The sequence below is a fragment of the Bifidobacterium aesculapii genome (genome assembly GCF_001417815.1).
In the GTDB taxonomy this organism is placed as follows: Bacteria; Actinomycetota; Actinomycetes; order Actinomycetales; family Bifidobacteriaceae; genus Bifidobacterium; species Bifidobacterium aesculapii.
The window spans coordinates 1-82401 of record NZ_BCFK01000021.1 but is presented as its reverse complement, the minus strand read 5'-3'; the positions used below and the strand labels follow the sequence as shown (position 1 = coordinate 82401).

The following is an 82401-nucleotide window of genomic DNA, read 5'->3' as shown; positions in this document are numbered from 1 at the left end:
CCGTAATATCCGCCGCTGAGCGCGACTGGGAGGCGGAAAATACGGAAACGAACCCACTGCTCCGTACAATCCGCCGCCAAGAACGGCATCACGAAAAATGGCGGCCGACCATGGCCAACGCCCTTACCCATGGCCAACGCCTTACAGGGTGAGGGATGGCACGATGCGCATACAAATGCCCCGCCACCGTTCAAAGACGGGGCGGGGCAGAGATGACAATCCGGTCCGGATACCGGACGGCTCAGCGCTGGAACACGTCGGGGTGGTTCGGGTCGCCGGGAATGTCGTCGAGCAGGCCTTCGAGGCCGAGGAACTCGCGCCAGAAGTCGAGCGGCTGTCCGTACGGGTTCGCGTCGCGGCCATGCGCCTGGATATTGGCCTTGGCCTCGAACACATCCTCCTCGGTGAGCCCGTCGAAGTAGCTTTCGATGCGGATGCGGTTGGCGGGCACGTAGTACAGCGAGGCGATGATCTCGGTGAGACGTTCGGCGCGTTCGATCGGCAGCGAATCCCAGTGGCGGAACTCGATGAAGTTCTTCAGACGCACGTCGTTGAAGTGCGTGGAGATGATGTGGTTGATCTCGTACGCGTTGAGCTCGCGATCCGGGTACACCTCGCCGGCGTTCTCGCGGAACGCCGCATGATGCAGCTCCTTGCGGCTCAACCCGGCCTCGAGTGCTTCGGGCGTATGCGTCAGATCGGCGAACATGAGCGGCGTGGACAGCACGTCCACCGCGTAGTCCTCCCACGAGTAGCGGCGGTCGAACAGGCCGGGGGTCACGTTGGTGCGCTGGAAGTCGAGGTAGTCCCACATGCGCTGGCGCAGCAGCGGATACGGGTTCACGCGCCCCTCGAAGTACGGGGTGTTGCGGAAGAACCAGGCGAGAATCGGGCCGATGGCGGTGCCCACGCGCATCTTGTCGAGCGAATCCTTCTCGTCGACGTAGTCGATGCTCACCTGCGTGGAGGCGGAGCAACGCATCATGCACGGTCCGAACTGGCCGACACGCCCCAGATAATCGGTCATCGCATCGTAACGGTCCTTCGGGTTGACCGGCACGTCCGCGAAGCTTGACTTCGGCTGGTAGCCGTAGTTGACGAGACGGAAGCCCAGCTCCTCGAGAATCGGATCGGCCTCGCGGCGGAACCGGCCGTACAGCTGGTTGAGGTCGGAGGGCTCGTGCAGGATGCCGATGGACGTCTCTACCTGGCCGCCCGGTTCGAGCGAGACGGCGACGCCTTCGCGCCCCAGACCGACCAGATGCCCGTTCTCCCAGTACTCCTTGCTCTCGTCGTAGTACGGGGCGAGACGTTTGAGCAGTGCCTCGATGCCGTTCGGCTCGTAGTAGCTCACGGCGGTGTCGTCGGAATTATGCACGGGCAGATGCTCGATCTCGACGCCGAAGCCGCCGGTGCCACGCTTGGACCGGCCGGCCTCGAAGAACTTCAGGAGACTCTCCACGTGCTTCGGGTTCGGCTTGGCGAGCAGATGCGCATAGCTGATTGCGGGTGTGACCATAAGCGGTATGGTATCCGCACCGCCGCCCCGCCCCGCCGCACGACCGGTTTTCGGCTATACGAAAAACCGATAGCGGGCGGCGCGGCAGGGCTACGACGCAATCCGCCGCCCCGTCCGCCCGCGATCGCGTCAGTCGGCCGTGACGAAGCCCTGCGGCTCGTTCCCGTCGACGAACTTGGCCTTGTGCGCCTTCTTCGCTGCGGCGATCATGAGCTTGATGCGGTTGAGCTGGTTCGCCTCGCTCGCGCCCGGATCGTAGTCGATGGAGACGATGTTGGCCTCCGGGTGCAGGCGGCGGATCTTGCCGAACATGCCGCGGCCGGTCACATGGTTCGGCAGGCAGGCGAACGGCTGCGCGCAGATCACGTTCGGGCATCCCTGTTCGATGAGTTCGAGGATCTCCGCGGTGAGCAGCCAGCCTTCGCCGGCCTGCACGCCGATCGACGTGACCTCGGCCGCCTTCTTCACGAGTTCCGGCATCGGCTCGTCGCGGCGGAACTTGCCGTGCGACAGGTCGAGCGCCGCGTTGATCGGCGCGAAGTACCGGTCGAGGCCCCAGCGCATCACCGCGTAGGCGAACTGGTTGCCGCCCATGCCGAGATTGTGCTCGTTCCAGTCGGTGATGTACGGCTTGGTGGTCATGAACTCCATGATGCCGGGAACCACGGCCTCGCAGTCCTGCGATTCGATGACGTCGACCACATGGTTGTTCGCGTCCGGCTGGTATTTGACGAGGATCTCGCCGACCACGCCGACGCGCACCTTGCGCGGCACGTCCTTCAACGGCAGGGCGTCGAACGACTTGACGATCTCGCGTGCGAGCGTCGGGTACGGCAGCCAGCCCTTCTTCAGCCACGGGGTCTTCGCACCCGTCTGCGAGTAGCCGTGGTGTTCGATGGTCTCGCGCACGATCGTGTCCCACTGCTCGTACAGGCGGTTCGCCGAGCCCTTCTCCACCTCGTACGGGCGCACGCGGTACAGGCACTTCATAAGCATGTCGCCGAGGATCAGCGCCTTGACCGCACGGTGCAGCATCGGCACGGTGGCCTTGAAGCCCGGATTGTCCTCCAGACCCTGCGTGGAGATCGCGATGATCGGGATCTGCGGGTAGCCGGCATCGATCAGGGCCTTGCGGATCAGGCCGAAGTAGTTGGTCGCACGGCACATGCCGCCGGTCTGCGTGATGGCGAGCGCCACATGATCCGGATCGTACTTGCCTTCGAGGATCGCGTCGATGAGCTGCCCGATGACCATGATGGCCGGGTAGCAGGCGTCGTTGTTCACGTATTTGAGGCCGGTCTCCACATCCGTGCGGGAGGCGTGCTTCAATACATCGAACTTGTAGCCGCCGGAGCGGATCACCGATTCGACGAGCGAGAGGTGGATCGGGCTCATCTGCGGGGCCACGATCGTGTAGTCCCTCTTCATGTTCTTGAGGAACTTCTCGCGGTGCGCGTAGCGCGACATGGTGGCGTTGTTGTGCCCGGACCCGCCCTTGCCGGACTTGGACGCGGCGCTCGAGGTCGTGCCGTCGCCGAGCGCGGCGAGACGCGCGTTCTCGATGTCGCGCTTGGCGGCGCGCTTGGATGCGTCGCGCATGGCCTTGGTCAGGCGCGGGTTGGCGGCCATCGTCGCGTCGAGCAGCACCTGGCGACCCGGCGTGGGCGCCTTGGAGCCGGTCTTGCGGAATCCGGTGGATTTCGGCGCGCCGGCGGGCGCCTCCGGAGCACCCGCCCCGGCGCCGGCGGCCGCCTCGGCCTTGACCTTCGCCTCGGCCGCGTCGACGGCGGCCTGCGCTTCGGCGAGCGCGGCCTTGGCGGCGGCCAGGTCGGATTCGGCCTGCTCGCGCGCCTTGCGGCGTTCCTCGAGCTGTGCGCCGAGTTCGTCGGATTTCGCGGCGATGGCGACATCGTCCGACAGCGGCCGGTCGTGCTTGTCGACGCCGGCGGCGCCCGCGGCAGCGGCGGCGGCCTTCTCCTCGCGGCGCTTGCTGGCCTCACGCTCCTCGACCGCGGCCTTGAGCGAGCGCAGGCGGATCTTCGCGGCGCCGAGGTTGGAGACCTCGTCGATCTTGAGCAGCGTGTACACGTCGGCCTTGTCGGCGAGGATCTCGGCGACCTGGTCGGTGGTGATGGCGTCGAGGCCGCATCCGAACGAGTTGAGCTGCACGAGTTCGAGCCCCGGGTAGGAGGCGACGAAGTGCGCGGCCGCGTACAGACGCGAATGGTAGGCCCACTGGTTGGTCACGCGCAACGGCATGCGCGTGACGGTTCGGTCGCCGACGTGGCGGAATCCGGCGGCGTTCTTCGCGCGCGGGTTCTCCTCGCCCTGGGAGAGGTATTCGGTGAGGTTGAGCTTCTCCCCCGGCTGCAGTTCGCAGATCGAATCCTCGGAGAGCACGACCATGCCGAGCGCGCAGATGGTCTCGGGGATGCCGTGGTTGATCTCCGGGTCGATGTGGTAGGGGCGCCCGGCGAGCACGATGCCTCGGCAGTGGTGCTCCTTCATGTAGGCGAGCGCCTTGAGTCCCTCCTGCTGCACGTCGTGCTTGAAGACCTTGTCTTCGGCGTAGGCGGCCTTGACGGCGGTCTCGGCCTCCTCGCGCGTGACGTCCGCCCACGCGAACTCCTCGACGATGCGGTCGACCATGAGCTCGTGGTTGGCGAGGTTGAAGTAGGGGTGCATGTAGCGCACGCCCTCGTCGCGCAGTTCGGGCATGTTCGCGCCGACGACGAGCGGATAGTTGGCCACGACCGGGCAGTTGTAGTGGTTGTCCGTGTTGGGCACGAGGTTCTCCTCGTAGCTCACGCACGGGTAGAAGATCGTCTTGACGCCCTTGTTCAGCAGCCATTTGATGTGCCCGTGCACGAGCTTGGCCGGGTAGCAGATGTTCTCGGAGGCGATCGATTCGATGCCGGTCTCGAACAGTTCGTGGCTGGACCGCCCGGAGATCATCACCTTGAAGCCGAGGGAGGTGAGCAGCGTGAACCAGAACGGGTAGTTCTCGTACATGTTGAGGGCGCGCGGGATGCCGATCTCGCCGCGCGTGGCCTTCTTGTCGGTCAGGCGGCGGTAGGCGAAGCAGCGCTTGTACTTGTAGTCGTACAGGTTCGGGCGGTCGGAGCGCTTGCGTTTCGCGTCACCGCCGCGCTCGCAGCGGTTGCCGGTCACGTAGCGCGAACCGTCGTCGAACGTGGTGATGGTGAGCTTGCAGTGGTTCTGGCACAGCTTGCACACGTCGCGCTCGGTGGTCATCGACAGGTGGTCGAGCGCGTCGCCGGTGAGGATCGACGAGACGGTGTGGTGCACGCCGTCGACGACGATCTCGCCGGCGTGCGCTGCCGCGTTCGGCTCGTCGCCGGCGGCGGACGCTTCGGCCGCCGCGCCGGCGTCGTCCGAAGCGGCGTCCGCGGCGACGGCGCGTCCGTCCGTGCCGACGTGCTCGTGGTCGTCGTCGGCGACGTCCTCGTAGTGCATGCGCGCGGTAAGGGCCGCGCCGTACGCGCCCATGAGTCCGGCGATGTTCGGTCGCGTGACCTCGCGTCCAGTGAGCAGTTCGAAGGCGCGCAGCACGGCGTCGTTGAGGAACGTGCCGCCCTGCACGACGACGGTGTCGCCGAGCTCGCCGGCGTCGCGCAGTTTGATGACCTTGTACAGCGCGTTGCGCACGACCGAATAGCACAGGCCGGCGGCGATGTCCTCGATGGACGCGCCTACCTTCTGCGCCTGCTTGACGGACGAGTTCATGAACACGGTGCAGCGCGAGCCCAGGTCCACCGGGTGCGTGGAGGCGAGCGCCTTCTGTGTGAACTCCTGGATGGTCAGTCCCATGGACATGGCGAAGGTCTGCAGGAACGAGCCGCAGCCGGACGAGCATGCCTCGTTGACGGCGATGGAATCGATGACGCCGTCGGTGATGGCCAGGTACTTCATGTCCTGGCCGCCGATGTCAATGACGGCGGTGACGCCGGGGCTGACCATTTCGGCACCGCGGTAGTGGGCCATCGTCTCGACGACGCCCTCGTCCAGATGCAGGCCGGTGGTGATGAGGCCCTCGCCGTAGCCGGTGGCGCACGAGCGCGCGATCCACGCGCCTTCGGGCAGTTCGTTCTGGATTTTCCTGACGATGTTGATGGCGGCGGTCAGCGGGCTGCCTTCGTTGTTCGCGTAGCTCGACCAGACGATCTCACGGTCGTCGTTGACGAGCGTGGCCTTGATGGTGGTCGAGCCCGCGTCGATGCCGAGGAAGTGCGGGCCGTGCGCGCCTTCGAGCGTGCCGATGTGGATGTGCTCGCGGTGGTGGCGTTCGTTGAACGCCTCACGGTCCGCTTCGGTGGGGAACAGCGGCGGCATCGTGGGCGTGTTGGACGGCAGGTTCTTGAGCTCGTCGAGACGCTTGAGGATGTCCGCGCAGGTGCGCGCCTCGAAACGGTGGCCTTCGTCGTCGGCGTCCATGTCGGCCTGGAGCGCCGAACCGTAGGCGACGTACAGGTGGGCGTTGGTCGGCACGATGAACTCGTCGACCTTGCCGTCGAGCGCGCGCTGGAACGCGGCGCGCAGCTCGCTCATGAAGAACAGCGGGCCTCCGAGGAAGATGACGGTGCCGTGGATGGGGCGGCCGGAGGCGAGGCCGGCGATGGTCTGCGTGGCCACGGCGGTGAAGATGGAGGCGGCGAGGTCCGGCTTGGCGGCGCCGTCGTTGATGAGCGGCTGGAGGTCGGTCTTGGCGAACACGCCGCATCGCGAGGCGATCGGGTACAGGTTCTCGTAGCTTTTCGCCATCTCGTTGAGGCCGGCCGCGTCGGTGTCGAGCAGGGTGGCCATCTGGTCGATGAACGCGCCGGTGCCGCCCGCGCACGAACCGTTCATGCGCTGTTCGGGCGTGGGCTTCAGGTAGGTGATCTTCGCATCCTCGCCGCCGAGCTCGATGATGACGTCGGCCTGCGGATACTCCTTGTCGATCGCCTCGGTTTCGGCGATGACCTCCTGGACGAACGGCACGTGCAGGTTGTCGGCGAGCGCGAGACCGCCGGAGCCGGTGATGGCGAGGCGGATCGGCTCGTCGCCGCGGCCGAGCTTGTCGAGCTCCTTGCGGATGTCGACGAGGAGGCCGGCGACCGTGGCGCGCACGTTGGCGTGGTGGCGGCGGTAGTCGGAGAACAGCGTGTCCGTCAGGGAGTCGGATTGGTCGAGCACCACCGCCTTGACGGTGGTCGAGCCGATGTCCAATCCCACGCGCAACGGTTTCGCGGGCTTCTGCGCGGCGGTCGCGTGAACGTCCGTCACGTGTTCGTTCGCGTTCGATGCGGTATCAACCATGCGTTCCTCTTCGTTTCCGATTTCCGGTTCATCCGCCGCCCCGAGGCGCCGCGAACCGTCATCGGACGGTCGGCAGGTGCTCTGCGGACGGCGTCGCCCGGCTTGTTCTGTGCTTCAGAATAGTCCGCACCCCCGCCCGACTGGTCGGCTAAGGCGGTGATTTCGCTCACGGATTGCAAGCAAACACGACACTTCGCGCCGAAGTGGGGCGATGCCCCATGTGCGGCGGTGATGCCGCGGCGTAGTTCCGCGGGTGCGGCGTCACCGTGATTCCGCGCGAGTTCCGCGCGAGTTCCGCACGAATTCCGCGCGTGCGGTCGAGCCGCAGGCATGCGGCATGGCCCGGGTGAAGCTGACGTTAGGAATCCGTGAGGGAAACGCCGTCGCGGCACGCCGGGGCGCATGTCTTCCGTAAGGACGCCCCCGCGGCCGGGACGACGCCTCTATATTGTCGTATGGATGTAAGTCCGATTCACGGGCTCCGACCGGAACGCCGGGGAACCGGCGCGGCATGGAGGCGATCTGCCCGTGAGGGACATACCGCGTCACAGCGCCGTGACGCCCCTGCCCGGGGCCTCGTGCAGATACGGGCGTTCGGAGAAGGGGAAGGCGATGGCCACGATGGCGAATGCGATACTCGTCACGGAGATTCTGTTCGCGATACTGATCTCCTCGTTCCTCAGCCGGTTCCTGCCGAAGATCTCCACGCCGCTCATCCAGATCGCGTTCGGCGTCGCCTGGTATTTCACGCCCGGTCTGCGCAACGTGCAGTTCGAACCGGACATGTTCATGCTGCTGTTCATCGTGCCGCTGTTCTACCTCGAGGCGCGCAACATCGACCGCAAGGCGTTGGGCAAGGACCTCAACCTGTCGATGTCGCTTGCGGTGGGTCTGGTGATGGTGACGATGGCGTTGAGCGGCGTGGCCCTGCACGCCATCTGGCCGGCGATCCCGATGATGGCGGCCGTGGCGATGGGCGCGGTGATCAGCCCGACGGACGCCGTGTCGGTCGCGCAGCTGGGCGGCGTGGTGAAGCTCACGCCGCGCCAGCAGTCGGTGCTGCAGAGCGAGAGCCTGCTCAACGATCCCGTCAGCCTCGTGGGCTTCCAGACGATGCTGGTGGCTCTGGCCACGGGGCATTTCTCCCCCGTGGGCTTCGGCGGCCAGGTGCTCGCCAGCTTCGTGCTGGGCACGCTGATCGGCGCCGTGGTCGGCTGGCTGTTCGACCGGCTGGTGCTCACCCTGCGCCGGCATAATCTCGAGGACGTCACTACGCGCATGCTCATGGAGCTGTTCCTGCCGTTCGGCGTCTACCTGCTGTCCGAGCATGTCGGCATCTCCGGGCTGCTCGCGGTGGTCGCCTGCGGCGTGGTCATCACGTTCCCACGCACGGGCGTCGGCGGCGACGTGGCGCGCGTCAACCTGATCTCGAATTCGGTGTGGCATTTCGCGGACTTCACGATCAACGGCATGGTGTTCGTGCTGCTCGGCATCGAATTGCCGATCGCGATGCGCGCGATCTGGGACGATCCGCGCGTCGACCTGTGGGCGATGATCGGCCTGGTCCTGCTGATGACGGTGCTCACGCTGGTGCTCCGCTTCGCATGGTGCGTGGGCACGTTGCGTCTCGCGAAGGACACGACGACCGGCCAGCGGCGCAGGATGACGCGCGAACGCTGGCATTCGGCCGTGGTCATGACGTTCGGAGGCCCGAAGGGCGCGATCTCGCTGGCGATGGCGTTCTCCCTGCCGTATTCGATCGACAACGGCGCGTCGGTGCCGGTGCGCAACATCCTGCTGTTCATCGTCTCCGGCTACATCGTGCTGTCCATCGTGATCTCGAACGTGATGCTGCCGATGCTGTCGCCGAAACCGCAGGACACGTCCAGGGAGGAGTGGGCGCGTCGCGACATCACGATGCTGCGGCGCACGATCGCCAAGATCGTCGACAACGATACGCCCGAGACGCATGCGGCGGTCACGCGCGTGCTGAAAAGCTACAACGACCGCATCGAACGCGTGGAATCGAACCTGCCGAACTCCTCGCCGCAGGAGGCGAACGACCTGCGCGTGCGCACGCTCGAATGGGAGCGCGACTGGCTGCGCGACGCGATCTCCTCACGCGAGAACGTCGCGGATCCGGACGTGGAGACGGCCACGCAGCTGACGGGCGCGCGGGCGCTGCTCGAACACATCGAATCGGTGCTGGCGCGTCTGGAGCCGGTCGACGAGCGGGGGCGGCGGCACGGCCTGTCGTTCCGCATCGCCAAGCTGCGCCGCCGCTTCATGCCGGTCATCCGACGGTTCTGGGAGGGCATCGCGCGCCACACGCCGGGGCTCGAGGCGGAGCGCACACGCGCGATCCGCGCGGTGCAGGTGCCGTTGTACAACGACATCATGGATCGTCTGCAGGATCTCATGCTCGACCATGTCTACGACGCCGAACTCGTCGCCGAACTGCTCATCGAATACCGCAGGGCGTTGAACCAGATCCTCAACCCGTCCCTGACCGCCATGCCGATCGCCGATGACGCGAAGATCGAGCAGGTGCGTGCGGATGCGATGCGCATGGAGCTGGACACGATCCGCGAGATGCTGGAAAGCAAGGAGATCACGCGCGAGGACGCCCGCATCATGCGTGCGAACGTGCACCTCATGCAGGCCGAGTCGATCGTCTGAACGCCATAGGCGGCGCCCGCCTATGGGGGCGGTTCATGGCGGTTCATGGGCGGCCCACAGGGGCTGGCGCGACGGTTCAGGACGCCTGGGGTTCAGGACGCCTGCTTGTCTTCGCCGGCGAGACGGTCCTTGAGATAGATTTCCGGGATGTCGCGCTCCTGGTCGTGGAGTTTGGCCCAGATGACGGGGCGCCCTTGGGCGAGGGACAGGGGGACGTCGAGGATGCGCTGGTTCTTGGAGCCGCGGAACTGCAGGAGGCTGTCCTTCTGGTCCTTGAGGTAGCGCCCGTCGACGAGAATGTCGATGAGATGCAGGAGTTCGAGCTTGTCTTCGGTTTCGCCGGGGCGCATGAGCTCCTCCCACGTGTAGCCGGTCCAGCACCAGATGTCCTTGTCATGGCCGAATTCGCGGCGGATGCGCCGGGCGAGGGGCAGAAGGACTGGCGTGTTGAGGAGGGGCTCGCCGCCAAGGAACGTGATGCCTTGGACCCATGGGGCTTTGAGGTCGTCGATGATCCTGTCTTCGAGGGCCTGCGTGTATTCGTGGCCGGCTTGGAAGTCCCAGATGGAGGAGTTGAAGCAGTCGACGCAGTGGAAGGGGCACCCGGAGACGTACAGGGAGTTGCGCACGCCTTCGCCGTCAGTGACGACGAAGGTCTTGTAGTCGGCGATCATGCGCTTGGACATGCGACGTCCGTCCCATTGGCCTGCGCGCGGGTCGTTGGCGAGGCCGTTGGATGGGACGGACGGACCGCGCCCGGTCTCGCCGGGCGCGAAGTCGTGACGGTTCACTTGGCTTCTTCGAACCACTCGCGGGTGGAGCCGTCGTCGAGGGTGACGTGACCGGTCTCGCCGCTCATGTGCTTGACGCGGTGGGAGATCTCCTCGTGGCGACCGTGCACCATGGGGCGCTGCACCGGGTTGCCGAGGTAGCCGCAGGTGCGCTTGGTCACGTTGCACTTGTCCGGGTCGGAGTTGCCGCATTCGGGGCACTTGAAGCCTTCGTCGGTGGGCTCGAAGTCGCCTTGGAAGCCGCACACGAAGCAGTGGTCGATGGGCGTGTTGGTGCCGAGGTAGCCGATGCCGACGTTGTAGGCGTAGTCCCACACGGCTTCGAGGGCCTTGGGGTTGTCCTGCAGGCACGGGTACTCGCAGTAGTTGATGAAGCCGCCGGAAGCGTAGTACGGGAAGTCCTTCTCGTAGTTGAGCTTCTCCATCGGGGTGGGCTGCAGCCACACCGGGTAGTGGAAGGAGTTGGTGTAGAAGTCGTGGTCGGTCACGCCTTCGACGCGGCCGAACTTCTCGCGGTCCATGCGGTTGAAGCGGTCGGTGAGCGATTCCGCCGGCGTGGAGTACACGGAGTAGTGGTAGCCCTCCGCCTTGCTCCACTGCTTGCACAGTTCGTTCATGCGCTTGACGATGGACAGCGCGAACTCCTTGCCTTCCGGATCCCAGCCGTGGTCGCGGATCCAGTTCTTGCCGTAGAACACGGCGGTGGTCTCCGCGAGGCCGATGTAGCCGAGGGACACGGTGGCGCGCTCGTTCTTGAAGAGCGTGTCGACGTTGTCGTTGGCGCCGAGGCGGCCGAACGCGCCGTAGCGGAACAGGGTGGGGGCGTTCACCGGGGTGGCCTGCTTGCAGCGCATGATGCGGAACTGCAGGGCCTGGTGGGCGATCTCCATGCGCTCCTCGAACAGCTTCCAGAAGCGTTCCTTGTCACCGTGGGATTCCAGGGCGATGCGCGGCACGTTGACGGAGACGACGCCGAGGTTCATGCGGCCGTCCTCCTCGTCCTTGCCGGTTTCGGGGTTGATCCACCCCTGCAGGAAGGAGCGGCATCCCATCGGCGCCTTGAAGGAGCCGGTGATCTTGACGATGTTGTCGTAGAAGACCACGTCCGGGTACATGCGCTTGGTGGCGGACTCGAGGGCCAGCTGCTTCAAGTCGTAGTTCGGGTCGCCCGGGTCGGCGTTCACGCCGTGGCGCACGGTGAACACGAGCTTCGGGAAGATGGCGGTGTGGTGTTCGCGGCCGAGGCCACGGATGCGGTTGAGGAGGATGGCGCGCTGGATCTCGCGGGAGAACCAGTCGGTGCCGAGGCCGAAGCCGACGGTGACGAACGGGGTCTGGCCGTTGGAGACTCGGTTGGAGTTGATCTGGTACTCCATGGTCTGCATGGCGTCGTAGATGGCCTTGCGGGTGCGGATCTTGGCGAGGATCTCGCGCTCCTGTTCGAGCGCGTCGACGTCCTCGTGGAACGGGGTGTCCATGGGCAGCGGCTCGCGGCCCTTCTCGAAGTGGAGCTTGGCCGGCTCGTTGGCCTTGGCGTTGGCGACCTGACGGCGCGCGAATTCGATCGGCATGTCGTCGGGGATCATCTCGCGGGCCTCGTCGAGGAACTTCTCGTAGTCGAGGCGGGCGTAGCGGGCGAGGTGTTCGTCGGCGCGGTTGGCGGTCTGGCCGCCGTACTGGCTGGAGGCCACGTCCTTCATGATCTGGGTGATCTGCGTGGCTGCGATGGCGATGGACTTCGGGGAGGCCATGGGCGCGTTGCCGAGCGTGAAGCCGTTGGCGAGCATGTCCCAGAAGTTCGGCAGGGAGCAGTTGGACTGCGCGGTGAACGGCGAGTAGTCGGCGTCGTGGAAGTGGATGTCGCCCTTCATGTGGGCGTTGGAGACGGCCGGCGGCAGCATGTTGAACGCGGCGGCCTTGGAGACGGCGCCGGCCAGCAGGTCGCGCTGGGTGGCGTAGACGTTGGCGTCCTTGTTGGCGTTCTCGTGGATGAGGGTGGGGTCCTGGTTGATGAAGCGGGACACGGCCTCGTTCACGTCGGTGGCCTTGGCGCGCTCGATGTCCTTGTCGAGGCGGTAGGTGGTGTAGGCGCGGGCCACGTCGTACAGGTGGGCGTCGATGAGCGCATGCTCGACGAGGTTCTGGATGTCCTCGATCTTGGCGGGGCCGGCGTAGCGTTCCTTGATCTCGCCCTCGACCTGGTCGGCGAAGCCGCGGATGAGCTTCTCCTCCTCGGGGCCGACGCGCTTGTCGAGGTCGCCGAAGGCGGCCTTGACGGCGGAGATGATGTTGATGGGGTCGAAATCGACGATACGGCCGTCACGCTTCTCCACCTGCACCTGACGTCCGGTGGTCTTGGCGGTCGCGGTCGTCGGACTGATCGCTGCTGTCTCCATCTCGCATCTCCATCCCCGCCCCCGAAGGGGCCTAGTCGTACATCCTGTTCCCGTTGGTTTCGCGGCGAATCACCATCGCGTTCCGAGGTCTGATCGCGCCGCGCTTTCACGGGCCTCAGATACTGTACGGCATCCCCACCCCTATATCTAGTCACGCCACGCCGCACAAACACTATGGGTAGTGGTTTTTTGGCGGAATACCGCCAAATCACATCCATGTGATTCATATGACATTCGCCGGCTCAGCGTGTCGCGCAGGCGCGCTCCCCCGGATGGGCCGAAAGCATGATTCCAGCCCGCCCGGACAATACGGCAAGCGGCTATGACAGGCCTGGGCTCAGTCCAGATCGGACTGGGCCCAGCCGTCAGACAGGCAGCCCGGCGGGCTGGCTGCAGGCGAAGCGAGCGGCTGCTGTGCCGCGAAGGGAACTCAATCCAAGTTGGATTGCGTGCCGGCGGTGTCCGCGGTGGCGGCCTGCGCGTCCTGCGCGGCGTCGAGACGGGCGCGCACGTCATTGAGCAGGCTCTGCGCACGGCGGGCGAGCGCTTCGCCGATCTCCCATTGGCGCATGGACTGGTCGAGGCTGAGCCCGCCGGCCTCCAATGCCTGCACGGCTTGGATGAGCTTGTCGCGCGCCTCCTCGTACGGCATCTGCGCGATGGCCGCACGCTCCTTGTCGGTGAGCGTGGATGCGGGGGCCGCGTGGGTGTCCGCCGCTGCCTGCGCGGCTTCGTCCTGCTCGGTTACGTTCATGTCGGTCATGGTCGTTCCTTTCACTATCGGTGTCGTCCTGTGTATCGCTGTGTATCGCTGTATGTCTCTGTATTGCGCTGTGTATCGCGGCGCATCCGCCAGTGCCGTCGCCCGGCATGGGCATCCGCCACGGCGGTCAGTCCGCCTTGGCGGTGACGACGCCCTTCCTGAGAGTGAGGGTGAGCTCGTCGCCGGGTCGGACCTGCGAGGCGTCGTCGAGCACGCCGCCGTCGGCCCGCTGCACCACCGCATACCCGCGGTTCAACGTGGATTGGGGGCTGAGCGCGGTCAGCGAGGCGTGCCGTTTCTCGATGGTCAGCGAAGCGTCGTCGACGATGCGGCGCAGACCGATGTCCAGCCGGGCGAGCGCGTCGTCGATGAACCGCTGGTGCGGTTCGAGCATGGTGAGCGGTCTGGTCAGGCTCGGGCGGTTCGCATACCCTTCGACCAGCCGGATCTCGCCGTCCACGCGGGCGGAGACGCGCATGCGCATCTGCCGCACCGCGTTGTCGACGAGCTGCCACTGCTCACGCACGTCGGGTACGACCTTCTTCGCCGCATCGGTGGGCGTGGAGGCGCGCAGGTCGGCCGCCAGATCGATGAGCGTCCAATCGTCCTCATGCCCGATGGCGGAGACCAGCGGCGTCACGCATGCCGCCGCGGCACGCACCACGCCCTCGTCGGAGAAGCCGATGAGATCCTCGAACGCGCCGCCGCCGCGGGCCACGATGATCACATCCACCTCCGGGTCCGCGTCGAGCCTGCGGATCGCCTCGATGATGTCGGGCGGGCATTGCGCCCCCTGCACGTGCGCATGCACGATCTTGAAGCGCACGACCGGCCACCTCAGGTTCACGTTGGTGACCACGTCGCCTTCGGCGCGCGCCTGCGGCGCGCAGATCAGACCGATGCATCGGGGGAACTCCGGCAGCGGCACCTTGCGTTCCGCATCGAACAACCCCTCGCCTTTGAGCTTCCTGCGCAGCTCATCGATCTGCTCCTTGAGCCCGCCGGCGCCGATCTTGCGGATGTCGTCGCCGATGAAGCTCAGACGCGTCTGCTTGACCCAGATATCGGCGCGCCCGTGGATGACCACGCGGTCGCCCTGACGGAACCGCGAGGCCGCCGCCGCGAAGGCGCGCCACCCGGAGACGGAGATGGCGATGTCCTCGAAGTCGTCACGCACCGTGAGGTAGGCCGACCCGGCACGACGCGTGTTGATCTCGGTGATCTGCCCGCAGATCCACGCGGCCGGCCATTTGGCGACCGCCGTATGGAACTTCTGGCTCAGCACGCTCACCGGCCACGGGTTCTCGGCCGTGGTGTCGGCGGCGAGCCGCGGCAGCTGGTCGAGCGGGCGAGGGCGGCTCAGATCAGGCGCGGGCTGCGACCCCGGCGCGGCACCGGCCGCATAGCCACCGCCGCGCATCGTGGCGTTCATGTCGTAACTCATGCCCCTCACTATAGTGTCGGCGTCGTGGGCCGGTACATCGGTACCGTTTTCGTCCCGCCGCCCGCGTGTCGCCGCCGGGCATGCCGCGCATCACCGCACGGCCAGCGTGGCGAGCAGCGCGGCATGGTCGGTGCCGGGCACCACCACCGTCTTCATCCGCCCGGCGGTCACCCCCTGGTCAACCACCACATGGTCGATGCCCGCGAACCGCGGCGGCAGCACGCCCCTGTCCGCAGGCCATGTGAACGTCCACCCGCGCCCGGCGAGCCTGGCCCCGTCACGGAAGCGGTCGCCCAGAAAGTCCCGGAACGGCGCATGGTCATACGTCGCGTTGAAATCCCCCATGAACACGTAGCGCGTGTCCGTGTGCGCCTTCATCGCGCCGAGCTCGTCGAGCGCGCGCCTCCACTGCCCCCAATAGCCGGGCACGGGCGCGGTCGTATGCACGGACACGAACCGGATTTTCACGCCGTCCGCGAACGCGACCGTGCCGCCGGGCATGAACGAGGCGCTGGAGTTCACGTCGTCGTTCGCCGGGCCGATGAGCGGCGAGGCCGACCACAGCCCGTTGCCGTACATGCCGTCGGAGCTGGCGACCTTCGCATACGGCAGATAATCGCCGATCCCCGCCTCCTCCAACTGCGCGACGAACGCGTCCGTCGTCTCCTGCAGGGCGAGCACCTCCACCCGCTCGTCGCGCACCGTCTCGACGATCGCGCGCGCGTCCGCACGCCCCTTGTATACGTTGCACGTCATCACGCGCGCGTAGGCGTCGCCGGTCACGGCGTGCGCCTGCCCCACGGCGGCGTCCGCGGCTCGCGTCAACGGTTCCGTCGTGCTGAAGAACGGATACTGCCACCACACGTTCGCCGCGAATGTGACGACGGCGAGCAGACCGGCGAGGAACCGCCGCGACGCGATCGCGAGCATCAGCGCGATGACCGACAGTCCCATGAACCATGGCGTCGCCGCGACGAGCACCGGCACGTACGGCAATGACTGGAGTCCCGCCGGCAGCGCGCGTGCGGCGACGGCCGGCACGCACGCCGCGGCGCAGACGAACGCCATCGCGGCGAGAATGCGGCGTCCCGGCGGCGTCGTGCGCACGGCCGCCGCACCGCGCGTCCTCCCGGCGCCCGCGTTCCCCCGTCCGCCCTTTCCGCCGCGCTTCACGCCGCCGGCGGCGCCGTTGCGCATGCCGGCACGTTTTGCCGCACGGCCGTTCGCGGCTCCGGAGCCGCTTGCGCGCTTGCCCGTCGCGCCGGCGCCCCGGCCGGACTTCCGGCGCGACGATGCCGCGGATTTCGACGACGATTTCGACGACGATGATTTCGACGAAGCCGTTGCGGATGACGTGCGGGACGACGCCTTCGATGCCTTCGACGCCTTCCCACCGGCCGACGGCCGTGCGCCGGAAGCCCGCGCGAGCAGTTCCCGGCGGGCGTCGGCACGGGCCTCGTCAGGTGTGAGATAGTCGTCTCGGCTTCGTTTCGCCACGGACACCCCTTTCGCTTGTGCACCACCTTACCGCGCGCTTCACGGGCGGGCCCGACGCGCTTCGCAGACGGACCCGACGCGCTTCGCCCGAGGTTGGCGAGGCACCGTGTACAATGAATTGCCGTCGCCCTGGTAGCTCAGTGGATAGAGCACCGCTCTCCTAAAGCGGGTGTCGTCGGTTCGAATCCGATCTGGGGCACGTTCACCCCTTGGAATCATTGCGATTCCAAGGGGTTTTCCTTTATCTCCCTTTATCCCCGGAACGCCGTGCGGAGGCAATGGGGACGCAGCCTGCGGGCACGCACGCTCACTGATGGGGCACGCCACGCTCGGCCAGCCAACGCCGCGTGTCCGCGGCGGAGCTGAAACGGACGGCCTGAAGGCCTGCCGCGAGGGCGCCGTCCACGTTGTACGGCGAGTCGTCCACGAACGCGGTGCGCGCCCGGTCGAGCCCGAACCGTGCGACCGCCAGATCGAAGGCCGCGGCGTCCGGCTTGGCCACACCTTCCACTCCCGAGACGACGACGCCGTCCATCATGCCGAACAGTTCCGGGAACCGGTCGCGCAGCACCGGCCAGACGTCGCGCCCCCAATTGGTCAGGCACCACACCCCCACACCGCAGGCCTTGAGGTCGGCGAGCAGCGCCGTCATGCCCGGCACCGTCCCCGCCAGCGTACGGTCGACATGCCCGGCGTAGGCGCGCATCATCGCGCCGAGCCGCGACCCGTACTCCTCCTCGTAGGCGTCGCACAACCGGTCGTAGTCCATGCCACGGTCGTGCAGGTCATCGAAGTACATGAACCCGCATCGGTCGTCGGCGGCGAAGAACCCGTCGAGCTCGCCCGCGGGGTACAGCCCCTCCAACGCGAGCCGGGGATGCCAGTCCACCAGCACGCCGCAACAGTCGAACACCACATCGTCTATCGCCGCCGGACGTGCCGGCGCCATCGCATCATCCATACCGTTCATCGCGTCCATACCACCCATCCTCCTCCATCCGCGCACACGCGGACACCGAACCGCATCACGCCGCGACGCACGCATCACGCGCGCACGTCGCGGATCGTCGCCGCGCGAGCCGTCACTGCATGTCGAGCGGCTCCTTCGACGTCGGCGAGGGGAACGCGTCGTCCAACGCCGCGAGCTCGCCCGCGGTCAATTCGATGTCGCAGGCGCGCAGGTTCGCAAGCACATGGTCGGCGCTGCCGGAGCAGGGGATCGCGATGACGTCGTCGCGCCGCAGCACGAACGCGAGCAGGATCTGCATCGGCTCCACGCCGTGCGCCCGCGCGACCTCCCGCACGGCGGGCGAGGACAGCAGCCCGCTGCGCAACGATCCCGCCTGCGCCAGCGGGCAGTAGGCCATGAGCGGCACGCCATGCGCGTCCATCCAGTCGAGCAGCGAGAATTCGACGCCGCGCGATCCGAGATGGTAGAGGTCCTGGTTCACCGCGCAGGCGTCGCCGCCCGGCACGGCGAACAGTTCGCGCATGTCGTCGACGTCGAAGTTCGAGACGCCCCAGTTGCGGATCAGACCGTCCGCCTTGGCCTCCTCCATGCAGGCCACGGTCTCGGCCAGCGGTATGGAACCGCGCCAATGCAGCAGGTACATGTCGAGGTAATCGGTGCCGAGACGCTCCAGCGACGCCTCCAGACTGCGACGCAGGTGCCGACGGCCGGCATTGTGCGGGTAGACCTTGGAGACGAGGAACAGGCGGGAACGGTCGTATCCGGCGATCGCGCGGCCGGTGAGCGACTCCGCACGCCCGTCCGCGTACATCTCCGCGGTGTCGATCAGCGTGATTCCGGCGTCGAGTCCGGCCCGCAGCGCGGCGATCTCCTGCGCCGCGGGCCGCCTGCCCTCGGCCAGATGCCACGTGCCCATGCCGAGCCGCGGCATCGCAGTGCCGTCATGCAACGTCACCGTATGCGTGAATGCCATGTGTCCTCCCCATAGTCCGACGGGCGCGCCGACGACGGATGCCGGCCGCGCACATGCCAAGGCCCCGTGCCGACAGTCCGTGCCGCCAGTCCGTGCCGCCGACGTGCACGGCCACTCGTCCGTCACGCGAATCCGCCCGATGCCGATTGTAGGGCGATGCCGGCTCGCCCCGCATGCCGCGTACGGCTCGTGGATATCCGAAGGCCGGAACCGGGCGACATCGCACCTGCGGGCACCACGGCTTCGGGTATCGATGCGCGATGCGCATGCCGCGCGGTGCGGGACGATTGGTGTACCCTCATAGCCATCATCCTCATGCGCCGCATGCCGGCGCCGACGGAAGGGAGGCCGATGATGGCCATGGATGCCGCACGCTGCGGTTCGGTGACCGCACTGGAACTGGGGTTGCCGCAACGGTCGGCCATTCCGGCCGAGAAGGGCACGCTGCCCAAAGGACTGTTCGCGGGCAAGGGGCCGATATCAAACACGCTCCGGCAGCATTTCCTGCACGCCGTCGCCTCCATCCACATGCTCGCCCTGCTGCGCCCCGTGAACACCGGCGCCGCGGAGGGCACGCGTATCAAGGAGATCCTGGTGCTGGGACTGCGGTTGAACGGCACGGACGCCGCCGTACCGGCCGACGTCATCGAACACATCGCGGCGCAGCGCAAGGCGAGCGGCGTCCTGTTCGTGTGCGTGCGCGACGGCCATGACGCGCAGGCGACCGGAACGGACGCCGCGGCGGACGCGGCCGGCGGCGCGATACGCGAACAGTGCGCACTGGTCGTGCGACGCCGCGACCCCGCCTCGCGCGCCGGTCACGTCGAACGGTTCCTCGTGCACGCCTCCGATTGGGAGGACCCGCGCGACGTGCTGTTGGAGACCGTCGGCACCGACATGGACGAGGTGTGGGAGTCGCTCTGTTCGCAGGCGATCCTCGGCACCGCGGACCACGCCGACCTGGACGCGCAGCTGATACGGCGTGACCGCATCGTCGCGCTGCGGGCGCAGGAGGCGAAGCTCGTGCGCGACCATGCGCGGGCGAAGAACCCGACGCAACGCAACGAGGCGTTCGCCAAACTCGCCAAGACGCGCGCGGAGCTCAGCCGTCTGGAGTCGTGACGGCTGAAGGAGCGACGGCGCGTCCGGTCAGAAGCCGAGACGCGTGCGGCCGAACTGGTCGAGCCAGCGCAGAATCGCGCCCTCGCGCAACGCCCACGGGCAGATTTCGATCTCCTGGATGTTGAGCGCCTTCATGACCTCGTCCGCCACGATCGCACCGCCGACGATCTGCATCGTGCGCTCCGGCGTGATGCCGGGCAGGGCGACGCGCTGCTCCGGTTCGATGGCGGCGAGACGCGGAATCCAATCCTCCAGCTGTTCGCGGGTCATGATCATCGTGTCCTCGCGGCCGGGCTGGCGCAGCACGGCGCCGGCGAGACGCGCGAGCGAACGGAACGTCTTCGACGTGCCTACCGCATGATTCGGATGCTTCGACTTCGGGAACGCCTCGACCATCGGCTCGAGAATCCGCCGCACCTGCTTGCGCACCTCCTCCAGCTCCTCCGGCGTCGCCGTGCCCTCGGGCAGGAACCGCGTGGTGACGCGCCCGGCGCCCGCCGGCACCGACAGCGCCACGGTCGGCTCCTCGTCGGAGCCCATAGCGACCTCGAGCGAGCCGCCGCCGATGTCGAGCATGAGCAGACGGCCCGCATCCCAGCCGTACCAGCGGCGGGCGGCGAGGAACGTGAGCCTCGCCTCGTCCGTGCCGGACAGCACCGTCACCCCCTGGCCGATGCGCTCCTCGATCTTGCGCAGCACCTTGTTGCCGTTCGGGGCTTCGCGCAACGCGCTGGTGGCCATGGCAAGCAGCTGCGTGATCTGGTACTCCTCGGCGAGACGCATGCTCTCGTCCACCGCTTCGAGAATCGCCTCGATGCCGGCCTTCCTGATGGAACCGTCCTCTTTGAGATACGTCATCAGACGCACGGTGGTCTTCGTGCTGGCCTCGGGCTCGGGCCTCGCGCCGGGCGCGGCGTCGACGATGAGCATGTGGATGGTGTTCGAACCGATGTCGAGCACACCGAGACGCGTGGTGTGCGAACGCAGGTTGACCATGGGTGGTGTTCCGTTCCTTCTGTGGTTCTCGTTCTCTGGTGATTCCGCCGGTGATGCCGTGGTGATGGACGCGCGAATCAGCGGCGCAGCGTCGGCAGCCACCGGCCGAGGCGGTCGAGGCCTTCGGCGAGCGCCTCGCGCGACGCCGCGTAGCTGAGCCTGACGTGCGTGTCGGCGGTGGCGGCGCCGAAGTCGCGTCCGGGCGTCAACGCGACGTGCGCCTCCGCCAGCGCGCGTTCGCAGAACGTCCAGGCGTCGAGTCCGGTGGAGGTGATGTCGAAGTAGGCGTAGAACGCGCCGTTCGGTTCGACTTCGACGGGCAGACCGATATGCGCGAGCCCATCGATGACGATGCGCCAGCGGGCGAGCAGCTCCTGGCGGCGGCGTTCGCATTCGGCGAGGCTGTCTTCGGTGAAGCAGGCGAGCGCCGCATGCTGTGTGGGCGTGTGCGCGCACAGGTAGTAGTTCGTGGCGAGGTCGTCGACGGCGTTGAGGACCGCGTCGTCGTCGGGGATGACGGCCCAGCCGAGTCGCCATCCGGTCATGCCGAAGAACTTGGAGAAGCTGTTGCACACGATCGCGCCGTCGTCGCAGGCGAGCACGGATTTGATGTCGGTGCCGTCGGGTTCGCGGTCGGCGAGGTCGATGTAGGTTTCGTCGACGATGCGCCATGCGCCGTGCTCGCGCGCGTAGCCGCATACCTCGGCGAGCACGTCGAAGTCGATGGTGGTGCCGGTCGGATTGGACGGCGAGGTGATCATCACGGCTTTCGTGCGGTCCGTCCAGTGCGCGGCGACGAGGTCGCGGTTGAGGTGGAAGCGTGTGGCGGCGGAGGTGGGCACGTCCACGACGTTGCCTTCGAAGCTGTTGATCAGTTCGCGGTTGCACGGGTATGAGGGGTCGGCGACGATCACGTCGTCGCCGGGGTCGACGGTGAGCGCGGTGGCGAGCAGGAGCGCCGCCGATCCGCCCGAGGTGATGATGATGCGCTTGGGGTCGATGTCGAGGTCGTGCCGCTCCTTGTAGAAGCCGGCGATGGCGCGGCGCAGTTCGGGCAATCCCATGGCGGCGGTGTACGGCAGCGCGCGCCCGTCGTATTGTTCACGCATCGCGTCGCGTACGGCGGGCGGCGCGCCGAAGTCGGGTTCGCCGAGCGACAGTTTGATGACGCTCACGCCTTCGGCGATCATGCGGTCGGCCTGTTCGCCGAACACCATGGCGCGGAACGGCTGCGCCTCACGCGCCCTGCGGGACATCACGGGCGTCGCCGTGGCCCCGGCGGCGCCGGCCGCGGCGCCGTCGCCTGTCGGCCGGGCCGCGCCGGCCGCTTCGGCGGGGTTGGACGGCATGTCATGCTGCTGTGCTTCACCAGTCATACCGCCCGTTGTATCGGCAAGACGCGACACGGCGCAACACCGGTCCCGTCTGTCGGGACGACGCCCGCTAGCGTCTGCGCGCCAGGACCCAGCCGAGCAGCGCGAGCGGCACCGCGCATGCGGTGAACAGCGCGGGCAGGAACATCGCCACGTGCGGGGTGGCGGCGTCGAGCACGATGCCGGCCGCGGACGATCCGATCGACGTGCCGACGGTGCCGGCGGTGCTCACCCAGCTCAGGCCTTCGGTGAGGCTTTCCTCGGGCACGATGTCCTTGACGATGAGGTTGCCAGTGGTGAACAACGGCGAGACGACGAGTCCGGCGAGGATCTCGACGAGTCCGAGCACGAGGAGATGGTCCATGGACAGACGGAATCCCACGTAGCCGATGGTCAGCAGGCATAGGAACAGCACCATGTGGCCCCAGTGGGAGCCGCGCATGCGGCGCGACCCGAACACGACGGCGCCGACGCACGAGCCGAGCGCGAACATGGCGAGCTGGAGGCCGAGCAGGCTTTCCAGGCCCATCGCCTTCATCGTCGCGGTGATGGACACGTCGAACGACGTGAAGCTCATGTTGAACACGAGGAACACGACGAGCAGGGGCAGCACGCCGCCGTACAGGAGGGCGCTCTTCGGCTTGGCGCCCTGATGGCGCAGCTGTCTGAGCGACAGGCCGTCGGTGGCAGGGGCCGCGGAGGAGACGGCCGACGGGTCGCCATCATGCCCGGGCGCATCCGCAGCGGTTTCGGATGCCCGCGTGGCCGCGGGGACGTGCACGGTTTCGATGATGGCGGGCGGCTGCGTGGACTTGAGCGAGAAGAACACAGCACCGCCCACGCCGCAGGCGATGGTCGGCACGAACAGCTGGCTGACGGGGTGCACGCTGGTGGCGAGCCATGCCGCGAGGATCGGGCCGAGGATGAATACGACCTCGTCGATGGCGGCCTCCATCGCGTATGCGGTGTTGAGCAGCGCTTCGCCGTCGCGGTCCTCCCGCAGCGCGTACGCCCAACGGGTGCGCACCAGCGCGCCGAACGAGAACTGGGTCAGTCCCATGACGATCGCCAATGCGAACAGCAGCGGAATGGGCACACGCAGCAGGGCGCCGAACGCGAAGGACAGCATGGCGACGACCTGCACGGCGAGCGCCACGCGGCCGACCCGTCGTTGGCCGAAACGGTCGAACAGGCGCGCATAGAACGGGGTGACGCAGGACAGTGCGAACACGTAGGCGGCGCTCATCGTGCCGGCGACCGTCCAATTGTCGTACAGATGGTTCAATGCGAGCACGATGCCGAGGCTCATCATGGAGATGGGCAGTCGCGCCACGGCGCCGGAGACGCAGAACGCCTTCGCACCGGGGATATGGAACAGGCGCGCATAGGGCGAGCGCACCCTCACCGTCGCCGCGCCGCTCATGCGTTCACCTCGCCCTCGTAGATACCGGTGCACACCGCTTCATCCACTCCGCTCGGCTTCACCTCGCCCTCGTAGATACCGGTGCACACCGCTTCATCCACTCCGCTCGGCCTCACCTCGCCCTCGTAGATGAAGATGTCCTCCCCATCCCCGACGTGTTCGCCGGGATGGTCCTTCGCATAGCGTTCGGCCACGCGGGCGAGGCCCTGATGCTCGTAGAAGCCGACGTCGCAGCTGGAATCGGTGTGCAGGTAGTAGCGTTCGACGCCGGCATGGGCGAACGCGGCGAGCAGATGCCGCCAGAGCGTACCGCCGACGCCGTGGCCGCGCGCGGCGGGCGCCACGACGAACAGTTCGAGTTCGGCGGGGGCGCGGTCGTTGATGGCGATGTCGTCTTCCATGCGTTCCTCGAGCGCATGCCATGCCTTGGTGCGGGCGAGGGCGTCGGCGCCTTCCGGGGTGGCGCCGAGTTCATCGTCGACGTGGGCGAGGGCGTCGGGGACGCGGTCGAACAGCACCGGGGCGCCCGCGACGCGTGCGAGCGTGACGCCCATGAACCGGCCGTCCGGGTCTTCGGCGATTTCGGCGCGAGTCGCCGGTTCGAGATAGTGCAGGACGAAATGACGTGATGTCATGCGTGCGATGGCCGGGTCGCCGGGCTCGTTCACGCCCCAGGTCTGGTAGAACGCGTCGACGATGGCTTCGACGTCGTTCCAGGTGACGGCACGATAGACGATGCCGTTCGTTGCGGTGTTGGCGGTTGCGTTGCTGTTCGCAGCCATGGGTGTTCCACTCCTTGGTTCGTTGGTGTCGTGTAGCACGTGTGCCCGCCCACACATGCCTGCACGAGGGTAGCGGCCTCCCCGCCGGCGAGACGTTCACGGCGCGTTCCAGCCGCGGGACCCGCTGTCGCATCCGCCATGCGCCGTATGAGGCGACGCATGGCGGCCGGGCATCCGTGCCCGTGGCGATGGGTCTAATCGTCGTCGGCGTGCTCGGGGATTCCGGAGCTCAACTCGGCAATGATTTCCTGTTCTGTTTTCTTTCCGGCGCGCAGCTCGCGGAGCTTGGCGTCGGGTTCACTCACATAGTAGAGAGCGGCGTCGATACTGTCCAACGGCACGCCTTCCGTCGCTGAGAGCATAAGCCGGTACAGGTCGAGCTGCACGAGTTTGGCGGCGATCTGACGTGCGTCGCGCGGCCTGCGTCCGGTCTTCCAGTCGATGATGGTGTACCGTTCGCCGGACTCGCCCGGATCGCCCGGGCCTTCCGTGCCGCCGGCCTCGTTCGCGTCGAGCCCGCCGCGGAACACGGCGTCGAGCTTGCCGTTGACGATGATGCCGTCGAGCATCGGTAGGGATACGACGAGCTGCCGTTCGGCCCACACCGGCGTGCGTGCCGCCCACTCGGATTCCACGAGTCTGCGCTGCCATGCGGCGAGCTCCGCTTCGGGACCGTCCAGCGTTTCGGCGCGTTCCAGGCCGGCGATCATCGACTGTCTGTCGTAGCCTGCGTCCGCTTCGATGGCGGCGTCCATGAAGCGTTCCGCCCACGCGTGGAATCTGGTGCCCAGCGATGCCGCCGGCGAGGCGACCGATGGGATGGGCCTGACGATGCCACGCCAGTAGCGGCGCTCCTCATGCTCCCCCATCTGCGAGGCTCCCGTCTGCAGACGGGTGACGCTTTGCCGTGAGCGCGCCAGAATGCCCTGCGCCTGCGATTTGACGCGCTCGTCGAGCGACGCGTCGTCGACGGTTTCCGGCATGAGGTCGATGTCGGCGAGCAGCAGACGAGCCTTGTCGAGCAGGTCGCCGTGCTCGGGGAGCGGGCCTTCCGGCGCATCGTCCGCGCCGGCGAGCGCGTCCATGGCCTCGCCGACCGCCTCGGCGGACCGCCTGAGTATGGATCCGGTGGTCTCGCCGAGCGTGGACGGCCACGGCAGCGGGTCCGGCTCGTCGTCGGCCAATGGGGCATGCCACGCCTCATCGACGACCGACCGCAGATAGGATGCCGCATGTTCGCCGATGAAGAACCCGTCAGGACGCGGCACGCCGACGGATTCCGGCGTCTTCGCACCGGTTGTTCCGCAGGCATCGGCCACGTTGGAGGAGTCGGCGGGGGCCGCATTCCGGGCCGGTTCCGCCCCATCGCCCATAGCCGGCGTGGAATCCGCCCATGCGACCGATGCCTCGGCGTCGTGGGTGCGTATGGCGTCGTGGATCTCCAGCCAGAAGTTGGAGGGTTTCGCCATACGCGGTTTGGCGCCTAGCGCAGCAGGGTCACGGCTCTCATCCCCTGTGCGGCTGTAGGTCAGCAGCACGTCGCGCCTGGCCCTCGTCAACGCCACGTACATGAGTCGCCGTTCATCGGCGTGAAGCCGCCGCCCGTACTCCTCCTCCTGGGTGAGATGCCACGAGTCGGGGTCGACGTCGTCCACGCCGTCGCCGACGGCGCGCAGCGACCCGTAGATCTCATCGTCGATGAGTTCCACATCGTCCAGTTCCGCCAACGTGTCCAGCGGATCGCCATCGAGGGGCGCGTCGTGCGGGAATCGGGGCAGGATTCCCGCGTCGGCCCGCACCGGCACCGGCACTGCGGTCGGATCGTCCAACCATGTCGAGGCACGCTCATGGTATTCGGGCGCCGTCCAACGCCCCTGCTCGACGCCTCCCGAGTGGTCGGCGTCGGGGATGACGGCGAGATGGTCGCCCTGATTGCTGGGGAATGCGCCTTCAGCCAGCCCGACCACGGCGACCGCATCCCATTCGAGCCCTTTCGACTGGTGGACCGTCATCAGTTCCACATCCGCCGTACGGCCCGCCTCCAACCCGGCGGTCTCGTCCTCGATGGTGCGCAGGGCATCCACCCAGGCCATGAACCCCCGGAGTGTGGGAGCGACGTCGACGGCTATCTCGGCGGTGTAGTCGTCGACCAGACCGATGATCGTCTCGACCGGCATATGCGCCGTCGTCGGATTGACCGGACGATCTCCGCCACGGATGGCTTGGGCCACCACGGTGTCGATGTCCAGATCGAGCGCCTGAGCCGCGGCGCGCACCACTTCGGGCAGCGGGCGCCCCACCATGCCGCGCACCGTGCGCAGCATGCCGCCGGCGAGCAGGATGCCGTGCATGGCTTGGCCGCCGAACCGTCCGTCGCGTTCCAGTCTGGCGGCGAGGTCCTCCGATTGCAGCAGGTCGGGCAGGAACACCGCGTTGGGCACCATGTCGCGATGTTCCTTGACCAGGCCGGCGCGCTCCCTGCGCGGCGCGTCGGCGGGGACGACGCCGGCCGCGGCGAGCGCCTGATACCGCGCTTCGGTGTTGTCCGCGTCGGCGAGCGCCGCAAGCGCGGACAGCGCGCCCGCGTCCAGGCCGAAGCGGGGCGTGGCGAGCAGGCGCATGAGGGAGGCGCTGTCGGTGTGGTCGGAGGCGACGTGCAGCAACGCGAGCACGTCCCGGATCTCGGGGCGTTCGAGCATCGCCGAATATCCGACCACCAGCGTGCTCAATCCGGCGTCCTCCAATGCCTGCCGGTATGCGGCCATGCGTTTCTTCGACCGGAACAGGACCGCGGTGCTGGCGCCCGAGGCCGCGGCCTGCCGGCAGAACCGCATGACGCCGTCGATCTCCTGGCCGAGCGTGTCGTACCCGAGCACGCCCACCGTGCCTTCGGGGGCGTCGGGCAGGTTCCCCAACGCGGGCACGTCGACCTCCCGCATCAGCGAACTGCCCGCACGCCGCGGGGTCTCGCGCAGCGGCAACGTCAGATCGTTGGCCGCCTCCAGCACGAGCCGCGAGTTGCGCCGTGTGACGGTCAACGCGTACGGGCGGCTGCCGGCCGGCATGCCGAAATCCCGTTGGAACATGCGGAACGCTCCCGGGCTGGCGCCTCGCCACGCGTAGATCGACTGGAACGGGTCGCCCACCGCGTTGACCGCGGTGGCGTCGTCATGGAACAATGTGGCGAGCAATGCCGCCTGCGTGGTGGAGGTGTCCTGGTATTCGTCGAGCAACACGTGGCCGAACCGTTGCCGGTATCGCTCGCCGATGGAGGGGAACCGGGTGACGAGCTGGTAGGCGGCGATGGTGAAGTCGCCGAATTCGGCCAGGTTGAGCCTGCGTTTCTCCGCGGTGTACGCTTCGACGAGGTCGAGCAGCACGTCGCGCTGCTCGACGACGTCGATGAGGTTGGCGCAATGGTAGACGCAGGCCGCGTGGAGACGGTCATGGTATTCCTCGAGTTTTCCGGACCATGTCGCGTCGGAGTCCTTCTTCAGCCGCCGCGGCCTGGTGAGCTTCGGTTCGTCTTCGGGGACGCGCTCCGCGCCGATGGCCCGCCTCACCTGCGCGGCGAAGGCCGTGTCCCATGCGCGCACCTTGCCGATGGCCGTGGCCATGTCCGCCACGTCCGCGCCGATCATCGCGCTGCCGATGGTTCCCGACAGGGCCAGCACCTTCGCCGCGAGCGTGTTGAACGCCCCGAGGTCCCGGCCGCGCAGATCGTCCATATGCCTGTCGATGACGGTGGCGGCGAGCTGCAGCGCGCCCGCCTCGCTCAGCGGCTGCGTGTTCTGGTCGAATCCGACGAGCAGCCCGTATTGGCGCACGATGGATTGGAAGAACGCGTCGTAGGTGTATACGGCGGGTTTGAGGAACATGCGGTCGTCTCCGCCCCCGTCCGCGTCGCCGAGCACGGCGGCGGAGACCCTGGACAGCAGTTCGCCCGCGGCCTTGCGTGTGAAGGTGAGACCGAGGATGCGTTCGGGCGCCACGCCGCGGCGGATGAGTTCTATGATGCGGCGGGTCATCGTATACGTCTTGCCCGATCCCGCTCCGGCGACGACGAGTACGTCGTCATCGACCGGCGCGTCGATGACCGCCGCCTGTTCCGGACTGTCGGTGAAGGTCGGTGTGGCGCTCATATCTGCCTCGTTTCGAATACGGTGTCGACGCCGCCTGCGCAGGCGGGGCATACGGTGCGCATCCGGCAGTATGCCAGATGCTGTTCGGTGGGGTGCGCGATGAGGTGTTCGGACCTGCTCGCCGCAGCCGCGTAGAACACGCGCGCGATCATGGTCAACGCCCAAAGCGTCTGGGTGCCGTTCAACGCGGTGAACCGTTCCCAGACCTGCGGGTCCACACCTGCGGGCGGCTCTCCCTCCAATGTGGGCACGTCCATCAGCTTGCCCGGGACCGGGTAGTGGGATCGCGGGGTGAACGGTTCCGCGTTGAGAGAGCCGTCCGTGAACAACGGCGGCTGGAACAGGCCTTCGGGCGCGAAGCTTTGCGCGGGGGCTCCATGCGCCTCCACGTGGAACAGTCCGCTTTGCGCGATGCGCGGCGCATGCCGGAGCGCCTCGCTCCCGCGGAGTCCGCCTCCCGCGTCCGAGGGGGATTCGGGGAAGACGAGGCCGAGCTGGTAGCACACGAGCTGCAGGTCGTTGAACCGTTGTCGTGTGGAAGGCACCTGGCCCGTCTTGTAGTCGATGAGCCTGATCAGTGTGCGGCCCTGCGCGTCGGTACGGGTCTCCTTGCGGTCGATGCGCCCGGAAAGCCGGACTGTCAGATCGTCGCGCATACCTTCGGGCCATCCGCCCACGAGCTCGCCCATCAGGACGGCGAGATCGTGTCTGCCGATGGGAGCGGCGCCGGGGACGGCCCGATACGCGGCGAGAATGTCATCGAGGTCGAACCGTGCGGCGAACTCCTCTTCGCAATCGGCCCGTTCGAGGACGCCCACATCGAATTTCCCGGCGTTGGCGGCAAGGTAGCCGGCGTCGTTGCTTCCGGCGAAGTACGCGGCGATGTTCCCCAACACCGTGCCGGACTGGTCGTCCTTGTGCATCGCCGCATACCGTGTGGCCGGGTCGTCGATCTGCGCGGGATCGGACCTCAGTTCGGCGTAGATGTCGGCGAGGCGCGACGTGATGGCCTCGACGCGTTCCGTGAAGCCGTGCCCGGCCATGAAGTCGGGCCGGTCGAGCCCCTCGCCGCTGCCCCGCTGGGCAACGGCATGGATCAGCGTGCCGAATCCGGTGGCCACGCTGCTGGGGCGCGGGCCGGAGAGCCGGTTCTCCAGCAGCCAGCACACCGGGCATTCCCACAGCCGGTCCACGGCCGACGGGGACAGGCCCACGACCGGTGCGGAGTCATCGTGCGCGGCCGCAGCGACGTGGGCTTGCGGTGCGGTCGACGCGCCCGAGGTGTGGGGCGACGTGCCGGGCGTAATCGGCGTTTCGGACGTGACACAGTCATCGGCCCGGCCGTTTCCCGCGGCATGCAGGTAGGCCCAATTGGCGGGGTCGGCGGCGGCGACGCCGTGGAAGGCGAGCAGCGCGAGCGTCGCCGCGGCGTCCCTTGCCTGCGCCGATTGCGCCGGGTGACGCGCCAATACGGCTCGTGCGGCGGCGACGAGTCCGCGCGGGTCGCCGTCCAATCCCGCGAAGGAGCCTGCGAACAGACCGTCGTCGGGCGCATCCGACGTTTCCCCGTCACCGGATCGCGGACCGTCCGGGGCCGCATCGTCCTCCCGTCCGACCACGGTAAACACGGCGCTCGAACGGTCGAACCGTTCCGGCATGTACCCGTAGAGGAAATCGGATGGTGTCAGGTCGTCGTCATGCACGGCGCTGACCATGACCCCGCCCGCATGCCCGTCGGCGTCGAGCGCCCGGGTGAGCGCGTACAGGAAGCTCTTCTTCTCTCCGGAAAGCACTTCGGACAATCCGGCATCACGCCCCGGTGCCCCGGTGCCCCGCATGGTCTCCTGACCGTCGCCGAACAATATGATCCGCGCCATGTCCTCGCCGCCGAACATGGTGTTGCGTTCGGCGAGGTTCGGCCACACGTCCTGCTGCACGGCGGGCATCCATACGAAACGCCAGTGCCTTCCCGCGGCACCCGCCGGAGTGGTGAGGGTGACCGCCTGTTCGACGGGTCTGACGCGCGCGAGGGAATCGGCTTCGATCTGCATGGACCGCACCTGTTCGATGAACGAGACGATGCCGCTCCCACCCGCGCCGCCTTCGGCGTATTGGAACAGGCGCATCGCCGCGTCGAGACGATCGTTGGCGGCCCGACCTTCGGCCGTATTGGCGAGCGCCTGCCGCTGCCAGGCGCCGGCGACGCCGGCGACGTCCCAGGCGGCGGCGAGCACGAACTGCGGGGCGTCGTCCTCAAGACGGCGCAGTGCTTCCGCGGTTCTGCCGACAAGCCTCCACAACCGCAGGAAGGCGCGCGTCTGCGGGTCATCCCCCAGCACCTGATTGAGGATGGCGAGCGTCCGCTCGGCGGGGGCGTGCGGATCGTCCAATGCGAGCATCACGTATTGGGCGTCCGTGTCGAAGGAGATGTCTTCGGGGCCGTCCAGCAGCGAATCGTCGACGACGACCGTGGCGTCATCGCCCTGACGGGCGTCTTCCCATGACCGCACGAGGTCGTGCCACGCGGCCGTCAGGGAGCACAGCGGCCCGTCGGCGACGCCTGCGGCCTGCTCCCCGCCCGACTCGGTGGCGGATGGCTCCGTTTCGGCTGCGCCCTGCCGGTCGGCGTCGATCATCTGCCCCAATGAGGCCAGCGAGCGCATCGCGGCTTCAATCGGTTCCATGCGGCCGGGAGCGCCTTCCCCCGGGCGTGCCCCGGCGGTCACGAGCGGACTGTTCATCAGCGAGACGACGCGGCCACGCGCGTATGCGGCGAGACGGCGCAGGGGCATGTTCATGCCGCCTGCCCCGCGCAGTCGCAGGCGGGCGAGTTCGATCAGGCAGAACAGCCCCTGCACGAACGGCGCCTCTCTGAGCGGCCGGGTGACGGACGAATACCGTACGGGCACGCCGTCCCGTCGCAGCCGTTCGCCGAATGTGCGCACCGTGCCGTTGTCATGGGCGATGACGGCCATGTCGTTCCATGCCGCACCGGTGTCGAGGTGCGTGCGCTTGATGCGCCACACCACGTCGTCGAGCTCCTCGCGTGGGCTGTGGTACAGGGCGCCCCGCATCGTGCCGTCCTGAGGCAGGGCCGATTCCGCGGGAAGGCGCCGGACCGGCCATGACCCCTCATACCTCGGCAGTTTGCCGGGGCGTTCGGCGAGCGGCGCCGACTCCTCGACCGGCGAGGGAATCGACAGCGACACCCGTGAGGCGACAAGGTCACGATAGGTGGCGGGCCCGGCGACCGTCGCTCCGGCGGCATCCGGCACCGCGCCACCAGCTGCGTCCAGAACGGCGGCCCGCGCGTGCAAAGGGCCCTGCACGGCCTGGGCGAACAGGTATTCCGGGTAGGAGCCGCGGAACGTCTGCACCGCCTCGTCGGGGTTTCCCACGAGCAGCAGCGAGGAGCCCCGGCCGGCGAGCGCCTCCAGGAACCGCAGCCCCGCGACCGTGGTGTCCTGGAAGTCGTCCGCCACCAGCAGCTTCGGCACATGCGCGTTCCCGGCCCCGACCTCACGGGCGGCCTCGACCAGCAGCCGTGAGGCGTCGAGCCGGTATTCGCCCGGGTAGGCGCGTTCCACGGCCTCCAGGTATTCGCCGCGCAGGGTGAACGCCAGACGCCATTGGATGCGCAGACGGTCGATGCGCCCGTCACGCACGCCCGTCTCACGCGACCTCGACCGTTCCAACGACCGGAGCAGCTCATCCTCGCGCTCCTGTGACGCCCCCAGCTCGTCCATGCGGGCGAGCATGTCCCTCAATTGGCCCGTGAACGACGCGGACACGCTGCGTTCGAGCAGTTCGGCGGTGGCGGCCACCGCGGTTCCGACGGCGTCGCCCTCATCGGCGGCAACGCTCCCACCGGCGTTTCCGCCCGCACCCGAGGAGGCGCCTCCACGACGATTCCGCGGCTCCTCGGCCAGGCCGACCCGCGTGCCGACCGCGGCGGACCAGTCCTCCGTGGCGAAATACTCCCTGAGCAGCATGCATGTGCCGCACGGTTCGCCGGCCTGCGCATGCCCGAGATGGACGGCGAGCACACGGCGCAGCAACGAGTCCTGCTCCGCGCCGTTGAGCAGTCTCGGGGCCGACTCCCCCGCGGCGTACCGGCATTCGGCGATGACCTGGAACGCCAATGCGGACAACGTGGTGACCGGGCGCACCTGAGGGGTGGCTCCGATGCCGCGGATCGCGCGATCGCCCAGATCGTCCGCGATGACGCGGTTCGCGACGGTCATCACGGCATGGCCGTTCCCGAACATGTGCAGCGCACGCATCAGCGCGTCATAGGCGAACCCCGTCTTGCCGCTTCGGGGGGCTCCGGCGACCAGCAGCGTGCCATGCGCCGCATCGCCGCGCAGCAGGTCGTCCAGCGCCTTGTGGGCATCCTCGTATCCGTTCATGCCTCAAGCGTAGACCGAGCCGGGCAAACCGGTACATATGTACCGGAAGCAATGCTTCGCCCCGCGTGTCGCGCCGGAGGGGAGCCGTCGGTTCCGGCATCGTCACCGGCGCAACCCCCGGCCGTCGCGGTCACGCCCCCAGCATGCCGCCGCCGCGGCACCTCGCACACATCCGAAACCGCCCGGCGAACGCGTTCATCCCGCGCCGCACGTACGATTGCGACAGGGAACGTAGATTCAGGGGAAGACCGCCCTCAAAGAAAGAGGCACCATGTCGGCATCAATCATGACACCGCCGAAGATACCCGGCTATACGTTCGTCCAGACGCTCGGCTCCGGTTCCACGGCAAGCGTGTACCTGTACCAGCAGCACACACCGAACCGCGTCGTGGCGGTGAAGGTGTCTCACGAGGCGCTGGACCCCCGCGCGGCCGCGCGGTTCACACAGGAGGCCAATACGATGGCCCAGCTGTCGAGTCACCCGTACATCATGCAGATCTATGGCGCGGGCGTCACGTCGAACGGACTGGGATACATCGTGCTCGAATACGCGCCGAACGGCACGTACAAGGAGATCACGCAACGCACGTCACTCACCTGCGACCAGATGCTCGACCTCGGCATCAAACTGTCGGGCGCGCTGTTCACCGCGCATCGCGCCGGCATCATCCACCACGACATCAAGACCAGCAACGTGCTCGTCAACGCGCAGGGGCTGCCGGTCCTCGCCGATTTCGGCATCTCCACGAACATCTACGACAGGACGTTCACCGGATTCTCGCTGCCGTGGGCGCCGCCCGAAGTGCTGGGCGGGCACCCGGGCACCGAGGCCGCGGACATCTACTCGCTCGCGGCCACCCTGTACGCGACATTGACGGGCCGCTCCCCGTTCGAGCATGGGTACCGGCCGCGCACGCCGGGGCAGCTGAAGGACCTCATCCTCACCAAGCCGGTTCCCCCCATCAACCGCCCGGACGTCCCCGCGGACGTGGAGCGCGTGCTGCGCAAGGCGATGTCGAAGGACCCCGACGACCGGTATTATTCCGCGCTGCAGTTCGCACGCGAGATGCAACGCGTCCAGCAGGAGCATTACGGGCATATGACGGCCGTGGTCGCCGAGGGGCAACCGCCCTACCCGACCCAACGGCGGATGGCCACGAACGCGGACGCTCCGGCGGGCACGACGGAACGCCGCCGATGGCTGCGGCCCGCGGCCATCACGACGGGCGTCATGGCGGCGGCAGCAGCCATCGCGCTGACGTTCGTGTTCGTCGTCGCCCCGCGGCTCGATTCCGGCTCCGCCTCGGATCGCACCTCGATCGGCGACGCGACGACCGACGAAGGTTCCGCGACGACCACGACCCCCGACGAGACCGACACGTCGGCAGTGCCCTCCCCCACGAACCTGTACGGCGACTACAACGACGACGGCACGGTCACGTTCACATGGGAGAACCCCGATCCACACGAAGGCGACACCTACGCGTGGCAACCCGCCGAGACCTCCGGGCAGACCCCGACGGCATCGATCGCGAAGGACACGAAGGTGACGCTCAAGGCGGTCCAGGGCGCGGGACAGACCTGCATCGAGGTGTCGATCGTGCGGGCGGACCGGCAGATGTCGGCGCAGCCGGCGACGGCCTGCGCCGTCGAACACTGACATCCGCGACGACACGCCGTGACTCCGGCAACCGGCACACCCCGACCGCGCGCCCCGCAGCGGCGTTACATTGGGTGAAGAACCGCCCGGCGGGGCGGAGGAAGCGACGGGAGACACGGCATGGCGAAACAATCTTCCCAGGCATACGAGCGCTCACGCAGGGCCGGCGCCCTGCTGCACCGTCTGGCGCCGTCGGGTAACCGCAGGTGGATCACGCCGGTGGTCGTCCTGCTGCTGCTCCTCGCGGTCGTCGCCGGCGCGATCATCATCAGCTCGGTCACGCAACGCCATGTGCAGCTCGACGACGGGTCGGTGTGGATCACCTCGTTGAAGGACCGCAAGGCCGCGCGCTTCAACGTGCGCCTGAGGCAGGCGGACGCGGGGGTGGCCTCCGCGGCGCAGCGATTCGACGTCGCCCAGCACGGCGCGGACACCGTGCTCGACGAATCTGGCAAGGCCTCGTCGATCAAAGCCTCCACGGTGGGCGTGGAGGGAAACACCGAGACGAAGGGCGACGTCACGTCCATGATCGGCGGCGGCACCGTGGCGTTCCTCGACACGAAGACCGGTGACGTGTGGGCGGGACCCGCTGACGACATCGAATCGGCGTCCCCGGCGAACGCCGACCCGCAGCTGCGTCTCGGCACGGGGGGCAAGGCGGTGGTGGACTTCCACGGCGTGGTATGGGGGTACCGGCCGTCGGACGGCATGGTGCTGCGGTTGAACTCCCCGCACGACCGTTCCGGTTCCGAGACCGGATCCATCACCGACGGGGCGCGGATGAACGTCTCCTCGTTCACCGTGATCGGCGACGTTCCCATCATCACCTCGGGCAACAGGGTGGTATTCAAGGGCGGGAGCGCGATGCTCGACATGACCGGGCGTCTCGTCGCCCAGCTGCCGCCGGTGGACGGCAAGCAGGCCGGATGGGTCGCCGTCGCCGGGCAGAGCGGATTGGATCTCGTCGATCTCGGTTCGTCGAAGCCCAAACCCATACCGCTCAGGTCGGGCGGCAAGGGGGAGCCCGCACGTCCCGTCTCCTCGGGGGGATGTGTGTACGCCGCATGGAGCCAGAAGGCCGACAACTACGTCTCCGCATGCTCGCCGAAGGCTTCAGAATCACGGTTCTCCTCCCTGCAGTCGGTGAACGCCACCTCGGAACTCGTGTTCCGCACCAACCACCGCCAGGTCGTGCTCAACGACGTCGTGAACGGCAACGTATGGAACCCACGTGAATCCACCGATGTCATCAAGATCCAGTGGAACACGATCCAGACCGACCAATCCGAGCAACAGCGGCAGAACGACGAGACCGCAAACAACCAACGCAAGTTCGACAAGACCTGCTCCCGGCAATCCGGCGAAATCAAAGCCGAAGACGACGAGTTCGGCGCGAGGGCCGGCGGCGAGCAGATCCTCGACGTGCTGCGCAACGACCAGCAGACCGATTGCTCCGTACTCGAGATCACGCACGTGGACGCGCCCGCAGGCGCCACCGTCACGGTCTCTCCGATATACGACGGCCGCTATCTGCAGCTCGACGCCACGAAGGCGCGCGCCGGGGCCGTGAGCTTCTCCTACGAAATCTCGGACGGGCACGGCCAGACCTCCTCCGCCACCGTCTCGCTGACGCTCGTCTCCGACGAGAACGCCGCCCCCTCGCAGACGGACGTGCCGCCGGAATTGTCGGTCGAACAAGGCGCCACATACACGTTCAACGCATTGGGAAGCTTCACCGACCCGGACGGCGACCCCCTGACGCTCGTCTCCGCCATCCCGCAGAACTCCGACCAGGTGACCGTCTCCACACGCGCCGACGGGCAGCTCACGTTCAACACGGGATCGATGACCTCCGGCCGCGTCGGCGTGCAGACGACCGTCTCCGACGGCGACCAGACCGGAACGGGCATGATCTACTTCTCCGTGAAGCCGGCGAACACGCTGCCCGCCGACATCGACCCGGTGGTCAGAAGCACGCTGCCGGCCACCGACACCTCCATCGACCTGAAGCCCTACATCCATGCGACCAGCGCCCAGCCGGCGCAGCTCTCCGCGGCAGACACCCCGAACGAAGCGTCGGTGACGGTGAACGCGGCGGACCTCACCCTGCAGTTCAAGGCGACCGACCCGGGCACGTACTACGTGCCGTACACGGTCACGCAGGGCTCGATTCCCGCCACGGGCCTCGCCCGCGTGGAGGTCGCGCCCGCCACCGGCGAACAGGCCAAGCCCATCGCCGCGAACGACGTGGCGCTGCTCGGCGCACAGAACACCGCGATCGTGGAACCGCTGACCAACGACATCGACCCGATGGGCGGCGTGTTGTCCGTGACCTCGGTGACGGCGGACCCCTCATCCGGCATCAAAACCGGACTGGTCAGCCACAAACGCGTCTATCTGACGGCGCGCCGGGTGCCGACGAAACCCGTCGAGGTCACCTATACGGTCGCGAACACCGCCGGAACGTCGACGGGGACCATCGTGCTGCAGCCGCCGGCGCTGTCGACCGGCGGTTCGGTCCCCAAAGCCTCGAACGTGAACGCGCAGGTACGCACCGGCGGCATCGTGTCCATCGACGTACTCGACCATGTCAGCTACCCGGACGGCACGACCGTCACCGTGCAGAACGATCTGCAGACCGACAAGGCGACGTTCAGGGGAATCGCGTTCGTCTCCGGCGACACCGTGCGCTATCAGGCGTCCGACGAGCCGGGCGTGTTCCCCATCACCTATACCGTCAAGGACGATATGGGCAATTCCGCCTCCGGCACGATCACAATCACCGTACATCAGAGCAACGCCGACAACAAGGCGGCACCGACCCCGCACGACACGCAGGCGCAGGTCGCCGCCGGGCAGAAGGTGCGCATCCCCATCACGCTCACCGGCATCGACGTAGACGGCGACGACGACCAGCTCCTCGGATTGGGCAACAAGGCGCCCCAACTGGGGCGCATCACCGAGGTGGGTGCAAATTATCTCGTGTACGAGGCATACGCGGACTCGTCGGGCACCGACACCTTCTCCTATGCGGTGGAGGACTGGACGGGCCAGCGCGCGCAGGCGCAGATCAGGGTCGGCGTGTTCCGGGGGGCCTCCGATTCCGGCGTGTTCGCCCGTGACGACGAGGTCACGCTGCGGCCGGGCACCGAGGCCACCGTGCCCGTCACCCAGAACGACATCTCCGGCGACAACACCGAGCTGTCCCTGGTGAAGGAGCTCGACTCCAACGGCGTGCCGGGCGCGAAGGCGAATGGCACCACCATCGACTTCACCGCGCCCTCTCAGACGGGAACGGGCTACATCGTCTACACGGTGAAGGACAAGGCTGGTCTGACGGACACCGGCACATTGACCGTGAACGTCGACCCGAACGCGCCCATCGAGCCCCCGGGCGCCTACGACTACCGCGTCCCCTCCTCGGCGACCATCGACAAGAAAAGCGTCGACGTGGACGTCAGCCAGTGGATCGCGAACCCGTCGGGCAGCATCACCGACCTCAAGGTCGACGTGCATCCTTCGGCGCGTGCGCACGCCCGCATGAAAGGCGGGGACAAGTCGACCGTCATCACCGTGGACCTCACGAAGGAGGCGCGCGCAGTGCCGTACACGGTGACCAACACGAAATACGACGTGACCGCCACGGCGTTCATCCAGGTGCCGGCATACGGCGTGTTCCCGCCGTCCCTGCGACCCAAGGCCCCCGAACTCAAGGTGAACGCGCGGGAGACCATCCAAATCAACATCGCCGACTACGTGCGCGTCGGCGCCGGCAAGGAGCCCTACATCGACGGCGCCGACTCGGTGAGCGCCACCAAGGCCGCGGACGGGAACCTGTACGTCAACGACAAGACGCTGAAGTTCACGGCACCGAAGGACTACTCCGGCCCCGCCTCGATCACCTTCACCGCCGTGGACGGCAGGAAAGGCGCCGACAAGACGAAGATCATCAACTCCGCGGTGCTCACGCTGCCGATCACGGTGATCGGACGCGAGGTGCCCCCGCCCACGTTCTCCTCGTCTACGATCGACGTGGTGGCCGGAGAGGAGACGAAGACCATCGACCTCACGGCGCTCACCCACGCACCGAGCGGCGCCTACGAGGACGAGCGGCGGTACACGTATTCCGGAGGCTCGACCACCGGCAAGGTGAGCGCCACCGTATCCTCCTCGGGCCAGCTTCAGGTGAAGGCCGAGAGGGACGCCTCCCCGGGCACCACGGTCAGCGTCCCCGTCAAGATCGCATACGGCAAGGGAACCGTCGATGCCGGCGTGACCGTGCGCGTCGTCGCCTCCACCAGGCCGCTGGCGCGCATCGCCGACAAGACGCTCAAGGTCATGGCCGGGGGCACCGAAACGGTGGGCATGCTCGACGACGCCTACAACCCGTTCCCATCCGAACCCCTCACAGTGGTCCAATGCACGGTGGACGACACCTCCAAGCTGACGGTCCGGTGCGGCGAGGACGGCGTCATCACGGTCACCGCGGCCTCGGACATCGGCGGCAGCTCGAACCGTGTGCTCGTCACCGTGGAGGACGGCACGAAGATCGCCGAACGCAAGGTCACGGGAACGATCACCGTATCGGTCATGGACAAACCGGACGCGCCGCTGCTCTCCCCCGTGGACGCCAAACCGCAGGACTCCGCGGTCGACCTGACCTGGACACCCGGTTCAGCCAACGGCAGCCCGGTCACCGACTATGAGGTGCGGTGGGGGAAAGACGGCGACAAGGCCATGTCGAAATCCTGCGGCGCCGTCACCACCTGCAAGATCACCGGTCTGACGAACGGCAAGTCGTACACGTTCCGGGTGCGCGCCAGGAACGAGGTCGGCTGGTCGAAGGAATCGAACAGCGCCACCGGCACGCCGGACAAGGTGCCTCCCGCCCCCTCACAGGTCTCGGTGAACGGGGGCAAGCAGCAAGTGACCGTCACCTGGGACCTGCCGGAATACAGTGGTTCCCCCGTCGACTACTACACGGTGTCGCTCAGCAACGGAGACAAGGAGACCGTGCGCGGAGCGACCACACACACGTTCGACATCGCCAACGCTGACATCAACGACGGATACTCCGTCACCGCCACGGTCTCGGCGCACAACAAGGTCGGAGACGGCCCGAGCGCCACGCCGAAGGACGCCGCCAAACCCTACGGAGACCCCGACCAGCCCGCCGTCACGGCGGTTCAGACCGCAAACAGCAACAAGGTCACCGTCACCGCCAAACCCGGCAATATGCGCAACACCACCTGCGACTCCGTCACATTCACGTTGGACGACTACTCGCATGACGCACCATGCGGGCAGACCTCGTACGAGTTCGACATCGAGGACTCCGATTTCGGCACCTCGCTCACGCCCGGCTACTCCATCGACACGAAGCAGGGCGAGACCACCTCCGGCACGGGACCGGCCGTCACGCCGATGTACAGGCCTGCCGCGCCTACCGGCCTCTCGGTCAGGGGCACGGAGGACCACTGCCTGGTCACGTGGAGCGACGGCGACGGCAAATCCGGCTACTTCGAATACCATGCCGCCAACGGCCCGACCGACACGACCGACGACGACTCGTTCTCCTACGACCCCGGCCCATGGCGGCCGTGCGGGCCGGTGAACGTGCACAAGGTGTTCCGAGGCACCTCCGGCGACGACGCGACGGCCTCCAGCGACGACGTTCCAAACAAACCGAAAGCCAAGGTGACCGGGTACGACCTGGAATGGGAGGACCATAACACGCTGCGTCTGTCGGAGGGCATGGTGGAGACCTACGGGCAGAACGCCACCGTCGTGCTCACCCTGACCGACGAGAACGGCGAAACCGCAAGCCCCGTGTCCTGGGCGGTGAACCAGCCCCAACCGCAGACCATCGACATGAAGGACTACGACCTCGAAGGCGACATCGACTGGAGCATCACCCTCAAGGACGGACCCAAGGAACTCGTCGACGGCGTAGAGGCCCACGATTCCGTCACCAACTCCCGGCCGATCGCCGACGACTCCTCGAAATCCCTCTCCGGCGGGCTCTCCGAACGCAGCCTCAGGGCCCAACCGTGGATAAGGGGGCTCGCCTATCACGCACAATAGCCGGAACACCATGGCCAGAAGCACCCCGGGCAGCCAACGGCCCGGTCGGACGCCCGGCAGACGACAGCCCGGATGCACTCCGGACACAGCCCGGATCACAACGGATTGCGTCCCGGATACGACCCGGACGATACCGGCAGACGACTGTGCTGGCCGATATCAGACGATATCAACTATCAGACGATACCAACAGACGACAGATTCGTTGGCGGAGCACTCATCCGCCAACGACTCGGCGGCGACGCCGCCCACACCCTGCACAAGGAGCACACCATGAGCGAGAACACCCACGAGCCGATCGACGACTCCACCCAGCTTTCGGACGGCACGGACGCGCACCCGCCAATCACGACGAGTCTGCCGGGCAGACCGAACAAGCCGTCCCGGCCAAAGCCCTCCATCCCGGCCAAGCCCGTCTCGCCGCCGATTGCACAGACGACCTCGACGTTCCACGCCCCTGCCGCAGTGCAGCCCATCGAACCGACCATGACGGCGACATCCGGCGACGTCGACCACTTCCGGGACGTGTTCAACCTTCTCACGGAGAACATCGCCCAGGCCGTGGTCGGCAAGGCACGGCCAATCCGTCTGGTGCTCACCGCCCTCATGGTGGGCGGCCACGTGCTGCTCGAAGACAACCCCGGAACCGGCAAGACGCAGCTCGCCCGAGCCCTCGCCCATTCGATAGACACCAGTTTCAAACGTATCCAGTTCACGCCGGACCTGCTGCCCTCCGACGTGGTGGGCGTGACCTTCTACGATCAGAAAACGGGCGACTTCACGTTCCGAGAAGGCCCCGTCTTCGCATCCATCGTGCTCGCGGACGAGATCAACCGCGCCTCGCCGAAGACCCAGTCGGCGTTGCTCGAGGTCATGGAGGAGCAGCGCGTCACCGTCGACGGCGTCACGCACGACGTGCCGCAGCCGTTCATCGTGATCGCCACGCAGAACCCGATCGAGCAGCTCGGCACCTACAAGCTGCCCGAAGCGCAGATGGACCGTTTCCTCATCAAGACCTCCATCGGGTACCCGGGGCACGACGTGTCCGTGGACATCCTCAAACAGCTGGACGTCACCGACCGCGCCGCCGCAGTCTCGCCGGTACTCACCGGCGACGACGTCATCGCCTTGCGGCAAACCGCGCAATCGGTGTACATCGACGACGTGATCACCGAATACATCGTCAGAATCGTCGAACGCACGCGCCATGACGACTGCATCATGGTCGGCGCGTCGATGCGTGGCGCCCTCGCCCTGACCCGGTGCGCCCGCATCTGGGCCGCCGCCGACGGCCGCGGGTACGTCGTGCCCGACGACGTCAAGGAGCTCGCCGTACCGGTGCTCGCCCACCGTCTCAGCCTCACCGCCGAAGCCACGTTCGCCGGGGCCACGCAGGAAAGCGCTGTCGCACGGATACTCGAGGAAGTGCCGGCGCCCGTGCTCGGGCGCTGAACCGGGGCCCAGGGAGGGAGGACGGGATCATGTTCCCATTCAGACGCAACGCATCGGCGCGAATCGGCGCCGTGGCGCCGAACGATGCCGTGGCGGCCATGGCCGTCCCGGCGGCCGTCGCCATGCCGGCCCCCGCCGGCCGTTCCGCGCCGGCGACCGGCTCAGCCGACGGCGCGGGCGCCCCATCCGCCGTCGAACTCGAGCGCCGGTCGCGCAGGCGTAGGATGCGACGCACGGCCGACGGCATCCTGCGCCGCGTCCGCCGTCTGCTCACAGGATACGTCTCCCCGCTGGGGTGGGCGGTGGCGGTCAGCGGAGCGGCCGCCCTCATCGCGTTCCTTCCGCTCGGTTGGCACGAGCTGCTCGCCTATGGCGTGGCGGCCATGACGATGACCCTCGCCGCCATCGTCATGTCGCTCGGCAACACGGCGTTCAAGGCATCAGTCGGACTCGAACGCCGCAGGGTGACCGTCGGAGACACGGTGGCCGTGCGCGTCGACATCGCCAACCCCGGCCGCATGCCCACGGCGACGGCGCGCGGCGACCTGCCCATCGGCGACATGCACGAACGCTTCTCCATCCCCATGCTCGCCTCCGGGCAGTCGAAGGAGACCGACATCGAATTCCGCACGCTGTCGCGCGCGGTGCTTTCCATCGGGCCGTTGCGCGTGCGCAAAGGCGACCCGTTCGGTCTGATACGCCACGAGAAGCGGCTCGCCGACCGGCACGACCTGTTCATCCACCCCGCCACCGTCCCGCTCGCCACGCTCAACGCCGGACTCGCCCGCGACCTCGAAGGCCAGCCCAGCGGCGACATCGTCGACGACGACCTCGACTTCTACGGACTGCGCGAATACGAACCCGGAGACGACGTACGCAACGTGCACTGGCTGAGCACGGCGAAGACAGGCACTCTGATGATTCGCCAGTACGAGGCGACACGACGCACGGACACGGCGCTGGCCCTGTCCGTCAATCCCGAGGAATACGCATCCTCCGAGGAATTCGAACTGGCGGTGTCCGTGCACGCCTCGATCGGCGTCCGCTGCCTGACGCAGGACAGACCGTTGTCGACGCATGCCGGAAGCATGCACGCCACGCCACGCCACGCCGCCGATTTCCTCGATTCGTGCAGCATGATCGCCCCCGACCGCGACGACAATCCGAACCTCGTGCAGGGCACGCTCGCGCATGACCACGACGCCTCGTTCTACTTCCTCACCGTAGGTTCGCTGCGTGGACTCGACAGCATCAAACGCATGGTCATGGCATTGCCGCGATCCGCCTCCACGCTCGTATTGCAGACCGATCGGGGCGCCCCGCGCGCGGTCCGCCGCTTCCACGATTTCACGCTCGCCACGGTCGGCGAACTCGACGACCTGCCGCTCATCATGGGGGTGCTCGCATGATCGCCCAGCAGCTTCCCCTCGACCCGGCGTCCGTCTCCCTTACGGGCGCCGCAGCGGACCGGAACGTCGACGACCGGACCGGCACCGCCACCGGCTCGTGGGCGGATTCGACCCATTCGGTGATCTGGATGACCCGCGGCGGCCGCGGTTCCCTGTCGGGCGGCGCCCGCGAACCCTGGGCCAGGCATCTTGCCAATATGGCCGTCACCGTGCTGCTGACCCTGCTCGCCGTATCGAACCTCATCGACGTCTACGGCGACCTCGGCCGTTGGACGATGACCGCGGGTGCGGCGACGGTCATCGGATGCCTGATCGCGTTGTCCGGCGTGTACCAGCCGCTGCGGTTGTGGTGGCAGCTGGTGTTCCTCGCCTTCGCCCAATTCGTCGTCGGGCCGACGGCGCTGCTCAACGGCACGGCCATCGCGCATGTCGTGCCCACTCCAGCGACCCTGTCCGAAGGGTGGCAGGACACGTTCGGAGCGTTCAAATACCTCATTTCCATCGCTCCCCCGGTAGGTACCGGCGACGGATCGCTGATGGCCCTATGGACGCTGTCCCTGTGGACGGCGTTCCTCACGGGCCTGTTCGCCATCGGCGACGACGGCCGCACCGCCACGCTCGCGGCGCTGCCCGTCATCGCCTCGTTCGCGGCGTCCGCGCTGCTCGGCACCTCGACGGGGTGGTGGCGTCCCGCCGCGGGCACGGCCGCCGCGCTCGTCCTCATCGTCTGGTCGTCCTCGCGGTGGAGCCTGCTGGAGCTGGGGCGGTGGTTCAGTGCACTGGTCATCGTCGTTCTCGCCGGCGGACTCGCCGTGGGCACCTGCCTCACGGTGCCGCAGAACCGTCTGATCCTGCGCGACCGGTACGAGCCGCCGTTGAGCCCATACGACTATACGAGCCCGCTGTCGGGATTGCGCGCGTACATCAAGGACCACAAGGACGACACCGTGCTGACCGTCCGCAATCTGCCGGAGGGCGCCACGGTCCGTCTCGCGGTGATGGACCGTTTCGACGGCAACGTGTGGAACCTGTCCGATTCGTCGGCGGTTTCCGGCTCGTCGAACTATCGTCGCGTCGGTACGACGATAGCGAACGACGTGCAGGGCGACCGCTTCACCGCCACCTTCACCGTGGGAGCGGGACTGGCGGACGCATGGCTCCCGTTGTCCGGCGCGGCGAGCTCGGTCACGTTCGACGGGACCGGCGACGTCACGAACGACGGCGACGGACGGAACACCTTCTACTACAACAAGGACACCGATTCCGCGATCTACCCTTCAGGGACCGCCAAGGGGTTGACCTATACGGAGACCGGCATCATCCCGCGGCATCCCTCGGACAAGCAGATCGACGCGGCCAAGGCGGCGCAGATCAGCCAACCGGAGATCATCGACTCACCGGATTCGGCGGGCAGGCTCGCCACGGCGCTGGCCGGCGGCGAGATGAAGGGCGGTGCGGCGGCGAGCAAACTCGCGCAGGAGCTCAAGGAATCCGGCTGGTTCTCCCATGGGCTGTCCGGCGACTATCCTTCACTGCCGGGGCACGGCAACTATCGCATCGACAAGCTGCTCGGAGGTAAGGAAATGGTCGGCGATTCGGAGCAGTACGCTTCGGCGATGGCGTTGATGGCCCGCAGCCTCGGCCTTCCCAGCCGCGTGGTCCTCGGGTTCGTTCCGAAGAACAAGGACGGGGCGATCAGCGCCTCACGCACCGAGAGACGCGGCGATCAGACCGTCACCGAATTCACGGGCAACGACATCGAGGCGTGGGTGGAGGTCAAACTGGACGGCTACGGGTGGGTGGCGTTCTACCCGACCCCCAAGGAGACGAAGATCCCGGACGAGAACCAGAACCTCACGCCGCCGAATCCGCAGACGCTGGTACGCCAGCCTCCGGTGCCGCTGCAGGATCCGCTGCGCGACGAGCAGCAGGCCCGCGGGCAGTCCTCGCTCGCCGGCGAGGACGCCGATGACGCCGGCACGAACCTGTTCTGGGCGCGGGCCGGGCGGGTCGCACGCCGCGTGGCCGTCTACGGCAGCCCGCTATGGGCGGCGCTCGTCATCTGCGGCGCGATTCTACTCGGCAAGTCGATCCAGCTGGCCCGCGCGCGCAGACGGGGCACGCCACGCGTGCGTGTCGCCGCCGGATGGCGGGCCCTGACCGCGCTCGCACGGCAAAGCGGCATCGACGCGCACGGCACACGCCGTGAGGAGGGACGGACGATCGCCGACCAGCTGCATCTCGATGGAGCCGAGTTCATGGCCATGTCCCGCCAGGCGGATTACGCGGCGTTCTCCGGGCAGGGCGTCAGCGACGAACAGGCACGCAGCTACTGGTCATCGGTGGACGGCATACGCGCCGCCATGCTCGCGTCGATGCCCCGACCGAGGCGTTGGAGGGCGCGACTAAGCCTTGCGGGAACGTTCACACACCATATGGACGACGGGCGAGTGCACATGTCAACAGGTATAGTGGCGAGTATGCGTGTCTGGTTCGCAGGACGCATGCACGGCAAAACGTCCGGCTCCGAGAAGGCCGGCGCACGGACAGAGGGGAAGCGTTCATGAACATCGGACATCTCACGGCGGGACTCGCCACCGATGTCGGTCTCAAGCGCAGGAACAACCAGGACCTGGGCTACGCCGATCATGGCGTATACGTGGTGTGCGATGGCATGGGCGGAGGCATGGGCGGAGAACGGGCAAGCGCCCGCGCCATCGAACACCTGGAGGCGCTGGTGGCGCTTCCGGTCCGCAACCGCGCCGACATCGAGACCGTGCTCACCGACGCCCAGACCGATGTACTCGCCTTGGGGCAGGAGCTTGGCGGCGTCGCCGGCACGACGGTCACGGGCCTGATTCTCGTGCATGGGGACGCCCCCGACCGTTCCGGGACCGGCACCGAGGACTCCTCGGAGACCTCCGGGGCCGCAGACGTCACCGAAACCGCCGAGGACGGGACGCCGCGAGTCCAGTTCAATACCGAGAACCTCGCCTACGTGGTCAATATCGGCGATTCGCGCACCTACCATATGGAGGCCCTCCCCGACGGCTCCGGTTGGGACGCTTCGACGCTCACCCGCATCACCAGGGATCATTCGCAGCGGCAGGAGGCCATCGACACGGGCGAACTGCTGCCGGAGGTGGCGGAGACGCTGATCCCCCGCAACGTCATCACCCAGTGCATCGGAGATCCGGACGGCATCAAGCCCGATCTGTTCCTCACCGACGCCACCGGACGGTTCATCATCTGTTCGGATGGTCTGCACGCCGAAGTCTCGGGCGATGACGAGATCGCCTCGACCGCAGCCCGGTACGATGATCCGCAGCAGGCGGCCGACGCCCTCAAACAGGCCGCCCTCGAGGCCGGCGGGCACGACAACGTGACCGTAATCGTCGCGGATATGCCTGTGCTCGCACCGGCGCGACACCCCTGGTCGGTGACTAAACTGGGCGACGAGGAGGATATCGGCAATATCGCCGACGAGACTTTGCAAACCTTACGGACAATAGCACCAAGGAGGCCATGATGGTCGATTACGATTCCGCGGTCAAGGCGGTTCAGGATCAGAACGCGGATCCGATTCTTCTGGCGAAGGTCGCCTACGAGAATCCGGAGTTCGGCGCTAACGTCGCGGTGAATCCACGCGCCTACCCGGGTCTGCTGCGCTGGCTCGCCGAGTTCGGCGACGACCGCGCGCGAGAGACCGTGGCCCAGGTGCTGCAGCAGCGCAACATCCAGTCAGGGTATGACACGGCCGCGCAGCCGGTCGCCGGCGCCAACCAGCCCGCAACACAGCCGGCGGCGCAGCCCGACCCGTACGCCGCACAGCCCGTCGCACAGCCCGTCTATGACGCATACGCCGCTCAGGCGCAGCCCTCCGCGACCTCCGCCGCACAGCCCGACCCGTACGCGGCCTCCCCGTACGCGCAAGCGCCGCAGAACCCGTACGGATTCACCGCGGAACTCGCGCGCACCACCACCGATCAGATGCAGATGGCCGAAATCGCGCAGAAGGCGCCGGAATTGTACGCCGCCCTGGCGCAGAACCCGAACCTTTACCCGGCTCTCGTCGACTGGCTGGCCCAATTGGGCGATCCGGTCGTCAACGCGGCTCTTGCCAACCGCAAGTGAGGAGCATGGCACGATGCGCAATGTGATTCCATTCCCTCCGGCACCGGAACCCGGCTGGTACGCCGACGATCCGGTGGCATATGACGCGCCGGACGCGCGGACCGTGTCCGGGCCCGCCACCCAACCGCAGACCGGGTATCAGAGCCAGCCCGCCGCACAGCCGGCGCAGGCCCAGCCCGCCGAGCAGACCGCCCAGCCCGAACCGCAGCAGCCTGCGGGCGGTCTTGCCGCCGCCGGTCTGGCTTCGGCCGAACCGGTGGTGACCAGTACGTTCGTCACGAACCAGTCGCAGCCGAAGCCGATCCAGTCCACCGTGCAGCCGTTCCAGTCCACGCAGACCGCCGCCCCCGCACAGGCCGCGGCGCACGCCGAACCCGCTGCCCCCGAGCACGCCGCGCAGGACGATGACGAGGATTGGGACAGCACGGTGCTGTCCGGCTCGTTCACCATCAAGCAGGCGCACAAGACCTACATGCTCCACAACGAAGCGACGGGCCAGACGATTCTCATCGACCGCAGCGTGCTCCTCGGGCGCCGTCCCTCCGAGGCGATTCCCGAAGGTGCCAAGGCCGTGAAGATCGAGGATCCGACCCGCACCACTTCCCGCAACCACGCGGCCATCAGCATCGACCAGGAAGGCCAGCTGTGGATCGAGGACTACGGTTCGCTGAACGGCACGTTCATCATCCGCAACGGCGAGGAGCAGCAGGTGCTCAAGGGCACGTCCGTCCAATTGGAGGCTCCCTCCACTCTGCGCATCGGCGACCAATTCTTTACCCTCGAAGAGCAGAAGTAAGCCTCCACCGGCCGGTCACGCCGTCCTGAAACCGGTAACCCTGAAACCGGTCACGCCGTCCTGAAACCGGTACACAGCAGCACATCCACAGTGAAGGACCGCGACTCCCCCACAGGAGTCACGGTCCTTCACATGTCGGCCGGCATCACGCCATCCGGCGGACACTCCGCATCACCTCGGCACGGAATCCCAGCACACCTCAGTACCGCAGCCCCATCACGTCCAGGCACCACGCGTTCTCGTAGGAGACCTCCTCCCACTGCTTGTACCGCCCGGAGATGCCGCCGTGCCCGGCCTCGACCTCAATCTTGGCGATGGCGTCGAACCCGCGCGCCTGCATCGCGGCGAGCCACTTGAGCGGCTCCACGTACAGCACGCGCGTGTCGTTCATCGACGTGGTGATGAAGATGCGGGGGAACGCACGCCCGGCCGCCGAATCGCCGTCCGGCAGATTCTCGTACGGCGTGTACGACTTCATGTACCGGTACACGTCCTCGTCGTGCAGCGGGTCGCCCCATTCATCCCACTCGGTCACGGTCAGCGGCAGCGAGGGGTCGAGGATCGAGGTGAGCGCGTCCACGAACGGCACGTCCGCCTCGATGCCCGCGTACCGTTCGGGCGCGAGGTTGGCGATCGCGCCCATGAGCAGCCCTCCCGCGGAGCCGCCGTTGGCGACGGTGCGCCGCGGGTCGGCGAGGTGCGCGCGCTGCAATGCCGCGGTCGCGTCGACGAAGTCCTCGAACGAGTGCTTCTTGTTGAGACGGCGCCCCTGCTCGTACCATGCGCGGCCGAGTTCGCCGCCGCCGCGGATGTGCGGCACCGCGTACAGTACGCCGCGGTCGAGCATGCTCAGGCGCGCGACGGAGAAGTTCGGGTCGGAGGAGATCTCGTACGCGCCGTAGCCGGTGATGAACATCGGCGAATCCTGTGCGGGGAATTCACGCCGCCAGACGAGCGAGACGGGGATGCGTTCGCCGTCTCGCGCCTTGATCCACACGCGGCGTTCCATGTAGTCGCGCGGATCGTAGCCGCCGAGCACGGTGGCGCGTTTGAGCAGACGATCCTCGCCGGTCTCCGGGTTCATCTCATGCAGTTCGCCGGGGCGCGTGTAGCTGGTGAACGAGTAGCGCATGCGCGGCGCGTCGTACGACGGGTTGCCGCCGGTGCCGATGGAGTAGAGGCGTCGCGTCTCGCCGGGCAGGTGGTCGTCGCTCGCGCCGTCCGACGAGGACGTGTGGTCCGGCACGACGCCCGCACCGCCAGCGCCCACGACGCCCACGCCGGCACCACCAGCCTCCACGCCGGCATCATCACCAGCACCAGCGTGCCGTGCGTCCCCACGCGCATCCCAATCCTCCGCCCACAGCGTCTCGCCATGGTCGCCGGTCTCGTCGCGGTCGTCGGCGACGGTGTCCCAGTCGTCCTCCAGCGCCGGCGGCAACAGTTCCGTGAACCGCCACGGCCGTCCGGCGAGGAAGTCCTCTACGGCGCGCACCTTGGGCATGACGGCCACGTGCGGCAGTCCGTCGGCACGGTAAGAGAGCGTCACGAAGTGACGATGCACCGCGATGCCTTCGATGCCGAGCCCGTGCAGCCCCTGCAGGATGGCGGGATTGCGGGGGTTCATGTACGGCGCGGTGATGGACCGGTCCCGGTCCGCGGCGTCGGCCGCATGCTCGCATCCGTACGGCGAGCCTTCGGCCACGCACACGCCTTCGCCGAGCGTGTACGGCGGATCGTGCCGGCGCATGTCGATCACGTCGATCTCGAAGTTCGGGTTCTTCGCGTTGTGGTAGACGATGGCGAGCGGGATGTCCTCGCCCTGCTCCCCCGCGTGCTCGAAGCAGGCGAAGCTCACGTCGTATTCCACGTCGGTCTTGCGCGGGATGAACGCCTTGAACTCGCCTTCCGGGTCGGTCACGGGCAGCATGAGCACTTCGGTGGTGGTCTTGGAGCCGGTGCCGAGCACGAGGCTGCGTTCGTCGAAGCTCAGGCCGATGCCCACCCAGAAGCGTTCGTCGCCTTCGCGGTAGACGCACACGTCGTCGCCGACCGGCGTGCCGACCTTGTGCCGCCAGACCGCGCACGGACGCCACGCGTCATCGAGTTCGATCCAGAACACGTAGCCGCCGTCCGGCGTGAAGCATGCGCCGCCGACCGCGGGGAACAGTTCGGGCAGGTCGTGCCCGTCGTTCAGGTCGCGGATGCGGTAGTCATAGCGTTCGTCGCCTTCCGTGTCGACGCCGTAGAGCATCCACCGTCCGTCACGGCTCAGGTCCATGCCGCCGAGCCGGAAGAAGTCGTGCCCTGCGGATTCCTTGTTCGCGTCGAAGACGATCTCCTCGCCGTCGAGACTGCCGGGCGCGCCGAGCGGGTCGATTTCGGGCGGGTTCCAATCGTCGGCGCCGCGCACGCGCATACGGCATTGCACGGCGTACTGGCGTCCTTCCTGCGTGCGCGCGTAGTACCAGTAGTCGTTGATGCGCACGGGCACGGACATGTCGGTCTCCTGCACGTGCGATTTGAGTTCGTCGAACAGGGTGCGCCGCAGTCCGTCGAGATGCCGGTTGCGCGCCTCGCACAGCCGGTTCTGCGCGTCCACGTACGCGCGCGTGCGCGGCGAGTCCTTGTCGCGCATCCACTCGTACGGGTCGATGAACACGTCGCCGTGGTGTTCGCGCCGCGTCGGCTCCTTATCCGCGACCGGCGCGACCGGCTCACCCGACGCGACAGAATCACCCGACGCACCCGACTCGCCACCAGGCGCTACCGATGCATCCTTCGTCATCACATCCGTCTCCGGTTCCTTCACGTCGGGCATCGCGTCGCGCATGCCGCCGCCTGAGCCGCCCACACCGCCGGCCTGATTCCTCTCATTGGTCATAACGCACGATTATACGCATCCACGCGCATCATCGAAGCGTCTGCGCGGCATGCGTCTTCAGATACGGCAGCATCGTCTTCATGAGGTTCGCGCCGGTCGTGCCGGTGAACACGGGCACGTCGGTCGCGGGCATCGGCTGCGTGGCGGTCATGCCGGCCGGGTTGATGCCGAACGGCATCGACTCGCGCGGGCTGAGCTGGCGGATTGCGATGGCGAGCACACGGCCCGGGTACCGTCTGACGATCGTCGCGTACGTGGTGGGGTCCTTCTGCCCGTCGTCGCCGACGAGGATGAACCGCATGTCCGGAAAATCGGCCATGAGCTGTTCGACGAATTCGAGCTTGTGCTGCGGGCCGGAGGGAATGAACGTCTTCGGGCGGGGGTCGAGGTCGCGCAGCAGCAGCGGCCCGGCCGGGAAGCCGTGATTCTCGATGAAGTGGCGTATCGCGCCTTCGACGTTCCACGGCGAGGTGGACAGGTAGAAGAACGGCGCGTCCGGGTAGAGGTCGGCGAGTTTGTTGAACAGCACGCTCATGCCCGGCACGGACGCCTTCTTGTCCGGGTTGAGGAACAGCAGGTTCCACAACGCCTTCCACAGGATGGGCGCCTGCGTGATCATGATGGTGTCGTCCACGTCGGAGATGATGCCGACCTTCGCGTCCTTGGGGATGGTGAACAGGTTCGCGTGCACGGGTTTGCGCCCGTTGACCCGGTAGGAGACGTCATGCGTGCCGGGCGTGAGCCGGTGTTCGGCGACGAGGTCGAGGTAGCCGGAGGTGTCGGAGATCGCGTATTCGCTGTCGAGCTCGGGGCGCGAGTCGACCGCGTCGAACGTCTCGGAGACGCCGACCTGCACGGTTTCGAGCGGCACGTCGTCGATGCGGATCTTGACCTGCGTGTGGGGCGAGGGGATGGCGAGCATGCCGCGGATGCCGCGCGTCGCCTTGCCGTACTGGCTGCCTTCGCCCGCGTAGACGGTGCGGCAGATGAGACGCGAGTAGTCTTCGGTCCCGTAGCCGACGTACGGGTCGACGCGCGGGAACCAGTCGAGGCGGTGCGCGGTGCGCGTCGCGCCCGCCACCCACACGCCGAACGCGCGGGTGATGGCCTGGCGCGCGAGCCGTTCGAGCAGCGGCTGCACCTCGTAGCGTTCGCGGCGCGACGCGGCGTCGAACGTGGTGACGGCGCGTCGCGCCGGAATCGGCAGGGTGGGCATGTCGTCGGCGGCGGCGTCGGCGCGCGTCCGCGGCGCGTCGTCCGTCGCGCGCATGCGGCGCATGTCGCCGAGCGCGCGCGACGTGCCGCGTCCGTCGCCGTCCACCGGCCTCCATACGCGTGTCATCGTACGACCTTCGCGTATTCCTCCGCGCTGAGGAGATCGGGTTCGTCGTCCTCCAGTTCGATCTTCAGGATCCATCCTTCGCCGTACGGGTCCGAGTTGATGACGCTCGGATCGTCGGCGACGGCCTGGTTGACGTAGCGGATCGTGCCGGCGACGGGCGCGATCAGCGGTTCGACGGCCTTCGAGGATTCGAGTTCGAGGACTTCGTCGCCGGCTTCGACGCGCGTGCCGGGCTCGGGCAGGTCCACGTAGACGAGTTCTCCGAGCTGGTCGGCGGCGTATTCGGTGATGCCGACCACGGCGGGGTCGAGCGTCGTGTCCACCCACACGTGATCGTCGGAGTATTCGAGGTGCTCGGGCACGTCGAGGTTCTGCGGCTGGTCGTCAATTTCATCGCTCATGCCACCCACCCTACCAAGGAACTCCGAACACGCCCGCAGCGAACTGTGCGCGCCCGGGCGCACATCACGGCGATGGCGGCTTCCGCGCCCCGGGCATGCGAAAGCCCCGCCATGGGGCGGGGCTTTCACGATCGATCGCACCGGTCGTCCGGAGCGTGCGTCAGCGCACCGGGCCGGTGGGCTGGGTGCCGACGACCTGCACGAGCGTGCCGTCGGGGCAGTTCTCGTAGACCCACTGGGCGTCCTGCTCGTACATGTTCACGCAGCCGTGGGAGCCGTGGTTGGCGGGGTCGCCGGAGGCGATGCCGCCGTAGTTCCACAGTGCGGTATGGAATCCTTCGCCGCCGTTGAAGTAGCTGACCCACCTGACGCCCGGCGAGAGGTACTTGGTGCCGTCGTCGTTGTAACCGCGCATGTCCTGCGACCGGTATTTGAGGTAGATGCGCCAGTTGCCGTTGTCGGTCTCGTTGTGGCCGGGGCCGCCGGTGCACACGAGGAAGCTCTTGACCTGCTGGCCGTTGTGGTAGACGACGGCCGTCTGGGAGGTCTTGTCGACGACGATGCGCCATTCGCTCTGCTTCTGCTTGACTTCGAACTTCTTGACGTCGCTGGCGACCTGCACGGTGCCGCCGTTGCCTTCCTTGAGGATGTCGAGCACCTGTTCGGCGGCCTGATCGGTGTCCTTGATGGTGACGCCGTCCACGCCCTTGACCTGCGCGGCGACGATCACGGAGCCCTTGTCGTCGACGATATCCTCCTGAGGGACCATGTCCTGGTTAAGCTGGCCGGGCAGCTGTTCGGACATGTACTTGGCGATGGCGGTGTCGTCGTAGGACAGGGTGATGGCGCCCTGCTCGGGCTGGTCTTCGGCCTTGATCCACGAGGCGACGACGTCGACGGGCAGTTCGAACTGCTTGGCGTCGCCGTTGGTCATGACGATCTTGTTGTTCAGACGCTGGTTGGCTGCGTCGGCGGCCTTCTGCGCGGCTTCGAGGGCGATCGGTGCGTCGATGGTCTCGTCCTCGACCTCGACGGTGGCGGCGGAGCCCGGCTGCGCGATGGCCTGCTTGACGGCGGCGACGACCTTGTCAAGCTTGGGCGCCTTGCCGGCGCGGCCTTCGGCGGCGACGAACGCGCCCGCCTCGGCGTTGAAGCTCACGGACGAGGGCACGGCGCGTTCCGCGTCGGAGACGAGCTTGGCGGAGAGGTATTCGTCGAGCACGCTGGTGTCGGTGCTGGCGGACAACGGCACGTCGACGCGGTTGAACGGGTTGACGCGCAGCACGTCGCCGGCGATGCCGGAGGAGTTCTTCGCCTCCATGACGGCGTCGACGGTCTTGTCGACGTCGATGTCGACGCCGAGGTCGGCCAGAGACGCGGTGGCGCTGGTCTTGCCGGCCGTGTCGTTGACGGTGATGGCGGAGTCCTTGACGGCCTGTTCGACGGCGGCCTTCACCTGGTCGCGGGTCTGGCCGGCGAGGCTCGTCGCGCCGAGGTGCACGCCGGGCGCGACCTTGCCGTCGTAGTAGGCGCGCGCGCCGAAGAACGCGGCGACGAGCGCGGCGAGCAGCACGGCGATGATGGTCAGCGTGATGATGAGCGGCTTGTGCGACTTCTTCGCGACGGTGCCGATGGCGAGCGGCTCGGGAGGAACGGGAACGTCGTTCATGGCGGTGAATCCGTCGGATGGGGCGCCCACGCCCGGCAGCGGCGGCATGGCCTGCGTGGTCTCGAAATCCTCACGCATGGCGCCGTATTCCGGCCGTCCGGTCGGCTGCTGGTTGCGTTCGTCGGTCATTCGCGATCCTTAGTCTACGTATATCCCGCGGGCGCGGCCCGTCGCCGCTTCCCGCGTCGCCCGCAAACCTCTTGCGGACTGGCTCCGACTGTACTCGGACACCTTCCCAGAACGGCGTCCGTTCGCGCCTGCGACACCCCGGATTCGCCGCCGGCGCAACGGTTTGTGGCACATATCACTATTCGAGATATGTCGTTTCGTCACTCTGAACGTGCGGCGCCGTCACTCCGTTCAGAGTTCGTGCCCGAGCCACTCCTCGATCATGTACCGCGCGATCGTGGCCTTGCCGGGCGCGCTCATCCGCCCGGAGACCAATGCCGCGGTGTATTCGTCGGGCGTGACCCAGCGCGCCTCCACGGTCTCCGCGCCGTCCACGCGGATGTCGGTGGTGAGCGCGTGCGCCTTGAACGCCATCATCAGGGAGGAGGGGAACGGCCACGGCTGCGACCCGAGGTACTTCACCTCGCCGAGCCGGATGCCGACCTCCTCCAGCGCCTCGCGCCGGGCCGCGTGTTCGAGGTTCTCCCCCGTTTCGACGAATCCGGCGGAGACGGAGTACAGCGTGGGGTTCTTCCATGCGGCGTTGTGCTGCATGAGCGCGCGCCCCGCGGAGTCCACGATGATGGTAATCACGGCGGGCTCGATGCGCGGGAACAGCAGACGGCGCCCATCGGCGTCGTTCGTGCAGCGCTGCGCCCATCCGCCGTTCGCCGCGGCGACGGGCGCACCGCAGGTCGGGCAGTGGCGCTGCCGGTTGTGCCAGATGGACAGCGATATCGCGCTGGTGGCCTGACCGGCTTCGCGCGCGGAGGCGTGCGGCGCGAAGCCGCGCAGGTCCACCCAGTCGAACCGGTCGAAGGCCTGTTCGAGCAGTCCGGCGCCACGCCGCGCGCCGGAGCCGACGCCCGCGAACGCCGCGCGCGCGGCACCGGCGATCACGCCGCCGTTGGTGCCGTCCTCCGGCTCGTCGAACGCGTCGTCGGCGCCGCGTTCGCTGCCGCCGGCGAGCCGTTCGACGCGCGTGATGTCGACGGCGACGACGTGCTCGTCGCGTCGCCCGCCGTAGGATCCGAGGAACATGGCGACGGCCTGCGGATGCTCGGCGAGGTCGTGCGCCACATACGCTCCGGGGATGGTGGCGAGGCGCATTTTGACGTTCTCGTAGTCGGCGAGTTCGCCCTGCCCGCGCGGCACGGCGATCTTGCCTTCCCGGGTGAGGATCACTTTGGTGGCGGGTTCGGCGAGCACGCGCTCGATGAGTCCGGGTTCGGCGCGGCGTTCGGTCTGGTAGTCGATGTCGCCCTGCGCGAGCGGCAGGAACGGGAGCGTCTGGGTGAGGGCGAGCGGGTTCAGCGCAAGCGTCATGCGTTCACCCTTCCCACGAGGTCGACGAGCGCGGCGGCGACGGTGTCGGGGTGTTCGACGGCGCTGAAGTGGCCGCAGTCGGCGATGGCGGTGAAGGTCGCATTCCCGCCGATGCGTTCGGCGAGCGGGCGCATGACGGACGGATTCGAGGTCGGGTCGAGTTCGCCGGAGACGACGGCGACCGGCACGCGCACGGTCTCGGGCACGCCGGCGAGGTCGGTGCGCCCGTAGGTCATGCGCTGTCGCCAGGCGAGTCCGGCGGGGTTCTGGTCGCGAATCCACGCGGTCATGGTCTCGATGAACTCGGGCGTCTTCTTCACGGTGGAGTCGCCGTCGGCGGGTTGCGCGAAGTGCATGACCGGTTCGACCGAATCGGTCTGCTCGCATGCGTCGGACGTGGCGAGTCGGGCTTCGCCGCCGACGCCGTCGGATGCGGCCATGGTGTCGCACAGGGCGATGCCGGCCACGGTTTCGGGGTGGAGGCGGTACAGGTCGGTGACGAGGTAGCCTCCCATGGACAGTCCCGCCCACACGGCCTTCTCATAGCCGCCGCGGTAGAGGAGCTCCACGTAGGATTCGGCCATGCGGTCGAGCGCGTCCGGGTAGGAGCCGTTGGCGGCGCGGCGGCCGGATGCGGCGTCGGAGGGGGCCGGGGAAAGCCCGGAGCCGGGCATGTCCGGAGCCCAGATGGGGAACGCGGGCAGACCGGCCTCGTCGGCGAGCGCGGCGATCCGTTCGGCGCAGACGGTCCACATGCGGCCGTCGACCGGGTAGGCGTTGACGAGGATGAGCGGCGTGCCGTCGCCGTCGCGCAGGATGCGGTTGTGGATGGTGAACATCGGGTCGGTTCCTTTCATGCCCCGCAGTATTCGAGGGCTTTGCGCACGATGCGGTCGTGGCCGTTGGTCATCTGGTCGAGGAAGGTGGCGAGCATGTCGGAGTGGGGGTCGACCCATTCGACGTCGAGGGTTTCGTCCTGCGGGCGGCAGTCGCCGGCGATGGGCACCACGTAGCACAGCGCGATGGCGTGCTGGCGCGGGTCGTAGTATTCGCTGAGCCCTGGCGTGGGGAAGAATTCGGCGACGGTGAAGGGCTGCAGGTTGACGGGCAGCATGGGCAGGGCGATGTCGCCGAGGTCTTTGGCGACGTTGCGTGCGATGGCTTCGCGCAGCGTCTCGTGGAAGAGCACGCGGCCGGAGATCACGGCGCGTTCGATGGAGCCGTCGTCGGTGACGCGCAGCAGGGAGCCGACCTGCGCGACACGGCCGAATTCGTCGGTGCGCACGGGCACGATCTCCACGTACGCGATGGGCATCTGGCTGCGGGCGCGGTTGATGTCCGCGGGGTCGAGCCATCCGGGGGGATTGCCGTGGCCTGATCCACGGATGAAATCCTCCGGGGTGACGTGGTCGAATTCCCCGCGCGGACGGTCGGCGTCGAAGTCGCCTTCGTCCGGCACCTCATCATTCATCACTGGCATGCGTCCCATTATCGCGCGGCAGTGTGACGGCGTGTGCGCGGCGGTCAGCCTTCAGCCCAATCGGCCGCGTGGCGCTCGCGTGTTGTTCGCCCGTGCTGGTTTGCTTGGATGCCGGGAGCAGTTTCCATATGGGCGTCCGTCGGCATTGCGGCACCCGCGATTCAAGGAGATTCCATGGCCACTACGCAGATCACTTCGGCTGAGTTCGAGCAGACCATCACCGGCAACGACATCGTGTTCGTCGATTTCTGGGCGACATGGTGCGGTCCGTGCCGCGCGTTCGGCCCGATCTACGAGGAGGCGAGCGACAGGCCGGAGAACAAGGGCATCGTGTTCGCGAAGGTGGACATCGATCAGAATCAGGATCTGGCGGCGGCCGCGGGCATCCAGGCGGTGCCGACGCTGATGATTGTCAAGTCCGGCCAGGTGGTGTTCCAGCAGGCGGGCGCGCTGCGTGCCGAGGATCTCGACGATCTGATCGGTCAGGTGAAGAAGCTCGACCTGAACGCGGCGCAGGCCGGGGCCGCGCAGGCCGAGTAGCGGCCGGGCGGCTTTCGTATGCGCGAGCCACCCGGCACGCTATGATATGGGGCAGCATAAGTATGGGGGTGTAGGAGCATATGGCGGACAAGCATGTGGAGGATGGCACCAAGCAACAGCCGGACGAGCCGATTTTCGGCGAGTCGCCGGCATCGTTGCTGAGTGCGGGGGACGAAGGCGACTGGGACATTCCCGCGCTCACGTTCCCGTCGATCGATGATGCGGATGTGTCTCAGGCGCGGACGGGGGCGTTGTCGTTCCCGGAGGTGGACGGCACGGGCGACGACGCGACGGATGCCACACCGGCTGACGGCACTGTTCCCGCGGCAGACGCGATTCCCGTGCAGGGGGCAGGCGCCGCTTCCGCGCCGCGTTCCACCTCGTCCGGCGAGCCGGTGAACAAGCCCGGGCACGGTGTCGAGGCGTGGGAGGCCGATCATCCGACGTTCTCGTCGCCGCTAGCACAGTCGCCGGTGCCGGCCCCGCAGGCCACGGCCACGTCGGAGACGACGGTGCTGCCCCCGGTGGGTGCGGGCTCGTCGCGTGCGGCGGCGGATGCGGCGTTCGCGCAGCAGGAGACGACCGTCATCGCTCCGGACGCGTTGGGCGCGGTCGCCGACGCGTCGCAGGAGGGCTCCGGCCTGCGCGGCATCATCGAGGGGACGAGCGACCGTATCGAACCGCCGTCAGGTGGCGGGGATGGCACGGGTGAAGCGGCCGAGGCGGCTGCGGAACCGCCGATCTCCCCGCGCAAGAAGCTGCTCATCGGCGTCGGCGCCATAGCGGTGATCGCCGCCGTGGCCGGCGTGACCGCGTTCGGCTACTTCCAGCGCACGGAGCGCGAGTCCCAGCTGAACGCCGCGGTCGCCGCATGCAAGAGCGCGGCGAACGATGCGACGAAGGCGAACGACGCGTTGGCGTCCGAACTGGAGAAGGCACAGACCACGCAGAAGATTCCGGCGGACCAGCTCGCCGACTCCTCGACGCTGGCGAAGCTCACGAACGCCGTCGACGACGTCGAATCCACGGATGCGACGCACGCCTGCACGGCCACGCTGCCGGTCGCGCAGCTCAACGCGAACGCGAAGCAGAACGCACAGCTCGCCAGCACAATCAGATCCGACACGAAGACGCTCACCGCTGCGGTGAAGGCCGTGACCGATAGTCAGGCGAAGAAGACCAAGGCGGATACCGACGCCGCGAAGAAAACGCTGAAACAGGCCGTGGCGGACGCGAAGACCCTGCTGACGAACAGCGAGGGCGCGGTGGCGGACGACGCGACGCGCCAGACCCTGCAGGCGGCCGTCGACAAAGCGGACGCGCTACTCAAGGCGACCGACCCGAAGCTGGCCGACCTCACGCAGGCGCAGACCGACCTGCAGAACGCATCCACGGCGGTCAACGATTCGATGAACGCCTACACGCAGAGCACCTACCGGTATTACGGCAACGGCAACACCTACCAGTACTACGGCAACACCGGCAACCCGTATTACGGCAACACCGGCAACCAGACCGGCAACACCGGCAACCAGACCGGCGACAACACCGGCCAGACCAACAACGGTGGCAACACCGGCGGCCAGACCAACAATGGCGGACAGACCAACAACGGCAACGGCAGTCAGGAAAGCGGCAACACCGGCAGCGGCAACCAGACCGGTGCCGGCAGCGGCAACAACAACGGCGGCGGCAATTCCACCCAGGACGAGGTCGAGTGACGCCGGAGAGCGTCACCGGTCGCCGACCCGTTCACGCAATGTTCAACACGCCATCTACACTGGTGGATTAGTGAGTGCCGCGTGCGCATCCAATAGAACGGGCGGCACAACGAAATCTAAGGAGCATTATGGCGAATCATCGCAAGAAGACGCCCACCCTCAAATCCCTGAGCAAGCGCCAGTGGGCGCGTGTCGCGGCCATCGTCGCGACGGTGGGCATGCTTGCGGGTGCCGGCATCGTGTCGAGGAACTTCTACCAGCAGTCGAACGAGCATGCCGCGGTCACCGAATTCTCCGCCACCGACAGCAACGCCCTCGGTGTCTCCCGTGGCGGCGCGCGTGGTGATCTCAACGGCAACACCTCCTATGTGACCGTCAAGATCAACGGCAAGTCACGCACCGTGCTGGGTGACGATTTCACCGACGTGAAGTCCGTGCTCGAGGCGGGCGACATCGTGCTCGACCCGGATGACGCGGTCTCCCCTTCGCTTGACACGAAGGTCACCGAGTCCACGGTCATCACCATCGAACGTGCGGGCGCCACGTTGGAGACCAGCGACAGCGAAATCGCGTTCAACACGGTGAAGAAGGAGACCGAGGCGCTGCCGAAGGGTCAGGAGAAGGTCCAGCAGGAAGGCAAGGCCGGCACGATGGAGACCACGAGCCTCGTCACCCGTGCGGGCGGCAAGGTCGTTTCGTCGAACGTGTTCGCCTCCTACGTGAAAGAGGCTCCGACCGACCGCATCGTGCTCGTCGGCACCGGTTCGTCGTCCGGCTCCTCGTCGGGTTCGTCCTCCTCCAACTCGCTCGGCACCACGGTGCCGGCTTCGGAGATGCAGTCGTGGGCGCATGACTGGCTCATCGATAACGGCTACAGCGAAGCGGACTTCACGGCCGCCGTGTACATCATCAACCACGAGTCCGGCTGGAACCCGCACGCCACGAACGCCTCCTCCGGTGCCTACGGTCTGCCGCAGGCGCTGCCCGGCTCGAAGATGGCCTCCGCCGGCGCCGACTGGGCGGATAACTACCAGACCCAGTTCAAGTGGTTCGTGAGCTACTGCAACGGTCGCTACGGCGGCATCACCGGCGCCTACACCTACTGGCAGTCGCATCACAGCTACTGATCCGTCAGCACGCCCGAGCGGCGTAATGAGAGTGGGGGTGCGGTTCAATCCTGAACCGCACCCCCACTCTCATTACGATCTGGGAATGGCCGTTTGCGTCGGCGAAGAAAACGCCTGTAGAGGGCACCGAATCAGCCGGTCTCGGAAAGGGCTCGCGGTGGAGCCCTTTCCAGCCGGACAGGCGCAGTACACGCACGATGGCGTGCCGATGGCGTTCATGCGGATCATGCCTTGGAATGACTTCGACGCCTCACCGGTCGCGATGATGACGGTCTGACCCGCCCATCGCGCATGACGAATCCTTGTTTGATGGCCTGCATGCGTCCTTCCCCGTCAGGCCTTTCCGGCCATCCGACGGTTTCCCTTATCGCATTATACGAAAGGAAACGAAAAGCCCCCGGCCTTACGGTCGGGGGCTTGAATCACCGGTCATTCAGCGTGTACGCCCTGAACCGGCCAGCGCGATTTCAGCGGGTGCTGTTCTTGCGGACGGCGAACATGGCGGCGCCGGCGGCGGCCATCAGCACGACGGCCACAGCGTACGGGAGCACAGTGACACCGGTCTTCGCGGTGGTGCTGGCACCGGTGCTGGAGCCGCCCTGACCGGCCGGGCAGGTGTTGGCGAAGCTCACGGTCTGCTTACCGATTTCCTCCGCACCGGCGCCATTGGCAGCCTTGGCGCCGAGGACGGTGACGACGGCATCCTTGCAGTTCAGGGTCTTGACCTTGAAGGTCTTCTCCCAGTTGGAACCGTTCTTCTCGAACGTGTCGGTGACCTTGTACCACGTGGTGGTCTTCAGAGCGACCGGGGTCACCTCAGAGACCTGAGTGTCATCGTACTGGATGGCGACGTACGGGTACGCCTCGGCGGTGGCCTCGTCAATCGTCACGGTGATGGTGGCGGAACCCTCGGAGGTGCCCGGGGTGATGGTCGCGGAGTACGGGGCGGCCATGGCAGTCGGGGCGAACGCGAACACGGAGAACAGCAGGGCCGCGACGGCGGCCATAACGGCGGAAATCTTCTTCATCTCTCTATCCTTCCGGTGTGCAAATCCCCTTTGCACACGACGCATAATGCACTTCAATTTGCGGCGGAGAAGGAATCTTCACTCTCTTCCCTCTGCGGTACAGCCTAGCACCGGGGGTGACGAAACGGTAGGGACCGAGGTTAACAACGGGGTAACATGGTGTCCGTCAGGCCTATGATTTGGCCCGAAATCGATAATCATGCCGCATCGGGGAGATACAAGGATGGCTGAGAGAGAGCAGGCACTGCAGCCGAACCGACCACCGCAGTCGGAGAGGAATCGACTGAGCCGCATGCCGCGGGAGGAGTCGACGGACAAGCCGCAGGAAGAGCCTGAGGTCGAATCGTCGCACGACCAGAAGCATGCGCAGCAGCAGGTCATCGACATGAACGCCGTCGACAAGGAGGTGCCGGTGATCGCCGTGGAGGAGAAGGCTGAGCGCCGCCATCATGGGCACCGCCTGAACAAGGAGCACATCGAGCGCATCAAGCGCCGCCACCGCAGGGAACGGTTCCTGTTCCGATTGGACATGGTGCTGCTCATCATCGTCTGCATGGGAGGCGCGGCCGCAATGATCGGACTGCAGGCCCTGCAGTAGACGTCCCAGCAAAGCCATCTCACTATTCGGGCATTTACGCGTACACGTCCGTGCGTGGCGCCATCTACCGTGCGTGCGCGGTCTCGCGCACCACGGTCTTCCCGCCCACCGCATGGGGCGCGGTGACCACGGTCGCCTTCACCTGATACGTCTCCCCCGGCGCAAGACTGATCTGCTTGGCGATCACGGTGAGCCCGTCGTGCAGGGCGTACACGTCGCCCTTCTCGCCGTTCGGCCCGGCCGCATAGTCGGGGATGCCGCCGCCGGCCGGCGCGTACAGGTAGTTGATGAACTGCACGTTGCCCTTCACGGCGCCGTTCTCCAACGTGCCGACCACATACCCGGGCAGTGAATCGACCTGCGAGGCGTCGAGCGTGTTGCGCATGGTGATGGTCACCTCGTGCTTCTCGCTGCCGTCCGCATAGGTCTCGACGAGCTTGTCCTCCACCTTGCGGTCGAGGTACCAGTCCATTTTGGAGGCCATCGAGTCGTTGTAGTACACGCCGATCACCTGTTGCGGCGCCGCGCCGCCGATGCCGAGATACGCGCCGGAATCCTTGGTGACGAGCGTGCCGCCCACCGTGGTGCCGGCGAGCAGTTTCTGCTCGTCCGCGTTCGCGCTCCACACGTAGAAGTGGCCGCCCTTCGCGGCGTTCATGACGGCCTTGCCGAGCTTCACGGGATCGGCGCCGGACGAGTGGAGGATCTTGTCGAACGCGGTTTTGGAGGCGTTCGAGAAGAACGCGTCCTGATCGTCGTTGCCTTGCAGCTGGTGGTACACCTCGTTCAACAGCACGGAGGCCGTGTTGCCGCCGTCCAGCGTCGCCGTATAGCCCCCCTGCGTCACCGTGACCGATCCGGTCACGGCGAGCACCTGCTGCAGGAACACGGGGTCGATGGCGATCACGCCGTCCACGTGGTCGCCGTATTTCGCCCCCCACATGGCGGTGGCGATCTGGCCGGCCCGCGCGAAATCGGGCGTGAAGTTCACGTCCTGCATGAACTCGCCGAGCCGTTCCCCGTATATCGTGTTCTCATTGTCGGTGAGCTGCACGACCGGTTGGTCGAGCTTCTCGAATCCGGCCGCCGGCACGAAATCGTGCATCTCGACATGACCTCCGGTCACGGTCAGCAATCCCAACGATCCGGCGATGCCGCCGGTGGCGCGGATCTCCGCGTTGTTCTGCGCGAGCAGCAGGTAGTTGCGCGGAGCCCCGTCGCCATTGGTGCCGAGCATGGACGGCAGGAGCCGCGCGGCGCGCGCCATGCCGTCGCTCGTGGAGGCGAGGGTGAGGAACTGCTCCTTCACCGGTTCGAGCTGCCGTTGCAGCATGCCGAGCGTCGCGCCGTCGGTGGACTGCATCTCGTTGTTCGCACGCAGCACAGCGGCGTTCGCTTTCGCGAGTTTGGGCACGGCGGTGTCGAGGCCGGGCACGCTGATGGTGCCGTCGGCCATGCTGATGGCGTCCGGGTTGATGTCGTTCGCCGCGTCGGCCATGAGCGGCAGCGCGTCGTTGGCGAGCGTGTGCAGCGCGCCAACGGTGCTCCGGATCGCCTGCACGTCGCCGCCGTAGCGCGGCACGTGCGCGAGCGCCGCCCACACCGGATTGGACGTGTGCAGGTATGCGGCGTTCACGTGCTGGCGGAAATCACGCGCCGTGGCGTCGAGTTTCGCGACTGCACCGTCTTCGGTCACATCGAAATCGCGTATGTCACTGACCGTCGCAGCGGCGCTGCGGAGCTCGCGCGCGACGAGCGCCGCGGAGACGGCGACGTACACACCTACGAGGATGACGGCGGACAGCACCACGGCGACGAGCACGAGCCACGCGTCGCGTAGCATGCGCTTCTCGCGATGGCGACGGTAGCTGCTGTCGTGATGATGGCCGTCGCCACCGGAGTAACCATCATCGCCGCGTCCTCCGCGCTCCCTTGAATGCGCGTCGCCCGAGCCCGTGCGCGACGTGGGTATCGTGTCGGTGGTCAGTTCCTCGATTTCAGTCACGTTGCCACTGTAACGTGAACCTTCCCCACGTAACCGGAAATACCATTTCCTCTCTTTTCCCGCGAAAGCCGACGCGCGACGAGACCGACCGGACCATCGCCGGGCGGCGAGTCCGCCTGTCACTGGTCGCCGATGACGCTGTCCGAATTAAGAGACTGGTTCTTGAGCGTCTCGTAGTCCTTGGGCGAGGCGGCGTTCGCAGCAGCGCCGAGCTTCGTGTTGCGCTTCTGCCGCGCAGGAATGCTCCCCGTGCCATGCGGCCCGAGCCCGGCGTCGACGCGGCGCATCATGTCCTGCCATTCCTTGTATTCGACGCCCACATAACTGACGCCGTCCTGATTGAACGCGTAGGAGGGGCATCCGGCGGTGTCCACGGTGATCGCGCCCTTGCGCATCGTCATCGCATACTGTGTGATCGTCTGCACTGACATGTCTGTGGCGATGCCGCCCGCGAACTCCCTGATGAGTCCAGGCAGCGCGGTGACGGGTTGTTGGGCGATCTTCTCGATGAGCGCGGTGAGCACGATGCGCTGCGCCTGCGCGCGCGAGAAGTCGCCGCCCTGCACCTTGTAGCGTTCACGCGCGAATCCGAGCGCCTGAGTGCCGTTGAGCGTCTGACGTCCGGCCTTGAGGGAGACGCCGCCGTTGCCGCCGGAGAACGATTCCGGTACGTCCACGGTGATGCCGCCGAGTTTGTCGACGAGTCCGGTGAGCTGGCTGAAATCGACTTCGGCGTAATGGCTGATGGGCACGCCGGCGAATTCGGAGACGGTGGTGATGGCGAGCGTCGCACCGCCGAATGAGTAGGCGGCGTTGATCTTCTGCACGCCGGCGATCTTGTCTATCCTCACCTGCATGTCACGCGGGATGGAGACGAGGTCGACGCGCCGCGCGTCCGGGTCGATCCGGGCGAGAATGAGGCTGTCGGAGCGTCCGTTCTCGCCGTCGGAGCGCCGGTCGCTGCCGATGAGCAGCGTGTAGAACGCGCTGTCGGCGGTGGTGGACGGGGTGTTCGCGGCGCTGGAGCGCAGGGCCTGCCGCACGTCGTCGTCCACGGCGATGCTGCGGTTGAGGTCGTTGACGAACATGGCGACCGCGACGACCGGCATGACGACGAGCATGAGAACCAATCCCGCGGCGGCCGCAATGATGAGTCCTCTTGTTCCCTTGCGCTCCCGGTTTGTTTTCCGGCTTGCAGCGTGACGCGACATGTCAACCCCCATCCGTCGCCTGTTGGTCGGCACTATACACTCCGCCGTCCCCCTCCGCCCGTGAGATGGCATCGTTTGCCGCGCGTCCTCTCGCCGTCTACGATGGGTTCGCGGAAAACCAGCCAGGGGGATCATCCATGCATATTCTGTTCGTTTGTACCGGCAACACCTCGCGGTCCGCGATGGCCGAGATGCTCGCACCGCACTTCTTTACCGACATGTCGCTGACGTTCGCCTCCGCGGGAACGCGCGGCCTGCATGATCATGCGATGTCGCACGACGCGGTGGAACTGATGCGACGCGACCATATCGACGAGACGGCGATCAAGGCGTTCCGTTCGCGCCGCATCACGCCGCAGATCGCTTCGGACGCGGATCTCATCCTGTGCTTCGAGGGGCGCCAGCGCGGCGACATCGTGGTCGAGTCGCCGCTTGCCGCACGCCGCACATTCCTGATCACCGATTTCGTGAACCTGTGTGAGGCGTCGAAGCGGGAGGGCTGGATCGAGGGCGGCACGTTCGCCGAACGCATCGATTCGGTCATCGCCAACGCGGGCCTGCTGCGCCCGCAGCTGCCGGAGCCCGAGGATGTGGCCGATCCGCAGGGCCGCGGCATGCCCGCGTTCGTGGAGGCGCACAACACGATCGTGCGCCTGTTCAAGCGCCTTGCCGCCGCACTGGAATAAGGCACATTCACGACCGGATTGGTTTAACGAATTGGTCTCGAATCATGGCGCGATAATCGGGAATATCGTGCAGATTATTCACGTTTGCCACGTGCATTAACATATGCCAATCGCCTGAGATATTGCGCTACAATGATTGTTGGATAATTCATTGTGATTATTAGCGTGTAATTCGCATAGTCAACGCATACTCAAGGAGACTGTTATGGCATCCGTTCTGCAGGGATTCGAGGAAGTCAAATTGGCCAAGCCGGTCGGCAAGATCGTGATGACCGTCACCGGTGATGTGGTGCGCTTCAACAAGGCCACCGCCGAGGTGCTGGGCTTCCCGGCGTACGTGAAGGTGCTCATCAACGAGAAGACGCGGCAGATCGCGGTCGTCCCCACCACCGCCAAGGCGGACAATGCGGTGAAGTTCAGCAAGCCTGAAGGCAGGCAGACCACGTCCGTGAGCGTGCGCGAGAACGCCCCGCTCGCCGCGATCGGCGCGTTCTTCACGCTGCCCGAGGCGCCGGAGGGCGAGGTCGCCTACCAGCAGGTCACCGGTGCGTTCTACCCGGACGACAAGGCCGCCGTCTTCGACGCCTCCACCGCCGTCGCCGGCACGATGAAGCGCCGCGGCCGCAAGAAGGCGGCCTGACGGGCCGCCGGGCCGACCGGCCCTGACGGATCCGAAAGAACGGCCGCGGCGACATGCCGCGTCCAGGCAATGCACGGACGTGGCATGGTAGAGGAGCCGCAGCGCGAAATCCACGTCGTCATCAGCCGTGCCTCCGCCGGCCACCGGCATGGCTGGTGACGACGAGCACGGACGCGAGCGTCAGCACGAGAATGACGAGCACCGCCGCGCTGATGTACAGCACCCGCCATCCCATCGTGTCCCGCCGCCGCTCCGATGCCGGCAGGGTCTTCCATTGCGCGTACAGCATGACGGACCGTGCCGGCATGGTGATGACGTCGCCGGGACGATAGGCCGTGCCGGTGCCGTCCGCCTTCGTATTCCACGCGACGAGTTCGTGGCCTTCATTGGTCATGCCGCTTCGCGGCAGGGTGATGCCGGTGCCGGCGGCGGCGTGTATCGAAGGGACGCTCCCCCACCCGCCGTGGGACTGGAACCGCATGACCGGTCCGGCGGATCCGTCCCATTCGGGCACGGTGCCGGCCACTTTCGGCCCGTCCAGCGAATTCACCCATCCGACGGCCCAATGTGCGGCCTCGTTGTGCCCTTTGGCGCTCAGATGCGTATCATCCGCGACCGCATACCCGTTGGCATACGGATCGGCAAGCCATTGGTACCAGTTCTTGTCATATTGGAACCCATGCATGTAGGCGAGAGCGAAAAAGGCCGGCATATACGGTTTGACCCGTCCATATGCGGCGAGCATTCGCTTCGTCGCCGGCGCCATCTCGGGAATGTACAGATGCTGGGCATCGGGGAACTCCTGCTCAATGCGTGTGGCTACATTGTTGGCGGCTGCCGTGAGATGCTCACTGAAATACGGGGTTTTCTCCAGTTGGAAATCATTGCCGCCGCCGACGAGGAAGACACGTCGGACACGGTCATGCGTCAGGTGACGTGATTTCATGATGCCGAGCACCGTGTCCAGCTGTTCGCCGTAGGTCTTGCCTTTGCCGTTATTCCCCCTGACCAGATATCCGGTGCCACTGATGGCGACACTGAGCTCCATAGCACCGTCGGCATCAGCGAACAGGCGCGTCCAGCGTTGGGCGTCGCTGGTATCCGGCGAATAGTTCGTTGCGCTGCTGTCGCCTATGAACACGTCGACCGGCCTGGCATCGGCATCGGCTTCGGCGGCCGAGGCGACGACCGCACCGAGCGGCAGGCAGGAGACGCATACGGTCAGCACCACGACGATGAGACGTCTCAACCCGTTCCCCATACTCCCATATTCCCATTCCGAGAGTCTGTGCATCACGCCTCCCCGATGACCGGCCGTGCGTGGAAGTCCCGTTCTCCCAGCAGCACGCCGAGATGCGCTTTCGCCAATGCAAGTCCGAGCAACAACGCCACCGCTCCACATCCGAAGAAATTGATGCCGGTCATCAGCCACGGATCGATGTCGGGCCAATAGGTGAAGGAGAAGTACAGCAATGGACTGTGCAGCAGGTACAGGCGCATCGAGTTGTCGCCGATGAGAACGAAGAACCGGTTGCTGCGTTTCGGGATCATGCGGAACAGCAGCATCGGGAACGGCATGCACAGCAGGTTCAACGCGAACACATGGACCACATGCGGCATGGCGTCAGATAGTGCGACCAGCACCAAGCCGACCACGGCCATACCGATCCCGACCCACCAACGCCTGTCGTGCAGCCCAGCCAGCACGGACGACTTGAATCGATGGAATATGAGGCCCAGCACGAAGAACAAGTAGCATACATAGAATTTGTTCATCAGGTAGGTGCCGTCACGGAAGGGATACAGCACCACCACCAACGCGGCGGCCAATCCCATCATCGCGACATCGGCCTTGCGCGTCAGACCGAACAGCTGGTAGGGGATCCCGAACACGGCGAACATCATGAACAGCACGGCGACGAACCACAGGTGCCCGGACAGGTCACCCGTGACGAATATGCGCGCCAGCAGTTCCCATACCGGCCTTCCTCGATACTGTGGATGCCCCACCGCAAGCTTGATGGGGAGCATCCAGCACAGCCCGACGAACAGCAACGGTACGAGCAGCCTCCAGAATTTCTTCTGCAACAGCACCCAATAATTCGTGGATTTGCGCAGCGTGTACACGAAGCTGTATCCGGAAAGCGCGAAGAACAGCGCCATCATCGGGGTGAACAGCACCAGCGAGAGCACGCCCAGCACCACGGACGGCAACGACCCCGGCTGCACGAGTTGTCTCGTCGTATGATAGGCGAATCCCGGCTCCGTATAGATGATGGTGCTGTGGTACAGCATGACGAGCATGATGAGCACCGCACGCAGGTTCGCGGTGTCCTCACCGGGGTATGGTTCACGTCTCCCTCCCCGATGGCGGTGCTCCCACCATTGCATCGATGTCGGCTTCATAACGCCTCGCCCTCATGTCTATGTGCATCCAGGAGGCGACGGCGTGGAACCCCTCCACCACAGCGGGTTCCCACGCCATCGCAGATCGCCACGACCGCTGATCAGCGGTGATAGTACCCATCCGCGCCAAGACGCGCATCCGCATCGAGCAGCATCGCCGCCTCGGTCTCGTGCACGTCCTCGTCGCCGTCCTCACGGAAGTGACGCGTGGCGATCGGCTCGTACAGCGACGCATGGCCGTGCATGCCGGCGTCGAGACGCCGAGCGCCCGCCACCAGCCGGGCGGTCGAACGGCGCAGCCATGCTTCGAGCGCCGCACGTCCCTCTTCCGGCGTCGCACCGGATGCGAGCACCGCCGCCTCGAAGGCGAGCGGGTTGACGAACACCACCACGGAGGAGACGTGCCCGAAGCCCAGCGACGTGGCGATCACCGATTTGACCGGAATGCCCGCGGCACCCAGGTCAAGCGGCGTATTGCGCACCCAGACGAGCTCGTCGTCCTGACGCATGGCCGGGTCGACGCAGTCGAGCGACATGTTGGCGGGCACCTTGCCGGAGCGGAACATGTGCATGACATCCGAGGTCTGGAACACGAAGGAGCCGCCCTTCGCGTGTCCGGTGAGCGCCTTCGGGGAGAACACGAACAGCGGGTTGCCGGGGGTGCGTCCGATGGCGTGCGCCAGACGACGGTGAATCTCCGATTCGTTCGCGTCGTTCGCGTTCGTGGAGGTGTCGTGCTTGCACACCACGGTGATGTCGTCCGCGGTGAGGCCGAGCCCCGCGAGCTGGCGGACCAGCGCGGAGTCCCTGCCGCCGCGGCCCGCGGCGAGCGCGCCCATGCCCGGTGCGGGGATGGAGGCGTGCGCGCCGTCCGCGAAGGTGCGGGCGTAGCCGACCACGCCGAGCACAGGCAGGCCGAGCTTCAACGCGAGCGAGGCGCGTGCGACGAGCACGGTGCCGCCTCCCTGCGATTCGATGAAGCCGGCACGGCGGCGGTCGTCCGGGCGGGACATGAACCGTGTGGCCACGCCCTCCTTGTGGAGCATCGCGTCGTCGGCGGTGGCGTTCATGTTGCCGAAGCCGAACACGGAACCCCGCGAGATGTCGTCGGAGCCTCCGGTGACCACGAAATCGGCCTTGTGGAGCAGGATCTTGTCGATGCCCTCCTCCATGCTGACGGCCGCCGTGGCGCAGGCGCCGATCGGCGTGTTGATCTCGCCGTAGCCGCCGAGGTAGGACTGCATGACATGGCCGCCGATGATGTTCGGCATGACTTCCGCGAACAGGTCCGGCGAGACGTTCTGGTTGCCCAGATACTCTTGGAACATCTCCATGGAGGAGCGGGCGCCGCCGATGCCGGTGCTCTGCGTGGACGCGAAATCGGCCGGGTGGATGCTTTCGAGGATCTCCGCCGGCGTGAAACCGGAGGCGAGGAACGCGTCCACCGCGGTGAACAGGCTCCACAGGGAGACCTGGTCGAGGCTTTCCAGCATGGACGAGGGAAGCCCCCACTTGGCGGGGTCGAATCCCTTGGGGATCTGCGCGCCCACGTGGCGCAGCAGCGCCTTGCGTCGCGGCACGCGCACCTGGGAGCCCGCCTTGCGGGTCACCGTCCATTCGCCGGTCTCCCCACTCGGCTCGATGCGCGTGTTCTCCGGGTCGATGCGCAGGTACGCTTCGGCCTGTGCGCGGTCGGGCACGTTGAAGGACACGTCCTCGTTGAGGTAGACGTCGGGCAGGATCTCGTCGCCGTCCGGGTCCACTTCCCCGTCGTTTTCGAGCTCGCGCACGCCACAGCGGGCCACGACCTCCTCGTGGAAGCGGTCGTAGACGCCCGTTTCGTCAAGCAGATCGCCGGTCTTGGCGTCCAGCCAGCCGGGGCGGGGCTTGTCCTGCCAGGTGATGAGTCCCATGGACCAGGCGAGTTCGATGACGCCGTTGGTGGTCATGTCGGCGGTGCCGTCATAGTGGATGCCGAGTTCGGCCTCCGCGGCGGTACGGCCGGAACCCCATGGTCCGATGAGTCCGGTGCCGACGATCACGGCCATGTCGTCGAGACCGGTATGGACGTCGCCCCACTGTTCGGCGGCGGCGATTTCACGCGATGCGTCCAATCCCGCGGCCTGCGCGGTGGGCGGCATCGGCAGCGCCTGCAGCTCGCGCACGGTCTCGACGGGCGTGTGCGCCGCTTGCGCGGCCTTGCGCTTGCGCTCCTCCTCCTGCTGCTTGCGGAAGTCGGCGATGAACTGGCTGCCGACCTCGGCGAGATCGACATCCACTTCGCCCACGCCGCCGGTGAGATTGGCGTGAATGGGCGCGTGCATGGCGGCTTCGATGGATTCCGGCGTGACGAGCTTCATGAGTTCGTCGGCGATTTCGCCGGTGGAGTAGGTGCGCACGCCCTTGGCCTCCACGGCGGCGACGAGCGGATCGTTCTGCGCCATGAGGCCGGTGCCGCGCACCCAGCCGATGGTGGGCTGCGCGAGCAGGATGCGGTCGTGCCAGCCGGGTTCGCTCTTCCACTTGCGTTCGATGGCGTCGAATGCGTTCTTGGCTTCGCCGTACGCGCCGTCGCCGCCGAACACGCCGCGGTTGCCGGAACCCGGCAGCACGACCATGGTCCGGTGCGCCACGTCCACGTCCTCGCGCGCGTGGGCGAGGTCGGCGATGCCGCGTTCCAAGCTCCACAGCAGCAGTCTCATCTGACGTTCGGCCGCCGGTCCGGCCTGGTCGAGCGTGCCGGAGACGTGCGGTGCGGCGAACGGGATGAAGAAGTCGGGCATGAGCGCAGGCTTGAGCAGGATGCTTTCCGCGCCGACGCTGCGCTTCTGCTCGGTGGTCACCCATGCGATGAGCGCGTCCACGTCGGAGTATGCGGAGAGGTTCGCCGGCACGAGCCACAGCGCGGCATGCCCGGAGGCGTGCCTGCGGTAGGTGTCGCGCGCGAATTGGAGGCGCTTCCAGTCGATGTGGGAGGCGGTGATGATCACGGTGGCACCGCCGGTGAGGAAGCGCGCGGTGACGGCGCCGGCAATCGAACGCGGCGTGGCGCCGGTGATGAGCGCGACCTTGCCGTCGTACGGCAGGCGCTCGGCGATGGACGCGTCGTCTGCACGGGCGTCGGCGGCGATGGCACGGTAGCGGGCGACGAGGGATTCCCTGCCCTCACGCTCGCACTTGGCGGCCCACCATTCGGCCTGCCCGGCGATGGTCTCCCCCAAGCCGATGAACTGCGGCTCACCGCCGAACAGCGGGTCCTCGCCGAGTTCGCCGTCCGTGTACAGGCGGGCGAGGTCTTCGCGGGCGGAGGCCCAGCGGTCGTCGAACAGCACGGCCTTGTCCGCGTCGAACTTCGGGGCGACGCTCTTCGCCCAATCCGAGCCGAGCTCCTGTTCGACCAATGCGACGACCTTCGCATTCGCTTCGGCTTCGGTATCGTCCGGTTCGGCTGCGGGAGCATCGAGTCCGAGACGGTGCAGCACGTCGCGCGCGGTGGCGGCGAGCACGCCGTCCGGACCGGTGACCTTCGCCTCATAGGCGTCCAACGCGGCCGAGTCGACCACGCCGCCGCCCGCCGCGGCGGTGGCCACCGGCGCGACGGCGATGTGGTGCGCGGCGGCGACGGACTCGACGGCCGCGTCGATGAGCTGGTCGGCTTCGGCGGCGGTGGCCACCGTAGCCGTGGGCAGGGTGAGCAGGTCGTCGCCGCGCAGGGACGCGCCTTCACGCGTGCCGAGCAGCAGCTCGACCAATACCCAGTGCGCCCATCCGGCACCGAGGTTCCAATGTTCCTGAAGGCGTTCGCCCACGTGGGACTGCGCCACGCGCGCCCTGCCGAACAGTTCGTGCATGCGCGTCTTCACGGCGTCGTCGATTACGGAGCCGAACGGCTTGTAGCCGCCGGCGGCGGCCTTCACCATGCCGGAGAGCTTGTCCATCGTGGCTTCCGCCGCGCCTTCCAGCGAAGGCACTTCGATCTCGGAGGCGATGTCCACGAGCTGCTGGTTGCGCTTGGAGGAGACGCCGTTGGTGAGCGTCTCCAACGTGTCCGCCTTGCCGATCTGGTCGGGGCGGATCTTGTTCTCCATGGCGAGCAGCGTCTGGACGGCGTCCACCGCGGTGAACGGCAGATCGGCGACCGGGCCGGCCGGAGCCGGAGCCGGAGCCGGAGCCGCCTCGGCCGTGGCCGTGACATTCACCGTGGCGGCGGTCGCGGGGGCGGACTTCACCGCTGCGGTTTCGGCCGTCTCGGCCGTCTCCGCCGCGTCCTCGGCGTCGAACTCCATCACGCCGGGCGCTGGGTCGGTGTCGTTGCCGAGCGCGCGGTCGCTATCACGTTCCGCGTTGAGCACCTGCACGTGCGCGTCCATGAACTCGGGTTCGCGCAGCGTCTTGACGGCCATGTTGGCGAGCACGGGCGCTGCCGCGAGACCCACCTCCACGAACCGGTCGATGCCGAGTCCGCCACGAGACTTGGGCGTGAACAGCAGGCGCTGCGTTTCGATCCACCGCACCGGCGAGGCGAACTGCCAGGCGAGCAGTTCGATGAACAGCATGCGCGAGAGCTGCTGGGGGTGGTCCTGCCACCACTGCCATGATTCCTCGGTGGCGAGCGCCTCCCTGACCTTTTCGGAAGGCGCGACCTCGAGGATGGCCTCGGCGAATTCGCGGGTCAATGCGAACGGGCGCGCCACGAGGTTGGGGATGTAGTGCCCGGTAAGGCCACGAAGGTCGTCCGTCTCCGGAATGAGTTCCTCAAGCCGTTCACGGTACTTCGGCACACCGGGGCGCATCTTGCGGGAGTGGAAAGGCACGTCGATGCCGGGAATCGGCATGTACGACGGTTTGCCGCCGTATTCCTCGGCGCGCTTCTCGCTGTCCTCCTTGAGGAACTTGAGGCCGCGCAGCGTGCCGACCACCGCGTACTGCGAGCCGGGCACGTTGTAGTTGACGATCTGCAGGAACTCGCCGCAACGGGCGGAGACCTCGTTCACGTAGGCGTCGACCTGATCGTCGCCCACGCCGAACTGGATGGGGCGAAGCGCGCCCATGCCGTAATCGGAACGGCCATCCTCGTCACGGTCCACGAGCTCGTACATGGTGTTGCCGCGCTGGTAGACCATGTCGATGACGGTTTCCAGCGGGAACGCACCGCCCACCACGGAGAGGGCCGTGTATTCGCCAAGCGAATGGCCGGCGATATAGGCGGTGGACTTGTCCGTCACGCCTTCCGCGTCGAATTTGGCGAACTGGGCGAATCCGAGCACGGTGAGCGCCACCTGCGTGAACTGGGAGAGGAACAGCACGCCGTCCGGGTGCTTGTATTCCACGCCCCGCACCACGATGGACGCGGGATTGTCGCGCACGATGGACAGGATCGAGAACCCGTACTTGGCACGCGTGTGGCGGTCGGCGCGCTCCCACACCTCGCGTGCGGCGACGGAACGGGAGAGGTCGGCCAGGCCCATGCCCTTGCGCTGGGAACCTTGGCCGGGGAACACGTAGGCGGTCACGGGAGCGACGGCGATGGCGCGGGCGCGCGCCACGGTGAGGTCGCCCACCTTGCACTGCACGTCGAGCAGGGTGCGCCCGTCCGAGGCACGCCCGGCGCGTTCCACGGTCACGTCGACGGCGGCGCCGAGCGGCACCGGGGCGAACATGGAGTAGGTCCATCCCTGGATGCGGTAGCGGGTGTCGTCAAGCGTGTTGAGGGCCGAGACGACCTGCTGCGCGGCGGCGGACAGCCACATGCCGTTGACGATGGGCTCGTCGTAGCCGGACATCTTCGAGCTGACCCGCGAGACGTGCAGCGGATTGTAGTCGCCGGAGACCTGTTCGAAGGCCATCATGTCGGTCGGCGCGGTGATGCGCACGCGGCGCAGCAGACGGCGCGCGGTCTTGACGGGCTTCTCGTGTTCCTCGGCCAGTACGCCGCCGTATGGTTCGGCGATGGGCGCGGGGTCGTCCGAGTAGACGCGCGCGGGGATGATGAACCGTTCCACGAGTTCGGCCACCGGCTCGCCCGCATCGCTTCCGGCCGGGTCGGCGTCGTCATGCAGACGCAGTTCGATATGGGCGACGATGACGCGTCCGTTCACCGATTCGATGGCCGGATCCGCCCAGCCCACCGCATCAAGGCACGGCGATTCGCCACGTTCGGCCTTGACGTGGTACCGCTCCATCAGCGTCTCCACGGTGCCGTCCTGCGGGAACCTGATCTCATGGCTCAGATGGATGGTGGCTTGCAGTGATTCCAGCCAGGAGACGCCATCGGTCACGCCGGAGGATTCGCCGGTGTAGAGCAGCGGCCACAGCATGCACATGAGCGCGTCCGGCACGGCCGAAGCGGGGTCGAGCGGCTCCGGGAGCCTGCCTGACGTGACGGCGAGGTGCTTGGCTCCGAGCAATGCGTCGAGGTGCAGCCGCATGTGGAATTCGCCGAACGGCGAGCGCGAGGACTGTACCGCCTTCGGCAGATCGTAGATGGGGTTGCCGCAGATGTCGCGCGTTCCCACACCCGCCATGCCCTTGAGCTGTTTGAGCAGGTCGTCGTCGAGCAGCACGTCGTCGGCCACCGGGTAGGCGCCGTCGGCCGCGCCGTCCGGGAACGTCAGCGGCACGGAGATCTCACGCACCGCGTAGGCGCCTTCCGTCTTGTCGTGCGAATCCCAATACGTGTTGTCCAGATGGGTGACGATCTGCCACGTGTCCGGCTTGTCGGGCACGGCCTCGTAGATGATGTGCCCGTCCAGTTCCCTGTGGTCGGCTCCCGTGTTGAGGGTGAGGTGTTCACGGCGTGAGATGAGCGCCGAGGAACGGATGAACCGTTCCTTGCTCGCCGCCGGTCTGCCGGTGCGGGCGTCGGCGCGACGGGCCACCGCAGGCGTCGGCTGAACGCCATGCGCCACGAGCTCGTCCACGCACCCCTGCTCGAAACGGCCGAGCAGGTCGGCGACGGGCTCGTTCATATGATCGACGTGCGCCACGGAGACCGGTCCGGGCAATGCGAGCACCTGATCGGCGGTGTAGCGCGGATCCTGCGACTGCCACATGGCGTCACGTCCCCACCAGCCCGCCACCTGCCCGTCGATGACGGGCACGAACGGCACCGGCTTGCCTTCGCCGGCGCAGAGTGCCACGAACCATGCGGCGTCGGTTTCACTCACGGTGGCGGCCGCGGTGAGCGGATACTCCCGTTCCAGCTGTTCGATGGCGGCGGACGGATCGTCGACCGCCTCGGCGGCGTCGATGAGCGGCGTGAACGTGCCGTGGTCCCGTGCGGTGAAACGCTGCTCGCACCGTTCGACCATGCGCGCGAAACGTTCGCTCCACGAATCGTCCGCCCACGGGTGGCCGAGTTCCACGTACCGGCGCAGCCATGCGGCATAGGTCATATGCGTCACGTCGCCGAAGTACGGTTTGGCGGTGGCGGCGAGCGCGGCGATGATCTCCTCGCGGCGCGCCTCGACCTCCTTCTCGACGTCCTTCGCCGCGCCGACCTCGTCGAGCAGACGGTTGCAGCGTGCGGCCGCGTTGTCCAGTTCGTACAGGTCGGCGTGCAGGGAGCTCACGCCCGAGGCGACGCCACCGCGTGCGGTGTTGCGGCGAATCCAACCGTCGGCGGTATCATCGCCGTTCTGCTCACGCTCAGGCGTACCGTTCGCCTTCACCAACGCACGTTTGACATCCGGGTTGGTGAGCGCCTCCTTGCACGTCATGGCCACGGTGCCGACGAACACGGCGTCCACCGGCATGGGGCGCAGGCCGTAGCGGGCGGACCATGCGCCGGTGATGTAGCGCGCGGCCTTGCCGGGCGTGCCGAAGCCTCCGCCGACGGCAAGCACGAGGTTGTGCATGCGGCGGATGCTCGCATACTGGGCGAGCAGCATGTGGTCGAGGCTTTCCCAGGAGTGGTGGCCGCCGCCGCGGCCGTCCTCCACCTGCAGGATGAGCGTCGTCTCCGGGTGGTCCTTGGCGATGGCCACGGCCTGACGGATCTGGTTGACCGAACCGACCTTGAGAGATATGTAGACGAAGCCGTCGGCGTGCAGTTTGTCGAACAGTGCGCCCGCCTTGTCCGGCTCAGGCAGTCCGGCGGACAACGTGACGCCGTCGAGCGGGGCGCCGGCGCGACGGGCCTTGCCGGCTATGTCCTGGGAGCCGAAGTGCAGCTTCCACAGCGTGGGGTTGAGCAGCATCGTGTTGAACTGCGCGGCCATGCCGGGCTTGAGCATATCGTGCATTCGGGTCACGTTGCCGAAGAAGATCTTCTTGCTGACCTGACCGCCTCCGGCGAGTTCCGCCCAGTGGCCGGCGTTGACGGCCGCGGCCACGATCGCCGGGTCCACGGTGGTGGGCGTCATGCCGCCGAGCATGATGGCGGAGCGTCCGGTCAGACGGGTGAACGCGGTGTCGAGCACGGTACGGCCATCCGGCAGGGTGATGAGTTTCGGCGCATACGCGGACCAGTCGTCGTTGGGCTTGCGGTCATAGTCGGGCAGACCTACGGCGTCACATGCCTTGGTACCGCCTGTGGGGATGATGCCCGCTCCGGAACCGGCCAGCAGCTTGTCGGTCAGGTCGCCGAGCACGCTGCCGGGGCCGAGGTCCACGAACCAGCGGATGCCCTCGTCGAGGGCGTGCGTGATGCGCTCGTTCCACCGCTCGGTCTTGGTGAGCACGTGCTCGGCGATGGAGCGCGACTCGTTCTCGTCGAATCCGCAACGGACCGCCCATGCGACGGCCTGCTCCACGGCGGGTGCCATGAGCGCGGAATGGAACGGCGCTTCCACGGCGAGGAATTCGGTCACCGGCGTGACGGGCGTGCCGCCGAATCGTTTCGCGTTCGCCGCCGCATGGTCCGCCTCATGCGCGATGCCGTCCGCCAGACGCGCGAGTTCGACCGGCATGCCGGAGAAGACCACATGATCGTAGGCGTTGACGACGGCCGGTGCGGCCTCATGCCCGAGTATCCGCGCGGCGAGGTCCATGCTCTCCTGGACGCGCGGACCGGTGACGGAGAGCATGGGGGTGCGCTCGCCTGTGGAGACGATGCCGAGCGCGCGCACGCGCAGGGAGGCGGCGGCGCCGATGATGCGCGCGAGCGCATAGTAGCGGGCGGCACGGTCCTGATCATGGTCGAGGTATGCCTCGGCCAGCCGGGCGGCGATCACACCCTGTGAATGACCGATGATCGCATCCGGCCGATGATCGGCGAACAACGGCTCGGTGGCGGTGTCGAAGTAGACGAGGAGCGCGGCTTGTGCGCGGACGATACCGGGCACACTGACCGCGGGATCGAGGTCGGAGGCGATGCCCTGATCCGGCGCGCTTGACAGCAGTTCGGCGGCGATGGGCGACAGTACCCGGCGCGCATCCGATTCCAGCCCCTCGACGAAGGCCGCGACGGTCGTATCCGCACAGGCCTCCCGGAGTGCGGATTTCCATGCCGATCCTCCTTGACCGGCAAACATCAGCGCGTACCTGATGCGATCGTAATCCTCCTCACGGGTGTTCCGCAGACGCTTCATCAGCGTAGGGCTTGCGACATGTTGCTTTTCGTACGGCATTTGCAGCATTGTTCTTTTTCTTCTGTTGGACTTCTTCTCCCCGTTCCCAACAGCTCGCGGGGGATCTTTGCACTTAGACCCCCCCCCCCCGCACGAATGCGAGACAGACAAACTTCATAGTGTCTCACCATGCGGAGGTAGTCCCACGTGTCACTGTACCATGCCGTTCAGCATTCGTTCAGCCGCGATTCGGCGCTCTACACAGCATCGCTCAGCCCCTTGTGTGGAGCACCACTGCTCCGCACATAACGGTGAAGCACGCCATTTGCGCACTCAGATTCACGTTTTACACACCCATTCGGCATGTTCGATTCACGGCTTGCAGCCGCCGCGCACTGTAGTGAACACGGTCGCGGTCGCGAACACGAACACGAACACGAACACCGTCGCGCTCTGATCCGAGAGGAAAGCCCCCAGCGAAACCGCCGCACGCAACACCGTCCAGCCCAGTCGTAGGGGGCAAAGTCGTCATTTTTTGCAAGAATGACCCCCATAACCTGTCATTTTCGCCTCGATGCACCTATTGTCACGCAAAGAAACGCCATGAACCAAGGAGCACGCATGAACTCATCCAACGCGTCCGAACCATACCGACGAGAGCATTACCTCGACCAGTTGCGCCCCTTCTACGACGCGGACGACCTCATCAAAGTGGTGACCGGCATCCGTCGCTGCGGCAAATCATGTCTGTTGTTGTCGGTCATGGACGAGCTCCGTGAGCGCGGCGTGCCCGACGGGAACATCATCTACCTCAACCTCGATCGGAGCGAATACCGCAACGTCACCACCCCAGACCAGCTGGAAGCCGCTATCAAGACGTCGAAACCACAGTCAGGCCTACGCTATCTACTCATCGACGAGGTGCAGAACGTCAAGGATTTCGAACCCCTGATCAACGCCATACGAGAAGACGGCGGCACGTCGATCTTCCTGACCGGCTCCAACTCCTATCTGCTGTCCGGCGATCTGGCGACCAAACTGACGGGACGGTATATCGAAGTGGAGATGTTCACGCTCTCCTTCGCCGAGTATCTGGGAATGCGAGGGTTCTTCGGCTTGCCTGCCGACAACGTCCCCATGCTGTTCCGCGACTATCTGACCTATGGAGGATTCCCCCGCTCACTGAGCATTCCCGACGTTCGCGCCCGAGACCTTTACATCCGCGACGTGGTGTCCCAGATCTTCGACAAAGACATACGCACCCGCCGCAAAGTGAAGGACGTGGCGCTGTTCGACCGCGTGCAATCGTATTTCATCAATAACTACGCTGCCCCCACCAACATCAGCAACATCGGCAAATACCTGCTCCACGCCGAGAACATCCACACCAAACGCGAAACGCTGTCAAAGTACATCCGTCTGCTGGAGGACGCGAAGATCATGTACCGATGCCCCCGGTTCGATCTCAAGTCGCGTCGGATGCTGCGCGGCGGCGACAAGTTCTACCTCGCCGACACCGGCATCTACACCGCACGCAACACCAACGCCCAAATCAGCTACGGGCCAGCGCTGGAGAACATTCTCTACAAGCACTTGCGCGCGAAAGGCTACGCTGTGAGCGTCGGCAGCATCGGCAAGCTCGAATGCGACTTCATCGCCCGCAAGAACAACACGTACTGGTACATTCAGGTTTCGCAGACCATCGCCGACCCCAACGTGGAGGAACGCGAATACCGTCCGTTCCGGTATATCCGCGACAATTATCCACGATACTTGTTCACGCTCGATCCGCTGCCCGAGCAGCGCGATGGCGTACGCCATCTGAACCTGATGGAGTTTCTGGCCGAAGACGGCGATCTCGAACCATGATCTGGCTAGAGACGGTTCGGAACCACTCCAGCCCAGCCGTAGGGGTCAAAGTCGTCGTTTGTTGCAGGAATGACCCCCATAACTCGATGCCGCCCCTCACAATTCGATGGTCCCCGTTCGTGCCTACATCGCGATATCGCTATGCGGCGTCATGGCGCCCTCTCCGCCTGACGCGTCGATGCCGCGACGGAACGGCATCGCGCGCCGACCTGTCGGCGGCGTTTCCGGCGGCGGCGCGCACAGAGGGGATGCTCCCCCCAGCCGCCGTGCGACTGGAACCGGGCAAATCCCAGAATGTCTCACCATGCGGAGACAGACTCGCCTATCCTGTACCATGCCGTCAAGCGCCCGTTCAGCTGCGATTCAGCGCTCCACATGAGGGTCGGGTTTTGGAGTGTGGAGCAGAGATGCTCCACACGAGACTCGCGAGGGATTCACTGAGGGTTGTGTGGAGCGTTATTGCTCCACACAATGCGCATGGAAGACGAGGAACGAAAGTGTGGAGAGCGGCCTCTCCACACAAGACGCATATGGGGATTCCGGCACGAGTGTGGAGCAATATCGCTCCACACAAGCCGCGAACACCGGCTCGAAATCGATGTGTGGAACACCGGCGCTCCACACACATTTCCCAACTCCTTGTGTGGAGCATCACTGCTCCACACAAGCGGCCGCGCTTGCCGGAGCAGTTCCACCTTACGACGGCCCATACGGCCTCAGGCTTTGGCCGGGTCAAGCCATGCGAGCGCATATATCGACATATAGTGCATGCCGATTCACGTTTTTCACCCTGCTTTGGCATATTTGATTCACGTTTTACACACTGATTCGGCATGTCGGATTCACGTTTTGCAGATGCCGCGCACTGCGGTACACGCGATCGCGAACACCTGCGCACGGTCGATGCGGTATTCGATGTGGTCGATGCCGACAGCCCGGCGAGCCGGTAGGCGATGCGATCGTTGTCCGGCTCCCTGCTGGTACGCCCACCTTTGATCAGGCTTCTGACGCCGTTGCCGCCGATGACCCATCGTTTCGGCAGGTCGCCGGCACTGGTGACATCCGGCGTGCTCACGTCGTCGATGCGCGACGGATGCCCGGAGAACAGGGCCTTGCCGAGCCGCTCGTCGAAATCGTTGTGGAAGAAGTTCACATCCCCGGATTCAACGTCGGCGACACCACGCCACCACACATGAAGCGCATCCAACCGATGCGCCAGACAGGCGAAACGCGCTTCATCCCACGGCACACGTCCCATCTCCGTCTTCCGATGAGATATCCAAAATGGAGGAACAGCTGCAAACTCTCGCAGGCTTCCCGACGGACACCTATTTCGCCGCCTTGCGGAAACTGACGAACGCCACGCCGGCAACAACGACCACGACCACAGGAAACGGAACCGACCATGAAGATCAAAGCGCTTGACGTTCTGCTCAATGGACGCCACATCGGCGTGCTGCGCGAGGAACCGACCGGCAGACACACATTCACCTATGATCCAGACAATTCCGACACGACCACGCTTTCACTGTCCATGCCATTCAGGCCGAGCGCGCCATGACGTCACCATCACCTCCACAAATAAGCCATACAGACAACCATCATTGCAAATGAGCTTGTGCCTGTCTCTTATCTCAGTCACGTAACTGAGATAACGA

At 66.7% G+C, this 82401-nt stretch carries 47 protein-coding genes and 1 tRNA gene; 20 read left to right on the top strand and 28 right to left on the bottom strand.

What is annotated here, in order from left to right:
- Positions 1-241: 241 nt before the first annotated feature.
- Together BFAL_RS02665 and BFAL_RS02660 are read right to left on the bottom strand one after the other, a co-directional pair.
- Positions 242-1519, bottom strand: coding sequence for a glutamate-cysteine ligase family protein (locus BFAL_RS02665; RefSeq protein WP_055426885.1), 1278 nt, complete (start codon positions 1517-1519; stop codon positions 242-244).
- 129 nt (positions 1520-1648) lie between these two features.
- The gene (locus tag BFAL_RS02660) at positions 1649-6838 is read right to left on the bottom strand and encodes an acyl-CoA dehydratase activase-related protein (RefSeq protein WP_152973499.1); all 5190 of its coding nucleotides are present in this window, start codon (positions 6836-6838) and stop codon (positions 1649-1651) included.
- Positions 6839-7450: 612 nt separating this feature from the next.
- Here BFAL_RS02660 and BFAL_RS02655 point away from each other — a divergent pair.
- Positions 7451-9517, top strand: coding sequence for a cation:proton antiporter (locus tag BFAL_RS02655; RefSeq protein ID WP_055426884.1), 2067 nt, complete (start codon positions 7451-7453; stop codon positions 9515-9517).
- Positions 9518-9609: 92 nt separating this feature from the next.
- Here the strand turns inward: BFAL_RS02655 and nrdG are convergent, their stop codons facing one another.
- The 5 genes from nrdG to BFAL_RS02630 form a co-directional block, all read right to left on the bottom strand.
- Complete coding sequence (gene nrdG, locus BFAL_RS02650) at positions 9610-10308, bottom strand: anaerobic ribonucleoside-triphosphate reductase activating protein (RefSeq protein WP_370696049.1); 699 nt, start codon at positions 10306-10308, stop codon at positions 9610-9612.
- Entirely contained in the window at positions 10305-12704 is a 2400-nt protein-coding gene (gene nrdD, locus BFAL_RS02645; protein WP_055426883.1) for an anaerobic ribonucleoside-triphosphate reductase, read from the bottom strand. The genes nrdG and nrdD overlap by 4 nt, the downstream gene beginning before the upstream one ends.
- Before the next feature lie 430 nt (positions 12705-13134).
- Positions 13135-13458, bottom strand: coding sequence for an exodeoxyribonuclease VII small subunit (locus BFAL_RS02640; RefSeq protein ID WP_055426893.1), 324 nt, complete (start codon positions 13456-13458; stop codon positions 13135-13137).
- 136 nt (positions 13459-13594) lie between these two features.
- Complete coding sequence (xseA, locus tag BFAL_RS02635) at positions 13595-14923, bottom strand: exodeoxyribonuclease VII large subunit (protein WP_370696050.1); 1329 nt, start codon at positions 14921-14923, stop codon at positions 13595-13597.
- Between the two features lie 78 nt (positions 14924-15001).
- The gene (locus BFAL_RS02630; RefSeq protein WP_055426891.1) at positions 15002-15979 is read right to left on the bottom strand and encodes an endonuclease/exonuclease/phosphatase family protein; all 978 of its coding nucleotides are present in this window, start codon (positions 15977-15979) and stop codon (positions 15002-15004) included.
- A 127-nt stretch (positions 15980-16106) separates the two neighbouring features.
- Between BFAL_RS02630 and BFAL_RS02625 the strand changes: the two genes are divergently transcribed.
- The gene (locus tag BFAL_RS02625; RefSeq protein ID WP_055426882.1) at positions 16107-16385 is read left to right on the top strand and encodes a hypothetical protein; all 279 of its coding nucleotides are present in this window, start codon (positions 16107-16109) and stop codon (positions 16383-16385) included.
- A gap of 149 nt (positions 16386-16534) precedes the next feature.
- Positions 16535-16607, top strand: a tRNA-Arg gene (locus BFAL_RS02620).
- 108 nt (positions 16608-16715) lie between these two features.
- Here BFAL_RS02620 and BFAL_RS02615 read toward each other — a convergent pair.
- Positions 16716-17396 carry an HAD family hydrolase gene (locus BFAL_RS02615; RefSeq protein ID WP_160319020.1) on the bottom strand — a complete coding sequence of 227 codons (681 nt, stop codon included), beginning with the start codon at positions 17394-17396 and terminating at the stop codon, positions 16716-16718.
- 94 nt (positions 17397-17490) lie between these two features.
- Complete coding sequence (locus BFAL_RS02610; RefSeq protein WP_055426880.1) at positions 17491-18351, bottom strand: aldo/keto reductase; 861 nt, start codon at positions 18349-18351, stop codon at positions 17491-17493.
- A 351-nt stretch (positions 18352-18702) separates the two neighbouring features.
- On the opposite strand from BFAL_RS02610, the gene BFAL_RS02605 reads away from it, so the two are divergent.
- Positions 18703-19473 carry a DUF4391 domain-containing protein gene (locus BFAL_RS02605; protein ID WP_055426879.1) on the top strand — a complete coding sequence of 257 codons (771 nt, stop codon included), beginning with the start codon at positions 18703-18705 and terminating at the stop codon, positions 19471-19473.
- Between the two features lie 27 nt (positions 19474-19500).
- Here BFAL_RS02605 and BFAL_RS02600 read toward each other — a convergent pair whose 3' ends face one another.
- The 6 genes from BFAL_RS02600 to BFAL_RS02575 all read right to left on the bottom strand — a co-directional run bounded on the left by BFAL_RS02600 (position 19501) and on the right by BFAL_RS02575 (position 32598).
- On the bottom strand, positions 19501-20469 hold the full coding sequence (locus BFAL_RS02600; protein WP_055426878.1) for a Ppx/GppA phosphatase family protein: 969 nt from the start codon (positions 20467-20469) through the stop codon (positions 19501-19503).
- Between the two features lie 77 nt (positions 20470-20546).
- Positions 20547-21725: an aminotransferase class I/II-fold pyridoxal phosphate-dependent enzyme gene (locus tag BFAL_RS02595; RefSeq protein WP_055426890.1), complete on the bottom strand. Its 1179-nt coding sequence runs from the start codon at positions 21723-21725 to the stop codon at positions 20547-20549.
- 187 nt (positions 21726-21912) lie between these two features.
- Entirely contained in the window at positions 21913-23265 is a 1353-nt protein-coding gene (locus tag BFAL_RS02590) for an MFS transporter (RefSeq protein ID WP_055426877.1), read from the bottom strand.
- Positions 23262-24047: a GNAT family N-acetyltransferase gene (locus BFAL_RS02585; protein WP_082440305.1), complete on the bottom strand. Its 786-nt coding sequence runs from the start codon at positions 24045-24047 to the stop codon at positions 23262-23264. The genes BFAL_RS02590 and BFAL_RS02585 overlap by 4 nt, the downstream gene beginning before the upstream one ends.
- Positions 24048-24241: 194 nt before the next feature.
- Positions 24242-28189: an ATP-dependent helicase gene (locus BFAL_RS02580; protein ID WP_055426876.1), complete on the bottom strand. Its 3948-nt coding sequence runs from the start codon at positions 28187-28189 to the stop codon at positions 24242-24244.
- Entirely contained in the window at positions 28186-32598 is a 4413-nt protein-coding gene (locus BFAL_RS02575) for a PD-(D/E)XK nuclease family protein (protein WP_055426875.1), read from the bottom strand. Before BFAL_RS02575 ends, BFAL_RS02580 begins: the two co-directional genes overlap by 4 nt.
- A gap of 271 nt (positions 32599-32869) precedes the next feature.
- On the opposite strand from BFAL_RS02575, the gene BFAL_RS02570 reads away from it, so the two are divergent.
- The 8 genes from BFAL_RS02570 to BFAL_RS11840 all read left to right on the top strand — a co-directional run bounded on the left by BFAL_RS02570 (position 32870) and on the right by BFAL_RS11840 (position 48133).
- The gene (locus tag BFAL_RS02570; RefSeq protein WP_055426874.1) at positions 32870-34258 is read left to right on the top strand and encodes a serine/threonine-protein kinase; all 1389 of its coding nucleotides are present in this window, start codon (positions 32870-32872) and stop codon (positions 34256-34258) included.
- A gap of 120 nt (positions 34259-34378) precedes the next feature.
- A complete protein-coding gene (locus BFAL_RS02565; RefSeq protein ID WP_055426873.1) occupies positions 34379-40342 on the top strand; it encodes an Ig-like domain-containing protein in 5964 nt (1987 codons plus the stop codon).
- Positions 40343-40615: 273 nt separating this feature from the next.
- The gene (locus BFAL_RS02560) at positions 40616-41794 is read left to right on the top strand and encodes an AAA family ATPase (RefSeq protein ID WP_055426872.1); all 1179 of its coding nucleotides are present in this window, start codon (positions 40616-40618) and stop codon (positions 41792-41794) included.
- A gap of 224 nt (positions 41795-42018) precedes the next feature.
- Positions 42019-43203 carry a DUF58 domain-containing protein gene (locus BFAL_RS02555; protein WP_055426889.1) on the top strand — a complete coding sequence of 395 codons (1185 nt, stop codon included), beginning with the start codon at positions 42019-42021 and terminating at the stop codon, positions 43201-43203.
- 128 nt (positions 43204-43331) lie between these two features.
- Positions 43332-45770, top strand: a complete 2439-nt coding sequence (locus BFAL_RS02550; RefSeq protein ID WP_236691635.1) for a transglutaminase TgpA family protein — start codon at positions 43332-43334, stop codon at positions 45768-45770.
- On the top strand, positions 45767-46732 hold the full coding sequence (locus tag BFAL_RS02545) for a PP2C family protein-serine/threonine phosphatase (RefSeq protein WP_055426871.1): 966 nt from the start codon (positions 45767-45769) through the stop codon (positions 46730-46732). The genes BFAL_RS02550 and BFAL_RS02545 overlap by 4 nt, the downstream gene beginning before the upstream one ends.
- Positions 46732-47337: a variant leucine-rich repeat-containing protein gene (locus BFAL_RS02540; RefSeq protein ID WP_055426870.1), complete on the top strand. Its 606-nt coding sequence runs from the start codon at positions 46732-46734 to the stop codon at positions 47335-47337. The genes BFAL_RS02545 and BFAL_RS02540 overlap by 1 nt, the downstream gene beginning before the upstream one ends.
- Positions 47338-47350: 13 nt before the next feature.
- Positions 47351-48133 carry an FHA domain-containing protein gene (locus BFAL_RS11840; RefSeq protein ID WP_055426869.1) on the top strand — a complete coding sequence of 261 codons (783 nt, stop codon included), beginning with the start codon at positions 47351-47353 and terminating at the stop codon, positions 48131-48133.
- Between the two features lie 199 nt (positions 48134-48332).
- Here BFAL_RS11840 and BFAL_RS02530 read toward each other — a convergent pair whose 3' ends face one another.
- The 7 genes from BFAL_RS02530 to BFAL_RS02500 all read right to left on the bottom strand — a co-directional run bounded on the left by BFAL_RS02530 (position 48333) and on the right by BFAL_RS02500 (position 57403).
- Positions 48333-51017 carry a S9 family peptidase gene (locus BFAL_RS02530; protein WP_236691631.1) on the bottom strand — a complete coding sequence of 895 codons (2685 nt, stop codon included), beginning with the start codon at positions 51015-51017 and terminating at the stop codon, positions 48333-48335.
- 28 nt (positions 51018-51045) lie between these two features.
- The gene (locus BFAL_RS02525; RefSeq protein ID WP_236691633.1) at positions 51046-52296 is read right to left on the bottom strand and encodes an App1 family protein phosphatidate phosphatase; all 1251 of its coding nucleotides are present in this window, start codon (positions 52294-52296) and stop codon (positions 51046-51048) included.
- 59 nt (positions 52297-52355) lie between these two features.
- A complete protein-coding gene (gene gcvH, locus BFAL_RS02520) occupies positions 52356-52760 on the bottom strand; it encodes a glycine cleavage system protein GcvH (protein ID WP_055426868.1) in 405 nt (134 codons plus the stop codon).
- Between the two features lie 160 nt (positions 52761-52920).
- A complete protein-coding gene (locus BFAL_RS02515; protein ID WP_055426867.1) occupies positions 52921-54558 on the bottom strand; it encodes a L,D-transpeptidase in 1638 nt (545 codons plus the stop codon).
- Positions 54559-54789: 231 nt separating this feature from the next.
- A complete protein-coding gene (gene nudC, locus BFAL_RS02510; RefSeq protein ID WP_055426866.1) occupies positions 54790-55923 on the bottom strand; it encodes an NAD(+) diphosphatase in 1134 nt (377 codons plus the stop codon).
- Positions 55920-56762, bottom strand: a complete 843-nt coding sequence (locus tag BFAL_RS02505; protein ID WP_055426865.1) for an alpha/beta fold hydrolase — start codon at positions 56760-56762, stop codon at positions 55920-55922. Before BFAL_RS02505 ends, nudC begins: the two co-directional genes overlap by 4 nt.
- Before the next feature lie 14 nt (positions 56763-56776).
- Positions 56777-57403, bottom strand: coding sequence for an NUDIX hydrolase family protein (locus BFAL_RS02500; RefSeq protein ID WP_055426864.1), 627 nt, complete (start codon positions 57401-57403; stop codon positions 56777-56779).
- 108 nt (positions 57404-57511) lie between these two features.
- Between BFAL_RS02500 and trxA the strand changes: the two genes are divergently transcribed.
- The 3 genes from trxA (at position 57512) to BFAL_RS02485 (ending at position 60791) form a co-directional block, all read left to right on the top strand.
- Positions 57512-57943: a thioredoxin gene (gene trxA, locus BFAL_RS02495; protein ID WP_082440301.1), complete on the top strand. Its 432-nt coding sequence runs from the start codon at positions 57512-57514 to the stop codon at positions 57941-57943.
- 80 nt (positions 57944-58023) lie between these two features.
- Positions 58024-59664, top strand: a complete 1641-nt coding sequence (locus BFAL_RS02490) for an FIVAR domain-containing protein (protein ID WP_055426862.1) — start codon at positions 58024-58026, stop codon at positions 59662-59664.
- A 128-nt stretch (positions 59665-59792) separates the two neighbouring features.
- Positions 59793-60791 (top strand): aggregation-promoting factor C-terminal-like domain-containing protein, encoded by a 999-nt coding sequence (locus BFAL_RS02485; RefSeq protein WP_055426861.1) that lies wholly within the window; start codon positions 59793-59795, stop codon positions 60789-60791.
- Positions 60792-61258: 467 nt separating this feature from the next.
- Here BFAL_RS02485 and BFAL_RS02480 read toward each other — a convergent pair whose 3' ends face one another.
- The gene (locus BFAL_RS02480) at positions 61259-61819 is read right to left on the bottom strand and encodes a hypothetical protein (RefSeq protein WP_055426860.1); all 561 of its coding nucleotides are present in this window, start codon (positions 61817-61819) and stop codon (positions 61259-61261) included.
- Between the two features lie 223 nt (positions 61820-62042).
- On the opposite strand from BFAL_RS02480, the gene BFAL_RS02475 reads away from it, so the two are divergent.
- On the top strand, positions 62043-62417 hold the full coding sequence (locus BFAL_RS02475) for a hypothetical protein (RefSeq protein WP_152973495.1): 375 nt from the start codon (positions 62043-62045) through the stop codon (positions 62415-62417).
- Positions 62418-62481: 64 nt separating this feature from the next.
- On the opposite strand, the gene BFAL_RS02470 is transcribed toward BFAL_RS02475, so the two are convergent.
- Positions 62482-64422: a DUF4012 domain-containing protein gene (locus BFAL_RS02470; protein WP_055426858.1), complete on the bottom strand. Its 1941-nt coding sequence runs from the start codon at positions 64420-64422 to the stop codon at positions 62482-62484.
- A gap of 119 nt (positions 64423-64541) precedes the next feature.
- Positions 64542-65633 (bottom strand): LCP family protein, encoded by a 1092-nt coding sequence (locus tag BFAL_RS02465; protein WP_082440300.1) that lies wholly within the window; start codon positions 65631-65633, stop codon positions 64542-64544.
- A 137-nt stretch (positions 65634-65770) separates the two neighbouring features.
- On the opposite strand from BFAL_RS02465, the gene BFAL_RS02460 reads away from it, so the two are divergent.
- Positions 65771-66319, top strand: coding sequence for an arsenate reductase/protein-tyrosine-phosphatase family protein (locus BFAL_RS02460; protein ID WP_055426857.1), 549 nt, complete (start codon positions 65771-65773; stop codon positions 66317-66319).
- 205 nt (positions 66320-66524) lie between these two features.
- Positions 66525-66959, top strand: coding sequence for a hypothetical protein (locus BFAL_RS02455; protein ID WP_055426856.1), 435 nt, complete (start codon positions 66525-66527; stop codon positions 66957-66959).
- 121 nt (positions 66960-67080) lie between these two features.
- Here the strand turns inward: BFAL_RS02455 and BFAL_RS02450 are convergent, their stop codons facing one another.
- The 3 genes from BFAL_RS02450 to BFAL_RS02440 all read right to left on the bottom strand — a co-directional run bounded on the left by BFAL_RS02450 (position 67081) and on the right by BFAL_RS02440 (position 78895).
- Positions 67081-68220, bottom strand: coding sequence for an InlB B-repeat-containing protein (locus BFAL_RS02450; RefSeq protein WP_055426855.1), 1140 nt, complete (start codon positions 68218-68220; stop codon positions 67081-67083).
- Between the two features lie 32 nt (positions 68221-68252).
- Entirely contained in the window at positions 68253-69365 is a 1113-nt protein-coding gene (locus BFAL_RS02445) for an acyltransferase family protein (RefSeq protein ID WP_082440297.1), read from the bottom strand.
- 101 nt (positions 69366-69466) lie between these two features.
- Positions 69467-78895, bottom strand: coding sequence for a type I polyketide synthase (locus tag BFAL_RS02440; RefSeq protein WP_082440309.1), 9429 nt, complete (start codon positions 78893-78895; stop codon positions 69467-69469).
- 600 nt (positions 78896-79495) lie between these two features.
- On the opposite strand from BFAL_RS02440, the gene BFAL_RS02435 reads away from it, so the two are divergent.
- Both BFAL_RS02435 and BFAL_RS10580 read left to right on the top strand, forming a co-directional pair.
- Complete coding sequence (locus BFAL_RS02435; RefSeq protein WP_055426852.1) at positions 79496-80743, top strand: ATP-binding protein; 1248 nt, start codon at positions 79496-79498, stop codon at positions 80741-80743.
- A gap of 1405 nt (positions 80744-82148) precedes the next feature.
- Positions 82149-82304 (top strand): HipA N-terminal domain-containing protein, encoded by a 156-nt coding sequence (locus BFAL_RS10580; protein ID WP_082440295.1) that lies wholly within the window; start codon positions 82149-82151, stop codon positions 82302-82304.
- Positions 82305-82401: the final 97 nt, after the last annotated feature.

Bases quoted from the DNA above. Each gene is read 5' to 3' on its own strand.
- BFAL_RS02665 (WP_055426885.1), bottom strand. From the start codon at position 1,519: ATGGTCACACCCGCAATCAGCTATGCGCATCTGCTCGCCAAGCCGAAC.
- BFAL_RS02660 (WP_152973499.1), bottom strand. From the start codon at position 6,838: ATGGTTGATACCGCATCGAACGCGAACGAACACGTGACGGACGTTCAC.
- BFAL_RS02655 (WP_055426884.1), top strand. From the start codon at position 7,451: ATGGCCACGATGGCGAATGCGATACTCGTCACGGAGATTCTGTTCGCG.
- nrdD (WP_055426883.1), bottom strand. From the start codon at position 12,704: ATGGAGACAGCAGCGATCAGTCCGACGACCGCGACCGCCAAGACCACC.
- BFAL_RS02640 (WP_055426893.1), bottom strand. From the start codon at position 13,458: ATGAACGTAACCGAGCAGGACGAAGCCGCGCAGGCAGCGGCGGACACC.
- BFAL_RS02630 (WP_055426891.1), bottom strand. From the start codon at position 15,979: ATGGCGTTCGTCTGCGCCGCGGCGTGCGTGCCGGCCGTCGCCGCACGC.
- BFAL_RS02625 (WP_055426882.1), top strand. From the start codon at position 16,107: ATGCCGGCACGTTTTGCCGCACGGCCGTTCGCGGCTCCGGAGCCGCTT.
- BFAL_RS02615 (WP_160319020.1), bottom strand. From the start codon at position 17,396: ATGGGTGGTATGGACGCGATGAACGGTATGGATGATGCGATGGCGCCG.
- BFAL_RS02610 (WP_055426880.1), bottom strand. From the start codon at position 18,351: ATGGCATTCACGCATACGGTGACGTTGCATGACGGCACTGCGATGCCG.
- BFAL_RS02605 (WP_055426879.1), top strand. From the start codon at position 18,703: ATGATGGCCATGGATGCCGCACGCTGCGGTTCGGTGACCGCACTGGAA.
- BFAL_RS02600 (WP_055426878.1), bottom strand. From the start codon at position 20,469: ATGGTCAACCTGCGTTCGCACACCACGCGTCTCGGTGTGCTCGACATC.
- BFAL_RS02595 (WP_055426890.1), bottom strand. From the start codon at position 21,725: ATGTCCCGCAGGGCGCGTGAGGCGCAGCCGTTCCGCGCCATGGTGTTC.
- BFAL_RS02590 (WP_055426877.1), bottom strand. From the start codon at position 23,265: ATGAGCGGCGCGGCGACGGTGAGGGTGCGCTCGCCCTATGCGCGCCTG.
- BFAL_RS02585 (WP_082440305.1), bottom strand. From the start codon at position 24,047: ATGGCTGCGAACAGCAACGCAACCGCCAACACCGCAACGAACGGCATC.
- BFAL_RS02580 (WP_055426876.1), bottom strand. From the start codon at position 28,189: ATGAGCGCCACACCGACCTTCACCGACAGTCCGGAACAGGCGGCGGTC.
- BFAL_RS02575 (WP_055426875.1), bottom strand. From the start codon at position 32,598: ATGAACGGATACGAGGATGCCCACAAGGCGCTGGACGACCTGCTGCGC.
- BFAL_RS02570 (WP_055426874.1), top strand. From the start codon at position 32,870: ATGTCGGCATCAATCATGACACCGCCGAAGATACCCGGCTATACGTTC.
- BFAL_RS02565 (WP_055426873.1), top strand. From the start codon at position 34,379: ATGGCGAAACAATCTTCCCAGGCATACGAGCGCTCACGCAGGGCCGGC.
- BFAL_RS02560 (WP_055426872.1), top strand. From the start codon at position 40,616: ATGAGCGAGAACACCCACGAGCCGATCGACGACTCCACCCAGCTTTCG.
- BFAL_RS02555 (WP_055426889.1), top strand. From the start codon at position 42,019: ATGCGACGCACGGCCGACGGCATCCTGCGCCGCGTCCGCCGTCTGCTC.
- BFAL_RS02550 (WP_236691635.1), top strand. From the start codon at position 43,332: ATGACCCGCGGCGGCCGCGGTTCCCTGTCGGGCGGCGCCCGCGAACCC.
- BFAL_RS02545 (WP_055426871.1), top strand. From the start codon at position 45,767: ATGAACATCGGACATCTCACGGCGGGACTCGCCACCGATGTCGGTCTC.
- BFAL_RS02540 (WP_055426870.1), top strand. From the start codon at position 46,732: ATGGTCGATTACGATTCCGCGGTCAAGGCGGTTCAGGATCAGAACGCG.
- BFAL_RS11840 (WP_055426869.1), top strand. From the start codon at position 47,351: ATGCGCAATGTGATTCCATTCCCTCCGGCACCGGAACCCGGCTGGTAC.
- BFAL_RS02530 (WP_236691631.1), bottom strand. From the start codon at position 51,017: ATGACCAATGAGAGGAATCAGGCCGGCGGTGTGGGCGGCTCAGGCGGC.
- BFAL_RS02525 (WP_236691633.1), bottom strand. From the start codon at position 52,296: ATGCGCCGCATGCGCGCGACGGACGACGCGCCGCGGACGCGCGCCGAC.
- gcvH (WP_055426868.1), bottom strand. From the start codon at position 52,760: ATGAGCGATGAAATTGACGACCAGCCGCAGAACCTCGACGTGCCCGAG.
- BFAL_RS02515 (WP_055426867.1), bottom strand. From the start codon at position 54,558: ATGACCGACGAACGCAACCAGCAGCCGACCGGACGGCCGGAATACGGC.
- nudC (WP_055426866.1), bottom strand. From the start codon at position 55,923: ATGACGCTTGCGCTGAACCCGCTCGCCCTCACCCAGACGCTCCCGTTC.
- BFAL_RS02505 (WP_055426865.1), bottom strand. From the start codon at position 56,762: ATGTTCACCATCCACAACCGCATCCTGCGCGACGGCGACGGCACGCCG.
- BFAL_RS02500 (WP_055426864.1), bottom strand. From the start codon at position 57,403: ATGCCAGTGATGAATGATGAGGTGCCGGACGAAGGCGACTTCGACGCC.
- trxA (WP_082440301.1), top strand. From the start codon at position 57,512: ATGCCGGGAGCAGTTTCCATATGGGCGTCCGTCGGCATTGCGGCACCC.
- BFAL_RS02490 (WP_055426862.1), top strand. From the start codon at position 58,024: ATGGCGGACAAGCATGTGGAGGATGGCACCAAGCAACAGCCGGACGAG.
- BFAL_RS02485 (WP_055426861.1), top strand. From the start codon at position 59,793: ATGGCGAATCATCGCAAGAAGACGCCCACCCTCAAATCCCTGAGCAAG.
- BFAL_RS02480 (WP_055426860.1), bottom strand. From the start codon at position 61,819: ATGAAGAAGATTTCCGCCGTTATGGCCGCCGTCGCGGCCCTGCTGTTC.
- BFAL_RS02475 (WP_152973495.1), top strand. From the start codon at position 62,043: ATGGCTGAGAGAGAGCAGGCACTGCAGCCGAACCGACCACCGCAGTCG.
- BFAL_RS02465 (WP_082440300.1), bottom strand. From the start codon at position 65,633: ATGTCGCGTCACGCTGCAAGCCGGAAAACAAACCGGGAGCGCAAGGGA.
- BFAL_RS02460 (WP_055426857.1), top strand. From the start codon at position 65,771: ATGCATATTCTGTTCGTTTGTACCGGCAACACCTCGCGGTCCGCGATG.
- BFAL_RS02455 (WP_055426856.1), top strand. From the start codon at position 66,525: ATGGCATCCGTTCTGCAGGGATTCGAGGAAGTCAAATTGGCCAAGCCG.
- BFAL_RS02450 (WP_055426855.1), bottom strand. From the start codon at position 68,220: ATGGGGAACGGGTTGAGACGTCTCATCGTCGTGGTGCTGACCGTATGC.
- BFAL_RS02445 (WP_082440297.1), bottom strand. From the start codon at position 69,365: ATGAAGCCGACATCGATGCAATGGTGGGAGCACCGCCATCGGGGAGGG.
- BFAL_RS02440 (WP_082440309.1), bottom strand. From the start codon at position 78,895: ATGAAGCGTCTGCGGAACACCCGTGAGGAGGATTACGATCGCATCAGG.
- BFAL_RS02435 (WP_055426852.1), top strand. From the start codon at position 79,496: ATGAACTCATCCAACGCGTCCGAACCATACCGACGAGAGCATTACCTC.
- BFAL_RS10580 (WP_082440295.1), top strand. From the start codon at position 82,149: ATGAAGATCAAAGCGCTTGACGTTCTGCTCAATGGACGCCACATCGGC.